The 115,343-nt window shown below is 45.0% G+C and carries 94 protein-coding genes, 1 tRNA gene and 1 pseudogene (1 of these 96 running past the window's edge); 49 read left to right on the top strand and 47 right to left on the bottom strand.

Features of this window, described 5'->3' with window-relative positions:
* Positions 1 to 845: the 3' portion of a 3-phosphoshikimate 1-carboxyvinyltransferase gene (aroA, locus tag QUA83_RS03215; RefSeq protein WP_333291454.1), read on the top strand. The gene continues 511 nt to the left of window position 1, outside the view; only the last 845 of its 1,356 coding nucleotides appear in the window; its start codon lies beyond the left edge, outside the window; its stop codon occupies positions 843 to 845.
* Positions 846 to 1,035: 190 nt separating this feature from the next.
* On the opposite strand, the gene QUA83_RS03210 is transcribed toward aroA, so the two are convergent.
* The gene (locus tag QUA83_RS03210; protein ID WP_333153284.1) at positions 1,036 to 1,473 is read right to left on the bottom strand and encodes a CAAD domain-containing protein; all 438 of its coding nucleotides are present in this window, start codon (positions 1,471 to 1,473) and stop codon (positions 1,036 to 1,038) included.
* Between the two features lie 196 nt (positions 1,474 to 1,669).
* Positions 1,670 to 2,677, bottom strand: coding sequence for a 2-hydroxyacid dehydrogenase (locus QUA83_RS03205; protein WP_333291452.1), 1,008 nt, complete (start codon positions 2,675 to 2,677; stop codon positions 1,670 to 1,672).
* A gap of 244 nt (positions 2,678 to 2,921) precedes the next feature.
* On the opposite strand from QUA83_RS03205, the gene QUA83_RS03200 reads away from it, so the two are divergent.
* On the top strand, positions 2,922 to 3,926 hold the full coding sequence (locus QUA83_RS03200; RefSeq protein WP_333291450.1) for an ion transporter: 1,005 nt from the start codon (positions 2,922 to 2,924) through the stop codon (positions 3,924 to 3,926).
* A 97-nt stretch (positions 3,927 to 4,023) separates the two neighbouring features.
* On the opposite strand, the gene QUA83_RS03195 is transcribed toward QUA83_RS03200, so the two are convergent.
* From QUA83_RS03195 to QUA83_RS03185, 3 genes are all read right to left on the bottom strand, one after another.
* On the bottom strand, positions 4,024 to 4,758 hold the full coding sequence (locus QUA83_RS03195) for an ABC transporter ATP-binding protein (protein WP_333291448.1): 735 nt from the start codon (positions 4,756 to 4,758) through the stop codon (positions 4,024 to 4,026).
* A 254-nt stretch (positions 4,759 to 5,012) separates the two neighbouring features.
* A complete protein-coding gene (locus tag QUA83_RS03190; protein ID WP_333291447.1) occupies positions 5,013 to 5,669 on the bottom strand; it encodes an energy-coupling factor transporter transmembrane component T in 657 nt (218 codons plus the stop codon).
* The gene (locus tag QUA83_RS03185) at positions 5,662 to 6,591 is read right to left on the bottom strand and encodes an energy-coupling factor ABC transporter permease (protein ID WP_333291444.1); all 930 of its coding nucleotides are present in this window, start codon (positions 6,589 to 6,591) and stop codon (positions 5,662 to 5,664) included. Before QUA83_RS03185 ends, QUA83_RS03190 begins: the two co-directional genes overlap by 8 nt.
* 2 nt (positions 6,592 to 6,593) lie before the next feature.
* On the opposite strand from QUA83_RS03185, the gene QUA83_RS03180 reads away from it, so the two are divergent.
* The 7 genes and pseudogenes from QUA83_RS03180 to QUA83_RS03150 all read left to right on the top strand — a co-directional run bounded on the left by QUA83_RS03180 (position 6,594) and on the right by QUA83_RS03150 (position 12,329).
* Positions 6,594 to 6,725 (top strand): hypothetical protein, encoded by a 132-nt coding sequence (locus QUA83_RS03180; RefSeq protein ID WP_333291442.1) that lies wholly within the window; start codon positions 6,594 to 6,596, stop codon positions 6,723 to 6,725.
* Between the two features lie 855 nt (positions 6,726 to 7,580).
* Positions 7,581 to 7,901, top strand: a complete 321-nt coding sequence (locus QUA83_RS03175; protein WP_333291441.1) for a hypothetical protein — start codon at positions 7,581 to 7,583, stop codon at positions 7,899 to 7,901.
* Positions 7,902 to 8,169: 268 nt separating this feature from the next.
* The gene (locus QUA83_RS03170) at positions 8,170 to 8,604 is read left to right on the top strand and encodes a ferritin-like domain-containing protein (RefSeq protein ID WP_333034807.1); all 435 of its coding nucleotides are present in this window, start codon (positions 8,170 to 8,172) and stop codon (positions 8,602 to 8,604) included.
* Between the two features lie 96 nt (positions 8,605 to 8,700).
* On the top strand, positions 8,701 to 9,663 hold the full coding sequence (locus QUA83_RS03165) for an FTR1 family protein (RefSeq protein WP_333291439.1): 963 nt from the start codon (positions 8,701 to 8,703) through the stop codon (positions 9,661 to 9,663).
* Between the two features lie 597 nt (positions 9,664 to 10,260).
* Entirely contained in the window at positions 10,261 to 10,998 is a 738-nt protein-coding gene (locus tag QUA83_RS03160; protein ID WP_333034951.1) for a response regulator transcription factor, read from the top strand.
* Positions 10,999 to 11,547: 549 nt separating this feature from the next.
* Positions 11,548 to 11,670: pseudogene (locus QUA83_RS03155) on the top strand (chlorophyll a/b binding light-harvesting protein); the annotation flags it as partial.
* 143 nt (positions 11,671 to 11,813) lie between these two features.
* On the top strand, positions 11,814 to 12,329 hold the full coding sequence (locus QUA83_RS03150) for a transcriptional repressor (protein WP_333291437.1): 516 nt from the start codon (positions 11,814 to 11,816) through the stop codon (positions 12,327 to 12,329).
* 142 nt (positions 12,330 to 12,471) lie between these two features.
* Here QUA83_RS03150 and QUA83_RS03145 read toward each other — a convergent pair whose 3' ends face one another.
* Together QUA83_RS03145 and QUA83_RS03140 are read right to left on the bottom strand one after the other, a co-directional pair.
* Positions 12,472 to 13,323: an Npun_R2479 family HD domain-containing metalloprotein gene (locus QUA83_RS03145; RefSeq protein WP_333291436.1), complete on the bottom strand. Its 852-nt coding sequence runs from the start codon at positions 13,321 to 13,323 to the stop codon at positions 12,472 to 12,474.
* Positions 13,324 to 13,541: 218 nt separating this feature from the next.
* Entirely contained in the window at positions 13,542 to 13,745 is a 204-nt protein-coding gene (locus tag QUA83_RS03140) for a hypothetical protein (RefSeq protein ID WP_333034800.1), read from the bottom strand.
* 454 nt (positions 13,746 to 14,199) lie between these two features.
* On the opposite strand from QUA83_RS03140, the gene rpsL reads away from it, so the two are divergent.
* The 9 genes from rpsL to QUA83_RS03095 all read left to right on the top strand — a co-directional run bounded on the left by rpsL (position 14,200) and on the right by QUA83_RS03095 (position 22,403).
* Positions 14,200 to 14,580 (top strand): 30S ribosomal protein S12, encoded by a 381-nt coding sequence (rpsL, locus tag QUA83_RS03135; protein ID WP_006632197.1) that lies wholly within the window; start codon positions 14,200 to 14,202, stop codon positions 14,578 to 14,580.
* A 145-nt stretch (positions 14,581 to 14,725) separates the two neighbouring features.
* The gene (gene rpsG / locus QUA83_RS03130; RefSeq protein WP_006632196.1) at positions 14,726 to 15,196 is read left to right on the top strand and encodes a 30S ribosomal protein S7; all 471 of its coding nucleotides are present in this window, start codon (positions 14,726 to 14,728) and stop codon (positions 15,194 to 15,196) included.
* 345 nt (positions 15,197 to 15,541) lie between these two features.
* Positions 15,542 to 17,614 carry an elongation factor G gene (gene fusA, locus QUA83_RS03125; protein WP_333291434.1) on the top strand — a complete coding sequence of 691 codons (2,073 nt, stop codon included), beginning with the start codon at positions 15,542 to 15,544 and terminating at the stop codon, positions 17,612 to 17,614.
* 101 nt (positions 17,615 to 17,715) lie between these two features.
* Positions 17,716 to 18,945: an elongation factor Tu gene (gene tuf / locus QUA83_RS03120; RefSeq protein ID WP_190660866.1), complete on the top strand. Its 1,230-nt coding sequence runs from the start codon at positions 17,716 to 17,718 to the stop codon at positions 18,943 to 18,945.
* A gap of 210 nt (positions 18,946 to 19,155) precedes the next feature.
* Positions 19,156 to 19,473, top strand: a complete 318-nt coding sequence (gene rpsJ / locus QUA83_RS03115) for a 30S ribosomal protein S10 (RefSeq protein ID WP_445301757.1) — start codon at positions 19,156 to 19,158, stop codon at positions 19,471 to 19,473.
* Between the two features lie 234 nt (positions 19,474 to 19,707).
* Entirely contained in the window at positions 19,708 to 20,028 is a 321-nt protein-coding gene (locus tag QUA83_RS03110; protein WP_333291432.1) for a DUF433 domain-containing protein, read from the top strand.
* The gene (locus QUA83_RS03105; RefSeq protein WP_333291431.1) at positions 19,955 to 20,416 is read left to right on the top strand and encodes a DUF5615 family PIN-like protein; all 462 of its coding nucleotides are present in this window, start codon (positions 19,955 to 19,957) and stop codon (positions 20,414 to 20,416) included. Before QUA83_RS03110 ends, QUA83_RS03105 begins: the two co-directional genes overlap by 74 nt.
* 199 nt (positions 20,417 to 20,615) lie before the next feature.
* A complete protein-coding gene (locus QUA83_RS03100) occupies positions 20,616 to 21,257 on the top strand; it encodes an LON peptidase substrate-binding domain-containing protein (RefSeq protein WP_015174045.1) in 642 nt (213 codons plus the stop codon).
* 207 nt (positions 21,258 to 21,464) lie between these two features.
* Positions 21,465 to 22,403 carry a PspA/IM30 family protein gene (locus QUA83_RS03095; protein ID WP_333291429.1) on the top strand — a complete coding sequence of 313 codons (939 nt, stop codon included), beginning with the start codon at positions 21,465 to 21,467 and terminating at the stop codon, positions 22,401 to 22,403.
* Between the two features lie 33 nt (positions 22,404 to 22,436).
* On the opposite strand, the gene QUA83_RS03090 is transcribed toward QUA83_RS03095, so the two are convergent.
* Both QUA83_RS03090 and pheA read right to left on the bottom strand, forming a co-directional pair.
* Entirely contained in the window at positions 22,437 to 23,078 is a 642-nt protein-coding gene (locus QUA83_RS03090; protein ID WP_333291428.1) for a pentapeptide repeat-containing protein, read from the bottom strand.
* A 50-nt stretch (positions 23,079 to 23,128) separates the two neighbouring features.
* Positions 23,129 to 24,055 (bottom strand): prephenate dehydratase, encoded by a 927-nt coding sequence (gene pheA, locus QUA83_RS03085; RefSeq protein ID WP_333291426.1) that lies wholly within the window; start codon positions 24,053 to 24,055, stop codon positions 23,129 to 23,131.
* A gap of 208 nt (positions 24,056 to 24,263) precedes the next feature.
* Here pheA and QUA83_RS03080 point away from each other — a divergent pair, with 208 nt between their 5' ends.
* Positions 24,264 to 24,842, top strand: a complete 579-nt coding sequence (locus tag QUA83_RS03080; protein ID WP_333291425.1) for a DUF1997 domain-containing protein — start codon at positions 24,264 to 24,266, stop codon at positions 24,840 to 24,842.
* Positions 24,843 to 24,993: 151 nt separating this feature from the next.
* Here the strand turns inward: QUA83_RS03080 and QUA83_RS03075 are convergent, their stop codons facing one another.
* The 6 genes from QUA83_RS03075 to pgl all read right to left on the bottom strand — a co-directional run bounded on the left by QUA83_RS03075 (position 24,994) and on the right by pgl (position 29,601).
* Complete coding sequence (locus QUA83_RS03075; RefSeq protein ID WP_333291423.1) at positions 24,994 to 25,446, bottom strand: FHA domain-containing protein; 453 nt, start codon at positions 25,444 to 25,446, stop codon at positions 24,994 to 24,996.
* Positions 25,443 to 25,829, bottom strand: coding sequence for a hypothetical protein (locus QUA83_RS03070; protein ID WP_333291421.1), 387 nt, complete (start codon positions 25,827 to 25,829; stop codon positions 25,443 to 25,445). Before QUA83_RS03070 ends, QUA83_RS03075 begins: the two co-directional genes overlap by 4 nt.
* A 341-nt stretch (positions 25,830 to 26,170) precedes the next feature.
* Positions 26,171 to 26,908, bottom strand: a complete 738-nt coding sequence (locus QUA83_RS03065; RefSeq protein WP_333291419.1) for a PRC-barrel domain-containing protein — start codon at positions 26,906 to 26,908, stop codon at positions 26,171 to 26,173.
* Between the two features lie 55 nt (positions 26,909 to 26,963).
* Positions 26,964 to 27,440 carry an FHA domain-containing protein gene (locus QUA83_RS03060; RefSeq protein WP_445301756.1) on the bottom strand — a complete coding sequence of 159 codons (477 nt, stop codon included), beginning with the start codon at positions 27,438 to 27,440 and terminating at the stop codon, positions 26,964 to 26,966.
* Between the two features lie 97 nt (positions 27,441 to 27,537).
* Positions 27,538 to 28,329, bottom strand: a complete 792-nt coding sequence (locus tag QUA83_RS03055; RefSeq protein WP_333291417.1) for an FHA domain-containing protein — start codon at positions 28,327 to 28,329, stop codon at positions 27,538 to 27,540.
* A 552-nt stretch (positions 28,330 to 28,881) separates the two neighbouring features.
* On the bottom strand, positions 28,882 to 29,601 hold the full coding sequence (gene pgl, locus QUA83_RS03050) for a 6-phosphogluconolactonase (protein ID WP_333291415.1): 720 nt from the start codon (positions 29,599 to 29,601) through the stop codon (positions 28,882 to 28,884).
* A 463-nt stretch (positions 29,602 to 30,064) separates the two neighbouring features.
* Between pgl and QUA83_RS03045 the strand changes: the two genes are divergently transcribed.
* The gene (locus tag QUA83_RS03045; RefSeq protein ID WP_333291413.1) at positions 30,065 to 31,432 is read left to right on the top strand and encodes a hypothetical protein; all 1,368 of its coding nucleotides are present in this window, start codon (positions 30,065 to 30,067) and stop codon (positions 31,430 to 31,432) included.
* 310 nt (positions 31,433 to 31,742) lie between these two features.
* Here the strand turns inward: QUA83_RS03045 and QUA83_RS03040 are convergent, their stop codons facing one another.
* The 5 genes from QUA83_RS03040 to QUA83_RS03020 all read right to left on the bottom strand — a co-directional run bounded on the left by QUA83_RS03040 (position 31,743) and on the right by QUA83_RS03020 (position 35,570).
* On the bottom strand, positions 31,743 to 32,909 hold the full coding sequence (locus tag QUA83_RS03040) for an LptF/LptG family permease (RefSeq protein WP_333269841.1): 1,167 nt from the start codon (positions 32,907 to 32,909) through the stop codon (positions 31,743 to 31,745).
* 81 nt (positions 32,910 to 32,990) lie between these two features.
* Positions 32,991 to 33,719 (bottom strand): LPS export ABC transporter ATP-binding protein, encoded by a 729-nt coding sequence (gene lptB, locus QUA83_RS03035; protein ID WP_015174033.1) that lies wholly within the window; start codon positions 33,717 to 33,719, stop codon positions 32,991 to 32,993.
* A 173-nt stretch (positions 33,720 to 33,892) separates the two neighbouring features.
* The gene (locus QUA83_RS03030; RefSeq protein WP_333034780.1) at positions 33,893 to 34,363 is read right to left on the bottom strand and encodes an LptA/OstA family protein; all 471 of its coding nucleotides are present in this window, start codon (positions 34,361 to 34,363) and stop codon (positions 33,893 to 33,895) included.
* 291 nt (positions 34,364 to 34,654) lie between these two features.
* Positions 34,655 to 35,062 (bottom strand): DUF309 domain-containing protein, encoded by a 408-nt coding sequence (locus QUA83_RS03025; protein WP_333291412.1) that lies wholly within the window; start codon positions 35,060 to 35,062, stop codon positions 34,655 to 34,657.
* Positions 35,063 to 35,207: 145 nt separating this feature from the next.
* A complete protein-coding gene (locus QUA83_RS03020) occupies positions 35,208 to 35,570 on the bottom strand; it encodes a ferredoxin thioredoxin reductase catalytic beta subunit (RefSeq protein ID WP_333068224.1) in 363 nt (120 codons plus the stop codon).
* 311 nt (positions 35,571 to 35,881) lie between these two features.
* Between QUA83_RS03020 and cas6 the strand changes: the two genes are divergently transcribed.
* On the top strand, positions 35,882 to 37,006 hold the full coding sequence (gene cas6 / locus QUA83_RS03015) for a CRISPR-associated endoribonuclease Cas6 (RefSeq protein WP_333291410.1): 1,125 nt from the start codon (positions 35,882 to 35,884) through the stop codon (positions 37,004 to 37,006).
* Positions 37,007 to 37,041: 35 nt separating this feature from the next.
* On the opposite strand, the gene QUA83_RS03010 is transcribed toward cas6, so the two are convergent.
* Positions 37,042 to 38,478, bottom strand: coding sequence for a DUF2079 domain-containing protein (locus tag QUA83_RS03010; protein WP_333291405.1), 1,437 nt, complete (start codon positions 38,476 to 38,478; stop codon positions 37,042 to 37,044).
* 12 nt (positions 38,479 to 38,490) lie between these two features.
* The gene (locus tag QUA83_RS03005) at positions 38,491 to 40,074 is read right to left on the bottom strand and encodes a DUF2079 domain-containing protein (protein WP_333291403.1); all 1,584 of its coding nucleotides are present in this window, start codon (positions 40,072 to 40,074) and stop codon (positions 38,491 to 38,493) included.
* Positions 40,075 to 40,341: 267 nt separating this feature from the next.
* Here QUA83_RS03005 and dxr point away from each other — a divergent pair, with 267 nt between their 5' ends.
* On the top strand, positions 40,342 to 41,532 hold the full coding sequence (gene dxr, locus QUA83_RS03000) for a 1-deoxy-D-xylulose-5-phosphate reductoisomerase (RefSeq protein ID WP_333291401.1): 1,191 nt from the start codon (positions 40,342 to 40,344) through the stop codon (positions 41,530 to 41,532).
* A 358-nt stretch (positions 41,533 to 41,890) separates the two neighbouring features.
* On the opposite strand, the gene QUA83_RS02995 is transcribed toward dxr, so the two are convergent.
* Complete coding sequence (locus QUA83_RS02995; protein WP_333291399.1) at positions 41,891 to 42,403, bottom strand: phosphoribosyltransferase family protein; 513 nt, start codon at positions 42,401 to 42,403, stop codon at positions 41,891 to 41,893.
* Positions 42,404 to 42,457: 54 nt separating this feature from the next.
* On the opposite strand from QUA83_RS02995, the gene QUA83_RS02990 reads away from it, so the two are divergent.
* Positions 42,458 to 43,207 carry a pentapeptide repeat-containing protein gene (locus QUA83_RS02990; RefSeq protein WP_333291397.1) on the top strand — a complete coding sequence of 250 codons (750 nt, stop codon included), beginning with the start codon at positions 42,458 to 42,460 and terminating at the stop codon, positions 43,205 to 43,207.
* 148 nt (positions 43,208 to 43,355) lie between these two features.
* On the opposite strand, the gene QUA83_RS02985 is transcribed toward QUA83_RS02990, so the two are convergent.
* Both QUA83_RS02985 and QUA83_RS02980 read right to left on the bottom strand, forming a co-directional pair.
* Positions 43,356 to 43,556: a hypothetical protein gene (locus QUA83_RS02985; RefSeq protein ID WP_333056545.1), complete on the bottom strand. Its 201-nt coding sequence runs from the start codon at positions 43,554 to 43,556 to the stop codon at positions 43,356 to 43,358.
* Positions 43,557 to 44,258: 702 nt separating this feature from the next.
* Positions 44,259 to 44,456 carry a hypothetical protein gene (locus QUA83_RS02980; RefSeq protein ID WP_242724634.1) on the bottom strand — a complete coding sequence of 66 codons (198 nt, stop codon included), beginning with the start codon at positions 44,454 to 44,456 and terminating at the stop codon, positions 44,259 to 44,261.
* A gap of 3,398 nt (positions 44,457 to 47,854) precedes the next feature.
* Here QUA83_RS02980 and QUA83_RS02975 point away from each other — a divergent pair.
* The 11 genes from QUA83_RS02975 to QUA83_RS02925 all read left to right on the top strand — a co-directional run bounded on the left by QUA83_RS02975 (position 47,855) and on the right by QUA83_RS02925 (position 64,107).
* Positions 47,855 to 48,712 (top strand): calcium-binding protein, encoded by an 858-nt coding sequence (locus QUA83_RS02975; RefSeq protein ID WP_333291396.1) that lies wholly within the window; start codon positions 47,855 to 47,857, stop codon positions 48,710 to 48,712.
* Positions 48,713 to 49,100: 388 nt separating this feature from the next.
* Positions 49,101 to 51,950, top strand: coding sequence for a tetratricopeptide repeat protein (locus QUA83_RS02970; RefSeq protein WP_333291389.1), 2,850 nt, complete (start codon positions 49,101 to 49,103; stop codon positions 51,948 to 51,950).
* A gap of 24 nt (positions 51,951 to 51,974) precedes the next feature.
* A complete protein-coding gene (locus QUA83_RS02965; protein WP_333291387.1) occupies positions 51,975 to 56,066 on the top strand; it encodes a tetratricopeptide repeat protein in 4,092 nt (1,363 codons plus the stop codon).
* On the top strand, positions 56,059 to 57,951 hold the full coding sequence (locus QUA83_RS02960; RefSeq protein WP_333291385.1) for a tetratricopeptide repeat protein: 1,893 nt from the start codon (positions 56,059 to 56,061) through the stop codon (positions 57,949 to 57,951). Before QUA83_RS02965 ends, QUA83_RS02960 begins: the two co-directional genes overlap by 8 nt.
* 42 nt (positions 57,952 to 57,993) lie before the next feature.
* Positions 57,994 to 58,635, top strand: a complete 642-nt coding sequence (locus tag QUA83_RS02955; RefSeq protein WP_333291384.1) for a Uma2 family endonuclease — start codon at positions 57,994 to 57,996, stop codon at positions 58,633 to 58,635.
* Positions 58,636 to 58,798: 163 nt separating this feature from the next.
* Positions 58,799 to 59,533 (top strand): glutathione peroxidase, encoded by a 735-nt coding sequence (locus QUA83_RS02950; protein ID WP_333291487.1) that lies wholly within the window; start codon positions 58,799 to 58,801, stop codon positions 59,531 to 59,533.
* 201 nt (positions 59,534 to 59,734) lie between these two features.
* Complete coding sequence (locus QUA83_RS02945) at positions 59,735 to 60,706, top strand: sodium-dependent bicarbonate transport family permease (protein ID WP_333291383.1); 972 nt, start codon at positions 59,735 to 59,737, stop codon at positions 60,704 to 60,706.
* A gap of 1 nt (position 60,707) precedes the next feature.
* The gene (locus tag QUA83_RS02940; RefSeq protein WP_223300725.1) at positions 60,708 to 61,019 is read left to right on the top strand and encodes a P-II family nitrogen regulator; all 312 of its coding nucleotides are present in this window, start codon (positions 60,708 to 60,710) and stop codon (positions 61,017 to 61,019) included.
* Positions 61,020 to 61,571: 552 nt separating this feature from the next.
* Complete coding sequence (gene gap / locus QUA83_RS02935; protein WP_333291486.1) at positions 61,572 to 62,603, top strand: type I glyceraldehyde-3-phosphate dehydrogenase; 1,032 nt, start codon at positions 61,572 to 61,574, stop codon at positions 62,601 to 62,603.
* A gap of 150 nt (positions 62,604 to 62,753) precedes the next feature.
* A complete protein-coding gene (locus QUA83_RS02930; RefSeq protein ID WP_333291382.1) occupies positions 62,754 to 63,119 on the top strand; it encodes a DUF1823 family protein in 366 nt (121 codons plus the stop codon).
* Between the two features lie 292 nt (positions 63,120 to 63,411).
* Positions 63,412 to 64,107: an LPS assembly lipoprotein LptE gene (locus tag QUA83_RS02925; protein ID WP_333291380.1), complete on the top strand. Its 696-nt coding sequence runs from the start codon at positions 63,412 to 63,414 to the stop codon at positions 64,105 to 64,107.
* Between the two features lie 182 nt (positions 64,108 to 64,289).
* Here the strand turns inward: QUA83_RS02925 and QUA83_RS02920 are convergent, their stop codons facing one another.
* On the bottom strand, positions 64,290 to 66,587 hold the full coding sequence (locus QUA83_RS02920; protein ID WP_333291379.1) for a protein phosphatase 2C domain-containing protein: 2,298 nt from the start codon (positions 66,585 to 66,587) through the stop codon (positions 64,290 to 64,292).
* A gap of 994 nt (positions 66,588 to 67,581) precedes the next feature.
* Here QUA83_RS02920 and QUA83_RS02915 point away from each other — a divergent pair.
* A complete protein-coding gene (locus QUA83_RS02915; RefSeq protein WP_333291374.1) occupies positions 67,582 to 67,938 on the top strand; it encodes a hypothetical protein in 357 nt (118 codons plus the stop codon).
* A 458-nt stretch (positions 67,939 to 68,396) separates the two neighbouring features.
* Here the strand turns inward: QUA83_RS02915 and QUA83_RS02910 are convergent, their stop codons facing one another.
* From QUA83_RS02910 to QUA83_RS02900, 3 genes are all read right to left on the bottom strand, one after another.
* Entirely contained in the window at positions 68,397 to 68,741 is a 345-nt protein-coding gene (locus tag QUA83_RS02910) for an NAD(P)H-quinone oxidoreductase subunit M (protein ID WP_333103676.1), read from the bottom strand.
* Positions 68,742 to 68,816: 75 nt separating this feature from the next.
* Positions 68,817 to 69,338, bottom strand: a complete 522-nt coding sequence (locus QUA83_RS02905; protein ID WP_333291372.1) for a hypothetical protein — start codon at positions 69,336 to 69,338, stop codon at positions 68,817 to 68,819.
* A 281-nt stretch (positions 69,339 to 69,619) separates the two neighbouring features.
* Complete coding sequence (locus tag QUA83_RS02900; RefSeq protein ID WP_333291371.1) at positions 69,620 to 71,584, bottom strand: pentapeptide repeat-containing protein; 1,965 nt, start codon at positions 71,582 to 71,584, stop codon at positions 69,620 to 69,622.
* A gap of 25 nt (positions 71,585 to 71,609) precedes the next feature.
* Here QUA83_RS02900 and QUA83_RS02895 point away from each other — a divergent pair, with 25 nt between their 5' ends.
* Positions 71,610 to 72,407 carry an ion transporter gene (locus tag QUA83_RS02895; RefSeq protein ID WP_333291370.1) on the top strand — a complete coding sequence of 266 codons (798 nt, stop codon included), beginning with the start codon at positions 71,610 to 71,612 and terminating at the stop codon, positions 72,405 to 72,407.
* Between the two features lie 294 nt (positions 72,408 to 72,701).
* Here QUA83_RS02895 and QUA83_RS02890 read toward each other — a convergent pair whose 3' ends face one another.
* The 9 genes from QUA83_RS02890 to QUA83_RS02850 form a co-directional block, all read right to left on the bottom strand.
* Positions 72,702 to 73,571: a hypothetical protein gene (locus tag QUA83_RS02890; RefSeq protein ID WP_333291368.1), complete on the bottom strand. Its 870-nt coding sequence runs from the start codon at positions 73,569 to 73,571 to the stop codon at positions 72,702 to 72,704.
* Positions 73,572 to 73,813: 242 nt separating this feature from the next.
* The gene (locus QUA83_RS02885; RefSeq protein ID WP_333291367.1) at positions 73,814 to 75,187 is read right to left on the bottom strand and encodes an ATP-binding protein; all 1,374 of its coding nucleotides are present in this window, start codon (positions 75,185 to 75,187) and stop codon (positions 73,814 to 73,816) included.
* Between the two features lie 109 nt (positions 75,188 to 75,296).
* Entirely contained in the window at positions 75,297 to 76,652 is a 1,356-nt protein-coding gene (locus tag QUA83_RS02880) for an ATP-binding protein (RefSeq protein ID WP_333291366.1), read from the bottom strand.
* Between the two features lie 698 nt (positions 76,653 to 77,350).
* Entirely contained in the window at positions 77,351 to 77,917 is a 567-nt protein-coding gene (locus QUA83_RS02875; RefSeq protein WP_333291363.1) for a hypothetical protein, read from the bottom strand.
* Between the two features lie 96 nt (positions 77,918 to 78,013).
* Positions 78,014 to 79,579, bottom strand: coding sequence for an Ig-like domain-containing protein (locus QUA83_RS02870; protein ID WP_333291362.1), 1,566 nt, complete (start codon positions 79,577 to 79,579; stop codon positions 78,014 to 78,016).
* 483 nt (positions 79,580 to 80,062) lie between these two features.
* A complete protein-coding gene (locus tag QUA83_RS02865) occupies positions 80,063 to 80,947 on the bottom strand; it encodes a hypothetical protein (protein ID WP_333291360.1) in 885 nt (294 codons plus the stop codon).
* Positions 80,948 to 81,079: 132 nt separating this feature from the next.
* Entirely contained in the window at positions 81,080 to 82,456 is a 1,377-nt protein-coding gene (locus QUA83_RS02860; protein WP_333291359.1) for an oligosaccharide flippase family protein, read from the bottom strand.
* A gap of 182 nt (positions 82,457 to 82,638) precedes the next feature.
* The gene (locus QUA83_RS02855; RefSeq protein WP_333291357.1) at positions 82,639 to 83,427 is read right to left on the bottom strand and encodes a TIGR03943 family putative permease subunit; all 789 of its coding nucleotides are present in this window, start codon (positions 83,425 to 83,427) and stop codon (positions 82,639 to 82,641) included.
* Positions 83,428 to 83,570: 143 nt separating this feature from the next.
* A complete protein-coding gene (locus tag QUA83_RS02850) occupies positions 83,571 to 84,650 on the bottom strand; it encodes a permease (RefSeq protein WP_333291356.1) in 1,080 nt (359 codons plus the stop codon).
* 983 nt (positions 84,651 to 85,633) lie between these two features.
* On the opposite strand from QUA83_RS02850, the gene QUA83_RS02845 reads away from it, so the two are divergent.
* The gene (locus QUA83_RS02845; RefSeq protein WP_333291354.1) at positions 85,634 to 87,094 is read left to right on the top strand and encodes an ATP-binding protein; all 1,461 of its coding nucleotides are present in this window, start codon (positions 85,634 to 85,636) and stop codon (positions 87,092 to 87,094) included.
* 275 nt (positions 87,095 to 87,369) lie between these two features.
* Here the strand turns inward: QUA83_RS02845 and dnaN are convergent, their stop codons facing one another.
* The 3 genes from dnaN to dnaA form a co-directional block, all read right to left on the bottom strand.
* Positions 87,370 to 88,509 carry a DNA polymerase III subunit beta gene (gene dnaN / locus QUA83_RS02840; RefSeq protein ID WP_333034715.1) on the bottom strand — a complete coding sequence of 380 codons (1,140 nt, stop codon included), beginning with the start codon at positions 88,507 to 88,509 and terminating at the stop codon, positions 87,370 to 87,372.
* A gap of 298 nt (positions 88,510 to 88,807) precedes the next feature.
* Entirely contained in the window at positions 88,808 to 88,975 is a 168-nt protein-coding gene (locus tag QUA83_RS02835; RefSeq protein WP_333291352.1) for a hypothetical protein, read from the bottom strand.
* Between the two features lie 106 nt (positions 88,976 to 89,081).
* A complete protein-coding gene (dnaA, locus tag QUA83_RS02830) occupies positions 89,082 to 90,455 on the bottom strand; it encodes a chromosomal replication initiator protein DnaA (protein WP_333291350.1) in 1,374 nt (457 codons plus the stop codon).
* Between the two features lie 211 nt (positions 90,456 to 90,666).
* Between dnaA and QUA83_RS02825 the strand changes: the two genes are divergently transcribed.
* The 5 genes from QUA83_RS02825 to QUA83_RS02805 all read left to right on the top strand — a co-directional run bounded on the left by QUA83_RS02825 (position 90,667) and on the right by QUA83_RS02805 (position 95,570).
* Positions 90,667 to 91,914 (top strand): HhoA/HhoB/HtrA family serine endopeptidase, encoded by a 1,248-nt coding sequence (locus tag QUA83_RS02825; protein ID WP_333291349.1) that lies wholly within the window; start codon positions 90,667 to 90,669, stop codon positions 91,912 to 91,914.
* Positions 91,915 to 92,057: 143 nt separating this feature from the next.
* A complete protein-coding gene (gene def / locus QUA83_RS02820; protein ID WP_333291347.1) occupies positions 92,058 to 92,591 on the top strand; it encodes a peptide deformylase in 534 nt (177 codons plus the stop codon).
* 186 nt (positions 92,592 to 92,777) lie between these two features.
* The gene (locus QUA83_RS02815; RefSeq protein ID WP_333291346.1) at positions 92,778 to 93,347 is read left to right on the top strand and encodes a TerD family protein; all 570 of its coding nucleotides are present in this window, start codon (positions 92,778 to 92,780) and stop codon (positions 93,345 to 93,347) included.
* A gap of 54 nt (positions 93,348 to 93,401) precedes the next feature.
* Positions 93,402 to 94,889 (top strand): TerD family protein, encoded by a 1,488-nt coding sequence (locus tag QUA83_RS02810; protein ID WP_333291344.1) that lies wholly within the window; start codon positions 93,402 to 93,404, stop codon positions 94,887 to 94,889.
* A gap of 81 nt (positions 94,890 to 94,970) precedes the next feature.
* A complete protein-coding gene (locus QUA83_RS02805; protein ID WP_333291342.1) occupies positions 94,971 to 95,570 on the top strand; it encodes a TerD family protein in 600 nt (199 codons plus the stop codon).
* Positions 95,571 to 95,714: 144 nt separating this feature from the next.
* Here QUA83_RS02805 and lysS read toward each other — a convergent pair whose 3' ends face one another.
* Positions 95,715 to 97,268, bottom strand: a complete 1,554-nt coding sequence (gene lysS, locus QUA83_RS02800; protein ID WP_333291341.1) for a lysine--tRNA ligase — start codon at positions 97,266 to 97,268, stop codon at positions 95,715 to 95,717.
* A 482-nt stretch (positions 97,269 to 97,750) separates the two neighbouring features.
* Between lysS and tkt the strand changes: the two genes are divergently transcribed.
* The 6 genes from tkt (at position 97,751) to QUA83_RS02770 (ending at position 106,893) form a co-directional block, all read left to right on the top strand.
* The gene (gene tkt / locus QUA83_RS02795) at positions 97,751 to 99,766 is read left to right on the top strand and encodes a transketolase (RefSeq protein WP_333291339.1); all 2,016 of its coding nucleotides are present in this window, start codon (positions 97,751 to 97,753) and stop codon (positions 99,764 to 99,766) included.
* A gap of 569 nt (positions 99,767 to 100,335) precedes the next feature.
* Positions 100,336 to 103,131 (top strand): PAS domain S-box protein, encoded by a 2,796-nt coding sequence (locus QUA83_RS02790; protein ID WP_333291337.1) that lies wholly within the window; start codon positions 100,336 to 100,338, stop codon positions 103,129 to 103,131.
* 47 nt (positions 103,132 to 103,178) lie between these two features.
* The gene (locus tag QUA83_RS02785) at positions 103,179 to 103,625 is read left to right on the top strand and encodes a response regulator (RefSeq protein ID WP_333291335.1); all 447 of its coding nucleotides are present in this window, start codon (positions 103,179 to 103,181) and stop codon (positions 103,623 to 103,625) included.
* 307 nt (positions 103,626 to 103,932) lie between these two features.
* Positions 103,933 to 104,085 carry a hypothetical protein gene (locus tag QUA83_RS02780; protein WP_333291333.1) on the top strand — a complete coding sequence of 51 codons (153 nt, stop codon included), beginning with the start codon at positions 103,933 to 103,935 and terminating at the stop codon, positions 104,083 to 104,085.
* Positions 104,086 to 104,176: 91 nt separating this feature from the next.
* Positions 104,177 to 105,679 carry an ATP-binding protein gene (locus QUA83_RS02775; RefSeq protein WP_333291331.1) on the top strand — a complete coding sequence of 501 codons (1,503 nt, stop codon included), beginning with the start codon at positions 104,177 to 104,179 and terminating at the stop codon, positions 105,677 to 105,679.
* A gap of 125 nt (positions 105,680 to 105,804) precedes the next feature.
* Entirely contained in the window at positions 105,805 to 106,893 is a 1,089-nt protein-coding gene (locus tag QUA83_RS02770) for a response regulator (RefSeq protein WP_333291329.1), read from the top strand.
* A gap of 202 nt (positions 106,894 to 107,095) precedes the next feature.
* Here QUA83_RS02770 and QUA83_RS02765 read toward each other — a convergent pair whose 3' ends face one another.
* From QUA83_RS02765 to QUA83_RS02750, 4 genes are all read right to left on the bottom strand, one after another.
* Positions 107,096 to 109,702: a PAS domain S-box protein gene (locus tag QUA83_RS02765; protein WP_333291327.1), complete on the bottom strand. Its 2,607-nt coding sequence runs from the start codon at positions 109,700 to 109,702 to the stop codon at positions 107,096 to 107,098.
* Positions 109,699 to 110,094, bottom strand: coding sequence for a response regulator (locus QUA83_RS02760; protein ID WP_333291325.1), 396 nt, complete (start codon positions 110,092 to 110,094; stop codon positions 109,699 to 109,701). The genes QUA83_RS02765 and QUA83_RS02760 overlap by 4 nt, the downstream gene beginning before the upstream one ends.
* 125 nt (positions 110,095 to 110,219) lie before the next feature.
* Complete coding sequence (locus QUA83_RS02755; protein ID WP_333291324.1) at positions 110,220 to 111,656, bottom strand: response regulator; 1,437 nt, start codon at positions 111,654 to 111,656, stop codon at positions 110,220 to 110,222.
* Positions 111,649 to 114,516 (bottom strand): ATP-binding protein, encoded by a 2,868-nt coding sequence (locus QUA83_RS02750; protein ID WP_333291322.1) that lies wholly within the window; start codon positions 114,514 to 114,516, stop codon positions 111,649 to 111,651. The genes QUA83_RS02755 and QUA83_RS02750 overlap by 8 nt, the downstream gene beginning before the upstream one ends.
* Before the next feature lie 370 nt (positions 114,517 to 114,886).
* Here QUA83_RS02750 and QUA83_RS02745 point away from each other — a divergent pair.
* Positions 114,887 to 114,959: transfer RNA gene (locus tag QUA83_RS02745), tRNA-Arg, on the top strand.
* 66 nt (positions 114,960 to 115,025) lie between these two features.
* Here QUA83_RS02745 and QUA83_RS02740 read toward each other — a convergent pair.
* On the bottom strand, positions 115,026 to 115,190 hold the full coding sequence (locus QUA83_RS02740) for a hypothetical protein (protein WP_333291320.1): 165 nt from the start codon (positions 115,188 to 115,190) through the stop codon (positions 115,026 to 115,028).
* Between the last annotated feature and the right edge of the window lie 153 nt (positions 115,191 to 115,343).

The following is a 115,343-nucleotide window of genomic DNA, read 5'->3' as shown; positions in this document are numbered from 1 at the left end:
GACAACAGTTAAAACCGATTCACTACCATTCTCCGATCGCCTCGGCTCAAGTTAAATCTTGCATTTTGCTCGCCGGTTTGATGGCGGAGGGAGAAACTACAGTCACAGAACCCGCTCTGTCGCGGGATCACAGCGAGCGGATGCTACGGGCGTTTGGAGCCCAATTGAGCGTCGATCCAGAAACTTGCAGCGTGACAGTCACTGGGCCGACACAACTGCAAGGGCAGAAGGTGATTGTACCGGGGGATATTAGTTCGGCGGCATTTTGGCTAGTTGCAGGGGCGATCGTCCCTGGTTCCGAGCTCGTAGTCGAAAATGTCGGCGTCAACCCAACTCGTACAGGCATTTTGGAAGCTTTGGAAATGATGGGGGCCGACATTGAACTGCAAAATCAGCGAGAGGCGGCTGGGGAACCGGTAGCGGATATTTTGGTTCGCTGTTCCGGCCAATTGCGGGGATGCACCATTGCGGGCGACTTAATTCCCCGACTGATTGACGAAATCCCGATTTTGGCAGTAGCGGCGATCTTTGCGTCCGGTACTACAATAATTCGAGATGCGGCCGAGTTGCGCGTCAAAGAGAGCGATCGGCTGGCCGTGACTGCTGCGGAACTCAACCGCATGGGAGCCCAAATTTCCGAGTTACCCGACGGTTTAGAAATTACCGGTGGAACTCCCTTGATCGGCGCGGATGTTGACAGCTACACCGACCACAGAATAGCGATGAGTTTGGCGATCGCAGCGCTCAACGCCACAGGTGTTACTAACATTCACCGGGCAGAAGCTGCTGCCATTTCCTACCCCGACTTTACCGCCACTTTGCAACAAGTTTGCCATCCAAATTGAGATTGGGCATTGGGCATTGGGCATTGGGCATTGGGCATTGGGCATTGGGCATTGGGCATTGGGCATGGGTTGCTGGTTACTTGTTATCGGTTATGGCTATAGCCTTACAAATAACAAATAACCACTAACTAATGACCAAGGACTAATGACTAATGACTAATGACCAATGACTAATGACTAATGACTTCCTCTAAGAATCTTTACCTACAACTTGTTCTTTTAAAGAATCAATTTCCGTTAACAACTCTTGGCGATTAGAAGCCTTGAGCAGATACCGGTAAACAAACCAACCCGTATATCCCATGCCAATCAACTCAAAAACTGGAGCTACCAAAGGGACATCATTAAGAGCACCTAAAACTCCCAGCATTACCTTAATACTAATACCGCCTGCCAGGATTAAACCAACTGTTATGAGGGGCTTTTGGTAGTCAGCAAAAAAATTGGATAGATAGGCTGGAAGTTCCGACAAAATTGTAATAACTTGGTCTTTAATATCTTGGAACTGGCTGGCCGTTGTTTCTGTGGTTGTCACTGTAGTCATGACCCCCGGTTTGTCCTCAACCAGATCTACTGTCACGACTTCAGTGATTGTTTGTGTTTCGTCCGAAAAGTTAGCTTGTGTCATTGAATACTTCCTCCGTTGTCAGGTAAAATTGCAGGCTGTGAATTGCTGCCAGTATAATTCTCCGGCAATTAGCACAGCATCCGCGCTGCAGGGACTAATTGATGAGACTAAGGCAGAGTTTCACAAATTGCAAGCAAAAATAACGATATGACTTGATTTTAAACAATTGCCTTCGCTGCCAAATCGGTCTTTTGACTCATTTTTTCACTTGATCGAGGTCGATTTGATTCGGGCAAGGGCGTCCTTGTTCAAAGTCGGTGATATTGCCGATCGTAGTTTCGGCGATATTTGTCAAAGCTTCCTCGGTGAAAAAAGCTTGGTGTCCGGTAATCAGGACGTTGGGAAAAGTCAGCAAACGCTGAAAAACGTCGTCTTGAATAACGTGATTTGACAAATCCTCAAAAAACAGATCCGTCTCTTGTTCGTACACATCTAATCCGAGGTAGCCAATTATACCTGACTTCAGTGCTTTGGTGACAGCTTTAGTGTCAATCAACTGACCGCGGCTGGTATTGATCAGCATCATTCCCGGTTTCATTTGCTCGATCGCCTCTGCACCTATCAAATGGTAAGTTTCCGGCATCAGCGGACAGTGAAGGCTGACAATATCAGAGGCGGCGAACAGTTCCGGGAGTGCGACGTATTCCATGCCTAGGGCAAGGCAATCTGGGTTTTGGTAAACATCGTATCCCAGCAGGCGACACCCGAATCCATGCAGAATTTGGGCAGTAATTGCGCCAATTCTGCCTGTTCCGACGATTCCCACCGTTTTACCGTGGAGGTCAAAACCCAACAAGCCATCTAGGGCGAAATTGCCTTCGCGGACGCGGTTGTAAGCCCGATGGATTCTGCGGTTGAGGGACAAAATCAGAGCGACTGCGTGTTCTGCCACTGCGTAGGGAGAATAAGCCGGAACTCGCAGCAAAGTTAGATCTAAATCCTTCGCTGCTGCTAAATCGACGTGATTAAATCCGGCAGATCTCAGGGCCAGCAAGCGGACGCCTTTTTCGGCAATGCTAAGCAGCGTTTTCGCGTCCAAGGAGTCGTTCACGAACGCGCAGACTGCCGGAAATCCAGCAGCCAAAACGCTGGTTTCCAAGTTCAGACGCGGTTCAAAAAAAACTAAATCGTGTTTGCCGCCGACATTCGCTGCTTCCAGAAATGTGCGATCGTAGGATTTAGTGCTGAATACGGCTACCTTCATGATTTTTGCCTGCAAACCCAGTAATAGTTGGAAATTTTTTCCAGATTAACTCTAAATTTTACTAGAGCGCCGTTGCCCCAAACAACCCACTTTCCCTGATAAATATTGAATTTCGTAACAAGAGCATCTGTGAAGATACCAATTTTTTAGCTTTAGCACAACTCCTGCTTAATTTTTTTAATTTAATTGTTTAGACTGTAGTAAAGCGTGAGCGTTAATTGCTAAAATCTTAGGACAAACTCAGATGCGTAAAAAAATCAAAACAATAATTTATGAAATTTTAGAAACCTCAGAAGCAAGCAATTTATACAGTTTAGCCGATGATGTTGTCATAACTTGTTTAATTCTGATCAACGTCGCAGCTTTTATTGCTTCTACTTCGCCCACATTGTCGCCAGAACACACATCGCTTTTGGTAAACATCGAAATTGTTTCTTCCTTAGTATTTACAATAGAATATATTTTAAGGCTCTGGGTGTCTACAGTCGATCGCAGATACAGCCACCCGCTTTGGGGAAGATTGAGATATGCTCTGACACCGCTAAGTTTGATAGATTTAATTTCCATCTTACCTTTTTACTTCTTGCTGTTATTTCCTAGTTTAAACTTTGTTAATTTAATTCGTGTTTTGCGCTTGTTGCGCTTGCTAAAAATGAGCCGTTATTCAGAGTCTGTTAGAACTCTGGGAGCAGTATTGTACGCTAAGAAAGAGGAGTTGATTGCCACTGCATTTGCAGTTTTTATTCTGTTAATATTTGCCTCTAGCATCATGTATTTTGTTGAATACGAGGCACATCCCAAAGCTTTTGGCAGCATCCCCGATGCAATGTGGTGGGGAGTTGTGACATTGACTACTGTGGGTTACGGCGATATTTATCCAATCACTCCTTTAGGAAAATTGTTAGGAGCCATGTTAGCATTTTTGGGAATCGGAATTTTTGCGTTACCTGCGGGGATAATTGCTGGGGGTTTTTCCGAGGAACTACAAAAGAGAAAGCAGGAAAAAAAAGCTGAAAATTTAGAGGAATTTGCGAATTGTCAATCGGTCAAAATGCTGGCGGAAATCGAGGCCAGTTTTGAACAAAAGCAAAGGGCGATCGCACTTCACATCGAAAGTTCGTCAGAATTGATGAAATTGTGTGTTCAAATGGCCAAACAGAAGTTAGGAAGTGAGTTTCAAAATGAACAAATTTTGCGCGATTTAGCTATTCATTTGTACAATGAGGCAGTCCGCAAATTTGAGCTTTAATTACAGATATACATTGCCTATGATTGCCACCCCATCGTTACCATCGCTTGTAATTAGTAATGATTGCTTTATGTAATGAGTAACGGTCAAGAGTTAATTACCAATCTGGTGGCAAATTGTAATATTCGAGAGTTGATTTATCTGCTAGCAAATCTTTGGTTTTTCTGTCAATTTTAATCTCACCATCCGCCAAAACTAAAGCCCTTTGAGTCGTTTTCCCGATCCAATTCAAATTGTGAGAAGCGATCAAAATTACCTCGATCGGCAATTGGGACAAAACCTTAGCCAAGTGACGCCGCCAAGAGGGATCGAGTCCATTAGTCGGCTCGTCTAAGATCAAAATTGCCGGCTCTAGTGCTAAAATTGCTGCCAAGGCGGCTAATCTTCTTTGGCCTCCCGAAAGTTCGTGGGCCGAACGGTTGGCAAATTCTACTAAACCAAATTCGTCTAATAGGGCTAAAGCTCGATCGCGCGCAACTCCCGGCGGCACTCCGTAATTGCGAGGCCCGAACATGACATCCTCTAAAATAGTGGGCATAAATAGCTGGTCGTTAGCATCTTGAAAGCAAAATCCAATCTGCCTGCGCGCCTGGGATAACGTCGCCTCTTCCAACTTTTTTCCCTGCACTCTAATCTCGCCCGCTTGAGGGATTTTTAATCCAATCAAGTTTTCGAGTAAAGTGCTTTTACCAGCACCTGTCAGGCCGAGTAGAGCAACTCTTTCTCCTGGTTGCAAACTAAAAGAAATTCCCCGCAATATTGGCTTTTGATCGGGATATCCGAATACTAACTTTTCTACTTCTATTGTTGGCACTGATTTTAGTCTACTCAAGTTTTATTTTCCTCTATTTTAGGATTAAGAGTGTTTAACCGCAGAGAGCGCAGAGGGCGCAGAGAGGGGAAGGGAGAAGGCAAAAGGTAGAGGAATGAATTAATCAATTACCAATTCTACTCGTTCACAGGCTCTGCCTGGGAACGCAGATCGGGAGGCTCTGCCTCCAATTTTCCTCCGCAAGAAGCGAGGCAGAGCCTCTGGATATGGATTCCCAGACAGAGCCGGGAACCAGTTAAATGCCCAATGCCCAATTACGAATAACCATAAGAAGCTATTGTTAATCCTGCTGCCATTAAAATTGCTAGTGTCAGCCAGAGTCGCTCTTTAGGTGTCGATTTGGAGTCGGAGGGCAAACTTCCTTTATAGCCGCGAATTAGCATGGCTGCGTGTACTCTTTCTGCCCGATCGAGACTTCGCAAATAAAGCGCTCCGATCATGGAAGCACTGGCGTAACGCAGCCATCCTCCGGTACCGGACAAGCCCCGGAGTTGGGCAGATATTTTCATGCGGTTGACTTCGGCCAGCAGGATTTCTAAGTATTGTCCTGTTAAAAGTACAATCTCTTGCAAACCGGCTGGTAGGGGTAATCCTTTGAGGGCGATTCCGAAACTGTGGGGTGGCAAAGTTAGCAGAAAACTGTTCATAATTAGCAGGCAAATTAGGGAACGCAGCAACAGAAAACTGGCTCGTTCCCAACCTTGGGGCAGCACTAATAAGGAGAGAAAAAGCAATTCTGCTCCCAACAGTTGCGCTAGGGTTCGTACCGGAGCCCTGAGCCGAAATGACCACAAAAGTGCGATCGCCCCATAAATTCCCAGCCACAGCCAAGCGCCTGTCTTCAGAAAACCCATGCCAATCACAATTGTGAGAGACACTCGCAATCGAAAAGGTATGGAGAGTTTAAACATCTTTAGGTTTTACCACCAACTGAGCAATCCCAAAAGCCGCGCCGAAGCTGAAGGCAGACCCTAAAAGTCCAGCAATGCTAGTACCAATCGGCTGTTCTTCTAATCCTTTAACTGTGTAATCTGCTAAAGGAGTGGGATTTTCGATCGCCACAGCTTCTTTATCTTTAAAGCCGTATTTTTCGGCTACCGCTTCTAACCCGTCAGGCCAACTTGAAGCAAACAGTGAAAGCACCCCGGAAATTAATAAAACTCCGATTACTGGCACTACCCATTTCTGCAATTGTGGCTGTTGTCCCGGCAATAAATCCGGCCGCACTTTGACGAGATAAGTTAAAACGCTGCCTGTAATTACCCCTTCGCCAATCCCAATTAAAATATGTACCCCTACCATTGCTGGCAATGCCATATTGAGTCCTACGGTTCCAGAAATTGCCAATTGGATCGCCACACAAATCGAAGCAGCCACGACGCTGAGGCCAGCGGCGATACCCGCAGCTAGCGGCAAACGATTTCTGGAACCTCCCAAAAGTTGCTGCAATGGCTGCAACAGCCACCAGCCAACCCAAATGCCAACTAGCCCCATGTTAAAAATATTGGCTCCCAAGGCGGTGATGCCCCCGTCGGCAAACAAGACGCTTTGAATTATAAAAACTGTGCTCATTGACAAAGTTGCCGCCCAAGGGCTTCCCAAAACGACGGATGCGAGCGCCCCTCCCAACAAGTGGCCGCTGGTGCCGCCGGCTACGGGAAAGTTGATCATCTGGGCTGCAAACACGAAAGCTGTGGTTAAGCCCATGATTGGGGCTTGTCGAAGTCCAAGACTGGCGCGGGTTCGATTTAAGGCAACTGCAATTACTGCTGCGCTTGCTATGCCGGTGGCAATGGCTACTGGCGGTGAAAGGAAACCATCAGGTATGTGCATTGATGTATCCAAACGAGAGAACTTGCAACTCTTTAGTCAACTATTTTTTACAAAAATTTAAAACCCCCTCTGGGGGCATTAATGCGATCGAGCGATCGGGGGAGTTGCGGCAGGCGATCGCTTATCTGATATAGATTCGGGCTTCAGAGCCAGAGTTTTGAGGATGAGAAATGTAACATTAAATAATCCTGAAGAATTATTCTGATATTTTACCGAACCCCCCACATTCAAGCTTTTGGATAAGAATTATCAATGTTGGTTTACATATTCAACTGCAAAATGTATTTACCATCAAGCTCAAGCAATAATTTAAAAAAAAATATAAAGAAAAAAGTTAAAATCCTTACTTGGTTTTATTTCCGACTCTTCACAATAATGTGCATTTAAATTGAATGTCAAAAAACAATTCCCCGTCTTGTGGGGTGGGCGTCCCGCCCGCCCTCAATATGCAATTTAAATGCGTGACATCTTAGCAGCAGCTAAATTACCCGATAGCTAATCCAAGCCAAAGTGGTGCGTATTTTTGATACTAAAAAATTCTAATTATTGCTAGTTAATATATAGCTTTTTTCAAAAAAATATGAGGTACAAATTTTGAAAAAAAGCTTTATAAAACAGGGTTTGTGTATACCTAATCTATCTGATATTCGCTATAGTTATTAGTTTCGATCACAACTATATACTGGAATCCTCTTTTTCCCTACTTACCGTTAAATCAAGTAATATAAGGTTTGATAATGGATACAAAAAACAAGCCACTCTCGGCCAGGGAGATGCACAAAATACTTGAGGTTAGCGTCGGAGTTTTGAGTTTTTTAGTTGTGACTTATCATCACAATACTTAGCGTTAGCTTAAATAAAAAATTCGCAGTTTTCCTGTCAATTTTTTGAAAATTTAGGGGCAAAATCTCGCTAAGGTAGCAGATGCAAATCCTGTTCATAATAAATCAGACAAATCAGCTATTGCTAGTAGCAGTGCGCTTCCGGCTATGTTTACTGATAGTCAAAAAAAGCTGCCTGAAAAGTCTTCTGATGTTGCACCTTCTACTAATAAGTCTTCTGAAACAGCTATTGCCAGTAGCCCCAAAGATCAGACTGTCCAAGCTCCAACTGTATCAGCAGGTAAGCCGGAAGTTCAGGCAGTGGATGGAACAATTCAGACAGCAGAAATTACCGATCGCGCTAAACTAGATGAATTAGCTCTGAAAGTCTACGATCGCATAAATGAGACTTGGCAAACTAGCCCTACGTTCAATCAAAATCTAGTATATCGAGTCAGCGTCAGTCAACAAGGGCGATCGGCAATTTAGAGCTACTCAATCAACCAGCCAAGGATTACACCCAAGAAACTCCTTTGCCAAATCTGCTGAAATCTTCCGAAACTAGCAGTAACAGTGCAGCACCAGTCGCTAAGTTTACTGTAGTGTTTGCTCCTACTGGAACCTTAGAAGTTAACCCCTAACTCACATACAACATCTCTCCGGTAAGGAGCGCCATCACCACCTTACTTTTCATTTTTAACTTAAATGTGATATTATAAACAGCGCCCTCTAAGGCATTCTACCTCTAAAACAACAAATGAAAGAACTTGACGAGAAAAAAACCCAGGAACTGCTATGCACCATCATGGAATGGGAACTTGCAGGTGTCGTGCGCTATACCCACTATTCACTAATGGTGACAGGGCCAAACCGGATTCCCATCGTGCAGTTTTTTAAAGCACAAGCAACGGAATCTCTACTCCACGCCCAACAAGCAGGAGAAATTCTCACAGGTTTAGAGGGGCATCCCAGTCAGAAAATTGCTCCCATCGAAGAAACCTACAAACACTCGGTGAAAGACTTGTTAGAAGAAAGTTTAAATCACGAGAAAAAAGCCCTCAAAAAGTATAAATCTTTACTTGAAGTCGTGACCAACTCCAGCGTTTATTTGGAAGAATATGCCCGAAATCTAATTGGACAAGAAGAATTGCACCAAGTAGAACTGAAAAAAATGCTGCGGGATTATAGTTGATTTAATCATTAGTTAATTGTTATTGGTTATTGGTTATTGGTTATTTCCAATCACCAATGACCAATGCCCCATGCCCATGCCCTATGATTATAAAAAATGAATTTTAGTGAAGCCATACCGACTTTTGTAATTACCCTGCGCGAAGGCGTAGAAGCCGCCTTAGTCATCGGAATTGTACTAGCTTGCCTCAAAAAAGCCGAGCAAAGTCACCTCAATTCTTGGGTTTATGCAGGTGTCGCAGCCGGCATTGGTGCTAGCGGTATTGTGGGTACTGTATTTAATGGATTGCTGGCAGCATTATCAACATCCGAACAGCCTTACGCACCAGTCATTAAACAGCTATTAGAGGGCGTGTTGGGGTTTGTGGCGATCGCAATGCTAAGCTGGATGCTAATTTGGATGACTCAGCAAGCTCGCTTTCTCAAAGCAGAAGTTGAAGGAGCAGTTACAGCAGCTTTGACAGAAAATAGCAATGCTGGCTGGGGCGTATTTGGCTTAATTTTTATTGCGGTACTGCGCGAAGGTTTTGAAACAGTTATATTTGTCAGCGCTCAATTTCAACAAGGTTTGAGTCCCGCTTTGGGAGCTTTGGGCGGTTTGACTGGGGCGGCAATCATTGGCGCGCTACTGTTCAAGTGGGGTGTCAAAATTGATATCCGCCTGTTTTTCAAGTTTATGGGGATTTTGTTGCTGTTAATCGTGGCAGGTTTGGCAGTATCTGCACTCAAGCATTTTGACCAAGCCGCTGGGATTTTGTCGCAGATGAATAGTAAGTATGCAGCGATTTGTTTTTATTACGATCGCCTCGCACCACTCCACTCTTGTATTTTAGGGCCTCTGGTGTGGAATGCAGCGGAAATTTTGCCCGATCGACAATTTCCAGGAGTGATTCTCAAAGCACTGTTTGGATACAGAGACCGACTTTATCTTGTCCAAGCGGCGGCTTACACAATATTCTTAGCCACCATCGGCGGTCTTTATTTCCAAAAACTAGGCTCTCAGGCGACTCTTCCCAACCAAAATACTCAGCCAGCTCGATCGGAAACTCGCCCTCAGTAGGTATGCAAGCGGTTTTTATCGGTTGTTTTACTAATTGTATGGCGAGCAAAAAATTAGCCCCACAGACATAAAAATGACCAAAAATTGTCAGGTTGCGGGATTGATTATTTGACTTTTATATGATATGATTTAAAGATGTTAATTTACTTTAGTTTATTATAAATACTTATATTTATATTATTTAATAATACCATCAATACCCGAAAAAAACAAGCCCTACCCCCCTGAAAAAACACAAAAATTTTATCAGCAAAATTAACTAACTTAAAAAAATTACAGTTAACGGTTAACAGGGTTATGCAAAACGCAGACTACCGTTAGGGCGATCCTGTGAAGCCCCAGGCGCACCCTGCAAAAGTTAAGGCTGTTCTTTCCGACCAAAAATCTGTCCCCAGCAAGATTTTGGGTAAACAGTTTTCTGATAAGCGCTCTTAGGGCTTATAATTAGTACAAGAATATTTACAGAGTCCCGAAAGTTCTTAATCAACCTTATAATCCTTAATGAAGCTTAAAATTAAAAAATTGTTCGTTAAAGTTACCTGGAACCCCCAGAAGGCTGTAGGATCTGCCATTCGGTTAGCGGTGAGATAAATAATGATGCCTCGGATACTTGTTATTGATGATGACGCGGCGATCGCCGAACTCGTAGCAGTCAACCTCGAAATGGCTGGCTACGAAGTCACCCAGGCAGAAGACGGCATCAAAGGTCAGGCACTAGCCATACAACTGCTCCCCGACCTGATCATGCTAGACCTCATGCTGCCTAGAGTAGACGGATTCACCGTATGTCAGCGTTTGCGGCGTGACGAGCGCACCTCAGACATTCCCGTCTTGATGTTGACAGCCTTAAGTCAAACTCAAGACAAAGTAGAAGGCTTCAACTCCGGCGCCGACGACTACCTGACCAAACCCTTTGAACTAGAAGAGATGCTAGCCCGAGTGCGAGCTCTACTAAGGCGCACAGACCGCATCCCCCAAGCTGCCAAACACTCCGAAATCCTGAATTACGGCCCGCTGACCCTTGTCCCCGAAAGGTTTGAAGCTGTTTGGTACGATATGACCGTCAAACTGACCCACCTAGAGTTTGAGTTGCTGCACTGCTTGCTTCAGCGCCACGGTCAGACAGTCTCTCCCAGCGAAATTCTCAAAGAAGTGTGGGGTTACGACCCCGACGACGACATCGAAACTATTCGTGTACACATCAGACATCTGAGAACCAAGATGGAACCTGATCCCCGCCATCCTCGGTACATCAAAACCGTATACGGGGCGGGTTATTGCCTGGAGTTGCCCAACAACGAGCAAGTAGCTGAAGAAACCAAATCCTCTGCTTGAGTTAGCGCGCCAAATACAACAAGCAGTTAAAAATCCCCCTAGAAAAGCCTGAGAGCAAATGCTCTCAGGCTTGGTTTTTTGGAGTTTGAGATGAATATGTCAACAAGTAGCCATTAACTCTCTTGATTCGGAAAAAAACAATCCCGCAGCCCCCTCTAACCGTACTTTTAGAGAAGCTTGTCCATAGGAAAGTACCGGAGTTCTTTTTCCACCTTGTCTTTTTCGAGAGGATTTGATAGCTACTTAAACAATACTCTAGCCATAATACTCTTTAATAATATTATTTATCAATAAATTGAGAGGTATTCCTTTAGCTGCTATTTTTGCTAACGAGAAGCCAAACTCCCCTAAAGCGCCAAAAACAGTCACAATCGTGATATAACGAGGTTTTTTCCTACTGATTTACATACCTGAACCCAAATCAGTGAAAATTTTTCTCAAATACCCCTTGACGAAACTACTAAAATTGTTGATTATCTATATCAATAACCTGCGATCGCTTAAAACTCCCCTGACATCTTTCTCAAGAGGTAAATCGCCGTGACCAGCATGGCAAAATCCTTCCCAGCCGACGGAAAATCATTTCCCTGGTGGGTCGGCAATGCCCGCTTAATCAACCTTTCGGGCCGTTTGCTCGGTACCCATGTCCCCCACGCCGGCCTCATCGTCTTCTGAGCGGGAGTCTATACCCTATTGGAGTCTAGATTTATATGGATTCTCACGGAAAATATACTTTAGGAGCATCTAAAAAATAGCACGAATAAATAACAGATAATCCCCTACAATCCTCGTTCAACTTTTTTATTTTTTCCGACATGAATTTATACAGTGCTAACTCACTCAAAGTCGAACTCAACCAAAGAGGCTGCCGCCTGACTCCCCAGCGAGAAACTATTTTGAGTGTTTTTCAAAATCTGCCACAAGGCAATCATTTAAGTGCGGAAGAATTATACAAGACTTTGCAGAATAAAGGAGAACGAATAGGCTTGTCTACTGTCTACCGAACGCTGCATTTATTAGCAAGGATAGGAATTTTGCGTGAACTGGAATTAGCAGAAGGACACAAACATTACGAACTGAATTTTCCCGAATTGCACCACCACCACCATCTGGTTTGCATTCAGTGTCACAAAACATTTGAATTTAGCGATGAATCTATTTTAAGAATTGGCAAAAAGCAAGTTGAAAAAGCTGGGGTAGAACTGCTTGACTGTCAGTTAACGGTGCGAGCAGTTTGTTTGGAAGCGCTACGGGAGGGATGGCCTTCTTTGGTACCCAGCAATTGGTTGTGTCCCAGATATCATTCAGAAATTGATGAGGAAATTAGTTGAGTTGAATGAAATAAACTTCGGTAATTGGTGGTAATTGGTAATTTGTGCTTTTTTATTCGTTATGAAATATTAGTTATTAGCACCTAAAAATAACCAATGACAACTGACTGCTGACTGCTGACTGCTGAATTCACTTTTGTAATCAAGCAACCTCAGAATCGCAACGTTGGTGTTCCATCCGAAATATGTTAGCGTACAAACTAGCAACAATCTGTTTGCCTTCCTGCGTCAACTGCAAGTAACCGAGAGATTCACTGATGTGAGGATAAATGCCGCTCCAGTAAAACTTAGAGTAGCTTTGCAGCAAGTCGCCCGGATGTCGATACCCCAAAACTTTAGTAGCACCGCTTTCTTCCAACTCGTAAAACAGCGCGCCAATTTTTTGCAAATATTGCGGGTTGCTGAGCTGACCTATCAAGTCAGCACCGCGCACTAAACTAGAATAATTACCTGCATCCTCGTCAGTGTTGCCGTCAAGCACCGAGAAACGAGTCTGTTCTATGTTCTGCTTAATTATCTCAGCATTAATTAGCTTGTGGTTGCCGAAGCGCTCGTCAATGAACAATTTAGCTCTGTCAACTCGGTAAGGAGCTAAGCTAGCCGCTGTTGCACCGGGAGCAAGTGCAATTCTCATGCCATCTTTTCCGGTAGCATACAATCCTTCTGATTCTTGGTCTTGCCGGCAAACTCCTTTGACATATCCGATGTCTTGGCACAGCAAAGAAATGATGAAGTGCAGCCAATCTTCGCAGGAAACTCCGCCCTTGCGAATGTGTTTTCCCCGCAAGATTTCTTGACCGACTAAGCTAATGCAAATGGCGTGTTCTACATTGTGATAAAGAGCGTCGCTGTTGGCTATGTTTTCTAACGCCATTGCTCCCACCCAGGCAATAATGTCAGCATAGTCTGATTTGTAGCCTCCGTAAGTGCGGCTGTACCCGTTCTGAAGTTGTTCGATGAAAGCCTCGATCAGCAGTTCTGTAGAATTAAACATACCCTGTCCTTTTACCTTAATATTTCCTTTTAAGAGCAGTGCATCTATTGGGGAGTGATCTAATTTTATGGATGAGATTTTATCTCACAACTCATGCACCCCGTGTGCGTTGTGTTCTGGGGGTGGCAAGTGGGTGGCAATCTCAAAACTCATTGACGCAGCTACGCCTGGGGAGTCACGAAGCAATCTCGCGCCTTGACTCAAAACTCCCAAGCAACTCAGTCCATCACTGACACCCATCCCCGCCGTACTGCATACAGCAGCCTGCTGACAATTTTTCGATCCTCTGAGCTTTTTAAACTGTGAGAATTAATTGCGTATTGAATTTGCTGGAACACAGTCCGATCGATCTTACCGGATTTCCAAATATTCAAGTAAAGTTCGGAAATTTTATATTCAGGAATATAAGCTTTGGTTGTCATCTGCAGTCAACTCAATGTATATTTCTTATTGTCCGGCAATTTTAGATCATTTTATGTGATGTAGATCGGCTATAGACGTGATGCGATCCCAGGCTGGACTTAATGCGCCTCTCCTAACAATGGTAATTTGATCGAAAAAGCGCGATATTGCGATCGTCATAAATTTTGCTGACGGCTGTGAAAATCATCATAGTTGCGCCTAAATTATAGGATGTCACATACCATTCTCCCGTTGCGCTCGCCTCTTCCCAACTTGCAGCAAGGAAGGAAGTTTGAGCGTGGGTCGCGAAAATTTCTTGCCAAAGAAACTCGCGTCGTGTACAATACAGAGTCTGGTATCCTCACTTACCCATAATTATTTTCATTCATCCCGTCCCCCCAGAGGGGAAGGGACTTTCAGTGCGGATACAGCCAAATCACTATATTCAGCAAAAAGCTAGAAATGCCGTAACTCATGCCCACTATTCAGCAACTCATCCGTTCAGCACGGGAACAAACGCAGAAAAAAACCAAATCGCCAGCTCTCAAGAGTTGCCCCCAGCGCCGCGGAGTTTGCACCAGAGTGTACACGACCACCCCGAAAAAACCCAACTCGGCGCTGCGGAAGGTGGCTCGGGTACGGCTGACCTCTGGTTTTGAAGTCACCGCCTACATCCCTGGGATCGGTCACAACTTGCAAGAACACTCGGTAGTAATGATCCGGGGCGGTCGGGTAAAAGATTTGCCCGGAGTTAGATACCACATCATTCGGGGTACCTTAGACACCGCTGGGGTGAAAGACCGCAAGCAGGGTCGTTCCAAATACGGGGCCAAGCGTCCTAAAGAGAAAAAATAACACGGAACTCGCCCGATCGTCGGGGTTGGGAAGCAAAAATAAATCCGATCGCACAGATCAATTGCACGCTCGATCGTCATAAATCGAGATGTGATCCCAAAACCCCAAACTCAATCATTCAAAATCAAAAATCCCAAATAGAACTATGTCTCGCCGCACAGTTATTCAAAAACGTCCAGTTCCACCAGATCCAACCTACAACAGCCGGTTGGTAAGCATGATGGTGAGACGGATCATGCAGCACGGCAAAAAATCCGTTGCCTCCAGCATCGTCTACGACGCCCTCAAAACCATCCAAGAACGCACAGGGGCTGAACCGTTAGACTTGTTTGAAAAAGCAGTCAAAAACGCGACACCCCTGGTCGAAGTCAAAGCCCGCCGGGTAGGTGGCGCCACCTACCAAGTGCCAATGGAAGTGCGTTCCGATCGCGGTACAACCCTCGCCCTCCGCTGGCTGATCAGATTTGCCCGCGCCCGCACCGGCCGCTCGATGGCAGCCAAGCTAGCCAACGAACTGATGGATGCAGCTAACGAAACAGGGAGTGCTATTCGCAAGCGCGAAGAAACTCACCGCATGGCTGAAGCTAACAAGGCTTTTGCTCACTACCGCTACTAACTGCAACATCGGGCATGGAGAAGGGCGCGATCGTTCGGTATAAAAGCATCGGGTGAGAAATTGGAAAGTGTAAGTTTTGAGTGTTGAGATTGCTTCTCTTGGCGCACTTGCGATTCGTGAAGCAAACTCAAAACTCTCAAAATCAAAATTCATGCACTCAAAATTTACGCACTCTCTGAATCCTCCATGTCGCATCCTTAATATTTTTGTAAACAAATCTTGCAAAAAATATTAAAATGTAACAATAAGCTCCAGAGACTTTTGTAAGTCACTGGGGAGTGCAAAATAGGGTTACTGTGTAGTATAATAGTATTATAACAGCAACACAAGATTAAGGAGGTAGCTGTGGCACGTACCGTCCCGCTAGAAAAAACTCGCAACATCGGCATCGCAGCCCACATAGACGCGGGCAAAACAACAACAACTGAAAGAATTCTGTTCTATTCAGGCATGGTTCACAAAATGGGTGAAGTGCACGAGGGAACAGCAGTCACTGACTGGATGGAGCAAGAGCGGGAGCGGGGAATTACGATTACTGCCGCTGCTATCACCACCAGTTGGAAAGATTACAAAATCAACATCATCGACACTCCCGGACACGTAGACTTCACGATCGAAGTCGAACGCTCGATGCGAGTGCTCGACGGAGTGATCGCAGTGTTCTGCTCGGTAGGGGGAGTGCAGCCGCAATCCGAAACAGTTTGGCGACAGGCCGATCGGTACAAAGTACCGAGGATCGTGTTCGTCAACAAAATGGATCGGATGGGCGCAAACTTCTACAAAGTCTACGGCCAAATTCGCGATCGCATGAGAGCGAACGCCGTACCCATCCAAATCCCGATCGGCAGTGAAGAAAACTTCCGGGGAATTGTAGACTTAGTGCACATGAAAGCCTATATCTACAACAACGACATGGGAACCGACATCGAGGAAGTAGAAATCCCCGATGAAGTAAAGGATCTAGCCGTAGAATACCGCACTAAGCTGATCGAGTCCGTAGCAGAAACCAGCGACGCCCTCACGGAGAAATACCTCGAAGGCGAAGAGTTAACGGAAGACGAAATCCGCTTGGCCCTGCGTCACGGCACTGTCGAAGGTACGATCGTCCCCATGTTGTGCGGTTCGGCATTCAAAAACAAAGGCGTCCAGTTGTTGTTGGATGCAGTCATCGACTATCTGCCATCGCCCTTGGAAGTGCCTCCAATTCAAGGACTCCTGCCCAACGGCGACACAGCAGAGCGGTTTGCCGACGACAACGCCCCGCTGTCAGCTCTGGCATTCAAAATCATGGCTGACCCCTACGGCCGCCTGACCTTTGTTCGCGTCTACTCCGGTATCCTCAAAAAAGGAACCTACGTCCAGAACTCCACCAAAGACAAAAAAGAGCGGGTTTCTCGCCTAATTGTACTCAAAGCGGACGATCGGATAGAAGTTGAGGAACTGCGGGCAGGAGACTTGGGAGCAGCCTTGGGTTTGAAAGACACCTTCACCGGCGACACCCTCTGCGAAGAAGGAGCGCCAGTGATTCTGGAATCTCTGTTTATACCAGAGCCAGTTATCTCGGTGGCTGTCGAACCCAAAACCAAACAAGACATGGAGAAGCTCTCCAAAGCCCTCCAGTCGCTCTCGGAAGAAGACCCCACCTTCCGAGTCAACGTTGACCCAGAAACCAACCAGACAGTCATCGCCGGCATGGGCGAACTGCACCTGGAAATCCTGGTAGACAGGATGCTGCGGGAATTCAAAGTAGAAGCGAACGTGGGTCAGCCACAAGTAGCCTACCGTGAAACCATTCGCAAATCCGTCCGCGCCGAAGGTAAATTTATTCGCCAAAGCGGCGGTAAAGGTCAGTACGGTCACGTTGTGATCGAACTAGAACCCACCGAAGTCGGAAGTGGCTTTGAATTTGTCTCCAAAATTGTTGGTGGCACTGTACCCAAAGAGTACATCGGCCCAGCAGAACAAGGGATGAAAGAAGCGTGCGAATCAGGTATTGTAGCAGGATATCCCGTGATTGACCTCAAAGCTACTATGGTAGACGGGTCTTTCCACGACGTAGACTCCTCAGAAATGGCATTTAAGATCGCCGGTTCAATGGCGATCAAAGAAGCCGTGATGAAGGCGTCGCCAGTGCTGCTAGAGCCTATGATGAAAGTAGAGGTTGAAGTTCCCGAAGATTACATCGGGAACGTCATCGGAGACCTCAACTCGCGTCGGGGTCAGATCGAAGGTCAAGAGACGGATCAGGGGATAGCTAAAGTTTCTGTAAAAGTTCCACTAGCAGAAATGTTTGGTTACGCCACCGACATCCGCTCGAAAACCCAAGGTCGAGGCATCTTCACAATGGAATTCAGCCATTACGAAGAAGTGCCGCGAAACGTGGCTGAAGCCATTATCGCTAAGAACAAAGGGAACTAATGATTTTAGATTTTAGATTTTGGATTTTGGATTGAATCCAAAGTCTAAAATCTAAAATCTCAAGTCTAAAATCGCTAAAAGAAACAAGGAACAGATCAAGAATGGCACGCGCAAAATTTGAACGGAATAAACCCCACGTAAACATCGGCACGATCGGTCACGTTGACCACGGCAAAACAACTTTGACCGCCGCGATTACGATGACTCTCTCTGCACTAGGTCAAGCAAAGGCTAAGAACTACGCCGACATCGACGCTGCACCTGAAGAAAAAGCACGGGGTATTACGATTAATACTGCTCACGTTGAGTACGAAACAACAGGTCGGCACTATGCCCACGTAGATTGTCCCGGACACGCTGACTATGTGAAAAACATGATCACCGGTGCAGCTCAAATGGACGGCGGCATCCTAGTAGTGTCAGCGGCAGACGGCCCCATGCCTCAAACTCGCGAACACATCCTGCTAGCTAAGCAAGTTGGCGTTCCCAGCCTGGTTGTCTTCTTGAACAAAGAAGACATGGTGGATGATGCTGAACTCTTGGAATTGGTAGAACTGGAAGTTCGGGAACTTTTGAGTTCTTACGATTTTCCGGGCGATGACATCCCCATCGTCACAGGTTCGGGATTGAAAGCTCTTGAAGCGATGCTTGCTAATCCCAAGACTGTCAAGGGCGAAAATGAGTGGGTTGACAAAATCTACAAGCTGATGGAAGAAGTAGATGCTTACATCCCCACCCCAGAACGCGAAGTTGACAAGCCTTTCTTGATGGCAGTTGAAGACGTGTTCTCGATTACTGGTCGGGGTACTGTCGCCACAGGCCGGATCGAACGTGGAACTATCAAAGTCGGCGAAACAGTCGAATTGGTAGGTCTTAAGGACACTCGCAGCACTACAGTGACTGGTGTGGAAATGTTCACCAAGTCTCTGGAAGAAGGTTTGGCCGGCGACAACGTGGGTCTACTGCTGCGGGGGATTTTAAAGGCGGATATTGAACGCGGAATGGTGATTGCCAAGCCGAAAAGCATCATGCCTCACACTCAGTTTGAATCTGAAGTGTACATCCTCAAGAAGGAAGAAGGCGGCCGGCACACGCCCTTTTTCTCTGGCTATCGCCCTCAATTCTACGTCCGTACCACTGACGTGACCGGCACGATCGCCCAATTCACCGCTGATGACGGTAGTGAAGCAGAAATGGTGATGCCCGGTGACCGGATCAAAATGACTGTTGAGTTGATTCACCCGATCGCGATCGAACAAGGAATGCGCTTCGCTATCCGCGAAGGCGGCCGCACCGTCGGCGCCGGCGTTGTTTCCAAAATCCTCAAGTAGGACTCCGATAACAGCCTAAATAGCAGAAAAGCCGCCAAATGTCAATAGGCTTTTCTGCTATTTAGTGAGTAGTGAGTAGTTATAGGTTAGTGGCCAGTTGTTAGTAGTTATGGGTTAAATGTTCAATAACAAATAACAAATAACAAATGACTGATGACTAATGACTAATGACTAAAAATAAACTGAACCTCGAAAATTCAAGAAACAAAAATGGCAACAATTCAACAGCAAAAAATTCGCATTCGCCTCAAAGCTTTCGATCGCCGGATTCTAGACGCATCCTGCGAAAAGATTGTAGATACAGCAAATCGGACAGCAGCCATAGCGATCGGCCCGATTCCCCTACCGACAAAACGACGGATTTACTGCTTGCTGCGATCGCCCCACGTAGACAAAGATTCTCGCGAACACTTTGAAACCCGCACGCACCGCCGCATCATCGACATTAAGCAGCCATCGGCCAAAACAATTGACGCTTTGATGAAACTGGATTTGCCAGCCGGCGTAGATATCGAAGTCAAGCTGTAGATTGAGTCTTGGGAAAATCACAAAAGAAGGAACAAGGGAAAAATACTTTGTTCCTTTTTTTCATTCCCGGATGCAAGGATAGTCAGAAACCAGTTTTAAAGTTGAGAATTACGATCAAGGTGTTGTAAGCTGCGTTGCTGGTAATGCTATGGTTGATAAGATTCTTTTCTTTTTCGATAAATTTGCTATGATAGTTTAAGCGATCGCTATTCGATATTTCTTCAATTACCAGCTATGAACATTCAGTTGGTTGACTCCTTAATTCAAGTCATTGAATCGCTAACACCTGAAGAGAGTTTGTTGTTCCAAGAAAAACTTTCAGCTAGGGCGATTCAGAGTACACCTGGAGTCTGTGGAGGAAATGCCCGGATTCGCAACACCCGCATTCCTGTTTGGACACTCGTTTCGCTTCACCAACAGGGGGCTGATGAGGCTGAGTTACTTCAGAATTATCCAGTCTTGGACGATCGCGATCTAGAGAATGCTTGGCGTTATTACGATCGCCACCGCGAAGAAATCGATCGTATTATTATTTCTCATCAAACCGATGATTGAAAGGGTAAGGTTTTATTCCAATGAAAATTTCCCGATCGCAATGGTCGAGTATTTGCGTAGTCTTGACAGTGATGTTTTAACTTCTTATGATGCGGGTCAAGCAAATCAAGGAATTCCTGATAACGAGGTTCTGCGCTTTGCGACTGCACAAAATCGGGCGGTAATTAGCTTCAATCGCGATGATTTTGTGGCACTGCACCGTGGTGGCGATCGCCACGCAGGAATTATTGTTTGTAAAGACGATCGAGATTACCTGGGACAAGTTACTATTCTTCATGCCTATCTTCAGCAGGTTGATTCGTTGGTCGATCGCCTAATTCGTATCAAAAAGCAGAATCAGCGTGGGTTGAGTCATCCGGTTTTTGTGGTTCAAGAGTACGCGCGATAATTCACCCACACCAAGTAAAAACTTGGGTAACAACCCAGGTTTTTGCGGAAAAACCCGGTTTCTGACCCTACGCATCAGCCCAAAGCCTCGATCGCCCGCGTCGCATTTCCCCCCGATCGCCCCTCACCCCCGCCCGGAATTGCCTTTAATCAGTTAAAGTAAGAAAAATAAGCGCAAGTACCGTCACTTTTGAGCGACAATGGCATCCTCTTCCTCTGTAGCAGTTCGCGAACTCCCCTTATTTCCGTTGCCGGAAGTGGTTCTATTTCCAGGTAGACCACTCCCGCTGCAAATCTTCGAGTTTCGCTATCGAATCATGATGAATACGATTCTGGAGGGCGATCGGCGTTTCGGTGTACTCATGTGGGACCCCAACCAAAACAAAGTCTCTGCCGTTGGCTGTTGCGCCGAAGTGATTCACTGTCAGCGCCTGCCCGACGATCGCATGAAAATTATGACTCTGGGCCAGCAGCGGTTCCGAGTGCTCGACGCCGTTCGGGAAAAACCCTATTTAGTCGGTCTAGTAGAATGGATCGAAGACGCACCGCCGCAACAAGACCTCAGACCTTTGGGAAAAGATGTCGAACAACTGCTGAGAGATGTAGTTCGCCTCTCCAGCAAATTGATGGATCAGCCGATCGACCTGCCCGAAGATATTCCCAGTTTGCCCACCGAATTGTCCTACTGGGTAGCCAGCTATCTTTACGGCGCAGCGACAGAACAGCAAACTCTTTTAGAATTGCAAGATACTGCTGCGAGATTGGAACGCGAAACCGAAATTTTGACTTCTACTCGCAATCACTTGGCAGCGAGGACTGTACTTAAAGATACCCTCAAGTAGCCTATTTGCCTAGGAAAAAGCACGATCGGTTTGACCTGCACTGAAGAAAGAATTACACACAAATCATTCGATTTTCGATTTTCGATTGGGAATGAGTTATTGAACTAAGGGTTTGGAGATGGCCTACAGTTCCATTCTTTTTGGGAACTGGATATGTGTTTAATTCTTAACTTCCAACAGGTTCGGATAGGTTCCTTATAGCAGTAAATGCTTGTGTTAGAAAATCACGACCAACCGAAACCATACGATGCAGTTAGAGGCGGTCAACTGCCACCTCCTGTGGGCGGTGTAGTGCTCGGCGGACTAGCAGGAGTTAAACATCGGCTGTCTAGTTCTGTCAACGAACATCGAATTGCCGCCCTGAGAGAGACATTGAATTACGGCGATGCAGGCTTAAAAATAGTCATCAAGATTTGTCAAAGCGAAACAGGGCCAGTGCAGCGGGCGGCCTGCGATTTGCTTCGACAAAGGCTGAATTCGATCGCCCGCGAAAAATTACAAGCCTTTGTAGCTTCAAGTTCAGATGCAGAAGCTGAGTTAGACAGCACGGAAAAAATATTAAAGCACTCATCCGGTGCAGTCTCAGAAAAAAATTACGATCGGCAAATGTCCGAAGCACAGTTAATATTTGAGACAATTTCCCAGCAGATGCAACCAAATTTGTTGCTATTAGAAGCACTGGTAGCCTCTGTAGAACGGGAAGAATTTACCAGCGAACTGATGAATCTTTGGGAAGTATTAATCTTAGAAATTCAGGAACCTCTCAAAGAATTGCGTCAGGCTGTTGGCATCGCGATTTCCGCCCAACTGCGGATTCAGTGGCTGTACAATCAAGCTGAATCTCAAGCCAATCAGTGGCAGCAGCGAGCTTTGCTAGCTCTTCAGAAACAGGATGAAAATTCAGTCCGCCTCGCCGTGGTTCGCAAGCAAGTTCAATTCGATCAGGCGGCAGAACTAAAAATTGACTTAGACTACCAAACTGTGCGAGTAGAAAATCTAAACCGCAACTTGCTGGCTTTGGAAAGTAAGATTGCTCAAGCTAATTCTAAGAAAGAGATCCTCAAAATGCAGCTTCATTTTGCTAAGGTACAACAGCAAATAGACTTCACTTTCAGCCAAGTCAATAATATATTTTTTAGTCCTTAGTTGTCGGATTCTGCTGTTATATATTGCGTGAGTTCAAACTTGTCTGACGCAAAAATGTATGGCCCCACTTAAAATTGCCTCATCTAGCTTAGCTCCTTCCAGATTAGCTCCGCATAAAAATGCCCCGCTCAAATTAGCACCGGTTAAATCTGCACCGGTTAAATCAGCGCCCTCAAGGTTACTTTCACACAAAAAAGCGTTTCTCAAGTTGGCTTTTCTCAGACTCGCGCCCCGCAGTTTAGCCTCGCTGAGATTGGCTTTTTCAAGGTTTGTATTGTCCAAGCAAGCATCTAGGAGGTTTGCTTCCATCAAGTTGGCGTTTTCCAAGTTTGCTCCGCTCAAATTAACACCAATCATTTTGGTGTCGCTCAAGTTGGCGTTTTCCAATTTTGCTTCAATCAGGTCAGCTCCTGTTAATCTTGCAAAACTTAGATCGGCTCGGCTCAGGTTAGCCCCATTTAGGCGGGTCATCACCAGGCAAGCATTCTTTAGCTTGGCAGCTATTAAGTTTGCCCCCCTTAAGTTTGCCAAGGCAAAATTTATTTCCTTGAGATTCGCGCAGGCTAGATTAATATGAATTAGGAAAGCTTCTCGCAAAGAAGCCTCTTTCAAGTTGGTTTCATGAAAATTTCTTTCTCCGGCTGCGTATCGCTTGAGAAGTTCATCAGCATTCATCTCGCGAGCCTCCTAAGTTTTACTTAAAAAGTATAGTACATAAAAAGAAATTATACTACGGACAGCAAGCTGTAGCAACCAAAGATTTTTAAAGTTTCGGTGTGATTTTTTAATTCATCGAGTGCCGAGCGAACAAATGCTTGGCAGGCGTTAGCCTCAACGTCCATAAAGAAAATATATTCTCCGAGCGATCTTTTAGTCGGCCTAGATTCAATCCGACTTAAATTAATACCGCGACTGGCAAATACTTGCAAAGGTTTTACCAGTGCTCCCGGCATATTGGCAGGTACGCTAAAAGCTAGTGAGGTATGGGTGCAATTAGACGGTGAAGCATCGAGGATCAACTTAGAAGCAGATTGTGTAATGGATTTAAGGGATGAGTGATCCCCTGGTTCTACGTTGGCGATTTCTCCAAAACTCCTGCTGAGTACCCAAAATCGAGTGTAATTATCGGGATAATCATTAATGGGTTGAGCTAACACTGGCAAATGGTAAAGTTCAGCAGCTCTTGGCGAAGATATCGCTGCTACATTTCTATCTTCCAGATATTGCAATGCTTCCGTGGTAGAGTTCGCCGGAATTAATTGAGCTGAGGGAATAAACTGCCCCAACCATACCTGACACTGAGCTAGCGCTTGCGGATGAGAGTAAACTTTTTGAATCTCATTAAAATTTTTGGCATTAGACACTAGCGCGTGGGAAATTGGCAAAACTAAGGCGTGTTGAATGCGGAGTTGATCGAGTCGCCACAGTGTATCTAAGGTGACAGTCACGCTGCCTTCGATCGAATTTTCGACGGGCACAACTGAATATTCAACCTGTCCTACGGCAGATGCCTCTAGCGCTTGGGAAATGGTGGAATAAGGACACAGGGTGCATTCCAAGTTAGTTTTCAGGCTCAACCAATTGACATAAGCTAGAGCCGCTGTTTCTGCATTTGTACCAACAGGGCCGAGATGTGCGATAGAAATTTTCATGTAGAGGCAATTTTAGGTTACAAATGTTTGCTTTACTCTCATCAGCTAGGAAGTATGATGAAAAATTAGCGATGTCCCGAAAGCTTTGATCAGTGATTTCTCGGATGACATTGCTGGGTTCGCGACTTAGTACGCGACTTATGTCACCTTAAAAAAGGTGATACTTTATTAAGATATGCTTAGGAATCCTATATTTTGATATTTTCTCATGTATACCCGCTTTAATTCTTCCCAATTCGTTGAGCTCGCCGTACCAGAGGAACGGGTTCCCATTCAACATTATCTGCGCCAGCCGAGGCGACTGGTGAATGCCCTCGTCGATCAAAGTCGCACACAACAGCTAAGCGATGACTGTTTCCGCCTTAAAATGCGACCGTTACAATTTATGATGCTGAGCATTCAACCCACAGTAGACATGAGGGTGTGGGCCCAGTCGGATGGCACAATCAATTTGGAGTCTGTCGCCTGCGAAATTCGTGGCGTGGGTTATATAAACGATCGCTTTGCTCTCAATCTCAAAGGAAAGCTTTGTGTACACCAAAGCAGCGGGGTAGCATACTTGAAGGGAAAAGCGGATTTGGAAGTGCAAGTAGAATTACCGCCGCCGTTTTGGCTGACGCCCAAACCCATTTTAGAAGCAACGGGGAATGCTTTGCTCAAGAGCGTACTGCTGAGCGTCAAACAGCGGTTGATGCACCAGTTGCTCTTAGATTACCGTCGCTGGGCAAACAGCGAAAGTGAGCTAATATCGATCGATGTCCCCCCAATCTTATCTTTAGAAGGGTGAAATCCTACTAGAGTTGGACTCAGAAGCTGTTAATTAATGTATAGGGATATTTAGGCACAAATCAAGCCACTTACTAAAATCTTAGTTAGACGCTCGAATTGGGCATAGGTCGCTTTGTTGGAACTAGCCAGCAGGGATAGATAGCTGCCGGTCAGTCAAGATCGATTTGAGTTAGCCCCCCATGTTCATCGTCTTCGATTATTCCCACGCCCCCAGGCCACGCAGTTGACCTGTCTGTTGAAACTTCGTCCTTTTGGCCGAGGTCTCGCTGCGGTGGCTTGATGATTTTGCTCGGTTGATTCGTTGCGCCCACCCGAATCCTGATTTTTGGGCCGGAATTGCCCAAGCGAATTGTCATCCCGTCCACAACTGACACCTGAGCGATCGGTCTATCATCTACATAAGTGCCGTTAGCACCAAAATTAATAATTTCCCAGCCATGAGCGTGATTCCACAGTTCTACGTGGTGGCGGGAAACTACAGCGCTGTAAATAATTACATCATTGTCGTTCGATCTACCGATCCGAACCACCGGTTCTGATTCAAAACACCAACTTTGAACTGGGACAGACTGGATAGGATGTAAAAGAGTTAAGGTAATCACTGATGTTTTGACACTCCACCGCCAGACAGAAACGGGGATACTTCCAGAGAGATTTTTTGGGAGAAAACTGCAAAAAATTTGCTTTTTAAAGGCGTCGTCAGTGGGCCACTATTCCCTCTATCTGCCGTAAAAGTCGAACTTTTGGCTGCTTGAGGCATTTGAACCAACTTTTGAGGGTTAGCTTTTGGCGCAGGCGTAAATTTTTGCTGTCCTCGGTAACAACCACACACGATGTTATTAATCGGGTGAACTTCCCAGTGATGGACAGCGGTTTTAACTGCTTGATTAATTTGGTCTGTGAGGGAGCGATTGTACCGATGGGTGAGCCGCTCAATTTGATCGGCTAAATCACCCTTTGCGCGCTGACGAACCAAAGAATTCAACTCAGACCCGCGCTGGTTGCACCGCTGATTCGAGTTTTCGATCGGGCCACAGTCACAGCTCAACGACTCGCTGTTTATAAAGAAAAAAGTTAACCAATTATTAATCCTGGGGTCTCTAGATAAAATACTTGTTGATTGTATCAAACAGCATAGGTCTTTTTGAATTGCTAACATTTTCCTTATTGATGCGATACCTTTAAAATACAATGCTTTGAGCAGCACTGGAATTTTGAGCGACAACGCATCAATCTCTCATAGCAAAAATACCGATCGACCTTCCTCGCGCGCGGCCTCCAAATGCGATCGGCAATTAGTCCCCCGGCGAGCGGGAAGGCCAAACTTCAGCTCAAATCTGACTTAGGCGGCTCCGGGTTCGGCTCTGGCGGGACAGATTCATGCCTTTGCCGCTTCAACTCTGCAACTTTTTCTTGAGCTACATCCCTGACTTCTAGAGCTTTATCTTGGAATTTTTCCGCCAGACTTTGAGCGCCCCGCTTCACACCTGCCACATTTTTGAGAGTTCTGTCGAAATCTTCATGTAAAAACTCTGCTACCAGACCGACTTTTTTGTGCAGTCCCTCCGCGTACTGCACTGGCTCCGATACAGCAGCTTCAGAGACGATCGCCCGCTTGCTGCCGATGGTCGAAATAGCTGCCACAGGTAACAAGTAAATGTCGTCTAAAACACCGCGCCAGCCGCTCGATTTAAATAGGTAGTTGGTGACTGAACCCGTGCGGACATCAAATAGGTAGTCAACCACTGCACCTGCCTTATTTCCAGCGTCCGTGAGCACCTCAAGACCGATCGGACAAACAGCTTGTTCCGGTTGATGCAATTCCGGCAGTTCCGGGTTAATGGTGACAAAAACATTTTCCCCCACCGTATCAACTTGCGCCCAAGCGAACCAAGTTTTTTTGCTGCCCAAAAGTCCCGACTTGCAAGTAAAGCCGATCGCCCGCTGGGAGTGAGCATCGAGCCAAACCCGATCTACCCTGCCGACCTCTTCCGCCGTTCTGCGGTCGATCGTGCGGCGGTTGAGCAGTTCGCTGCGCCTAACAATCTGTGGTGATGTACTCATAAATAAACTCCTGAGTGCCGCCTTTGAAAAATGTCGATTGTCCAAAGAAGCCGATTTAATATTCTTCTTCCGAATAATGGCGATTATTATCTGCCTCGGTTAACTCCTCCTCTTCCCTGGAAGTGCCAACTTCTTTTTGGTCGGGAACAGGAATCGTGCTAATGTGCACCCCGCCCGAGGGAGCGTGAATTTCCTTAGCCTCCCTGGGCTTGACGCTAATTTGTCCTAACTGGACTGAGGACTGATTCGGGCCTACGTTGATTTGAATTTTCGGCCCTGAGCGAGCCAAGTGAACGATCAGACCGTCCACAATGGGAACCTTAGCGATCGGCTTACCATCGAGGTAAGTACCGTTGGTACCTAAATTGATCAGTTCCCAAGTTATGCCGCTGCGTCGCAATTCGATGTGGCGACGAGAAACCACAGCGCTAAAAAGAACGACGTGGTTTTCGGTCGAGCGCCCGATCCGGACGACCTGCTCGTCTTCAAAGATCCAACTGCGGACGGGTATAGACTGGAGTGGATGTAGCAAGGTCAGCTTAATCACATTGGCAGCATTGAGTTTTGGTAGAGCGCCTCAAGATGCGATTTTAGATTTTAGACTTTCGATCGCCCAATCCAAACTCGCTCTAAGAGATTTGAAATAAAAACGTAACCAGGTCTCCTTTGCCCAGAGAAATGCGGTCTCCCGGTCGCAACCGGTGGCGGTTTCCCTTGGGTAGCGGAGTATTGTTGACGTAAGTGCCGTTGGAACTGCCTACATCTTCTAGGTAGCAAGCATCTCCCTCCACCCGGAGATTTGCGTGTACCCGAGAAACTATCTCAGAATTAGCAAATCCCGAAACATCAATATCCGGGGGTACTAAGTCATTTGGCTTGCCTATGTGAACCACAGCCAGACTGTGAGGCAATTCCATCGGGGTATTTGTCTGAACGTGTAGGAGTCGCGCCGACTGCTGTTGCAGTTGAGTTTTAGCTACACCTACTGGCTGTAGGCCCGGAACCGGAGGAGAGATATTTACTGGTGTTGCCACCGATTCAGTTGTAACAGGAACCGAGGGCGAAGGCGGGGGATCTGGAATCGTCGGAATGCTGGCGGGAGTTTTTTCCAAGTTGAGCCCCTTATTCAGGGTAACTAGAGGTTCCATTGCCATCAAGGGATCGGGTGGCACTAAATCGGGCGCCGGTGACGATACCACTGTGGGGCCTACAGGCGAGGGGGACGGTACTGTCACCTCAACTTCTGGAACTATGGAACCCGGACGCAAGTTAAAGCCACACTGACCGCAAAATGCTGCATCTGTCTGAACTGCTGCACCGCAGTTCGAGCAACTTGCGGTAACAGGTAAAGGCGTGTAGCAAGCCTCACACTGGCTGGCCCCGTCGGGGTTCTGGTGATTGCAATTGGGACAGACAATCATCGATTTCTCCTTGCTATCGGCCAGATTTTTAAATCAGCCTCATCAAAAGTCGTTGGCTCTGAAACCCCGTCCTTACAGGACGGCTTTACATTGAATTGAATCCCCTTGCGGGGTAGGGGGTATGGTTGCCCCCCCGTGAGGATATGGTTGTCCTCAATCTCCCATTTCTGGGGTAAAGTTAGCTTCGCCAATGTTTAGGGAGCTTGTTAGGCTAGCAGCACTGTTCCAGTGACCTTAGAACTTTTTAACCACTAGCGACAGAGCAAGGGACTAGCTTCGTATCCCAGGGTGTCGTGACTCACAAAACGTAGTCAGTTAAGACTTAGGCCCGTCAGAATGGCTTGTTAGATTTCTCTTTCAAGCCTCATGCCTTTAGGCTGAGGTTCCTGACAAAAATACTCGTGTATATGGTCAAATTTTAACTTTAACCGCCACAATTCTTATATTGCTTCTAATACTAGCAACTGAGCTGACGCCGTGACGTTAGCTGTGATGGGCAAGATTGAGTTAGTGATAATCCTGACTGTGTTGGCACGCTTGCGGCTCTGTCGGCTATTTTACTGTTTCGCCAGCCGCCGCATCGAGCAGCCACCAAAGTTCGCCTTCTGGTTGAACGAGTCTGGCTGGATAGGTCATTTCGTCGGCTGCGGGGGCAAAAATTTGAGCTAGGGCGGGTTGTTTGCTGGCTCCTGCGACCATGAATATGACGCACCGGGCCCGGTTGATTAAGGGGACTGTAAAGGTAATGCGGGGTTGACCGTCTTTGTTGCCGACAGTTACTAGGGCATCCCGGACTTCCAAGGCTGCGGTGCCGGGAAATAGAGAGGCTGTGTGGGCGTCGTCTCCTATGCCCAATAAAATGATGTCGAAGGCAGGAAACTCGCCATCTGATACTTTGAAGAACTGCTGCAATTCGGTTTGGTGCGCGGCAGCGTCGGCTGCGGGGTCGCCGGCGCCTGTGGGCATGGGGTGGATGTTGCTGGCGGGGATATTGACTCGATCGAGCCACGCGAGGCGCGCCATTTTTTGATTGCTGTCTGGGTGTTCTGCGGGAACGTAGCGTTCGTCCCCCCAGAAAACGTGAATTTTATCCCAAGGCAGGTCTTGGGCTGCTATCGCTCTGTAGAGCGGTTCTGGTGTGCTTCCGCCCGCTGCGGCGATCGTACAAAGTCCGCGTTCTGCTATGGCTTCTGAGATTTTCGACAGCACAATCTCCAGCGATCGATCTATTAGTTGTTCCCGATTTGCTAATACTTCAACTACTTTTTTCATTAATTTCCTCTCAACTTTACTTGGGTGTTGTTCTCACCAATTGCCAATTTTACCTTGACATTTTGGTTTGAGGTCGATCGGCTGACAGACCCGGCAGGCCGCGCACCGCATCCCATAAAATTTTATCATCTTATGCCCCTTGATTTAAGGAAAGCAAGACATATTTCTACCAGTGCTTTATGGATTTTCACCTGTTGCATTGAGCTTTCGCAACTTTCAATCAAAAGTTCGATCGTACTCGGAGCATCTCGGCAGAAAGTAAAAAGCGTTTTTTGGGAGTCCGCTCCGTCCCGCACAGCAAAATCTATAAATATAGCCAGCCGGACGATCGCACACCGACAGTAAAAGCCAAACCGAGATGAGTCCGATCGCACTTACCCCGGCATAGCAAAAATAATCAAGATTGATGTGGTAGACTAGGAAAAATAGTTTTAAATCCGCACGCTCGGAAGGAAGCAAAACTATGTCAATTTTTAAGCGATTTCCTACATCTGTCCGCTATCTAATAGCGCGGTTGCGCCACTGGACGCAACCCGCGGTTTGGGCTCCCTTAGCCGTGCTGTGTGCGGGGGGGTTATTTATCTGGGAGGTCTCTGTAAATCCAGAAAGGTTGAGCATAGATGGCGAAGAAGAACCAGCCTCAAACACTCCAGCTTCGCTATCGGGGCTATCTGCTGAAGATACCGCAATTGCGGCTGAAATCGACAGCTCACCAGTGCTAGTCAATCAGTTTAATGGCTCTACTGCTTCTGAACTGAACTTGTTAAATTCATCAGTAGTAAAAAGCAAAGGTTTATTTGAGGAACTTCGAGATCGGGACTTAGAAACTCCTGACTCATCTTCAGCCCCCAAGCGGGTAGGAAGCAGCGGATTGGTCTCCTTGCCAAATGTAGCAAATCCTGCTGTCGAGGCCGGAAACAATAACCCCCAAAATTCCAGCTTACCAAGTTCAAACGCAACATCAGCGTTGAGTTTATCTAGCAGCGGGAGACTAACTTCCGAGATAAAAACGAGCAAGCCTGAGTCTGGGGGTACAGCGACAGCAACTTTATCGCAGGCGTCGAGTGATGCTAATTCAGGTAAACAAAACGAAAATTCTCTGCCTTTGAGTCCGCTGCAAGCAGCTATGAAAAAATACGTCGTTGCTAACACTTCGGCAACGGCGGCTTCAGGTGAGAAAACAGCAGACTCGGCTAAATTGCTCGATCGACCGGCTTCCGATCCGGCGGCAGGAAATGCGACAAATTTGCTCCCAACGACCGCTACAGCTCAAAGTAAAGCAAATCCAGTGAATGTTCCCACAGCACTTCCCCCCGTTGTGGCTCCGACAAATACTGTGAGCAAGGAATCTCAAGAATTCTTAAAACCGACAGCTACAGTCCCTGAATCATTGGCTGGGTTAAATTCCCGAGTACCGAGCCTCCCCGAAATTAATGCAGGGGCTGCAACAGTGGCTTTGCCGAAAAATCCCTACCAAACTAATTTATCTGGTTCCGGCTTCGCACCTGAAGTTCAACCAGTGGCACTTCCAGTAGCCATACCTTCGCCAACACCTCTACTTCCAAATGTCAGTCCATCTCCCTTTCCAAGTGCGATCGGGGGAAGCAAGATAATTAGCCCTCAATTCTCTCCTAATTCAGCGAATTCTCAATTTCAAACACCTCCACCGAGTCAGCTTAACTTGCCGCAGCAGCCTAACTTTGGAGTTGTTCCCCAAAATACAAATCAGGGCGTGCAGCCCATTCAACCTCAAACTTTTGCTACACCGGGCTCCCTGGCTCCGGGACGCTACATTGGCGGTGGCGAAATCAATACTTTTTCTAATCCTTAAATGAAGGAAGTTCGGCCACGAAAAAGATATTATCAATTACCAATACTTAGGCTACGCGGGAGCATCTCACTTTTGCAGTTAAGCTAGAAATTGGAGTTTTAAGGCAGGAGGCAGGAGGCAGGAGGCAGGAGGAAAGAGGAAGAAGGAAAGAGCCAGAAGAAGTGTTTTTACAAATATGAGATGCTCCCGGCTACGCTGTTCCTGGCCTTCGACTTCGGTTTTCCTCAGCATAGTCGAAGGGAAGGGAGCCAAAGGCAGTCGAATTGCAGTACAAGTTCCGAATTACCCTTTCCAAGGTTATTGGTAAAACTTACCTAGCGGCGGCCCGCACCAACAACAATCCTCCGATTCCCAAACCAAACACGATCGGCAGCCAAGCCGAAAGAATCGGAGTCAAAACAGCTTTCACGCCCATAGAACTGGTGATGAAAGAAAATACGTAGTAAGTAAAAATCACAACTACGCTAATACCAAAGCTCGTTCCTCGGCCGGAGCGGCGCGGTTGAGTTCCCAAAGCTGCTCCCACTAAACCAAATACCATGCACACGAAAGGAAAAGCATATTTTTCTTGAATTCGCACCTTTAATTTGCGAATTTGCGGTTCGTCGCCACTGTTTTTAAGGATATCCAAACGCTCTAAAGCTTGGGCAATGTTCATTTCCTTAAAATCCCGCGCTCTCGCAGCTAAATCTAAGGGCGTGCGGGGAAGTTGCAACTGCTGGTGTTGAAACCTAACTATATTGCGGTAAGAGCCATCAGGAGCTACTATATAAGCGGTTCCGTTGAAAAAATCCCAGGTATTTTCTGAGGCATTCCAAGTAGCGGATTCTGAAGAAACGATTTGATTGAGGCCTGGGGTGGAGCGATCGATAATTGTTAAACCTTTCATTTGCTGGCCGTCAAATTGTTCTGCATAAAAAAAGCGGGCGAGGATTTCGTCGCCGCCTTTTTCTGGTTTGCGAAATTCTGTGTAGATAATATTTCTATCTTGAAATGTCGGTTTTTCTCGCTTCAGGGCTCTGTCTAAAGTCAGAGTTGCTCTGTAGCTGGCGGCGGGTACAACTAACTCTTGCAAACCAAAGGTTAATCCTGCAACAATTAAACTCATTATCACAGCAGGCAGTATCAATCGGTAAACGCTAACTCCGCAACTGCGGAGGGCGATGAGTTCGCTGTCGCTGGACATTCGGCTGTAGGCCATTAAGGTTGCTAGCAGCATTGACATGGGGAAAGCCAATACTACGAAGTAGGGAATTTGCAGGAGAAAAATTTCTATGGCTGCGCCGTAGGGGAGGCCGGATTCTGCTACTCTGCGGACTAATTCAAATAAAGCTCCAACTGTGACGGCGACGGATGTAAAGAGTCCGACGCCAAATAAAAATGGGCCGATTAGTTCTTTGGTAATGTACCAGTCCATTACGGAAATTCTCGGCAGCCAGTTGATGGGATTCAAAGAATTGGATATTGCTATTTTCATAGTTTGGGATTTTTGCAGTTTGCTCCTCAATCTAACATCTCAAATCTAAAATTATGCCGTTTGCCGAATGCCTTCAAAAGACTATCGCACGAAGTTGTCACCTAAGTAATACTGTCGCACTAAAGGGTTGCTGTAGAGTTCTTCTTCAGCCCCGGAGGCTAAAATTTGGCCGTCTCGCATGATGTAGGCTCGATCGGTAATTTCGAGGGTTTCTCGGACGTTGTGATCGGTGATGAGGATGCCGATTTTACGATCGCGCAGTTTAGCAATAATAGTTTGAATTTCGTCTACGGCGATTGGATCGACGCCTGCAAACGGTTCGTCTAAAAATAGGAACATGGGCCCGTCTCGCCCTGCGGCTAATGCTCTGGCTAGTTCAGTCCGCCGTCTTTCTCCCCCTGATATTTGAATTCCCAAACTAGATGCTATTTTTTCTAAGCGAAATTCTTGCAATAGGAAATCGACTCGCTCGCGCCATTCCCAGCGCGGCACTTGAGTTTGTTCTAGGACTAACAAAATGTTGTCCCGCACGCTCATGTTTCGGAAAATGCTTGCTTCTTGAGCGAGATAGCCAATTCCCAAATGCGCTCGCTGGTGCATCGCTAATTTAGTGATGTCCAAATCGTTTAGCCAAACGGTGCCTTGATTGGGTTTTTCTAATCCGGTTGCTATGTAAAATGTTGTGGTCTTGCCGGCACCGTTGGGGCCTAGCAATCCTACGATTTCTCCTTGGGATACTGACAGGTTGACGCGACTAACTACATTGCGTTTTCCGTAGGATTTGTGAATATTTTCAAGTACAATTTTCATTTTCGCTCCCGGCAACCTCTACAAGCTAAATTTCAGACTGCGGCTTTGTGCGATCGAGTCTCTAATTTAATTTTTACCTTTTCAAGTTTGTGAGTTTTATAAAGACGAAATTTCGCATCTATCCCAAGTAGTATGTTTTGGCTGAGGCGAAATTTCGCTGCTGCGAGCCACTGTTACCGGGGGGCTGTAGTTGGACGTGGGGAGCCAACTGCATTTTGGGCTGCCGCATCTTGTTCCGGGGCAACCAGATAAACAGATTCTACCTGTCCTGGGTTGTCTGGGAGGGCAATAAACCGCCCTTCGTCGATCAGGTATGTTATGGTTTCGCCGCGTAGGCTGTTGCCCTGCTGCAATACGTAAACATCTCCGCTGAGAATGATCCGGCGCTCGCGGCTAAAATATTGAGCTTGAGCCGCAGTTGCTTGTATTTGGCGGGCTGGATAGTTGATTTGGACGTTGCCGCGGGCTGTCACGATGCCGGTTTTGGAGTCGGCTTCTTGAATGTCCGATCGCACGCTGAGAGTGCGGGGTGGCCCGGCTTGCGGGTAGGTAGGAGAGGCGATCGCGCCTGCCAGAGTGAGGGGCAACAGCAGCGATAATCCTTTGAATAGTCTGGAATTGAGTAGTTTAGCGGAAGGCATCATAAGCTTGGAGCCTCAATATTTGTGAAATTGCTGAAGGGGATTATATCCAGTTAGATATTTTATCTTGACGGTCAGAAAGATTCCCGTGAGGTCGATCGATTGACCCGATAGTCTCAACCAATTATCGTAGCAAGACAACAGCGAATTTAATTGGCTATTTTGCTGAGTGGCTGCAACAGTCTTACCCAGAAACCGGCAAGATACTCGTTCCACAGTCAATTAATCTGCTTGGGCAGCGAGCCCCCCTCTGTGTAGAGGCCAAGTATACTGCACCCTAATACAAACATTGATTTAACTTTTTGGTACTTTGATAATTCGTGGCAATTGCAAGCCTCCAACTTCTGCACCTGTTAATAAAGGTACAAATTCAGCAACTTTTTCCGGGCCAGCTTGTTGCAAAGCGCTCAAAAGTTTAGCACTTTGTCCGAGCAAATCTTCAACAGCAATTCCAGCATAACTAGGCTGATAATAACTGAGCCGATTTATTCCTTCTCCCAGCAAGATTACTGCACCGCGCCAGTTGTGATTTCCTAAGTGATAAAGCGCGACGGCAATTTGTAATATTCCCTGATAAAATCTTTTTTCTGGGTCGCCAGCTTCCATCCACAAAGCCTCTAAAATATCGTGACAAGCGTAAAATTCTTGGCTGTTAAACTGTTCAATGCCTTGCCAAAACTCGATCGAAATTTCCTCTGTCATTCGATTGGGGATGGGGGATTTTAGATGGCAGATGTATATTTGAGTAGGCGGCGATCGATTTTTTTTATAGCTAAGTCTTAAAAATAGGAAAAATAAGGACCTGTTTTCAAAACTACTGCCATTTCACGACCGCCTACTTAACCGATTACATAGTATCTCTGACAGCTTGAATTTGATCCATTCCTATTTCCTGAGTAGTTCCCGCGAAATCGTTATCGGGCGTCAGAAATAACATACAGTGACACTCTTTGCGCTCGCGCATGGGAATGCAGGGACAGTTCCAGTAGGCGGCTTTTACTTCGGCTTCTTTATCTTCGTAATGGCGACAAGGGCATAAGGGAGCGCCTAGTTCATCCTTGTGTTTTGCTAGTCCTTCTATCACGACAGCAGTGACGGAAGGTTCAGAACAAAAGTAAGTTCCCGTGCGCTTGGCGTAGGTTTCGGAGAAATTCTTCATCGCCTCCAAAGTTTTTTCGTTGGAGAGTTTAGATTTTTCTGTTGTGTTCATAGTTTAGGATCGGAGTTGAGGATGCTACGAGCTTTTGACAATTGTAGCGCAGAAAGTGATTTTAAACACTGGTATATTTCTGTTTAGTTACAAGGAAGAAAACCTTGACAAAGATTGAGTTTTAGGTTGTTGGTTTTTTAGTGGTTTTTGTCTATCCCGGAGAGTGCGGGAAACTTGCTGCAGACCGGGTTTTTGGAGCTACCAAAAGATTTGGGCGATCGATCGCCCTCAACTATCATCCCCCAAAGGGGATAAAAATCGGATAAGATAGCACGGCGCTCTTTCTGTGACGGCTATAGGCACGGCATCTGATGGCAACTTCCCCGAACCGCACTCCCAGTAAAAAATCTCCTCCTTCTGGGCTGATTTGGCCGGCTGACACCGAGTTAGTCGGATTAGTGTTTGAATTGACTCCCCGCGCTGCTAGCTATCTGTACGCGCAGTATGCTATAGGTTTGCACGCTTGGTTTTTAGGTCAAGTACAGCAAACTGACCCGGATTTATCGCAACTTTTGCACGATGAACAGTCAGAAAAAGCCTTTACTATTTCGCGATTGGAAGGTGATTTGCTCCCTGGCGGCAAAGAATTTCAGCTTTTGGGCGATCGAATTTACCGCTGGTACGTAACAGGACTTTCCAAGCCAGTAGTGCAGTGGCTGAGTCAGTGGCTACAAAATTTGCCTCAAGAGATAGATTTGCGAAATGCTCCGCTGCTAATTCGCTCTTGGGATATTGCTTTTGCTCCCACCACTTACCAGCAATTATTAACAGCAGAACCTCCATTTTCGCCAACCATCAAACTTAGTTTCGTGACTCCTACAAGCTTTCGTAGCAAAGGCCATCACTTCCCTTTGCCAGTTCCCGAAAATGTTTTTCACAGCTATTTGCGTCGCTGGAATAACTTTTCTGGGGTAAATTTTGACCAAGCAGAATTTTTGAGTTGGATTGATGAAAATGCAATTATTAGCCGCCACAAATTGGAGTCGCAAAAGGTAGCGGCGGGCAAAAAAGGCATGGTAACGGGATTCACTGGGGCTGTGGAATTTGGGCTAGGGCGATCGGCTCACAATCGCCCTGATTTTGTACAATTATTTTATGCTTTGGGGCGGTTAGCGCCTTACTGTGGCACTGGCCACAAAACAACTTTTGGATTGGGACAAACGCGAGCACAATGGTTGACAGAAGCCCTACCTGAAGTGTCAATACAAAGCGTATTGGCGGCGCGAATAGATGAATTGACACAGAAGTTTATGGCGCACAGAAAGCGTAAAGGTGGAAGTCGCGCTGCTGAGATTGCGGAAACTTGGGCAACGATTTTGGCGCGCCGGGAATTGGGGGAATCTTTGTTTGATATTGCTGCTGATTTGGAAATGCCTTATGAAACTGTGAAAACTTACGTGAAGTTGGCAAGAAGGGGTTTGAAAGTGGAGGATTAGCGCGAATTTGTTGACTGTTGACTGTTGACTGCTGACTAATGACTTTTAGTGAATAGATATATGTCGTCTCGCTGATATTTTAGTTGAAATTGAGGGGTGTTTTTTAGTTGAGTTATTAGGTTTTTAACAAATTCTCGATCGCTCATCCAGCCAGGATATCTGAGGTTCAGCAATACATAATCAAATTCTGCGAGATTTGCAGGCGGCGCGTTAGCCTGAGTTAATTTTACTACAGGGCGGTGCGCTAAGTGCGGGGCAATCTGAGCATTTGTTAAAACACTGCCTTTAGTTTCAACAAGAGAAATTGCTTCTTTGGTAGCTGGCAAAGTGTCGAGCCCCTTTAAATAAATAGTCCAAAAATAGCCGTACTTCGCTAAAGCTAAGAAAGCAATCAACGACCAAATTACAAGGACTCTAGGCAATGGATAATTAGGAATTGGCAATCTATCAAATATTGTCTTTCCCTTTTGCTGATTGCTAGCTGCTAAACTGGAAATTACAGCAACCAACAAAAACGGCAGTATCGGCACAGAATATTGATGAATTAAATCCCGCTGAGCGGGGATATCGGAAAGAATATTCATCCCCAACATCGGCACAGCACTAATTAAAGATGACAGATGACGCGGGGACAGCCACAAAATTACAGGTAATAGCAATAACGCTAAATATTCAAAAGTATCTAAAGAAAACAAACGCCCTAAAACTAGATTTGGCTTTACTATTAAATTAATAGCAATTTCAAAAACCGAGTTTCCCAAATATTGATATCGCCCGATACCCGCGTGTTCTCTTCCTTGATTAAAATACGGTATAACTGCCTGAGTAACTACCAGGAACCAACCCGCGCCTAGAAAGAGAGCTATGAGTCCAAAATTGCGTTTTTTGTCAAAACATAACAGCCACAAACCCATCGCTGCCACAGTTAAAGATAGCACGGCTTTGCAGCTCAAAACTAATACAACAGCAGCACAAAACCACAAGGTTTTATTCAGCCTCGCGGCTAAGATTGCTGCTAGCAGGGCTGGTAAAGCAATTACTTCTGGGTGGAAGTCGAAGAGGTTGACATTAAATACTGCGGGATAAAGCAGATATACGGCTGAAATTGCAATTGCTTTTTGTTCGTTTAATCCCGCTTGACGTGCCAAACTCCAACTCGGCCAAGCGCCTAAAGCTAGGGAAACAGCTTGCACTAAAAAAAGCCAGTGAACATCTGGATATATTTTGTACAGTAAAGCTAGTGGATAGAAAATAAAAGCGGCATGATCGCCCCAAATATTTATTGCCATTAAAGAGGAAAATGGCGTTTGATTTTGGGAGATTAAATAAATTGCTTGGTCAAAAATTGCTAAGTCGAATGCAGTTGACTGAAACAAAGCGTGCCGCGCGCTGCTGGCGGCAAATAAGACTATCGTTGTCACGACAATCATTAAAACTACTGGATGAGATTTTAGGGATTTTAAAGTTAGCATTTTATTGGTGGTTTAATCAGCCCTTCGTTTAAATAGCAGGACTTCGTTTTTTTGATAAGTTAATTTAAAATCGGGAGAAGTTTTAAGTTTATTTGCTAAAGTAGCACCAAGTTTTTCAGTATCAGGCCAGGGATGGCGCAGGTTTAATAATATGTATTGAAATTCAGCTAAATTGGTTTGGGGCGAAATTTGTGACAGCAATTTTACTATTGGGCGGTGGGCAAAGTGAGGGGCAAGTCTATTATCTGTTAAAATACTGCTTTGCGGTTGAACTTGTGCGACTGCTTCGCGTGTAGCTTGCCAGGTATCTAGTCTATTTAGGTACAGATAAAAATCTTTATATTCGCCCACACATAGAAAAATTAGTAATGACCAAATTATCATGATTTTCGGCAATTGAATTCCCTGCCAAAGTTGAGAAATTCGGAATTTTGTAATTTGTGGCAGATTGACCAATGTTAAAAAATGTTGCTTATTTGCTTGATCCTCTTCCTTCTTGCCTTTTATTTCTTCCTTGTTCCTTGTTTCTTCCTTCGCGATTACTGCTAAAAATAAAAATGGAATTACAGGCACTGAATACTGATAGGCTAAGCTGCGTTGAAATGACAAGTCAGAGAGGATATTTATTAGCAGGGTAGGGATGGCAGGAATTAGTGCTGTTAAATATTGTAGGCGTAGTTTGCCAGAAAATGGCAATAGCAGCCAAATCACAGGTAAGGTGAGGAGAAATAAATATTTGAATGTATCAAAGGAAAGGATTTTTCCTAAAACTAACTGTGGTTTTAATATGAGATTAATGATGATTTCTAGTACGGATTTTCCTAAATAGCTGTAGCGCCCGACTCCAGCGACTTCGCTGCCGCTATAAAAGGGGATTATTTTCTGGGAAGCTATCAAAAACCAAGCTGCACCGAGCAAAAGTGCGATCGCCCCGTACCGTTGCTTTTTTTCGCAAAAAAACAGCCAGAAACCCATCGCAACAACGGTTAGGGACAAAACCGCCTTGCAACTGAGAACTAACAGAATAGCGGTACAAAACCACACAATTTTATTTAAACGCGCAGCCAAAATTGCTGCCAAAAGTGCGGGTAAAGCGATTACTTCCGGGTGAAAATCAAATAAATTGATGTTAAATACCACCGGATAGAGCAAATAAATCAATGCGATCGCACGAGATTGTTCTTGATTCAAACCTGCCAAACGCGCTAAACTCCAGGTAGGCCAAGCCCCTAGGGATAAAGCAACTGCTTGTACCAACAGCAGCCAATGCACATCCGGGTAAATTTTGTACAGCCAAGCTAGCGGATAATAGATTACCGCTGCGTGATCCCCCAAAATATGAATCCCCATTAAAGAAGAAAAAGGCGTTTGGTTTTGGCTGATCAAGTAAATTGCTTGGTCAAAAATTCCCAAATCGAAAGCAGTTGATTGGAATAAAGCGTGGCGTAAACTGCTACACAAAAAGAAAATTGCCGCCGCAGTTGCGATCGCCCAAACCAAACTCGACGGTAGCTGCGATCGACTTTCCTCTATATTTTCGGCGATCGAGACACTGATGTCCTCACGGTCATCAGCAACATTTTCCCTATTCTGCATGAAATCTGGCACTAGGTGGTCAATCGATTTTAGATTTTAGATTTTAGATTTTAGATTTTAGATTGACCCCACGGATAAATTCGGGGGCTTGTGTATCGGATACAGGTTTTTTATTTCTCCACGGATGAATCCGGGGGCTTGTATCCTGGATGGTTTCGGTCACTCAAAATATGATTCCATCGAATGTGCTTTCCACGCAATAGTTAACCACTAATTTTTATCCCCGCAATCGTAATATTAGAATAATCCACAAAACATTAAAAAATTGTGAAAGCAATAACTCTTCTCGGCTCCACAGGCTCCATCGGCACTCAAACTCTGGATATTGTAGCTCAATACCCGGATCAATTTCGGATTGTCGGGTTAACCGCCGGACGAAATGTAACGTTGCTGGCCCAGCAAATTCGCCAGTTTAGACCGGAAATTGTCGCGGTTTGCGACGAAGATAAATTACTGGAATTGAAGGAGGCGATCGCCGATCTCGACCCTCAACCTATTTTACTTGCTGGCGAGTCAGGCGTTGTCGAAGTGGCCCAATACGGCGACGCTCAAGCCGTCGTCACGGGCATAGTTGGCTGTGCCGGTTTGCTGCCAACAATTGCAGCTATCAAAGCAGGCAAAGATATTGCCTTAGCCAATAAAGAAACATTAATCGCAGGGGGCCCTGTTGTCAACCCCTTAATCGAAAAATACGGCGTTAAAATATTACCTGCTGACTCGGAACATTCAGCAATTTTTCAGTGCCTGCAAGGTGTTATGGTTGGCGGGTTGCGGCGAATTATTCTCACTGCTTCGGGGGGTTCTTTTCGAGATTTGCCGATCGACAAATTAGCAGGAGTAACAGTAGCCGATGCTTTGAAACATCCGAATTGGTCGATGGGGCAGAAAATCACGATTGATTCTGCTACTTTGATGAATAAAGGATTAGAAGTAATCGAGGCTCATTACTTATTCGGAATGGATTATGACGACATTGATATTGTCATCCATCCTCAGAGCATAATTCACTCGTTAATTGAGCTGCAAGATACCTCAGTTTTGGCGCAATTGGGCTGGCCGGATATGCGTTTGCCGCTGCTTTACGCTTTGTCTTGGCCGGAGCGAATTCATACAGATTGGGAACGGCTGGATTTGGTAAAAGCTGGGGATTTAACTTTCCGAGAACCAGACCACGAAAAGTATCCTTGTATGCAGTTGGCTTATGCGGCGGGACGTGCGGGCGGTTCGATGCCTGCGGTGCTGAATGCGGCAAACGAACAGGCGGTAGCACTATTTTTGCAGGAGAAAATTCAGTTTTTGGATATTCCCAAGTTGATTGAAAAGGCGTGCGACAAACATCAAGCCGATAACTGTGAAAGTCCTGGTTTAGACGATATTTTGGCGGCGGATAGGTGGGCGCGACAGGAAGTTTTGGCAGATAGTATGGAATTGGGCGATCGTATTCTTTCGGTTCGCTAATTGTATCAGCAGACTTGCACTTACCCACAAGCCCTAGGAGTGCATTAATTCCCCGTCTCATAGCTAAAGTCGGTTGAAACTTATATCTTGCACCATGCTCAGGAACAGGCAAGATGCCTGTTCCACAAAGAGTGAATTTTCTTGTGGAACAGGCATCTTGCCTGTTCATAAAAAGCTGATTGAGAATGGTGCAACATCTGAGTTCAAACCGACTGCCCAACCTTAATAAATATTCAGTTTTCTTTGAGAGGACTTTAGCTATGAGACACGGGTTTCCACCGCTGACGGATTATGCCAAAAAGTGCAAAATATCGGCAAAACCCTATAAAAAGTTGACCAGATGTTAGCCTTTTATAGACTAACTCGCAACTTTCGCCGCCAAATCAGCGGCACTCATCTTTTCGTACATTTCAAAAGGTTGGTGAATCCAAGGATTGTCAGCCAAATAATCTACATAATAATCCGGCTTTGCAACAGAACAAGCCTTGTACCAGAGTACAGCAGTCCGAATTTCCTGAATATCCTCGCCGTAGCGACTCTTCAGCCAAGCGATACCTTGCTCTAAACTAATTCCCGAATCCACCAAATCGTCAATCAGGAGAATGCGGCTGCCCAAATTATCGCCCACCATTGTCAAATCGCGGGCAAACTCGATCGCGCCCCGGACATTTCCCTCGGCCCCACCATAAGACGAGGCCGCTAAAATCGCCAAAGGTTTGTCGAAAATCCGCGACAGAGTATCCCCAACCCGCAGCCCTCCCCTCGCCAGACAGACAATTCGATCGAATTTCCACTGAGATTCATCAATCTTTACAGCCAAATCCTCAATTTTTCGATGGTATTCAGACCAAGAAACGTAAAGGTCACTCATTCCTAATATTATTTAAATATCAAAGGTATTATTAATTATTTTGGGGAAAATGACATGGATGCAGATGAACTTCTCAGACGGTATGCAGGCGGAGAACGGGTTTTTCACAAAGTAGACCTGAGTGGTGCCCATATGTCAAGGACAAATTTGCGCGATATTGACCTGAGTCACGCTAATTTAAAAGGTGCAAATTCGATCGGTCTCACCCTCTACAGAGCTAATCTGTATCAAGCAGATATCAGTCAAGCCAACCTCTCCCAAGCCAACCTCATGTCCGCTAATTTTGGCGAATGCGAGGCGGTGGGAGCGAACTTGAGCGGAGCCATCTTGCGGAGTGTCGTCTTCAGCGGGGCCGATTTAACGGGGGCGAGTCTCAGGGGTGCAGACATGAGAGATGCAAACCTTCAGGGGGCAATTTTGATTCAAGTTTATGCAGTTAACGCTAACTTGCAAGGTGCCAACTTGACAGAAGTAAAGCTTTGCGGAATCAACCTGAGCAAAGCAAATTTAACCGATGCGAACTTAACACAAGCTGACCTCAGCCGTGCTAACCTAACTCAAGCAAATCTGAGTTGGGCTAATTTGACGGAAGCAAATCTGGAAAAAGCTGATTTGAAGGGAGCCGATTTGAGCGGAGCTAACTTGAGCTGTGCAAATCTCCATCAAGCAGATTTGAGCGGAGTTTCCCTTAAGGGAGCAAATCTCCGGGGAGCAAACTTGCATCAAGCTTCTTTGCGCGGGACAAATTTGAATGAAGCGAATTTGAGAGAGGCTATGATGCCTGACGGCACAATCTCTGACTAAATAAGCTGAGAAAATAGAAGTTAAAACGGCAGGGTGCCTGTGGCGCACCCTACATTTAGGCTAATGCCTGATTTTTTTAAGGGGATTTAATTCTGCCTTCAAGTGACAGTGCATTTAAAGAGTAGTGGCAAAAAATTTAGAACCGACTTTAATCTACAACTTTCAGCCAGCCTCGGCGAACGGCGTGGAGCAAGCGGTTGATGGCTGTTTGATCTTCTTCGGTAAGACAGTCATTTAACAGGGCTGTCTTGAGCTGTTGTCGGTGAGTGGGAGTCAGCAGACCGGAGTGATATACCTGAAAGACTAGCTCTGCAATCGTAAATTGAGGTAAAAGCGTTTGGGTTGTCATCATGTGTTTTTTTTTGAACTCACTCTTGACAGTATTGACTGATTTTTCCAATTTTTATGTGATTCAACTACGGGAGTAAATGTGATCCATTGGCTCTTGATGAGTGATTTGTGTCAGCCTGACTAGGGAATCGGATATGTCCTCGATAGCCCTGCTACTTGAAACACAAACCCCGTCCCGATTCCTCGCTTCTGGCAACCCCCACATCTCTACTTTTGGTTAAGAAACGGTGACAAATAAATTAAGATTTATCTATTAAGAGATTACTAATGACTGCTAGCTAAATCGCATGGCTTAATTCAAGGTAAAACTTTTAGCCTGTTTAGAAACTCGCTTTTACCTACATTTACCTAGTTTCTTGGTGTGGTCTTTGTTCCGTGGATATACTTAATAACCCCCCCAAAAACCGATACAAGTTTCCGACAGGAGCGGCCATCGGCCCCAAATTTTAAGCTCTAGTTCAAGCTCCCAGATTCATCTGTGAAGTCAATCTAAAATCTCAAATCTCAAATCTCAAATCGACTGGCTGCTTCAAATCAAAAATCCCGGCTTCTTCAAGAAACCGGTTCGAGGTTTTCGATCGCAGTACAATTTTTTTTTGAGAGGGTTAATGGAGCGACCTACTCACGAAAATCTTATTGTTGGCAAAGCTTGACAGGAGAGAAAGTAGAAATACTCATCTCCACTTCTTGTGTGAGGAGACTAATCGGAAATCCTGACCCATCCGCGGCGGATGGCGTGCAGCAGGCGGTTGACTGCATCTCTGGCGTCTTCGCTGAGAGCGCTTTGGCAGAGTTCGCGCAATCCGTGGCTTTGAGTGCGAGTCAGATTGCCTGAATGAGTGACTTGATAGAACAGTTCAGCGATCGCTCGATCAGATTTTAAAGTCAGAGCTTGCATGAAATCTCGTTGAACTCGACTATTATAATATCGAGCATTTGACAAAAGAGTAGGGTGATTGCAGTCGGGTAAGCTGTGTGATCGTTCTTGGCTCGATTTGTGACCGAAGTCTGCCAGTATACGTGATTTAAATCACAGCAAACCCAAGACCTCGATCGCATAAGCTATGATAGGGGTGGTAGCCTCAAGGTTTGACAAAACCTCGAAAAGCTCAGAGCGCAAGGATTTGAGTTCCCAATGCCGTCGCGCAGCGGGAGTACGTCCGCTTAACATCGCAGGCTATGTACTTGGTTAGCTGTGAAACTTTGGGTTTTAGACACTTGCAGCTTGCAGCTCAGGGCATAAAGTTGCGATCGGCGAGCCACGGCCTGAGATACAATAATTATAAATACTTCTATCCCATCTATAGACAGGGAGGTAAAAAAATGATAATGATTAGCTACTTTTCGATTGCCTTAATCGTTTTTCTTGTTTGGTTCAAAAGTTTTTTGAATGATACTGCGACATCTAAAAAAGACGTGATATCTTGGATAGCCTTAATAATGGGGCCTCTGTTTTGGCCTGTTGTTCTGCCCCTATCCCTTTTGCAAATTACCAGCAAAAAGTCTGTGGTAAAAACAGCTCAATGCGATCAAGAATTATAAAAAATTGTGGAAGTAACTGGCTTCAACACAGTCGCTTATCTCGCCCTAAATTATTCGGCGTGCATCGCTCCTGGCAGCGAGTAATTTATCTTGTTTAATTGTAAAGAAATGCAGCGAGAAGGTAGAATCCAATAAAAATTCTGAATCCTAAAACAGTATTTTTTTACCGATATCCAATTCTGCCTTCTGCTTTTTGAACCCGCCCAAAAACGGCTACAAGTTTCCGACAGGAGTCGCTAGCAGCCCTTAATTTTAGGCTTTTCTTCAAGCTCTCCGATTTCTCTGTTGAATGAAAAAATCTCAAATCTCAAATCGTTCAACTAAGCGAGATTGACTCAGCGCTCGCCGAAGGTCTCACGCCGAAGTATCCAATCGACTGATGCCTAATTTTCTTCTGTCACATTGTGAATTAAGGGTGCGGCTCAGTCAATCGATTTTAGATTTTAGATTTTAGATTTTAGATTTTAGATTTTAGATTTTAGATTTTAGATTTTAGAATTGAAGCATTGACCCCACGGATAAATTCGGGGGCTCCTTTATCGGATACAGGTTTTTTATTTCTGGGTCCTGAGTCTGCTTTCGGAATGAATCCGGGGGCTTGTATCCTGGATGCTTGATTGTCAAAATTGTTTAGGCAAAACTGTCAGAGCGAAATTATCGGACAGCGACCGCAACATTTTTTTCCTCAAAAATTATCGGCCACCTCAACCAAGCTCAAAATTAATATGTAATTTAACATGGCCTGTTGCTTGCAAAAATATAACTTCAGACATATTTTCGCCTGCCGCTGACCAACTTAAGAAGTTTTATTGCTTCCGGCCGCTACGTACCATTAATCGAAGGTGGGAAAATCCTGGCGAGGCGTGGAAAAACCGCTAGACTCTTTGCCCTTTAAGCTTTTTCAGCTCCCTTTCTTCAAATCGTAGTAGCTCTACACAGGAAATTGTAGAGTTCGTTTGCGCCCAAAATCCCTAACTCTTACCGCAGTTAGATACACAATTCAAGGCAGAGACTGCAATATGAAATAGGCAACAAAAACTGTTTCAAATCTCAGGTACCACTTATTTTGGGCGATCGGGCATCAGGAGTGTATAACAGGAGCCAGCTACATTTTTAGAGGTGCGAGATGTTGGGGAACTTCTAAAAAAAAGTGCCGTCACAGTATCCAAATTCGTTATTTGCATAAAAAGTAGGAGTCAAAATGAACCAAGTATCTGAGAAACCAATTTATAGAGTTCTTCATCTATTGTCGCTGCTAGCGCTGGCATACTATGGAGCTACTTCCATCAATTATATTTTCGAGAGTGACGCTCACATCTACAAGTACGATAGTCAGAGCAATTCCAACGCGTCACCAGCGCAACTAGCAGCACACCGCTAGGAATAAATAGTAGAGATTTTCTCTGAATGAATGCGGAACCAAATTTCCGGGAAATTGCTAATCGTTAATGATCAGCTCGAAGTTAACAACAATTAGCAAACAACTATTGGCTAAAAACTTAATACTTTAATTCACAGGTATTAGCCATCGAATGTACCACAAAATTTAACTATTTAATTTGTTCTCAAAAGAGACCAGAGTGATGAAAGGATGGTCAAGCATTTTCATCAGTAAAAGCATTTATATCTTTAGTAATCGCTTCATCAAGAACATTTGAAGGTGGATCTCCCTCAGAACGGAAAATCGCTTTGATTTTTGCCCACTACAACTCGCTCGGAGATATATCCGGCGAGTATCGAGGTAAGAATTTTACATGGGGTCCGATAGATGCTATCAAAAAAATGACGGCTTCAGCATTCATGATAAACAGGTAAATTATTCATAACTACAATTGGGCTAACCCATAACTGGGGCAGGAGTCGCCAGCAGCCCCAAATTTTATATCCTAGTTCCAGTTCCCAGATTCATCTGTGGACTAAATCTAAAATCTAAAATCTAAAATCTAAAATCTAGTGACAGTACCGTCACAAATCTATCGGTCCACCATTCATCCCAACTTCACCAAAAGACGAGCGCTGCATTGTATGATTGTCCGGATGGATACCGATCATGGTTGAAATGACGGATTGTGGTTGAAAAACTGGGTTTTTTAGCCAAAATCCTGCGTTGAGCGTGAGTTATTTGGCTAGAAACATCAAGGTGATGAGGCTCAAAAGTCCGTCTGCGACTGGGTTGGGACGCACTTTTGATTAAATACGGTCTCCAGCGTGCGCCGGCTTGCTTTCAAAGCCAGTTAAAAAATATTGATTTCTGGGGAACTATTGGCGAAAATCAAAAGTCTGGTCAAGTACAGTGTACTTAAAAGAAATCGCAGCTCAGTTCCAGCCCCATTGCGGGCGATCGAACTCTCCGGCGATGACAGTGCCAAGGGCCCGGTGCAACTTCTCAATCTTGAGAGCATACTCCCATTAAAAATGGTCTCTGTGTATCTTCCGGCTATTGTTTTAATAATGACTAGCCACACCGACAGTCATTATGGTAAACTCGCAAACGTTTAAGTGGAATATTTTCGTGTTAGAGGAGGCAGTGGTGGAGTCGAGAGTCAAAAGCAGGAAACAACCGAGATTTGCTGCTCAACGAATACAGGATTCAACTCGCGCTCCGAGGCTCGCTGCTGACAATTTAAATTACATGACAGCTTATAGCAGCCGGGTCAATTAGGGTCTCAACCGATGTCCGGTTTCATTTATTGAATCCCTTTGGAGGGAAAAGTGTATTGTAGAAAAATGATTGATCTTTTAGGAGGAGTGTAAATGACACAGGTAACTAATCCAACACAGCCAGTAAGTTCAGTAACTCTACCAGGCGGTGGCTCAAACATTATCGGCACCCAAGCCGACAACAGGTTGAACGGCAGCGCAGGCAACGATATCATCCTGACTTTTGGGGCCAACGATGTGGTCGCTGGTGGCGGTGGCAACGACCTGATTATTACCGGCGGCGGCAATGACAGTGTCGGCGGCGGCGACGGCAACGATACCATCCTTTCAGGCAGCGGCGCCGATGTGGTCGCTGGCCGCGGCGGCGATGACTTCATCTTTGCTGGTAAAGGTGATGACCTCGTAGACGGCGGCGATGGCAATGACTTGATTTCTGGCGACAGAGGCAACGACACCGTACTCGGTGGCGGTGGCAACGATACAGTCTTTGGCGGCCAAGGCAACGATGTTGTCGGCGGCGACGACGGCAACGACAGCCTGTACGGCGGTAAAGATAACGATACTGTCAATGGCGGTGCTGGCAATGACTTTATCTCTGGCGACAGAGGCGCTGATGTGCTCACGGGCGGTGCTGGCAGCGATACGTTCTACTTCTTCTCCAGCGGTGGCGATTATGGCGTAGACACGATCACTGACTTTACCCCAGGCGAAGATAAGATCCGCTTGAAGCAGGGCGGTGTGTTCGCTGGTTTGGGTAGCAGCTTCGAGGCAAGCGAGTTTGTTGTCGTTTCTGGTTTCAACGCAGCCGCCCCAGGAGCAGCCACGACGAACAAGTTAGTCTACGACCCAACAAGCGGTGCGTTGTACTTCAACAGCAACAACGGAGTGCTAACTATTGCTCAGTTGCAGCCTGGCCTGACGATTACCTCGAACAACTTCGAGTTGTTCTAAAACAACTGGCTGTTGTGGGGCAGCACCGGATAAGATTCGGGACTGTTCTCACAAAGCCGATAGTTTTAAAGGATTTCAACCTCACTCTGCTACAAGCGGGGTGAGGTTGAAATATTCAATGCAAGAACTACAGCAGGGGCAGTTAAAAAAAATCGATCGACAGTTATTGATAAAATTAATCGATCGCCCGATCGGGCAAAATATAAATAAGCTGTCGCGCATTTAAATTGTATATTCAGGGCGGGCTCTTAGGCCCAACCCCTACTCCCCACAAAACTTTAATTTTTTTGGACATACAATTTAAATGCCGCAACAGCTTAAAAAGTTTTTAAATTAGAATTTCTAAGTTTTACTGAAGCGGTAAAGAAACCGCAACTGCTGGCTAGCAATGAGCACTGAACAATATATCCGGCAAGCCCAAATTTATTTGAACCGGGGGAAGTTAACTGAGGCGATCGAGTTTTGCAAAAAGGCGATCGAACTTCAACCATTTTCGCCCTCCGCTTACACGACTTTAGGCGAAATTCTCGAAGCTCAAGGCGATCCGACGGCGGCAAGAGACGCTTTTGTGCAAGCTTTGGAGATTTCGCCCCAGTTTTTTCTGGCTCATGCTTATTTGGGTCAACTTTACAGCGACTATGCGTGGCTGGATGAGGCGGTTTTTCACTACCGAAAAGCTCTGGATTTGAAACCAGATTGGGCGCAAGTTCATTATAACTTGGGAAATGTTTTTCACAAGCAGGGTAATTTGTTGGGGGCGATCGACTGTTACCGAAAGGCGATCGCCCAAAAACCGGATTATCTCGATGCTTTATACAATCTGGCTGTGGTTTTAGATGAAAATAGTCAGCTCACAGCGGCAATGGATACCTACCGACAGGTGATTGCCTTGGCGCCGGATTACGTTAAAGCTTACAGCAATCTGGGTGTGATTTTGCTCAAGGACGATCACGCTGCTGAGGCGATCGATGTTTACCAGCGGGCGATCGAGATTAAGCCGGATTGGGCGACGCTGCACAATAATTTGGGTCAAGCCTTGCTGGACAAAAGTCCCGATCGGGCGATCGCATCTTACCTCACAGCTATTGAGTTGGAGCCGGACATGGTTTTGGCTCACTACAATCTGGGGAAAGCGTGGCAATTACAGGGGGAACATTCGGCGGCGGTTGCTTGTTTCGATCGCGCGATCGATATAAATTCCGACTATATTTCAGGCTATACAGACGCCGGGTTTTCTTTGATGGTTTTGGGCAAAATTGCTGAAGCCATGCCTTATTTTGAGCGGGCGATAGCTCTGAAGCCTGATTTTGTTGAGGCTTACTGCCGCTTAGGAGACAGGCGCAGAGTTGCGGCGGTAGAAGATGATGAATTGTCAAGGGCGATCGCTGCGTGCGATCGATTTCTCACAGCACTAACTGGAAGGAAGAAGGAAGAAGGAAGTTCGGCAACGGATTTTGTAGCGGATGTAACGGATGTAACGGATGTCAGGAAGAAGGAAGAAAAAGAAACTATTTCCCATGCCCAATGCCCAATTCCCAATGCCCAATGCCCAATTCCCAATGCCCAATTACCAATTGCTGAAATTTGCGATAATTTAGCCGAAATTTACTTGCATTTGGGAAATGCTTTAACAGAGTACGGCGGACATGAATCGGCCACCGCTTATTATCAAAAAGCTTTGCAAATTCAGCCACAAAATGCAGAGATTTACTGGCGGGTGGGAAATTCCTTAGCCCAGCAACAGCGGTTCAGCGCAGCAATTGCAGTTTACCGCATAGCTTTGACGATTCAACCTGCTTTACCGCAGGTTTATTTTGAGTTGGCAAAACTGCTGGAAAAACAGGGGCGCTGGGAACGGGCGATCGATTATTATCAAAAAGTTTTAGAGTTGCAATTGCACGGGTATGGAGAGCAGAAAGAGTGGAAAAAACAGAGTTTTATCTGGTCAGATAGCACTTCTATAAAACCTCCTCACGGTATTTATTTATCGACTTGGGATTGGCTGGTTAATGCTAAGTTGGATGCTGACAATTATGTGGAAATATTTTGGAAACCTGCACCCCAAGCAAGTGCAGAAAATATTCCGAATTCCCAATTTGCCAGATCCAATTCCACATTAGCAAATTCCGATTGTGCCGGGTTAACTTGCGGGCTGTGTTTGCAGCGACTTTCTAAGTGGTTCGATCCGGTGCATTTGGGTTGGGGAGTTTGTCGTTTGTCCAACTCGCAACCGATACCTGTGGAGTCGCCCAAGACTTTTGTGGCAAAGATTTCTAACGGGCGAGTTTGGATTGTGCCGCAGGAAAATTATTGGCTGATTTGCAAGGCGATCGCTGTAATTACTCCTGACAATTATTTGTTGGCTGATGTGTCGAGAGATTATCCGGGGTTTTTACCTGGATGCGAAAAACATGATATTAGAAAACACAGCGTTTTTCAGTTAGAATCTTTTCCATCTCTCAAGGAAATTGACGGCAGCGTGGCGGTGCTTTCTGGTTTGTCGGGAAATGTCTATTTTCACTGGATGGTTGACGTTTTGCCTAGGATAGAATTGCTGCGGCTCAGCGGTAGGGATTTGGCGGAAATTGATTGGTTTTTGGTGAATAGTTGTCAGCACCAATTTCAGCGGGAAAGTCTAAGAATTCTGGGCATTCCCGAAGAAAAAGTCTTGGAGAGCGATCGCTTGCCTCACATTCAAGCAACCGAGTTAATTGTGCCGTCTTTTGCGGGATATTTGGGCTGGCCTTCTGGGTGGGCGATGGATTTTTTGAGGCGGGAGTTTCTCAAGGGAATTCTACCTAGTTCAAGCTATCCAAAACGCATTTACATCAGCCGCAGCAAAGCAAGATACCGACGAGTTTTGAACGAGGAAGATGTGGTTGAGGTTTTGGAGAACTTTGGCTTTGTTTCTATTTTACCTGAGTCCTTGTCTTTGGCAGAGCAAATTGCTCATTTTTACCATGCTGAGGTAATAGTTGCAGCCCACGGCAGCGGGTTGACAAATACAATTTTTTGTCGCCCGGGAACTAAAGTAATTGAGTTGGTGTCGCCTCACTATATCAGCCATTATTACTGGGGAATCAGTCAATATTTGCAGTTGGAACATTACTTTTTAACGGGGGAGGCTTTTGAATGCTATCCTATTAGACAGTTGATGTATCAGAATTCGCTGACTGAGGATATTTTAGTGAACTTGAGTTCGCTGAAAAGGATGGTTGAGGTGGTGGGTTTGAGTTAGTTGGTGTCTGGAGCAAGTTTAATTATGCCCTCGATTGAGAAGATGGAAAAGGCAGCGGTTGATTTGAGTCGGCAAGCAGAACTTTATTTAGCCGAAGGAAAGTTGAATGAGGCAGTTGCTGCTTGCGAGTCAGCGTTGAAAATTGAACCGAATTTGGCTGTCGCTTGCCAGACGCTGGGAAAGGTGATGCAGGTTCGAGGTGAAATCGAGCAAGCTAAGCAGTGGTATGAAAGGGCGATCGATCGCAATCCAAATTTGCCGGAAGTTTATGCTAATCTCGGCATTTTGTATTCTCAAGCAAAACAGTGGGAAAAGGCGATCGCCAATTGTGAAAAAGCGATTTCGCTAGCGCCGAATTTTGCTGCTGTTTATCGGCAGTTGGCGAGAATTTGGACGCAGTTAGAGAAGCCAGAAGAGGCGGCAGACTGTTGGTATCAAGCTTTTAATATTGAGCCGAAGTGGGCAACTGCTGATGAGCACGTGACTCTGGGAAATAGTTTGGTTGAATTGGGAAAGTTCGATCGTGCTATGGAGTGTTATGCGCGGGCAATTCGATTAAACCCGCAACTGGCAACAGCTTATCACAATTTGGGAGAAATGTTGGTTGGTCAGAAGCGGTGGGATGAGGCGATCGCCAATTACCGACAAGCCATTGCCATCAATCCAAATTCGTTTGAATCTTACCACAGTTTGGGTAAAACTTGGGCGGAGAGAGGAGAATTAGATCGGGCGATCGCCTGTTACCGCAAAAGCATTGAACTCAATCCCAAGTACGCTCGTGCTTACGTGGGTTTAGGTAATGTTTTGGTGCAGAAGCGCGAGTTGGATGAAGCTATTAAATGTTACCGTCAGGCTCTTGAAATTAATGATAATTCCTACTGGACATACAATTGTTTAGGGGAAGCTTTGGCTCAAAAACAACTGTGGCACGAAGCTATTATTTGCTACCGCAAAGCTATTGCAATAAATCCCAATGTTCCTTGGTTTTATGTCAATTTGGGAATTGCATTAAGCAGTGAACAATCATGGGATGAAGCTGTTAGCGCTTACCTGCACGCGGTTCAGATTGAGCAGAATTTGATGGGAATCAATCAGAAGTTGGGATATGTTTTGCGGAAGCGCAGCGCCTCGGGTTTAGACAGCACAATCGCAACTTATTGTCAAGGTATCGAGGTACTTGCAAGCGGGAAAATTTACCACAGCTTGCTGGGAATTGAGTTAGATGGAGCAGAGTTTTATATAAATTTAGGCAATATTTTAGCGAAACAAAAGCTGTTGGAAGGTGCGATCGTATTTTATAGCATGGCACTGCAAATTGAACCCAATGCTGCGGAAGTTGTCGCCCAACTGAATGATGTTCGGGCGAAACAACAGGAGTTATACGCACAAATTGCCACTTACCGCCACCAAATAGAAATAGATCCGAGCAATTCTAAGGCTTACAACGATTTAGGAAATATTTTACCGCAATTAGGGGAATTGGAAGAAGCAATCATTTGCCACCAAAAAGCGGCAGAATTGAGGAGTTGGCCTGAGTGTGTGGCGAAAAATTATCAATTTACTCAAGATTGGTTTACCCACAATATTCCTATTTGGAAACGGCATTTGCAGGAATTTACCGGGATTACGGATTTTAAAGTGGTGGAAATTGGCAGTTTTCAGGGAATGTCGGCTTGCTGGCTGCTGGATAATATTTTAACTCATCCGACAGCAAAGATTACTTGTATAGATTTGTATTATCAACAACAGTTTAAGGGCAATATTGTTAAAACGGGAGCAGCCGATCGGGTAATTGAATTAGAAGGTTACTCTCAAGATTTGTTAGTGAATTTGAATTCGGAACATTACGATGTTGCTTACATTGACGGCTGTCATAAACCCACCAGTGCTCTGCAAGATGCGATTTTATCTTGGAGGTTGGTGAAAGTTGGGGGCTTGATGATTTTTGACGATTACGAGTTTACGTTTCCCGACAGTCCGGAGCAAGATACTAAAATTGGGATAGATGTTTTTTTGGAGATGTTTGGAAGTCAGTTAGAAGTTGTACACAAAGGCTATCAACTGATTGTCAAAAAAATCTGTAATCAAAGTTTGGGCGAAGAGCAAACTCTGTTGTCTCTGGGTTGGGAAAAGTTGGGCGATATTGCGGCAAATGCGGGTTATTTGGATGAGGCGATCGCCCGCTATCAAACAGCTATTAAAATTAAGTCGGGCAACTACTTAACTTACCACAAGTTGGGTAAAACTCTGCAACAGAAAGAACTGTTTGACGAAGCTCGGTCCGCTTACCAACGGGCGATCGCACTCAACCCTAATTTTAGTTGGGTTCACCACTTTTTGGGGGAAACTTTGCAGGCGATTGAGGAACAGGGCGAAGCCGCTGCTGCTTATCGCAAAGCTATTGAGTTAAATCCCGATTTTTGTTGGAGTTACAACAATTTAGGCGATGTGCTGATGGAGCTTTCTGAGTGGGAGGAAGCTGCTATTGCTTACCGCAAGTTAGTGGAACTAAATCCCGATTTTTGTTGGTCTTACGATAGATTAGGTAAGGCTTTGGTTGCACTGGAAAATTGGGAAGAAGCCGCGGCGGCTTACCGCAAAGCTATTGAATTAAATCCCGATGATTGTTGGTTGTACAATTGTTTGGGGGAAGTTCTGGAATCACAAGAAAATTGGCACGAAGCAGCAGTAGCCTTTGCTCGTGCTATTGAGCTAGAATCCGATCATAGTTGGCTGTACAAAAAGTTGGGTGATGCACTGCGGAAGCAAGGGGAATTGGAAAGGGCGATCGCCATTTATGAAAAAGGCATCAATCTCGATCCAAAATCTTGTTGGTGTTACGAAGGATTGGGTTTGAGTTTAATGGCTAAACAGCAGTGGGAACCTGCAATCACTAATTTAGTTCAAGCCCTGCAAATTAAACCGGATTTGTTTGAAGCTTACGATAACATAGGTTATGCTCTGGAACAACAAGGAGAAGCCGATGAGAGCGATCGGGAAAAATGCAGCAATCAAATATTACCCTTAAGTGTTCTCAAAAAATACTGTGGGTTTACAGAAGATTTGATTGTTGCAGCAGAATCCAATCCCCACCTCACCTGCATTGACATCTATCCTGCGAGTCAAATTAATTTATCTGATTCCAAAACAATCGACAGCAGTCGCAGATTTTGGGAGCATCAAAGTCATTCCAGAAAAGCTTTTGTTGCCGTATTGCCAAACGGACGAGCTTGGGCAGATGTTGTGACTACCGCCGTGATTACTTCAGACAATAAACTTGTTGCTGATATTTCAATGGGTTGTGCTGAATTGGTAATCACTTCCGACAAATTGCCTCCCGCTCAACACATCGATGGAAATGTGGCTTTTTTATCGGCTCGCTGGGGTGGAGCTGCTTATTTTCATTGGATGTTTGATGTGATGACGCGATTTGACCTTTTGCAGCGGAGCGGATTGAGAGAAACTATAGATAAGTTTGTTGTCAATGCCTCGGATTCTTCCTATCAAGCAGAAACTTTGGAGACATTAGGAATTCCTCAAGATAAACTTTTAGAAAGTCGCTGCAATTTACACATTACTGCCGATAAATTAATAGTTCCGTCAATATCTTATGACGGATCGGGCGCGGTTTCTAAATGGAAGTGTGAATATCTCAAACAGACATTTTTAAATGAACAACAGCCACTAAACGCAGACTATTCAGAGCGAATTTATATCACCCGTAAACAAGCATCCTATCGGCGACTCGTCAACGATGAAGAGGTAATTCAATACTTAGAAAAATTCGGGTTTCGCCGTGTCAAGTTGGAAACGATGTCGGTAGCGGAACAAGCATCGTGTTTGGCTGCTGCTAAAGTAGTTGTTGCCCCTCACGGAGGGGGGTTGACTAATCTAGTTTTTTGCAGTCCTGGAACTAAGGTAATTGAGATTTTTTCTCCCCTTTACGTGCCGCATTGTTATTGGATGATTAGCAATTTGTGCGGTTTGGAACATTACTATTTACTGGGCGATTTGGTGGATGACAAAACTCAGAAATATCTGGGACATAAAGATATGCGGGTGGATTTGAAGTCGCTGGAGAAATTAATGAGTCTTGCAGGAGTGTTGCATGGATAATGATTACCACGATTTGGGGAATTCCCTGCAAGAAAGGGGTAGGTTTGAGGAGGCTGTTGCTGCTTACAAAAAAGCTATTGAATTAAATCCTAATTTTTCTTGGTCTTATCACAGTTTGGGCGATGTTTTGCTGAAACTTGAAAAATGGGAGGAAGCTGTCGCTGCGTACAAAAAAGCTGTTGAGTTAAATCCCGATTTTTCTTGGTCTTATCACAATCTGGGCGATGCTTTGCTGAAACTTCAGCGATGGGAAGAAGCTGCTGTTGCTTACCGCTGCGAGATTGCACTTAACTCTGATTTTGCTTGGTCTTTTTGCAATTTAGGCGACGCTTTAACTAAACTAAAACTGTGGGATGAAGCTATCGCTACGTATTTAAAAGCTATTGAAATTGACGGAAATTTGCCGGGAATTTACGAGAAATTGGGATACGCTCTCGGACAAACAGAGTCGGATTTAAACTTAGTGTTAGAACAATCTCAATTGCAAATTACACCAGACAATTGGGATTTTTATTTGCAGTTAGGAGAGAATTTAGCCAAGTACGATCGCCCAAAAAGCGCCCTTATTATTTACAATTTTATATTGACAAATATGCCGAGGTGTGCAGAACTGTCAGCGGAATTAGAGGAGTTGTTGCAGCAGCAAGAAAAGTGCGTAAGCGTTGCCCTAGAAGAGGATCGCGCATTAGCCTCATCTCGCGCAACTGTCGCCCAAAAACCAGATGATTGCTGGTCTTATTACAATTTAGGTGCTGTTTTTAGCCAGCAAAAATATTGGGAGGAAGCGGCGGCGGCATTTTTCCAAGCAATAGAAATAAATCCCGATCTTCCTTGGTGGTTTTATTACAATTTGTGGGAAGTTTTTGTTAGGCAAAACAAGCTGGATGAAGTTGAGAACTTGTGCCGCGAAGTTGTTGCAGCTAAACCGGAGGCTTTTTGGCCTTATCTGAATTTGGGGGAAGCTTTGACGAGGCAAGGTAAAATTGCCGAGGCGATTGATTTTTATCGAACTGTCAGTTACAAACAAGGTTTGGCATCTATTCTCAGTAAGAGAACAGGCAAGATGCCTGTTCCACAAGCAGATACAGGCAAGATGCCTGTTCCACAAGCAGATACAGGCAAGATGCCTGTTCCACAAAATTGGAACTTAAAACCCGTCAAAGTTCCTAACTTTATAATTATTGGTTGTCAGCGGTGTGGCACGACTTCTCTGTATACTTATTTAGCTCAACACCCGCAAATTTTGACTCCGATTAAAAAGGAAATGGATTTTTTTTCGTGGCACTTTGAGAGAGGGATTGATTGGTATTTGGCTCATTTTCCACCCATGCCTTCGGGAGAGGAATTTTTGACGGGCGAAGCAAGTCCGAGCTATTTTGACTATCGGGAAGCACCGGAACGGCTCTACACCGGGTTTCCAGAGGCTAAACTGATTGTACTTTTGCGAAATCCGGTCGATCGGGCGATTTCTCAATTTTACCGCTTGGCTGGCTTAAATTGGGAAGCGCGATCGCTCGATCGAGCAATTAGCGATGAAATTGAACGGTTGAATCAAAATCCCGAATACATCATCGGCGAAGAACCGGGGAATTATTTAGCTCGCGGTAGGTACATAGAATTTATCAAAAACTGGCGGACTTTCTTTCCCAGAGAACAGTTGCTAATTTTGAAAAGCGAAGATTTTTATGCAGATGCGGCGACAACTGTCAAACAAGTTTTAAGATTCTTAGATTTGCCGGAATATCAATTGTCTGAATACCAAAATGCTAATCCCGGTTCTTACCAGCCGATCAATGAATCTGTTCGCGATTGGTTGAGCGATTATTTCCGACCTTACAATCAGGAATTAGAGGAATATTTGGGGAGGCAGTTTGATTGGGAATAAAGTTGAGCTAAGATTAGAACAACTTGTAAGGAGGTAATACCAATGCTGACGTTCGAGCTAGATACGCTACTTAAGGAACAAGCACTCCAACGCCAAGATCCTGAAGATCGCTACATTACCGATAGCGCCAACTGGGAACAATACGAGACACTGCTGAATCGGATTGGAGATGCGGCAGGATATCGAGTTACTTATTTAGATGGAGTTTTGGAAATTATGTCACCTTCTCGTCGCCATGAAAGTAGAAAAACTCGCATTGGAGATCTGCTGCTTATTTACTTTGTAGAAGCTGAAATAGAATATTTTCCTTTTGGGTCTACAACTCTGCGACAAGAGGAAAAAAGTGGCGGTACGGAACCGGATGAAGCTTACTGTATTGGCACAGATAAAGAATTTCCAGATTTGGTAATTGAAGTGATTGTTACCAGTGGCAGCATCAATAAACTAGAACTGTATAGAAGGTTGAATGTGCGAGAGGTTTGGTTCTGGCGAAATGACCCATTTTCTATCTACCATTTGCGAGAAGAAATTCCGGTTGAATTCGTGTCCAACTGCGGTTATGAATTAATTACACAAAGCGAATTGCTACCGGGAATTGATATCGATATGTTGACAGAATGTGTAAAAAATCCTCACCCGTTAGCCGCAGCAAAGGAATGGAGACAGAATTGCCGACCTACTTAAACAGCAAGTTTTAAATCTGCTAGCTGTCGCAAAGACAATGAACTGAGCTCGCGCGCGCCCAAGTCCGAGAAAAAAACTCGCCTCCCCTTGACAACTCATACTCGTTATGAGTACGCTATAATAAGCAAAGGAATTGAACCCAAGTACCCAAAAATTTAAAATCATGCTGACGAACCACGAAGGTCAAAGAGTACCCAAAGTCACCTTTCGCACTCGCAAAGACAACGAGTGGGTCGATGTCACCACCGATGATATATTTGCAGGCAAAACCGTAGTAGTGTTCTCGCTGCCAGGAGCCTTTACTCCTACTTGTTCGTCAACGCACCTCCCCGGTTACAACGAATTGGCCAAAGTCTTCAAAGAAAATGGCGTAGATGAAATCGTTTGCATTTCCGTCAATGACACCTTTGTGATGAACGAATGGGCAAAAAACCAAGAATCAGACAATGTGACGTTAATTCCCGACGGTAACGGCGAATTTACCGAAGGCATGGGAATGCTGGTAGACAAAACAGATTTAGGCTTTGGCAAGCGGTCTTGGCGTTATTCGATGCTGGTAAAAGATGGCCTCGTTGAAAAAATGTTTATTGAGCCTGATGAACCGGGCGACCCTTTCAAAGTGTCCGATGCCGAGACGATGCTCAACTACATCAACTCCGCAGCAGCCAAGCCAAAGGTAGTTTCGCTGTTTACAAAAATGGGCTGTCCCTTCTGCGCTAAGGCTAAGGCACTGCTGAGTAAACATGGCTTGGATTATGAAGAAATCGTCTTGGGCCGGGAGATCACAAATCGATCGCTCCGGGCTATGACTGGGGCTACAACTGTCCCGCAAGTATTTATCGACGGCAAGTTGATCGGTGGTTCCGAGGCCCTAGAGTCTTATTTGGGTGTTGCTTAGTTAAACAACAATAACTTAGCCTGCAGGTGCACAGTGCACACCTTCGTTGTAGGGTGCGTACTGTGCGCCTTTGCCGTATTTGGGGGTATTTAGCCCGATCGAGCTTCGGTGTCAAAAGTTTGATCGGTCTATTTATCCATTCTCGTGCAACAATTACTGGGGAAGTCATATTAAAAACGCAAGAAATGGGAGTGACCGATCGTGGATTTGAGTTTAGTATCGTCAAATATCTTAAATCCCCCAATATTAGCTTTTTTCATGGGAATGCTGGCAATTTTTCTCAAATCTGATTTAGAAATTCCAGCCCCCATCCCCAAACTGTTTTCGCTGTACCTGCTGTTTGCGATCGGATTTAAAGGCGGCGTCGAACTGTCCAAAAGCGGAATTGACCAGCAAGTTGCCCTGACAATTTTGGCAGCGATGCTGATGTCAATGCTAGTACCAATTTATACTTTTTTCATACTGAGGATAAAACTCGACTCTTACAATGCCGCCGCGATCGCAGCCACCTACGGTTCCATCAGCGCCGTCACATTTATTACCGCAACCTCATTCCTCACAGCACAGGGGATCGACTTTGACGGTTACATGGTAGCCGCGCTAGCATTAATGGAATCCCCAGCAATTATAGTTGGTCTGATTCTAGTCAGTGTATTTGGCGGGGAAGAAGGAAAACGCGAAATAATTTGGCCAGAAGTGTTGCAAGAAGCATTCCTAAACAGTTCAGTTTTTCTGCTGATTGGCAGCCTAATTATGGGCGTACTGACAGGAGAACATGGTTGGGAAGTTATGAGTCCGTTTACTCAAGACTTGTTTTACGGAGTTCTGACTTTTTTCTTGCTAGACATGGGGCTGGTTGCCGCTAGCAGAATTAAAGATTTGCAAGAAGCCGGAGTTTTTCTGATCGGCTTTGCAATCCTAATTCCCATAGTCAACGCAGTAATTGCTTTGGTAATAGCCAAATTAATCGGAATGCCACAGGGAGATACTTTACTGTTTGCCGTATTGTGCGCGAGTGCTTCTTATATAGCAGTACCAGCAGCCATGCGCCTAACTGTTCCCGAAGCGAATCCAAGTCTTTACATTTCAACTGCCTTAGCAGTGACATTTCCATTTAATATCATTGTAGGCATTCCCCTGTATCTATACGGAATCAATATGTTTTGGAGGTGAGATGATGGAGTCAGTCAAAAGAGTAGAAATCATAGCCCACTCAGTAGAACTAGGCAAGATTTTAGACGGTTTAGACAAAGCTGGCGTACCCGGTTATTCAGTGATTCGTGATGTCGCTGGAAAAAGCACTAGGGATCACGTTTCCCGTGATTCATCAATGACGGCACTGGATAACATTTATGTGCTTGCTTTTTGTTCACCAGCTCAAGTTTCAGCAGTTGCAGAAAACATTAGACCCGTGCTCAATAAGTTTGGTGGGTCGTGTTTTATTTCAGATGCGGTGGAATTGCTAATTACTAGGTGCGTCGGGTAGTGATTAGTTATTGGTGATTATACCACTTAGGAAAAATTGAGCTACACATATAGCAATCCTAAATCATTTGTGAATTTCTTACTCCCTCCCCTTAGTAAGGGGAGGGTTGGGGTGGGGTAAAAAATTTACGACTCCTGCAAGGATTGCTATAGATTCTACGCCATATGTTTAGGGACACGGCAATGCCGTGTCCTTGCGCGTATCTGCGACTTTCATCCTAGGCTTTGGTTCCGACAATCGCCACTGGTGAGAATGCCAATCCGTTTCGGCTTTTGGATAAGTTTTTTATTATTACTTTAGCCTGATTTAAAAAAAGCGATTTTGAAAATAATTTCTGTCTATTATAGCACTTTTACAAGTTGACAAAAATCAGCCATTAGCCATTAGTCAGCGGTCATTTCAGCATTAATTGCCCTTCCCAGCAGGGGCAGAATTCAGAATTCTTAAGAGATAGAAAAGAATCAGTTGCCAAAATCCGTTAGCGTGGTAAATTCTAAGCCACCACAGACGATCGCCCGATCGACTAGCGAGATTTTCAAGAGGAGTTTAAACATGGCTGCATTAAAAGTTGGCATCAACGGATTTGGTCGCATCGGACGGCTAGTCATGCGTGCCGGCATCAAAAACCCCAACATCGAATTTGTCGGCATTAACGACTTAGTTTCGCCAGAAAACCTGGCTTATCTTTTCAAATACGACTCCACCCACGGCATTTACGACGGCGAAGTTGAAAGCAAACCAGACGGGATTGTCGTTGACGGACTATTTATCCCCTGTACAGCGATTAGAAATCCGGCCGAATTGCCCTGGGGTAAATCCGGCGCAGATTATGTTGTAGAATCTACCGGATTGTTTACAGATTTTGAAGGCGCATCAAAACACTTGACGGCAGGAGCAAAACGAGTAATACTTTCAGCACCGACAAAAGACCCGGAAAAAGTTCCCACTTTTCTAGTAGGCGTCAATCACCACAAATTTGACCCGGCAAAAGATACGGTTGTTTCTAATGCTAGCTGTACGACAAATTGTTTAGCACCAATTGCCAAAGTTATCAACGATAACTTCGGATTGGAAGAAGGTTTAATGACTACAGTTCACGCAATGACAGCTACTCAACCAACTGTAGACGGCCCCAGCCAAAAAGATTGGCGGGGAGGACGCGGTGCGGCTCAAAATATTATTCCATCTTCGACCGGTGCAGCGAAAGCTGTTACTTTGGTATTGCCAGAATTGAAAGGAAAATTGACTGGAATGGCTTTGCGCGTGCCAACTCCCGACGTGTCTGTAGTTGACCTTACTTTCAAAACGGCGAAGGAAACTAGCTATAAAGAAATTTGTGAAGCAATGAAAAAAGCTTCGGAGGGCGAACTCAAAGGCATTCTGGGATATACTGAGGATGCGGTGGTTTCGACAGATTTTCAGGGCGATGCGCGATCGAGCATTTTCGATGCAGGTGCGGGAATTGAACTGAATTCTAAGTTTTTCAAAGTTGTTTCCTGGTACGACAACGAGTGGGGTTATTCTAGCCGGGTGATTGACTTAATGCTGTCTATGGCCGAGAAAGACGGAATTTTGAATAATTAATTTTTTTGGGGGTGGCATTTTGGGCGGTATCGCGTGCCCACCCCACAAACAAATTCCTATGATTTTTTGGGGAACGGGCTCTCCGGCCCGTTCCTGATAATGTTATCTAATGTGAGTTAAACTTTTTTTATTTCCGATTCGATCGCGCTCATGTCTGAATTACCACCGCTGAATAACGAAACTATTTGGGCTATTCTCAACGAAGAAATCGACGATGCTGCCGTCAATCAGCTAGTTTGGCAATATCTGGGCTACCGCTGGGATGCCGAAACTGACAAGTGGAACAGTGCAGGTGTTGCAGCCGAGTGGCGGCAAGAGTACCCGGAACCGCCCGATTTTATTGATTCTAGGCCGGCGACAGTGAAATTGACTCGATCGACTCCTCCAGAAAACAAGCAGTTGCTGAAGGAAAAATTGGGCTTTAAAGGCTATAAAATTGGGGAATTCGGGCCCCGACAGACTCGCAGGGCGACGATGGCTAATTGGTTGATGGGTTTTATGGAATCTGGGGCGTAAGAGGAATTTTGGATGCCTGTGCGGTTGTTGCCACCGTTAGAGTACAGACATATGAGATTTTTTGGCAGGAAAACTCCTAAATCCCTATAAAGGATTGAAACCTTGATTAAACTCTTCCTTTCTTTCTCTGTGTCCTCTGCGTCCTCTGCGGTTAATTAACCAAAATTAAGTTTGTTGAAAGTCAAAAAAGACTAAAACCCGCCAATTCCAACCTCCTCATCCCCAACCCTGACATCGGGCTGTTCCGTAAAGTATCCTAGAGTCGGCACAAAACAACTGTGAGGTAAGCTTTATGAAAACAACCACCATATCTCGCTTAACCAGCATTTCCCTCGCTACTCTAATGCTAGCAGGCGTTTCAGTCAATGCGATCGCCACCCCAGCCACCACCCAACCAGCAACCCAACTCGCCCAAGCGACTGCCAAAAAGCGCCTCGTCGTCATGGATTTCGACTACGGCACCACCAACAGCTATTACACTTCCTACAGGGGAGTCGGCGCCGCCAAAGGCATCAGCGAACTGTTAATCAACGAACTCGTCAACAACGGCACTTATACAGTAGTCGATCGTAGCAAACTCGAACAAGTTCTCAAACAGCAAAATCGCAGCGGCGCGATGGATGCCGGCACCGCAGCCGAAATTGGCAAACAATTAGGAGTTGACGCCGTGCTCATCGGCACCATTACCAAGTTTAATATCGACAAACAATCCGGCGGCGGCAGTTTCATGGGAATCGGCGCCGGTTCACAAAAAACCAAAGCTACCGTTCAAATAGATGTGCGGTTAATCGGTACAGCTTCAGGAGATATTCTTGCCACCGCCAAAGCAGTAGGGGAAGCAGATCAAAGCGATTCTAATATTTCTGTCAGAGGTATCAGCAGCAATTCTGGCAGCAGCAATGAAGACTCACTTTTGAGCGCGGCAGTTGACAAAGCCGTATCCCAAATGGTGACTAAACTGGCAGAAGTATCTAACAAATTAGGTTAGAAATTTTGAAACATTTTTAGATTTTAGATTGGTAATTGTTAACTCCCCAATCTAAAATCTAAATTTTTTTCAGATCCTTGACCTGCAATTGTACCAGTTAATATTAGTTTTGTTTAGAAATCGGCATTTTCCTTTATACTAAACTCTATCAAGTTCGCTCAACATACTCAAGCATTAACAGTTTAATTAGCATTGGGATTTGAGTCAGCATCAACGCATTTCCCCTTTTGAGTAGGGTTTAAAGCTAGGTTAGAGACTACTTTAGAAACAGCAGCTTGTTCTTGAATCCATCCAATTTCCCCCGGTTGCAGCTTGGCGCTTTCTACTTCGACTGTTGGCTTAACTGCTGGGGAAGGCGAGGGATTTGCCACAGCGGGAGATGGATTCAGTGTCGGTTTTGAAACTGTAGAAAAATCTTTATTTGACTCGGGTTTGGGAGAGTTCGATCGCACTATTTCAGGAATCGAACAAACTTTCAATTCCAGCCAATTGCCTTGAGGCGTAAGCTGTTTGTTTGTCACCTGCAAAACGCTGCCGGCTGGGACTGTTCCTTTGACAGTCAACTCACCGATTCCGCCTCGCAAATCCAAGGGATCGCCCTCTTTTCCCACTTCTCCAGCCGCAGAACTTTTAATCTCTATAAACGAGCCGGTTTCTAAAGATTTGACCGGAGAAGGTACAGATTCAACTGTTTTATCAGGCGTCTTTTCAGCATTAATTAAACCGCGTTTCCCGAAAATATACTCCCCGGCAGTATCGATCGCGCGACCCACCGGAGGGATGAAAAAATAAGCAAATACACCCCCCAAGCCTAATAAAAATAAAATTTTCAGCAGCAGCGAAAATAAACTTTGGCTTTTTTTCGGCGGTAAGAACTGCGTCTTTGCTGGAGAATTCCCATCGCCAAGGCTTGTGCTTTCGGTCAAATCCGTTGGCAGATCCTCGCTATCGGCAATTAGTTCGATCGGCGTATCTAAAGGTGCGACAGACAGTTCTGTAAAAGTATTGCCGTCTTCCCTCAAATGCGCTTGACAGTGAATTAAAGCAACAGTGACGTTATCGTGACCGTTTCTAGTATTAGCAATCTCAATCAGTCGATCGCGCGCCTTACCCAAATTAATGCTACCGTCGAGAATTGGCAAAATCTCCGCTTCCCAACATTCCTCAACCCGGTCTTTATCACTCAAACCGTCGGAACACAGCAGCAAAACGCAGTCTTCATCCACCGGAAAACGCTGCACAGTCGGGTGCAGAGTGTTGGACGAAGTAATCCCCAAAGCTTGAATCAGAGCTCCGGCGGCGACTTGTTCCAAAGCATCCCGGTAGAGAGAGTAGCCCAAACGCACCTCGCGGCAAGCCACATTATCATCGAGAGTAAGTTGATAGCAACCGGTGCGGGTAATCCAGTAAGCCCGACTGTCTCCGACGTGGGCGACGTAGAGCTCGTGAATGTGGGCTAAACCCATAACTAGCGTCGTTCCCATCCGCTGGCGGCCTTGGCGGTGTTCACTGTCGTTGCGACTGGCTATCTTGTCGTTAGCAGCACAAGCCGCCCGTTCCAGCTTGGAAGTTAGGCTCAACGGGTCCCAATTAGCTTGATGTAGGGGCATTTGCTGCAACTTGTCGCGCAGCACACCAATTGCTTCTTCCGAAGCGACTTCGCCGCCGTCTTGTCCACCGATACCGTCGCAGACGATCGCGCAAGCTTCCGCACCCGGGCTTCCTGCCAACAGCGTACCGCTGGGCGGATAGCAAGCATCTTCGTTGTGAGCGCGGGATCTGCCTACATCCGTGCCCGTGGCAATTTCAACGTGACGATCGTAAAATCGGCCACACTTTGCCAAAGCTTTATCCAACTGGCCCATCAGTTGTTCGCCGTGGCGCACTTGACCGGCAACCATTTGCTGGCAAAGTTGCCTCAAAAAATTGGCAATAGTTGGGTGAGCATCTTCGAGCCACTGCTGCCACAATTTGCCCAACTGCGACAAATGAGGCGGTTTGCGATCGGGCTGCAATTCCAGAAACCGCACCAATTGCCCTTCCACCCGTAGCAGTTCGGGAGTCAGCAGGGTCGAAGCCACGCCCTGAGCGATACAAGGCTGCCACAACTGAGCCATTTGCCACAGCCAATTGAGCTGGCGCATCGCTGCTGCTCCTTTCCAGGAGTCCGCCAATTCCGGCATTAAAGATTCCGTCACCTTCAAAATAGGCACGTTTTCCAGTAGCCAGATATCTCCCGATAGCTTGCTCATCTTGGACGATACCAGGCCGTATACTTGAGGTACGTGCAACTGATAGGCAAACAGTCTCAGATAAGGAGTGACAACACTCGGAATCTCATCGGGCAGTTCCGGCAAGTGTTCGGGTTGAGTATCGACAAGAAGTCGATCGCGCTTGACCAAGTAGCGACCAGCGATCAGATCGCCTGGCTTACACCCTTTGATCCCTTCACCTAAAGCCCATAAGTAGTGTTTTGCCACAGAGTTTTGCATAAGGGTTCCTGACGCCTTTGGGCAAGCGTGCTGATCTGAACTATTTTAGCGATTGAACCTCGACGGGTTGATACGTGGCGATTATTTGACACCCCCGCTTTCTCAACAGACGCAGATTCTTAAGACTTCGCAGTCCTAATATCCTGATTTTTCAGGTTCCCGGGCTCACCACGTTTCCACTGTTGTGTGCGTAGTGATATCTGACTTTCCCCAGTCTAGGGGTAGGTTTTAATGTCTTGTACTGACACGAACAGTTTACCATTTTGTTGACGGCAGGATGAATCTTGCTATGAGCTTTCAGAGTTAGACGATCGCGCGACACCCCAGTCCTCGGCTGGAAATCACGCTGTTTTCAGCATATTCCTGATAGTCGCCATTTCCGAAGAAATCGCAGCACTCAAGGGAATTGAGATTTTAGACTAACTCTAATGGTATGATGGAGCTAGGTAGAAATCACCTGAGCCGACAGGTATAAATAAATATCAATTGTCGGTTTTCTCGCGAAGGGTCATCTGTGCCTCGCACCCTAGTTTCGCAACAGAAGTTAAATTTAACCCTACCCAAAGACGGATACAAGCCCGCAGATTCATCTGTCGAGTCAATCTAAAATCTAAAATCTAAAATCTAAAATCTCACTTCTACTGACCGACGCAAGCCCCCGACAGGAGTCGCGGAGAGCAAAAAAAAATTAGATATTAGTTCAACCCCGCAGATTCATCTGTGGAATCAATGTAAAATCTAAAATCGACTGGCCCAAAGACGGATACAAGCCCGCAGATTCATCTGTGGAGTCAATCTAAAATCTAAAATCTCAAATCTCAAATCGACTGACGGATGCCAGCCCGCGACAGGAGTCGGGGAGAGAAAAAAAATTAGATATTTAGTTCAAGCCCGCAGATTCATCTGTGGAATCAATCTAAAATCTAAAATCTAAAATCTAAAATCGACTGACCGGCCTCTGCAAGCTGTTGAGTATTTAACCATGCCCCCACATGAGCCCAGCGCCTTTCCCAAGAATTTGCCCGATCCGAAGCGGCTGCCTGCTGTTGAAATAGACGAAATACTCACTAGCATTCAACATTCTCACAGTTTTTATTACAAAGTGATGAATCTTGAGGTTTGGGCGCTGGTGGAAACCTTGGATGGGATGTTTCCCGGCGCTTGGGGTCAGTTTATGACCAACCGCCAACTTGCAGTTAAACAGTTTTTGGAACGCGATCGCGTTCCAAATTCTCCGGTTGATTCTGAGGAGGCGGGGGAGAAGTCCGATCGAAGTCGGAAGAAGGAAGAAGCCGGGAGTCAGGAGTCAGGAGTGAGAAACAAGCAGGAAGAAGAATAAAAGCAGATTTTCCCATCTCAACCTTTCTTCTGTATCCAAGTCTAAATCCCCCTCATATCAAATCCGTTAGCATCTGAATAGTAAATTCGAGTTCACTGTTGACGGTTGACTGTTGACGCCGTGAACAGTCAACCGTCAACAGTCAACATCATTCCGGTGTAACCGGAAATGATCTCAATCCCCAAAGCGAGAGACAAAACAGAACCCTCTTTTCCCCCCGTACTCCCCTGATTAAGAGAAGTAGGAGGGATCTCACATCTTGCACCATTCTCAAGAACGGGCTCTCCGGCCCGTTCCACAAGAGATGAATTTTATTGTGGAACAGGCCGGAAAGCCTGTTCATAAAAGATTTATCGAGAATGGTGCAAGATGTCAGAGGGATCGAAACTCAGCTACAAGCGACATTTATTATGGGTTTCAATCTTAAGTTGACATAAATGCCGATCGCCCGATCGCCCTTACAGGTGAACTTTGGCATCAACTTGAGGCAATCCCATGCTGTAGTTAACAGCGCGGCTGTTGAGGTTGTAGCTGATTTGACCTTTTTGGAGGAACGATCGTACCAAGTGCTCCAATTCCGAACCGATGCGGCGGAGGTTGTACTCGGTCAAATCTTCGCCCTCGTAAGCGTCTACGAGTTGGTCGAATTTGGCATATACCTGTTTGATTGACTCGTCATTCCAGTTAAGTTCGTTATCTGGGTCAATGTCGAGAGTCAAAAGGTCGTTGCTGGGTACGAGTTCGTTATCTTCGAGGATGGCGGTGTATATGCGAATATGGCGGGTTGTTGACTTAAGCTGCATGACTTCTTATGTGTAAAGATTTTTTGCTGAATTAATTGTAATGGCACAGAGATGCGCGGAGAGGGTGGGCGATCGTCAATTTCTCGGAATCCCGAAATATTTTAGTTGTTCGGCCGTCCAATTTTTGTAATATTCAGTTTTCTCTAAAGCATCGGAAGCTGGCTTCAGCTTAGAATTTACTTGAACAGTGAAGCCCGGATAGGGCATCCTCCTAGTATGAAGCCCGTCAATATTAAAATCTTCTTCGGGATGGACGTGAAAAGCCAGCAAGCCCAACTCTGAAATCTGATTATTCAGTTTGTCTATCAATTCTTTAGTTTCTGGCGCAGTAATTGCTGTTTTTTCGGGATTAATTACTACCATTATTTCAAATTCCGAATTGTAAAATTCATAAATGGATTTCATTATGGCAGAATCGCGATCGAACTCAGTCAGGGCTGAAAACCGCTCGATTTTGAATAAAATTTGATTAGCCAAGCGTGCCTTTTTAGCGAAGGGACAAATCGGTAAATCGCTAAAAACTGGATGCGATAACTCGACAAACTCGGTCATCCATCTGAGGGTAGATTCTATAATTGTCGTGTCAGATTCATTCATCGAAAATCTATGTATTTGATCTTTCACACTCATCATACTCTATTTGTATGGAGGGCGATGCACACCATTGGTGTCAATTTAACGCTATTTCCCTCAGTCCGGCAGGGAATAAATTCCCTGCCTCATAGCAAAAGTCCTATGAAGAGGACTGAAGAACTCAACTCATTAGTCCTCTGAAGAGGACTTAAGCTATTAGCCAGGGAATGAATTCCCTGGCGGACTTTCGGTTAAATTCACACCAAGAAATTGCCCATCTTGCTTTTTAATATGTGCGATCGAATTTATTCGTGAATTGTCCCATCTGGCATAATTGCACCTGCGAGTTTTGCCGTTTCCAGATTTACCACCCCACTTAGGTTCGCTCCCTTTAGGTTTGCTTTTTCTAGGTTTGTATTTTGCAAATTTGCCCCGCGCAAGTCTGCCGAAGTTAAGTCGGCTCCAGTAAAATTACCATAACGAAGGTTAGCCCCACAGAGATTTCCTTCAGTTAATATTGCTCCGCTGACATTACATTGAAGAGTTCCACCAACCAGATTAACTTTGCTCAGATTAGCACCACTAAAATTTGCCCCACTTGTTTCTGTATTTTTCAGATTCGCTCCACTCAAGTCTGCGGCAGTTAGGTTAGCAGATGCTAAACTTGCCTGCATCAGGTTGGCTCCTATCAGGTTTGCCGCCGTTAAGTTGGCACTACTCAAATTTGCTTCGCTTAAGTTGGTTTTATTCAAATTAGCTTGCAGGAGTTGTGCACTCTGCAAATTTGCCTTAATTAGATTTGCACCACTCAAGTTAGCTTCACTCAAGTTAACTCTGCTCAAGTTACGACGAGCTAGGTTTGCTTCTTTCAGTGAAACATTAGGAGCAATTAAGTAAGCACCTGCTTTAACAGGGTCAAAGCCTCTGGGGAAGACAGTCTGTGCGTTGTAAAGTGCTTGTTGAAGTTTTGAGCCTTCAAGGTTTGCCCCTTCAAGGTTTGCCATTAATAGGTTAGTATCACTTAGGTTTGCATTACTCAAATCAGCCTTCATCAATTTTGATTCCCTCAAGTTCAACCCTGTTAAGTTTGCTTTAGTGAGGTTTGCTCTGCTGAAGTTTGTCTGCGATAACAAATAAACACTACTGAGATTTACCCCACTCAAATTAGCTTCACTTAGGTTTGAGCCTTGCAGATTTACTTCACTTAAATTTGCATTTATGAAGTTTGCTTTCCCTAAGTTGGCTGAGCTGAGATTGGCTTGGTGAAGGTTTGCATGACATAAATTTGCCTCACTGAGGTTAGAACAGTATAAGTTTGTTTCAGAAAGTTCTGCACCGCTTAGATTAGCCCTACTAAAGTTGACCTGACTCAGGACTCTTCTGCTCAGATTTACTCCGGCGAGATTAACTCCCGTAAAATCTCGTTCTCCCTGATTATACCGTTGCAAAAAATCCTCAGCACTAATAGCGGGTTCCAGATTTTCTAGTGCAGAATCATCTATTTTTGCCTCTTCCTCAGATTGCACAGTATCCGCATTTACAGGAGTAGCAGCCGGCTGTTCTACTGCTTCGCTAGATACTGGAATCGGTGTTTCCCCGATCGCCTCTTCCCGCAATAACCGATCCACCCGATCGCTAAACCGCCTCACAACCTCAGCATCATCAACCTTCCCACCAGCATTCGAGCTTTTCTCAACCGCATTCTCAACGTAATACTTATCTACAAAACTTTGCAACCCAGCATTATATCCCTGTCCTACCGCCTGAAATCTCCATTCGCCATTCTTCTTGTACAAGCGTCCAAATTCTAAAGCCGTTTCTTGGGAAAAAATCTGATTTAAATTGTACCGAACCAATTCGCTAAGATTTTCTGAATTGTAAAGCCGGATAAAAGCATTTGTAACTTGACTAAAACTTTGATTCTTTTCCTGTCCCTCGTGAATAGTCACCACAAACACAATTTCCTGAATCGCCGAATTGATTTTACTCAAATCCACATAAACCGTCTCATCATCTCCATCAATTTGTCCATTCTTGCTGTCTCCTGAATGCCTCACCGCACCGTCGGGGGAGGTCAGATTGTTGTAAAATACAAAATACTTTTCATCAGGAATCCGACCGTCCGCCCCTAACATAAAAACAGATGCGTCAATGTCGCAGTTTTGTGCTGTCTGGCTGACTTGCCACCCCAGGGCGATCGCAATTTTACTGAAATTAGGAGTTTCTTTAGAAAGATTGAACCTTTCACCCTTAGTTAATTCGATACTCATATGCGATAATTCCCTTACCTCATAAATGGTATTAATTATCTCATCTATGTTAACCCGATCGCAAATTGGATTTTATCTCGAAGACATCGAAACCCCCATTGGCAGAACCGTCAATTTAACTCTTACCGGACTAATCCTCCTATCTTCGACCAGCTTCATCGCCGAAACTTACCCGATTTCGGAAACTGTTAGAATTAATTTGCAAACTCTCGATACAGCGCTTTTAGTTTTTTTTGTGTTTGAGTATTTATTGCGACTATGGTGTGCCGAAAATCGAGTTAAATTTATTTTTAGTTTTTTTTCTATTATTGATTTGCTGGCAATATTACCATTTTTGTTAGGATTTGTCAACGTCAGTTTTATCCGAATTTTTCGCTGGTTTAGAATTCTCCGACTCATCCGCTTTCTGGAATTAAAAATTTCTATTTTCCGCATCAGCAGCGAAGATGGGGCGATTTTTGCTCGGATTTTGTTTACTTTGCTGGCAATAATTTTTGTTTATTCGGGTTTGATTTATCAAGTCGAACATCCGGCAAATCCCGAAAGTTTTGGAACTTTTTTAGATGCTGTTTATTTCTCGGTTGTCACCATGACCACCGTGGGATTTGGCGATGTTACTCCGATTTCCGAATCCGGTCGTTTTCTGACTATTTTGATGATTTTGACAGGAATTGCTCTAATTCCTTGGCAATTGGGGGATTTGATTAAACACTTAGTTAAAAGTGCTAATCACGGAGAAGCTGTTTGTAAAGGTTGCGGTTGGTCTGTACACGATGCTAATGCTAGATTTTGTAAAATGTGCGGTACTCAGTTAGATATCTAAGTCGCATAATTAATGTTTTACCTCCGATTTTAGAAAGGTACAGGAATTACGCATTATCAGGATGTAGCAAGATTTTGAGATTGCCACACGACCAACGCTTGGCGATAAAAATACGTTACTTTTGCGTAATTACTGAAGGTACATAAAAAAAATATCAACTAGGAGAAGACTGTAGAAAAAATTGCTAACTCACTTTGCACTCGCCAAAAAACACCCCAGGTGGTATCAATATTCCAGTGATTTTGTGCCTGTGGAATTTGGCGATTGCTGCTAATTAAACGAATCGCCTTCCCTTTACTGGTTTCTGAAGATTATCCGGCGCACTCGTCCCACAAAGATTTTGAAACGCTCGATCAGTGGCGGTTTGGGATAGCCGTAATACAGATCCCAAGGGTGAAAGCCAATCTGTTGGGGTCTACCAGTATTTAGGAATGAACTAATGTCCTTTCTGGCGAGGTAGCGATCGCGAATCTGTCGCAGTTGCTCTCCCCATACATTAACATGAAAAACAGTCCATTCCGGCGTTTCCCAACGCACTAACATATATCGCTGATTTTTTTCCAAAAAACTCTCGATCGCGGCCTCATTAGCAAATCGAAGACTTTCTTTAGTGTACAGAGCATTTTTTGCTACAGCCCCGTCGAATTTTTTACCCACATAGCTATCAATTACCTCTATCCATTCAGTCCCTCGAAAAATTGAAAAATTGTTGCTGAATTTCTGAGTTTTTGAGTAACCAGGCTCTAGCGACTGCATATCTGGCGAAGGAAAAGAACCTGTAAACCCAAAGCAGTTATATTTTTGAACTCTTTGCATTACCTCATCCAGCCAATTCTCGTGACCCTTGCGATAGGGCAGAGTATCGAGTTTAGCGAGTAAAATCCAATCTGTTTTAGCCGCCTCGATCGCCACGCGTATACCCTCTGCATCTGTCTCGCCCACCGATCTCCCGCGCAAGTCTACATACACGATCTCGTCAATCAGCCCTTCAGCCAAAAGTTCCTGATAAATCGGGGCCGGTTTATCAGCAGGCGACACAGCGAAAATTACTTGTTTTGGCCGCCCCCCCAGAAAAGATAGCCAGTCTTCAAGCACTTCGCGCACCATAATCTGACTGGTACTGAAAGTGCAGAAGGTAAGATTGTTAAAAATAGATTGATTCATTACTTCACCTTAATCATTGGCTACAGCAACGCTATTCGATCGGCAAGTGCTGTTTTTCCTAGGTCATAGACCAGCAACAGTCACAGCTAGTCTTAGCTGATATTAGTATAGACTTACAAATAGTATTTAGCTATAGCAGCAAGCTATTGAAATAGACAGATCGTTGTCTGTGCTTTACGCTCAATATAAATATCTGCTCGATCGCACCTGAATCCCGGCATCTGGGCGCTCGCACTGCGGGATCATAAGGGCAACAAAATTTCAAATTCAGTGCCTCTGCCTAACTCCGATCGCATTCTGAATGCACCGCCGTGTTTGCCCGTCACGATTTGATAGCTAACTGCTAAACTGGTTTCTTTGAGGGCGCGTTTTTCCGTAGAGAATGATTCTATGATTTTTTTGTACTTGCTAGGTGACATTCCTGGCCCGTTATCTGCTATGCAAATCGACACCCAGCGAACATGAAGTTTGTCTAAATCCGGCGCAGGTTCGGGACAGCAGACTTGAGTTGTGATTTCAATTTTAGGCTGGCGATCGGGGTCTCTGAGTCCTCCACCTTTGAACTCTTTCGCCAATTCTTGACCGACTGCTTCATTAATTAATGTATGAATAGCATTCGTCAAGATATTCATAAATACTTGGTTTAGCTGTCCGGCATAGCACGGCACTGGTGGCAGGTAGCCGTAGTTTTTTACTACTTGGATTTCCCTAGTCAAACGACTTTTGAGCAGCAAAAGTATGCTGTCTATGTTGGCGTGCAAGTCGGTGGGTTTGGGATAAATATCGTCGATGTGGCAGAAGTTTTGCAAACTGGTTGCCAACTTGCTCAAACGTTCTGCACCTGATTTGATGCTGGCCACAGTTCGGAGGAAATCGTTTTGCAAAAAGTCATAGTCGATCTCTTCTTTGAGCCGTGCTATTTCCGGCGGGGGGTCTGTACAGTATGCGTCGTAAACTGAGAGCAATTCCATCAAGTTTTTGCTGTAGTCGCTGACGTAGGTTAAATTCCCCCAGATAAAGCCTACCGGATCTAAAATTTCGTGGGCGACTCCGTTGACTAAACGCCCTAAACTAGCCATTTTTTCGCTTTGAATCATTTGAGTTTGGGCTCTTTCGTAGCGGACTTGAGTTTCGATGCCACGAATTTGCCAGTAGGCGATGTTTAGTGCGTTAGGGTCTAAGAGGCGGTAAGATTGGGAGTCTATTTGGACGACGATGGGTTCTGCCTGCAATTCGGGCGATCGACGCAGAGCTTGTGGGGCTGCTGCCAAAATGGTTGTACTCTCTGCCACCAATAATATTTCGACGCGAGCGTAACTGTAGAGAACTTTTAGTGGCAGGTGCAAAAATAGCTCTGGGCCTTGGGGTTTGAGCAAATATTCCAGCAGTTGCCTGCGGGATATCATGCCAGCAAACTCTCCTGCTTCCATCAAGACGACCCCCGGCACTAGGGGATACTGTTCAAACATTTCGGCAACTGCCACGGCTAAGCAGCTCGATTTAACCTGAAAGTCATACAGGGGCAAATCCCAGAGGGTAGACTCTAGGGAAAGGTCTTGATGGCTGCCTTCGGAGAGTGAAGGGCTAAGGAGTTTGGAACTGAATTTATTTGCCACTGGAACTTTTAGTTGCCGAAACGCTGGGAAAGTGAAATGAGAACCTACTACTAAGCTACCCTATCATTTCACTTTTCTGAGCGAACAATCGAGAATATTCTGGAGTTAATCATGTTGTGCCAACTATAGGCAGGAGAATTTCAAATTCAGTATTCTTACCTGGTTGCGATCGCATTCTCAGTTGGCCACCGTGCTTTTCTGTGACGATTTGATTGCAGATAGCCAGCCCCATACCGGTGCCTTTGCCTGCTGGTTTAGTGGTAAAAAAGGTGTCAAATATCTGCTTTTGATTTTCTGGCGGAATGCCGGGCCCGTTATCGGCAATGCAAATTGTGGCCCGCTTGCCGTGTTCGGTTTCTATAACTTTAGTGGTAATTTCGATTTGGGGCTGCCAGTTGTCCCCGCACTGGGTGTGTATTTCTCGATCGGCTGCGTACTCTGTCAGGGCGTCTAGAGCATTAACTAACAAATTCAAAAACACCTGACTCAACTGACCGGAGTAGCCGCTAACTAGCGGCAGTTCGCCGTAATTTTTAACCACTTCTATGCTGTTTTTAAAGCGGTTTTTCAAAATTAACAGCGTCATCTCCACGCATTCGTGAATGTCTGTCTCGGCTGGTTTTGTCTCGTCCATGTGAGAGAAGTGGTGCAGCCCGTTAACTATTTTTAGCAATTGCGAGGCTCCCAACTCCATCCCTTCTAAGGTGATCGGCAAATCTTCTTGTAAAAAATCAAATTCAATTTCTTTTTTAAGGGCATCAATTCGGGGACAGGGTGCCGAATATTCTTCTTCATAAACCGACATTAGCTGAAGCAAGTGTTCAAAATAGGACAGCAGAAAAGTTAAATTTCCCCAAATACAGTTCAGCGGATTTCTGATTTCGTGGGCTACTTCTGCTACAATCCTCCCCAAACTTGCCATTTTTTCTGTTTGGATGAGTTTGGCTTGGGTTTGTGTGTGGAGTAACTTATTTGTTAATTCGTGAATTCTTGATTGAGCGACCATTAATTGGTGTACGTCTAACAGCTTGTAGGTCTGGGGGGCTATTTCCACTACTACGGGTTCGTAAATTAATTCTGCTGATCTGTAAAGACATTCCTGGGCGGCTTCTACTATTAATTTACTGGCGGGAAGTACGAGTTCCTCTGGCTTGGCAAACTTATACAGCACCTCTATTGGTCGCTTGAAAAACATTTCTACTCCGTAGCGGCGGTTAACTTTTTCAAAAAATAGACGCCTCGATATTATGCCGACAAAATTACCCCCATTTGTCAAAATGACGCCGGGAAGCATGGAATTTTCTTCAAAAGCCTTGGCTACTTCTTTTGCCTGTTGAGTTAATTCAATTTGGCAGTTGGAGAGTGGCAGGTCTAGGAGAGTTGATTCTAAGGAGATGTTCCAAGTACAAAATTCAGGTATATGCAACACTGATAACTCCGAGCTAGTCTCACGCACAGCAAACATAGATGAAACCCCTGTTAAATATTGTATTAATTGACAACTTAAGTTGCTATTAATTCGTAACTGGTAATTGGTAGCGGGTAGTTGCTACTTTGTCAAATTACAACAGCACCCGATGGGAAAACCCGATCGCCGTAGCATTGTCTGCTAAAGATTTTGTTTCTAAGTCAATATTAAACGATCGAAGCTTTTGTGGAACTTACTGATCACGCCCTGTAAACTTTTTACCATGATATACCTGCGATCGGGTGTTTTCCGAAAATTTTTAATATTTATAACGAATTATTGTGATAAATTATACCATTTTTCCCGTGAGAGAAGGGAATTGGAGAACTGCGAGCGGGTTATCAGTGAATATACAGGTATCCTTCGAGGGTTTGAGGGCCCGGATTAGCCATTGTCCAAGGGGCTTGCAGACTCCAATTGTCAAGACTAGGGGCCCAGGTCAAAAGAAGTTCGGTAACAGATTCGCTTTCTTCGGATGTAACCGAATGTAACGGATGGAAGGCTTTAGTTATCTAGGAGAGAAGGAAGAAGCAATGTTCCCCAAGGGTTTGTGGAATTAAGAACATCCTAAGCGTCGGCCGCGGTTGCTATACCACTCAAAAGAAATGCAACTTTAGGCAACTTCCGAACCTCGATAGTCATCAGTTTTTTGCAATCTGCAATCTGCAATCTACAATCTGCAATCTGCAATCGTCTTAGGGTTCCACCTCCGGCCAGAGGCGTTCTAGCTGATACCGCCAAGCCGCGAGAGTGTTTTCGCGAGACTCTCGGCCTAGTTCCATTTCACCCATCAATCCCTCTGCGTAGAAACGGTCTAAAGTCTGAAGGGTAGTTTCCACAGACTGTCCCTGCATCTTCGCAGCTTTGATGATGTGACGGATGCGGCTTTCTATCAAACCGTCGAAAAAGTCAGACAAACCTCTCTCTTGCAAAGCCAGCAGTCGGGCGACGGCGGCTGAGAAATCGGCAGCCGCGAGTGTGGCACAACTGTGCTGAAATACTCCCCACAAAACGTTTTGATGTAAGGCGTAGCGAGTTTCCAGGGTGGTGTCAAAGTTAGCTTGTAGCAGTTTATCAAGAAATGGTTGAGCTTCCTGGGCATCGGCGATCGGCAGCAAAATCCGCAGCCAACTCCCGTCTTCTGAAAGGAGGACTAACAGGCGAAAATGGGGGGTTTCTACTTGCCAAGAAGTGGCAGCAGGCATCTCAACACTGTCACCAAATAAGTCTTGAAGGTTTTTGCTAATTTCTTCGGGAGTCATAATGATTTTAGATTTTAGATTTTAGATTTTAGATTTTAGATTTTAGGTTAGTCACCAGTCATTAGTCAGCAGTGCGAGCTTAAATCTCAAATTGGTTTATGGTAGCCAGCGGGGGTGATAGCCGGCAAAGGGAAGTTCTTCGGGCTGTAGTTTTGCGGGAGAACTGTCTGCCGGTATTTCTACTAAGGGTAGCAGCCAGAGGCGGCTGGTGGCGATCGACTGTCCACTATTGTTGCGGGGACTGTCTGCTGCTGAGGGAGTTGCTGCTGTGACTGATTGGTCGAAAATTAATGCCAGCCCGTCGGGAGATAAACTGATTTGGGTATCTAATTGGTTGGGCAAAATCAGCAGCGGTTTGATGGTTCCTACCAAACGAGTACCCTCTTTTTTGAGGTCGATGGTGGCGATGAAAGGCTGTTCTTTGTAGCTTTCTGTTTTGAGGCGTTGGGCTAACAAACAGTAGAGACGCTGAACTTGGTTGTCTTGGTTTTTGCGGGGGTCGAAATAAACAGCCATAATGCTGCCGGGAATACGCAATATTTCTTGTTCTACACCTTGGTTATCTAAGATGAAAAGCGATCGAGTAAAATCGCTGTTGTATTTAACATAGGCGGCGGCCGAGTTGTCGCGGGCCATCCCCAATACTTGTTCGTATTTTGGCAAAAATTCGACTGGATCTGCTTCGGGTTTGAGGGGGACGATCGCTAATCCTTGTTTTTGAGATATTACCATCGATTTGCTATCGGGGCGAATCATAAAATCTCCGCCTTGTTCATTTTCCAAGGGTCTGGGCGGCACTTTTTCTTCCACAATCCAAGGACTGAAATCGCCGGGATTGCGGCGGTTGACGCGCTGGACAACTATGATTTTTCCGTCGGCTGAGAGGTCGAATTTGAGGTTTTGGTAATCTTTGGAATCTAAGATTTTGTCGATTCTACCGGCTGGGTATTTTTGTTGAGTTCCTGAGCCCGATTGGGGGTTGAGGCCGGTGGTGACTGTGAATAGTTCTTGATTTAGGGTGCCGCGAGTACGGGCGATCGATCGATCGGTGGCGGAGAATAAAATGCGATCGCTGTCGGGATAAGGTTTAAAATCGGTGACAACTAAATCTTTGGGAGTCAGCGGTATCGGTTTCGAGTCGCTGCTGCTGAGATTGACTAGCATTAATCGGCTTTCTGTTTCGCCTTGGACACCGATGTAAGCAAATGCTCGATCGCGGCTGCGAAAGGAACTGCTAAACGGTTGCATTGGCGTTCCTTTATTTTGGTTTTTTTCTCCGAAATACTTGTCGGTTGCTCCGGCGAGTTGGACTGTGTAGGTAACGCCGTAGGGTGCTGGATTTTTGAGGGTGTAAGCCATGCGCCTTCCAGCCCAACTAAATTTACCGGGGAGGGGGGGTTCTAACTTTAAGTTTTCCTCGACGGTGGGCTGGTTCATCGGCCGAAAGAAGGTGAGGATAAAGCCGGTATCTTCGGCGCCGATTTGTTTGTTTTCCCAGGTAAATTCTCGCACTCTGGGTGCTGTGCGATCGCCGCTCAGCAGCAGCAGCCCTATTAAGAAGCTCAGCAATAGCATGAGGACGATGGCCGTGCGGTCGATCGGCTGTTTGAATGGCAGAATAGCGAAGGGTGAAGGATTAATTTTTTTCTTAAAAATACTCACAAATCTTTCTCTCCTACTTTCTGCTGAAAATTAATTGCCAAATTTTCCCTCTTAAATTTTACTGTCTGGGGCGTACTCCCGCCCCTCTGAAAGAGATTTTTTTTACCAGTGAAAAGGACTGCAACGAAGTATGTTGGTAAAAAACTCGGTTTCTGAAAGTCTTGGTGTCTCCATGACTGAATTAAACTCACGAGCTTAAATCCGTGGAGTATGCGGCACTTCCAACAGTATCAACCGAGTGGAGATGTGAAATTATAGATTTTACTTTTTAGGATGCCTCCGAGCTAAAAATTGCTCGATCGAGAGAGGCTTTGAGAAAAGTAGAGCACCCTACCATTGTGCCAGTTGCGTTCAACACTGTTTGAAATTTTAGATTTTTAATTTAATCTCAAATTTCAAATCGCTAATTCTTTAATAGGTTGAGGGGTAACGCTGGCGATCTACCCATCCTACTAATAATCATGACCACTACTTAGATCCCTTTCACGAATCCTTGACGATTGGCGTGTGGGAACTATTATTAACCGCTGATAGGGTATACGGCGATTCCGGTTCGGGATATAGCTTAGAATATTTGCTATCGTAATGCCTGACCTCAAAATAGTTTAAGTTTGACGGGTGGGGCTTATATATCGAGAAACATTCCAAAATACAAAAAGTTGCTGCACTCTCTAAAGGCCCTACATTCACTACTTGATTTTTGAAGATGCGACCTGATTTTATCCAATGTTTCATCTGCTTTCTTGACAAACAGTAAAATGCTGAATGAGTATGGGTAGATTCAGCAAATTTTACATTTTCTATCTCTACACTAGATAGCTGATTCCACCATACTGGAGGCTCTAGGGTCAAATCAATGTATCTCTTGGTTCCTTGATACATTTCAAAACGGTTTGGGTAAAGAATAGCATTCTCATACCCGCTTTGTCGGTTAAAACTTTCTAATTTTTCTAGAATGAAAGCATCGTACAAAACAATGTCATCTTCTATGAATAAAAACCAGTCAAATTTTTCTACTTTTTCGACAAATTCTTCCTGAAGTCTAAACCCTACAAACATGGGGTCGCATTCAGGGCTTTCTTGGATCTGAATGCACTTAATTTGATATTCAGGTAAGTAGGCTGTAACGTGCCTGTTCGGTAGAGTTTGGATAGTAATTGTCAGATCGCAATGAGCAAAACTCGTTAACAGTCCATCTATTGTGTGCCTGAGTCTCTCTATTTTTGCTGCGGCTTTTTCGGGATTGTTAGATTCTTCAACTGATGTAATGTGTGCGACAGCGGCAAAGACTTTGGGACGTTCTTTTTCGGGATGTTCGGTTTCTTTGAACAAATTTATAATGCGATTTCTTTGATAAAAAAACATCATTTTAGTATACCTTGTGGCCACTCGCGATATTTCTTGTAACAGAGCCATTTGTAAAAAGATAAAGTGTATTACCTTTCTTCTTGTATTGTGTTCGGCTGACATATCGACAATCTCCTTTTTGTTTCTTTTTGTTTACTGAAATAGTTGATTGATGGGAACTAAATCCATCGGTGATATTTTATCGATTGGCAGACCAAAATCAAAAGCCACTCTGCACCAAAGTATAGTTGCCAGCACCCCTACAAACAGCCCTGTTAATTGAATATCCTGCCAAAAACAAGTTAGTCCTTCTTTCCACAAACCGTAGTTAATTACTGCATAGGTAGGAAGGTCGCCGAGAGCTACCGCAATCACGGCACCTAAATTACCTTTTAAGTGGTATCCCAGCGGTATAGTTATACATAGATTCACAAAAGTCAGCAGATGGCCCATAGCTGGGTACTGAGACTTTCCTACGGCTAACAGACAACCACCCATCATACTGGAGAGGGTGGTGTGCCACATACCTAAAGCCAAGATAGGCATCATCCAAGATGCCGCCTCATACTCTTTCCTGTACAGTATTAAAATTAACTGATCTCCGAAGCTCACAAAAATTGCTAAACCTACGGCTAACGGTATTAGAATTAGCTTGCGGTTGTTAAGTATCTTCGCGCGCAACTCCTCCCGCGGCAACTCTGCCAGCATAGAAATCGATGGAAAAATCACCCTGCCGCTAAGGGCGATGATGACTTGGCGTGGCATATCCCCCAGGGTAAAAGCGATGCCGTAAATGCCCAACATTGCTAAAGTAAATATTTTCCCGAGGATGAGTCTATCGGCTTGAGAACACAGAAAAAATAAAATCGTAGACAAAAATATCCATTTGCCATAAGAAAATATTTCTTTTACTGCTTCTTTATCCCAAGCAAAGCGGTTTGACTTGCCGGGAATCAAAAAATGGCTCCATACTAACTCCACTACAGCTCCAGTCCAGCCGCCTACAATGATCGCCCAAATGCTGCGATCGAAGAAAGCCCACACAATCATCACTGTAGTAGAAATTATCTGTGTACCCAACTCAAAAAGCACTACTTCCTTAACGCTCATTTTGCGTTCTAGGGTGGATACGGAAGTCGATTTCAACCCTCCTATTAGGGTATTTATACTTATGGCTGGAATCAACCACATCAGACGGGGTTCTTCATAGAATTGAGTAACTGGCCAGGTTATTAGAATTAAACACAACCAAACAAACAAGCTGCGAATAACTTGCATTGTCCAAGCAGTGTTGAGAAATTGAGGATCGTCCCCGCGCTTGTTTTGAATGATACTTGGGCCCAGACCTATGTCTGTGAATAAGTTAATGCCTATGATGAAAACGTAGGCTAGACCCATTAGACCAAATAATTCAGGCAAAAGCAGGCGCGTCAGGATTAAGTTGCTCCCAAATCGGATAATTTGACTGCTTCCATAACTGGCGATCGTCCAGGCAGCACCTTTGATAGCTAATTTTTTTTCTGATGACATATACTCAGAATTTATTTCCTAATTACGAGTGTAGTTGCTGAATTTGTTATTTGCAACTCCTAGAGGAGGATGCTGCCACTTTTATAGCTGACTTTACCGTATCTTCATCTGTATACGGAGATTGGGTCTGGAGTGTCCATCTCGCAATCAAGGTAAACTTTAATCTGATACTTACTCAACATCTAATAATCATAAGGGTTTTTTGGCTGAGGAATTGGTTTGAGGGAAGATGCTTGAATGATTAATTTGCGCTTGCCTTGCAGTTCTTCTACGATCGTTTCTCCTTCTATTTCTAGCCAACTGTCTGGGGCAAAGGTGGTGCGGCTTTGACCGATCAGTAATTTTACTGGCAACCCGATCGGATAGGCGTCTGCCGCGCAGCAAGTAATGATAAAACGCCCGATCCACATATATTGTTCTGCTAGGTTAGGGGGATGAATTACAAATCCTTGAACTTTGACTTTTTGACCTCTGTATGTATCCGGTTCGGGGTTGAAATTTAACAGCCGCACCCATTCGACGAGCGATCGCTGTTCGGGTTTTGTAGTATTGCGAAATTCTTGGGGTTGCAGTCTGGTGATGGGCAGGGATTCGGTGAGACCTCGTTCTAATGCTGTCTGGCTGGTAAAGGTGCGTGGCGTTGTTAGTAAACCTATTAATGCGACGCTCAACATTAAGGTGCTGCCGATACTGGGGGGAAACAAAGTAACGTGTTCAACTTCTGTGATTCTGAGAGAGTTATTTGCTGGTGATGTCCGCGATTGCTTTGTGGTGCGATCGAGTTTTAAAATTTCCCAAGTTTTTAAACCGCCAATAACCAATAAGCCGATTCCTCCTGCTAGAGTCAAGCCAAAGTAATTGGGGTGAATGAGAATGCTTAATTGGCCGGTGATCCAATATTTGAGGAGCAATATTCCCCAGCCTAAGATAGCTAGAGCGTCCAGCCAGGGGCTAATTTTTTTAAGATTCATTTTTTAAGAGTGATTGGAAAGGAAGAAGGAATAGGGAAGAGGGCAAAGAAAAAACACCTAGCCGTATATTCGTGACTTCCGTGTCTGGGAGCAAGGTAATTGAAAATAGAAAATGGTATTAGTTGTCTGTTTTAGCAAACTTCTTAACCTAAATGCAAGTTAACAGCGAGGGTCATTAAAAAGGTTAACTGAGCTGCCAAGACAATTAAGTAAACTACGGCTCGACCTTTAAAAATTGACAGCATTAAACCGATACCTTTGAGGTCAATCATCGGGCCGAAAACGAGAAAAGCTAACAGCGAACCGCTGGTAAATGTGGAAGCAAAAGACAGAGCAAAAAAGGCATCTACTGTAGAACAAATCGATACGACTGCTGCTAATAGCAGCATGGCTAGAATCGAGGAAACGGGGCCTTGGCCGAGGTTGAGAATTAGTTCGCGGGGGGCGCCAACTTGAATGATGGCTGCGATCGCACTTCCGATTACCAACACTCCTCCCAATTCGCGCAACTCCTGTACCATAGTATCTAAAAGCAGGCGCAAACGCTCTTTAGAAACGCGGTGAAACATTGAGGAACGTTTCGAGGTTTTTTCTGTTTTGCCTGTTTTTAATGGCTTCCAGTCGTCTTGTAGCAAAGATTCGATCGGCACCACCCCCCCTGGCTGACCGAGCATAAATGTTCCCGACTGCAACAGCAGCGGAGTATTAGCTTGGAGGAGTTCTTTTTCGGAAAACTCTGGTTTTGGCAGGGGAATCGCGCGGGCTACAGAGGGTTGCAGCAGAGGCCGCAAGTCTTTTTGGGCGCTGAACACCCAGCCGATAATTGTGGCTATAGACAGAGAAAATACCACCCGCAAAACTACAATTTCTGGCTGATCGCGAAATGCCGTCCAAGTAGCCCAAATTACCACGGGGTTGATGGTGGGGGCCGCGAGCAAAAAGCCGATCGCGGCTGGTGCGGGTACTCCCTGCATCAGTAACCTGCGGGCTACGGGCACGTTACCGCACTCGCACACGGGAAACAAAAAGCCTATCAAACTGCCCATCAAAGCCGCCAGCAGGGGGTTTCGCGGGATACGCGATACAAGTTTGCGTTCGTCTACAAACCCCAGCAGCAAACCTGAGAATAAGACTCCCAGCAGCAGAAAAGGTATTGCTTCTACTAACAAGCTGAGAAACAGGGTGAAAGCATTATTTAACTGATTTGTCAGGGCGGGTTGCATCGATCACCTATTGGTAGATTGCTCTTTAGCTATACGTCTTTGGTTGAACTCCTTGTAGATCATACCAAAGCATAGCACTAAGTTAAGAGCGAGTTAATTTTTTTTAGCATTTTTTCCCTGGATTTTGTAGACATTCTAATTTAATCAATGCTGATACATTGAAGGATTTGAACAGGTTAAAATTGTTGGAATTTGAATAAAATTTTATTCATATCCGCATCGTACAACCAATCAATAATTGACTCTGCCAACCGTCGCGGATATGATCGATTTTTCTGTTAAAAATAATTGATTGTAGAACAAAAGTCAAGGCCGATTTTGCCGATTGCGCGCGAGGCTAACTGTTTTATATAACGATAACTAAAAAATTGGTTTGTAGCGATGACTTTAGTTTTCACTACAAACCTATAGGGGACGCACTGGCAGGTGTGTCGCTGGCTGAGCGTTACGGGGGGTTGCGAGTACCGGATCGGGGAGATGGGAGGAAATCGCATCAAATGCCCTAGTTTGCAGGGCTCCCAGCCATCGCCCTTAGCGAGCTAAAACTCAGGGACGCGATCGCTCCAATTTGGGCTTTTAACTTGTCTGCTGACGGGTGCATCGCGTGGGCGATCGGGCAATTCCGATTTTCTTCTATTATCCATCAATTATATTTCTCAGCCTAATATTTCATTAACAAAAGGTTAAGACTATAACTTAAGGTTAATGAATAGTTAAATAGTTGAACCAAGCGTTAATACCGCTCAAGTCAGTATAAAATAAAGTCAGGTATAATTACCAGGGCGCATTTATCTCGGTGATACTCAATCTTGCCTAATACTTTAAGTGGTAAAATTTCATTTACTACAGTCAGTTTTTTGTGTAATTTAAAATGCAGTTTGCCAAGGGGATGCCGGTCAAAGCACTCAGCAACTCACCTGCTGACCTTTGGTAGCTGAATGTCTGCTGGCAAATAGAACCCAAAAAAGCGTGCTGATGAATTTATGTTGAATACCTCCTGCGTAGAAAGACCCGTCCAACCCATCTCCCAGGCTGACCTAGGAGAACTTTGTTTAGACTCTACTCTCCAACAATTGTCGCTTTACGATTTTCAGGTAGAAGCTACGGATTGGGGAATGCGAATTTCTCAGATGTTAGAAGCTAATCCGCTGTTACCGGGAGTCATTGTCACCCATCAAGGTGAATTTGCCGGTATGATTTCCCGACGGAGATTTTTAGAATTTATCAGCCGTCCTTTTGGGCGAGAATTATTTTTAAAGCGACCTGTGAGGGCTTTGTACCGCTTTGCCGAAACTGAGAGTTTAATTTTTCCCAGCAATACTTTAATCGTGGATGCAGCCAGGAAGTCACTGTTGCGATCGAAAGAACTGCTTTATGAACCGATTGTGGTTCAAGTGTCGCCTCAAACTTATAGTTTGCTAGACGTGCACGAACTGTTAGTAGCCCAATCCAACATTCACGAACTAGCAACAAAATTGCTGAGGCAGCAAACTCAATCTCAACTTATTCAAACCGAAAAACTAGCCAGTTTGGGACAGATGGTAGCTGGAGTCGCCCACGAAATTAGAAATCCCGTCACCTGCATTAGCGGAAATATCGGCTTTTTGTCTAACTACTCGAAAGACATCATGGAGTTGCTGTCTGCTTACGAACAGATTGTGGGTAATAGCGAAAAAATTGACCAACTTAAAAAACACATAGAATTTGATTTTTTGCAAGAAGATTGGGTGGAAATTCTCAAAAGTATGAAAGTTTCATCGCAGAGGCTGACCGAACTCGTCACCAGCCTGCACACCTTTTCTCACATGGACGAAGCCCACTTGAAGCAAGCTAATATCCACGAATGTATTGACAGTACGCTGCTAATTATGAAAAACCGTCTGAAGTACGGGTTTAAAGTAGTTAAAAACTATGGGGATTTGCCTTTGGTCAAGTGTTACTCTGGTCAGTTGAGCCAGGTATTTATGAATATCATCAGCAATGCCATCGACGCTTTGGAAGAGGTAAAAGCAGAAAAAGATTTTATGCCTGCGATTACTATTGAAACCGAGGTAATAGACAGTTCTGACGGCGACTGCGTGAATTCGGAATTAATTCAAAATTATGTTAGGGGCGATGGCGTCCCGCCCCGCAAGCTACGACAAAATGCCAAACAGCTATCATCCGCCAGTCAAAACGGCGAGTTCTGCCCAGAAGCAGCGGAAACAAATCAAAATAACGCTTGGATAGCCATCCGAATTGCCGATAACGGGCCGGGAATTCCGCCCGAAATTCAGCGGCGGATTTTTGAGACATTTTTCACCACTAAACCGGCGGGGAAAGGTACGGGTTTGGGGTTGGCGATTACCCATCAAATTGTTACGGAAAAGCATAAAGGCAAGTTAAATTTGCATTCTACGCCCGGTACAGGTACTGAATTTGAAATTTTGTTGCCCTTGATTTGAAGCAATAAGTCATATCAAATCTCTCTTCTCAACCTCTGCGTGAATCAGCGTCAATCCCTTGTCCGGGGCGGTTAATAAATTCTCTTTTTTTAACCGCAGATGAGGGCAGATAAACACCGATTAACGCAGATGAATTAGAGCACTTCCGGTTGCAGCATCGGTGATTGTTGACTAATGACTAATGACTAATGACTAATGACTAATGACTAATGACTAATGACTACTGACTACTGACTACTGACTACTGACTACTGACTAATGACCACTGACTCTTTTTAAGCTCTTAGCTGAACTGGCATTACCAAGAATGTAGCATTAACTCCGCCTAATGGCTGAAAAATTACGGGGGCTAAAGCACCGTTTAATTGCAGTTGAATTTCTGGGGATTGAGCAGTTTTCAAAATGTCAATTAAGTATTTCACGTTGAAAGCAATATCTATGCTATCTCCCGAAATCTGTGCGGGCATTGACTCTTTGCCACAGCCGACATCTTTAGCATCTACAGACAAAGTAATTTCCTGATTCTCCTCGTCGATGCTGCATTTGAGAATATTGTTTTTTTGGTCTGCAAAAACGGCAATTCTTTCTACTGCTGCTAAGAACGATCGCCTTTCTAAGGTAATTTGCCGCTCAAAAGACGGCGGAATCAACTGCCGATATGCGGGATATTGCCCTTCCAAGGTGCGGGTTGTCAGCCGCTGATCTGCCCATTCAAACACTACTTGACCGTGTTCAAAATGCAGGGTGACAGGTTCAGTCCACTGCCGCATCACCAGCATTCTTTCTACTTCCCGTAATGCTTTAGCGGGGACTGTCACCTCAAATTCTTCTTGGGTTTCTTCGCCTTCAGCTTTTTCATTCGCAGTTTGAACTACTGCCAATCTGTGGCCGTCTGTAGCTGCAAATTCCAGGCAATCTTGCAATACCTTTAAATGCACGCCTGCAAGTACCTGTTTTGCCTCGTCGGGGCTAGTAGCAAATAAAGTTCCTTTGAGTCCTTCTATCAAGGCTTCCGGCGGCAATTTAAGGATTGTTCCGCCTTCTATTGCAGGCAATTCGGGGAATTCTTCCGGGCCCATGCCTCTAACTTGGTAGCTGCCAGAACTGCAAGTGAGATATGCTACGGTGTCCCCCGCTTCGTCTTCTAAAGTAATCTCTCCATCTGGGAGTCTCGAAACAATATCGTTGAGTAATTTAGCGGGTATGGTAAAACTGCCGCCGCCTGTTACTTCTGCTGCGAAGCTGGTACGAATGCCTAAACTGAGATCGAAAGCTGTCAAGCTAACCCGCTGATTTTCCTCATCCGCTACTAAGAGCACGTTGGCGAGTACCGGATGTGTCGGGCGGGAGGGAACGGCCCGACTCACCAACGAGAGGTTGGCGTTGAGGTCACTTTGGGTGCAAACCAATTTCATGGTAGGAAGGTTAATTAACCGGATTTGAAACAGAAACAAATCGTATCACAGAAAGCCGGCGGGTCGGTTTTTCTCTGTCAGGGCTTACGCCTGGGGCTAGAAACCGGGTTTCTAGGCAAAATTTTGCCTGTAAAAACGAGAAAGCTTCGTAGAAACCGGGTTTCTGAAGTCAGCGCGCGTCGCGAACTATTTGTGTAGGGTGTGTAGGGATGACCAGTTTTTTTTAATTTATTGAATTATTTTTGTATCGATCGCCCTGTGGAAACTGTGGAAAAAAAAGCTAACTGCTTGCTGCGCGTCACTTATAGGTAATAAATACCTGTGGAAAACTTGTGGAAAAGCTGGTGCGGTCGATCGCCCATTTTTGTGCAAAAGCTGTTTCGGGCCAAGCAGTAATGTTTTCCACAAAATAAGGGCCAATTTTCCACAGGTTTTTCCACAGGCAAGATTGTCTATTATGGGGCATTGGGAATTGTTGACTGTTGACTGTTGACTGTTGACTGTTGACCGCGTTGAGTGATGACAACTGACAACCGATAACTGACAACCGACAACTGACAACTGACTTGTTCTCAAGTTTTGCGGCTAACAACATTAATTCGATCGCTCAACTGACGCAAAGTTTGAGCCAAATTCGGGTCAGTGTTCCGCAACTGAGCAATTTTTTCGCAACTGTAAAGCACAGTCGTGTGATCTTTGCCACCGAATACTTCGCCAACTTTCGGCAAACTCAAACCAGTATGCTGCCGAATTAAATACATCCCTATTTGACGGGCGAGACTAATTTCTCGCCTGCGGGAAATACCTTTCAAATCTTCAACAGAAACATCAAAAGCCTCGGCCACAACTGCAATTACTGCATCGGGAGTCGCCTCTACGCTTTCTGTTTGCGGGTTCAAAACCGGGGTGATATTCTCCACAGTCATCGGCAAACCGGTAATTGAAAGATATGCTACCGCCCGAATCAAAGCACCTTCTAATTCCCGAACGTTGGAAGTGTAACTAGAAGCAATGTATTCAATGACATCTCGCGGCAACCGCATTTTTTCATACTCAGCTTTTTTCTGCAAAATTGCCATCCGAGTTTCCAAGTCGGGCAATTGAATGTCGGCAATTAATCCCATCGAAAATCGGGAACACAAACGCTCTTGCAGGCGGGGGATTTGCTGTGGCGGGCGATCAGAAGCTAAAACTACTTGATTCCCGGCTTCGTGCAAAGTATTAAAAGTGTGGAAAAATTCTTCTTGAGTGTATTCTTTCCCTTCAATAAATTGGATATCATCTATTAATAAAACATCAGCGTCCCGATAATGATCGCGGAAAGCTTGCATACTGTCTTTGCGAATAGCGGCGATTAAATCGTTAGTAAATTTCTCAGTAGAAACGTAAAAAATCTTGGCGTTGGGGTCAATTTCCAAGCGATAATGACCGATCGCCTGCATTAAATGAGTTTTGCCCAAACCGACGCCACCGCACAAAAATAGGGGATTGAATTCTCGGCCCGGAGACTCGGCTACCGCGAGGGAGGCCGCGTGAGCCATGCGGTTGTTAGAACCGACGACAAAGCGGGAAAATACGTATTTCGGGTTTAAATTGGCGGGCTTGGGGGGGTGAAGCGAGTGGCTTTCCGGGACATCGGCGGCGATGGGGGAGGGCCAAATCATGGCGGAGTCACTGCTGCCGCCTGTTTCGTTTCCCCCGGCAATTGTCAAGTAAATGTCTACGGGATAGCCGAGAATTTCTGCGACTGCATCGGCAATGGTTTTGACGTAATATTTTTGCAACCAATTGCGAGCAAAGGGGTTGGGGGCGCTGACTATCAAACAGTTATTTTCGAGTTGTTCTGCCCTGGCAGTTTTGATCCACGTCTCAAAGCTAGGTCTGCTCAGTTGTACCTGGAGACGTTCAAGTATCTGATTCCACAGACTTTCGAGGGGAATGTCCACTGCTCACCTCTGCCGATCGGCATTCAAGATATTAATTCTACAGTCTAGAGAGTTTAGTCCTCAGATGCTAAAGTTTAAGGGAGTCTGCCGTAGCACGGGCGAGGGCGGGACGCCATCGCCCAAAAATTTGGCGGCTCTGCAGCCCAAACCAGGTATCGGGGAGCTGTTCAGCAAATATTTAGATTTGGCAGGAAAGCCTTAAAACATGGCCATGAAGAGTTCTACTGGCAAATTTTGGAAGCAACCGGCAATTTACATATTGCTGCTGGTAACGGGAGCAGGGGCCGCCATGTTGGGCGATCGTCTGACGGTTTCTCAATTTCGTGGAAATTCTGGCGATTCTGGACAAACGGCCCTGGAACCGAAATTGCAACTGCCTCCTAATACAAAGGAAAAGGCTCAAGTTAGCAAAGTCTTGCCGCCGGTTTCCTTGTCGGGCGACGGGACTAATGTGAATTTTATTGTGGCGGCGGTGGCAAAAGTTGGCCCGGCAGTGGTTCGGATCGATGCTTCGCGCCGGGTGAAACCGGGAAATAGAGGGCTGTCGCCGGAAGATTTTTTTGGCATAGAACCGAATTCGGGCGGCCGGGGCGGGATAGAACGGGGCACTGGTTCGGGTTTTGTCATCGGTGCCGACGGCCTGATTCTCACTAACGCTCACGTTGTAGAGGGAGCCGATACGGTAAATGTCACTCTCAAGGACGGCCGCAGCTTTCAGGGGCGGGTGTTGGGGGCGGATAAGGTGACGGATGTGGCTGTGGTGAAGATTGAGGCGAATAATGTGCCTGTAGTGGCGATCGGCAATTCGGATAAGCTGTTGCCTGGGGAATGGGCGATCGCGATCGGCAATCCTTTGGGTTTGGACAATTCCGTAACTGCGGGAATTATTAGCGCTACGGGGCGATCGAGCTCTGATGTGGGCGTACCTGACAAGCGGGTAGGTTTTATTCAAACAGACGCTGCAATTAATCCGGGGAATTCCGGCGGCCCACTGCTGAATGCTTCGGGCCAAGTTATTGGCATGAATACGGCGATTATTCAAGGTGCTCAAGGATTGGGGTTTGCGATTCCCATTCAGGCGGCCCAACAGGTGGCGAAGGAACTGATTACGACGGGGAAAGTCGAACACGCTTATTTGGGAATTGAAATGGCGACGCTGACTCCCGATGTTAAGCAGCAAATTAACAGCAACGCTAACAGCAGCCTGCGAGTTGCAGTCGATCGGGGTGTGGCTATTGTTAGCGTTGTTCCTAATTCTCCGGCAGCAGCATCCGGTTTGCGGGCGGGAGATGTGATTCAAAAAATTAATAATCAGCCGATTATTCAGTCGGAAGCTGTTCAGGAGTTCGTGCAAAATGCTAAGGTTGGCGGTCTGTTGCAAATGGAAATTAACCGCAACGGGCAAATAGTTAATTTGACTGTTAAACCGGGGAGTTTGCCGGTTCAAAAAGTTGGATAAGAAGGAAGAAGGAAGAAGGAAGAAGGAAGAAGGAAGAAGGAAGAAGGAAGAAGGAAGAAGGAAGAAGGAAGAAGGAAATAATAATTTGTTAGTAGTTAACGACTAACAAATAACCACTAACCAATAACGACTAACCAATAACTATGGCAGAAATCTTACAAATCTCGCAATTAGGAAATCCTGTACTGCGCCGCCGATCGCAAGTTGTCGAGAATATTAAGGACGATCGCATTCAACAGTTGATTGACAGCTTAATCTGTACAGTACAGCAGGTAAATGGAGTGGGGATTGCCGCCCCTCAAGCGGCTCAGTCCGATCGCCTGTTCATCGTCGCATCCCGCCCCAACTTGCGGTATCCTCAAGCACCCTACATGGAACCCACAGCGATGATTAATCCCCGGATTGTGGCTAGCTCAACAGAGACAGTCAAAGACTGGGAAGGCTGTTTGAGCATTCCGGGGATTCGGGGATTGGTGCCGAGAAGTAGGGCGATCGAGATAGAATACACCAGTAGAGACGGCAAACTCCACCGACAAGAATTGACAGACTTTGTGGCCCGAATTTTTCAACACGAACACGACCATTTAGATGGAATCGTGTTTTTAGACAGAGTGGAAAATACCCACGAACTGATGACTGAAGATGAGTACCAGCAGCAATTTGTCAAGCTACTTTAACCAAAAGCATCCAGCGTACACGCCCCCAATTCACCCGCAGGGTCAATTCTTCAATTATCCAATCTAAAATCCAAAATCTAAAATCTAAAATCGATAGATGAGTACCAAAAGCAAATTGTCAACTTACTATAACACTTGATATAATTGCTAGTAGTAACGCCAGTGATGTTGTGAATAGGAGGGCGAATGTCTATCAATTTGGAAAAAGGCGGGAGAATCAATCTCTCTAAAGAAGCACCGGGGCTAAAAAATGCCGGGATTGGTTTGGGATGGGATATCAATGCTACAGATACCGGAGCAGCATTTGACTTAGATGCTTCCGTGTTTATGTTGGGGACTACTGGCAAAATTCCCAGCGAAAAATACTTTGTTTTCTACAACAACAACCAATCGCCGGACACTTCTGTAATACATCTGGGAGATAGCAGAACCGGAGAAGGATTTGGCGATGATGAAACCGTTACAGTCGATTTAACCAAAGTCGATCCGGCGGTGCAAGAAATTGTGTTTGTGGTAACTATCCACGAAGCAGAATCGAGAAGGCAAAACTTCGGTCAAGTGCGGAATGCTTTTATCCGGATTTACGACACTACTACTAACACAGAGGTAACGAAGTACGATTTGGACGAAGATTTTTCTAGGGAGACAGCGGTAGAGTTTGGCAGACTTTACAAGAAAGACGGCGAGTGGAGGTTCCAAGCTGTAGGACAAGGCTACAATTCCGGCTTGCAAAGCTTTGTAGAAAAGTATGCCTGATAAAAGGTCGATCGCTCCTAGCTAAATAAATCGAGGGGAAATTCGGAAGCAGGAATGTTTCCCTCGATTTTAAGCAATCAGACTCATGAGGTGACAAACCAGATGGGAATTCAATTAAAGAAGGGCGAAAGATTTAATCTTTCTAAAACATCTCCAAGTTTAACCAAAGTTGCGATCGCCCTGGGTTGGGAAATAGCAACTGAACTAAGTTTATCGGACTCAAACCAGCAAAGCTGCGATATCGATGCCTCGGTTTTTGCGTTAGGTGCGGATGGCCAAATACCCGATGAAAGATACTTGGTATTTTACAATAACTCGCAGTCGCCGGACGGATCGATATGCCATTCGGGAGATAATCAAACCGGTCAAACTCAAGGGGATGACGAGACAATTTATGTAGACTTGGAAAAAGTAACGGCTGCTGTTGAGGAAATGGTTTTTGTGGTCACGATTCACGACGCACAAGCTAAACATCAAAATTTCAGCCAAATCAGAAATGCTTTTATCCGATTGTACGATCGCGAAACCGACAGCGAAATAGCCCGCTATGATTTAACAGAAGCTTTTTCTGAAGAAACAGCAGTCGAATTTGGACGGTTGTATAAAAAAGAGGCAGCTTGGAGATTTCAGGCCGTAGGACAAGGATATAAAGCAGGGTTGCAGAGTTTTGTTGACAAGTATCATTCAGAGATTCAACAGCCAGAAAAACCAGCAGAACCTAAATTACCAGTTATTGAAGATAGCCACAAAAGTCAGAAAGCTATAGCATTAGACAAAAAGCTTGAGGAGAAAGCGCCGCACATTTTCAATCTCGCTAAGAAAGCCGATATCTCGCTAAAAAAGGCAAATCTCACAAATCACAATGCTCAAGTAGCGCTTTGCCTCGATATTTCTGGTTCCATGTCTTCCCTATACAGTTCAGGAAAAATTCAGCGTTTGGCAGAGAAGATTTTGGCTTTGGGATGTCGGTTTGATGACAACGGATCGATCGACATATTTCTGTTTGGAGTCAACCCCCACAATCCCGGTGAAATGTCGATCGACAATTTCTCAAACTTCATCCACCATATACTGCAACAGTATCCTTTAGAAGGAGGTACTTACTACGGTAAAGTGATGAAAGAAATTAGAAACTTCTATTTTCCTGACGCTCGCGGTAGCAGGCGCTACGCAGCTATTAAAGCCGATAGACCTGTCTACGTGATGTTTGTAACTGATGGAGAAACTGCGGACGAATCTGAAAGCAAGCAGCAGCTACAATGGTCGTCTTATGAGCCGATATTTTGGCAGTTTATGGCGATCGGAAAGTCGCAGAAAGATGTCAAAAGTAAGGGTGTTCGAGGGTGGTTAGCAAGAGCCGTAGCGAGCGATTTTAGCTTTTTAGAGCAGCTTGACAAAATGGGCGATCGCTACCTAGACAACGCCGATTTCTTCAGTTTAGAAGACCCGGAGCATATTGCCGATGAGGAATTATACGATTTGTTGACTGCAGAATATCCGCATTGGGTAAAATCAGCACGAATCAAAAATCTTTTACCCTAGAAACAGCTTTTGCCTGCCAACAAAATGCTAGCTTAGGGCAATCATTCAACTTCACAATAAACCTTAGAAAATCGCAAAACTATGGCTATCAACTTGACAAAAGGACAATCGATCGTTCTCAGCAAAAGCGAATACGACTTGTCCAGACTGACAATGGGTTTGGGCTGGGATGTAGCGAAAGCTAAAAAAAGTATCTTTGGCAGAAGCAGCGGTGCAAATTTTGACTTAGATTCCTACGCTTTGCTGCTGGGCGAAAATGGCAAATTAAAGAACTACAAAGAGGATGTAATTTATTATTCTCATTTGGAGTCAAAAGACAAAACAGTTGTTCACTCAGGTGACAATCTCACGGGGGCTGGAGACGGAGACGACGAACAAATATTGGTGAAATTGAACTCTTTGCCAGCACAATATCACAAAATTATTTTGGGCGTAAATATTTACGATGGGAAAGAGAGAAAACAGCACTTTGGCCTGGTAGAAAATGCTTTCGTGAGGGCTGTAGATGCCGCCGGGAAAGAAATAGCTCGCTATCGCTTGTCAAATGACCCATCTTATGAAGGAAAATTAAATATGTTGATGGGAGAAGTTTATCGAGAAGGCGGCGAGTGGAAGTTTAAGGCTTTGGGAAATCCATTGGCTGAAGATATGAACGGTGTGGTCGGTTCGTTTATGCGGTGATCTTAAAAATGTTTTTTTAACCGCAAATAAAGGCAGATAAACGCAGATGAAATTCCATCTGCGTTTATCTGTGTTAATCCGCTGATATCTGCGGTTAAAAAATTCCCATGTACTTATTAGACATCTGCAAAAAAGCTACTCCTATCAATCTTTGACAGGCCGCATTGTCGGGAACATCACCGCATCTCGGATGCTTTGAGTATTAGTTAAAAGCATCACCAATCTGTCTACACCGATACCCATTCCCGCACAATTAGGCATTCCCAAAGATAGCGCTTGAATAAAGTCTTCATCCATTGGATGCGCTTCGTCATCGCCGGCATTTTTCTGCGCCAACTGTTCCTCAAACCGCTTTCTTTGCTCTTTCGGATCGTTTAATTCTGAGAAGCCGTTCGAGTATTCTGTACCGTTGATAAATAGCTCGAAACGTTCTACAAATCCCGGCTTGCTGCGATGTCCTTTTGCTAAGGGACTGACTTCGACAGGATAGTCGATGATGAATGTAGGTTGAATTAGTTTGGGAACAACTAATTTGTCAAAAACTGCATACAGCACGTAGCCTAAACTCTGTTGTTCTAACTTAGACAGGTGCAATTCTAGTTTGGTTGCAGAGGCGATCGCACTTTCCAAGTCCAAACTGTCAAAATCCAGCCCAAACTCGTCTCTGACAGCTTCTACCATCGTTTTCACTTGCCAGTGTTTGCCGCTGAAACCGGGATATTTTTCGCTGTAGTCGAACTTACGTTCTAAACTAATGGTTTCCCCCTGATTTTCAATTTCCTTGACATCCCCAAATACCGCCGCCGCCGCGAAACACATCACGTCTTCGACTACTCCTAAAATGTCGAAAACATCAGCATAAGCTTGGTAAACTTCCAAAGAGGTAAACTCTGGATTGTGGGTGCTGTCAATTCCCTCATTTCTAAATGCTTTCCCTAGTTCAAATACTCGCTCGAAACCGCCGCAAATTGCTCTTTTTAAGAATAATTCTGGAGCCACTCGCAAATACAAATCTACCTCTAAAGCATTGTGGTGAGTGATGAATGGCTTAGCAGCAGCACCGCCGTAAATAGCTTGCAGTGTCGGCGTTTCTATTTCGTAGAAATTGGCTTGCCAGAGATAGGAACGGATGCTTTGAACGATGCGGCTTCGCAGCATAAAACGGTTGAGCGCATCTTGGTTGCTTGCCAAATCCATTTCGCGGTGACGGCGGCAAACTTCGGGGTCGTTAATTCCGTAATAAGAATCGGGAAATTGAATGGTAGCTTTTGATAAAAGCTTTAATTCCCTCACTAAAATAGAAAGTTCTCCCCTGGGGGTGCGGCAGCCGATACCTTCGACGCCGACAAAATCGCCGACATCGAGCAATTTTTTAATTTGTTCAAAGCTCAAACCGACTTCGCCGGTGACGATTGCTTTCTCGATTTTGAGTTGAATTTTGTCTGTGGCGTCTTTTAAATCGATGAAACCAATTTTGCCGCTGTCTCGCTTGGAAGTGATGCGGCCGGCTAATCGCAGGGAAATTTCTTCGGGGTCACTTTGTCCGTTTTCGAGTGCTTTTCCCGGCTGACTAAATATTTCGCGAACTTGCTTGGCTGTGTGCGATCGCGCGTAGGATTCACTGGGATACGGTTCTATGCCTTGCGATCGCAGTTCGTCTACTTTTTGACTGCGGACTTCGGCTTCACTGAGAGTCATTAGTTATTGCCTGATTAAAATTACAAATATCTGACATCTTGCACTATTCTGGCGATCGTGCGATCGGGCGTTGCTCAAAGCAACCCCCTACAAGAAAATTCACTCTTTGTGGAACAGGCATCTTGCCTGTTCGTGACAAAGCTGCAAGATGTCAGAAACACCAAACTCTATCATAACTGGGCGGCTTTGAGAGGCAATTTGCCAAATAAATAAGTTACATCCTCTCGTAGCCCAATCGCACAGAGCCGCACTCGCCCCAGAAATATCTCCGATAAAAATTTACAATCAACTGCACAAAGCGACCGAAACATTAAAAAATTAAGTTGTCTGTCGATCGCAACAGGTGAGATGATATGTAGTGCAGCCTCACGGCAGTTCCACAGAAACTGAACAGCAGAAACGCGAGCGATCGAACTCGGCTCATCGCACCTCTGTCAGAATCGACCACACACACTCTCTCTTAACGTATAAAAACCAGAATTATGGCTGTTGCAACCCAATCACTCGAAGAACTCTGCATCAACTCTATCCGCTTTTTGGCCATCGATGCGGTAGAAAAAGCAAAATCAGGACACCCGGGACTGCCGATGGGCGCTGCCCCTATGGCCTTTGTGCTGTGGGATCGGTTCATGCGGTTCAACCCCAAAAACCCCAAGTGGTTTAATCGCGATCGCTTCGTCCTCTCCGCCGGCCACGGCTGTATGCTACAGTACGCCCTCATGTACTTGACCGGCTACGATAGCGTCACCCTCGACGACATCAAGCAATTTCGTCAGTGGGAATCCAAAACCCCTGGACACCCCGAAAACTTTGTCACCGAAGGCGTAGAAGTTACCACCGGCCCCCTCGGACAAGGAATTGCTAATGCCGTCGGTTTGGCAATGGCAGAAGCTCACCTCGCTGCTAAGTTTAACAAGCCCGACCATAAAATTGTTGACCACTACACCTATGTCATCATGGGTGACGGCTGCCACATGGAAGGCGTTTCTGGCGAAGCTTGTTCTTTGGCCGGACACCTCGGACTCGGCAAATTAATTGCCTTGTACGATGACAATCACATTTCTATTGAAGGCGACACAAGCTTGGCCTTTACTGAAGATGTCGGCAAGCGTTTTGAAGCTTACAATTGGCACGTTATTACAGTAGACAATACCGCTCTAGACGAAGATACTAACCTAGAAGCAGTTCACAAAGCTATTGAAGAAGCCAAAAAAGTCACGGACAAACCGTCCATGATTAAAGTCCGTACCATCATTGGTTACGGTTCTCCAAACAAGCGCAATTCTTACAGTGCTCACGGTGCTGCTTTGGGTAGCGATGAAGTGCAAGCAACTCGCGATTTCTTGAAGTGGGAACACGCACCGTTTGAGATTCCTGATGATGCTTTGTCACACTTCCGCAAAGCAGTCGAACGTGGCGCTCAATCTGAGCAAGAATGGCACAAAGCTTTTGATGCTTATAAAGCAGCATATCCTGCAGAAGCAGCAGAATATGAGCGCACAGTGGCCGGCAAACTTCCTGAAGGTTGGGATAAAGTTTTGCCGACATACAAGCCCGAAGATAAGGCCGATTCGACTCGGAATCATTCTGGAAAATGTTTGAATGCTTTGGCAAGTGTGTTACCTGAATTGATCGGCGGTTCCGCTGACTTGGCATCTTCTAACATGACTTTGCTCAAGGGTGAAAAAGACTTCCAAAAAGGTCAGTACGAAGGACGTAACCTGCGCTTTGGTGTGCGGGAACACGGCATGGGTGCGATCGCCAACGGTATGCTGTTGCACGGCGGTTTAATTCCTTACTGCGCCACTTTCTTGGTATTTGCTGACTATATGCGGGGAGCAATTCGCCTCTCTGCACTCTCGGAAGCTGGAGTTATTTATGTAATGACTCACGACTCCGTAGCCTTGGGCGAAGATGGCCCGACTCACCAACCGGTGGAAACCATCGCTTCTCTGCGCGTAATTCCCGATTTGTTGGTAATACGCCCTGCGGATGGTAACGAAACATCCGGCGCTTACAAAGTGGCAGTTGAAAGCCGCACTCGCCCAACTTTAATGGCTTTGTCGCGCCAAAACTTGCCTAACTTGGCTGGAAGTTCGATCGAAGGAACAGCCAAAGGCGCTTACATTTTGTCCGACGACGGCGGCACTCCCGACATCATTTTAATCGGCACCGGTGGCGAAACCTACCTCTGCGTTGATGCCGCTGAAAAATTGCGCGCCGCAGGTAATAAAGTGCGCGTAGTTTCGATGCCTTGCTGGGAATTGTTTGACTTACAAGATGCCGCTTACCGTGAATCTGTACTGCCGAAAGCTGTTACTAAGCGGTTGGCCGTTGAAGCAGGTTCTAGCTTCGGCTGGGGACGTTATTTGGGTTCTGAAGGCGATAGCCTCAGTATTGACAGATTCGGCGCTTCTGCACCGGGCCCCGTTGCTTTAGAAAAGTTTGGCTACACCGTTGATAATGTGGTAGCTAAGGCTCAGGCGCTGTTGGGTTAATAGCAGCAGCATAATTTTTGGTGGGGCGGGCTTCGGGCTCGCCCCATTTTTTATAGCAGAAGGAAGTTCGGCAACGGATTCGCTTTCTGCCGATGTAACAGATGTAACCGATGGATGGAAAAAGACTTTAGTTATTTAGAAGATAAGGAAGAAGGAAGGAAAACCTAAAATCCTAAAATCTCAAATCGGCATATAGGGTTTCACTTCGTCATAGCTCACATCTTGCACCATTGTCAGCAACAGGCTTTTCGGCCTGTTCCACAAGAGATGAATTTTCTTGTGGAACGGGCCGAAAAGCCTGTTCCTAAAAGGATTATTGAGAATGGTGCAACATATGAGTTATACCCAACCTAGAGCTCGCTACAGCTCGCGAATCATTGAGAATTGCTATATTAAGACTTACGGAAGAAAAACCAGTTTCTACCACAATATTCGGTTTGGCAACGAGATTTTTATGAAGAAACCGGGTTTTTAGCCCCCCGTGCCTCCAGAACTGTATATTTCAGAGAGTTAAGATAAGTTATAAGTTATTGCGTTAAATTACTCCTTCCCTATTTGCCATTCCGTTTATGATTTGGAATTTTTTAAATCAGTTGTTATTCACCGGCAATTATATTCCTCAAGGCTACTGTTACCTTTGGCAGCGAGAGCTAGTCGCGCTCCACATAGTTTCAGACTCTATCATTGCCCTGGCATACTATTCAATACCGCTATCCCTAATTTATTTTATAGGTCAGCGAAAAGACTTACCCTTCCGCAACATCTTTTGGCTGCTTGCAGCCTTTATTATCTCCTGCGGCACTACTCATATAATGGAAGTTTGGACGCTTTGGCATCCTGTTTATTGGGTTTCTGGCATTCTAAAAATTATTACCGCCGCGATTTCTGGTTACACCGCTTTTGCATTAATTCCTTTCGTTCCCCAAGCATTAACTCTGCTGAGTCCAACTCAATTAGGGATGATCGATCTAATACTGCAAAAAGAAATAATTGAACGCCGAGAAACGGAAGCTCGCTATCAAACTTTAACTGAAGCTTCGCCGGTAGGAATCTTTTATGCAGATGCTGGAGGAGACTGCTTGTATGTCAACGAGCGCTGGTGTCAAATTTCGGGAATAACTTGTGATGAAGCTTTGGGCAAAGGGTGGCTGCAAGGCATTCATCCAGACGATCGCGATCGGGTTTTTTCTGAATGGTATAGCGCCGCGCAGGAGAAATTGCCGTTTAAATCTGAGTACCGCTTTCAAGGCATTAATCACACTCAAATCAGTTGGGTATTCGGTCAATCTGTCGGTCAAATCGGAGAAAATGGGGCGGTTAAAAGTTATGTCTGTACTATTACTGATATTACAGAACGCAAGCAGATAGAAGAGGAAAATCGACTGCTCAATGAAACTCTGGAGCATCGAGTTGCTGAGCGCACTGCTCAAATTGAAATTTCTAACCACCAATTGCAAAAAGAAATAGCTTACCGCGAAAAAATTGCGCTCACTTTGTTGGAATTGACGCAACTGCAAAATGCTATTCTTAATAGCGCTAACTACACAATTATTTCTACCGATTCCGACGGTACAATTAAAACATTTAATCGGGCAGCAGAGCAACTTTTAGGTTATTCGCTAGAAGAAGTAGTGGGGAAAGTCACCATAGCAATAATTCACGAGCCTCTGGAGGTCGCTCAAAGAGCTGAAGTTCTTTCTCAAGAATTGGGAGTGAAAATAGAGCCGGGAATTCAAGTATTATTTACCTTGCCGTGCCGGGAAATCGCGGACGAAAATGAATGGACTTATATTCGCAAAGATGGTTCGCGGTTTCCGGTACTGCTGTCGGTGACTGCCTTATTTGATAGTAGCGGAAATATTAACGGTTTTTTGGGTATTGGTCAGGATATTAGCGATCGCAAACAAGCTGAAAAAGAGCTGCGTGACCTAACCAGTGCAATGCAAAATGCGGTGGAAGGCATTTCGCGGCTGGATATTGAGGGGCGGTACGTGAAGGTTAACCGAGCTTACGCTCATAAATGCGGTTACGAACCGGACCAAATGCTTGGCATGAAATGGCAGAGCACCGTACATCCGGGCGATGTTGAGATGATGCTCTCAGCTTATCAGGAAATGCTAATTTCTGGCAAAGTAGAAGTTGAAGCTAGAGGAGTCCGAAAAAATCGCTCATTTTTTTATAAGCAATTAACGATGGTAAAATCTTGCGACGCACAAGGGATATTTAACGGTCACCACTGTTTTATGAAAGATATCACTGAGCGGAAACTAACTGAAACTGCTTTGCTGGAAAGCGAATTCAAGTACAGGCAAATAGTTGAATTAGCAGAAGAAGGTATTTGGGTAATTGACAGAAATGGCCTCACGACTTACGTAAACCACGCAATGGCGCGAATGCTAGGTTATAGTGAATTAGAAATGTTCGGGCGGTCGCTTTTTGATTTTATGGACGAACGGGAAAAACCACAAGCTATTGAAAATGTCGAGCGGCGCAAGCAAGGTATTGGTGAACAACACGAATTTAAATTCAAAAGCAAGGACGGTAAAGATATTTGGACTGATATGTCTACCAGTCCAGTCATGGACTCCGAGGGTAATCTGCTGTCTTGTTGCGCCTTGGTTTACAACATTACAAGCCGCAAAGAAGCAGAGCAGCAAATGCTGCAACTGACAGAAGATTTGAAGCGTTCCAACGAGGAATTAGAACAATTTGCTTATGTGGCTTCCCACGATTTGCAAGAACCGCTCCGAGCCGTTACCAGTTACACTCAATTGCTTGCCCAACGCTATCAAGGAAATTTGGACGATCGCGCAGATAAGTATATTAATTATATTGTCGATGGCGCCACCAGAATGCAGCAGTTAATTAACGATTTGTTGGCGTATTCGCGCCTGGGAACGAGGGGTCAGGAGTTTGAGCAGGCGGACTGCAACGCTGTGGTTAAGCAAACTATGTGCAATTTGCAAATTGCGATCGCCGAAACAAAAGCTGTAATCACCTGCGACGCGATGCCAACTGTAATGGCGGATGAATTTCAACTGGTGCAATTATTCCAAAATTTACTCGCCAACAGCATCAAATTTTGTCGCCAAGATATCCCGTTGATTCATATCGCTGCCCGTAGGCAAGAGAGCGAATGGGTGTTCAGTGTCCGCGATAACGGCATTGGCATTGATCCCCAGTATGCCGAGCGCATTTTTATCATTTTTGCGCGCCTGCACTCCCGCCGCCAATATTCCGGTACTGGTATAGGTTTGGCGATGTGCAAGCGCATTGTTGAACGCCACGGCGGTCGCATCTGGGTGGAATCTCAAGAGGGAAAAGGAGCTACTTTTTACTTCACTATTCCTATAATTAGTACCTGAAGCCTCAAATTCAATTTTGTTTTTATACTTTAAAGGATACGCCAGTTATGAGCGATCGAAGCACTGTTAGACCTATAGAGATTCTGCTGATTGAGGATTCTCCCAGCGATGCGGATTTGGCAAGAGAAGTCCTCAGTCAGGGTAAAATATTGAATAACTTGCATTTTGTGGAGGATGGAGTCGAAGCAATCAAGTTTTTGCGCCGAAAAGAACCCTATCTCAGGGTACCTCGTCCTGATTTGATTTTGCTCGATTTGCATCTGCCGAAAAAAAGCGGAATTGAAGTGCTAGAAGAAATTAAAACAGACCCAAACTTAAAATTAATTCCTGTAGTAATTCTCAGCACTTCAGCAGCGCCGGAAGATATTTTTAAGTCATACTCTCTCCACGCCAACTGTTATATAACAAAACCGGTAGACTTCGTGGAATTTACTAAAGTAGTCAGGTTGATTGAGGAATTCTGGCTGGCAGTCGTCAAACTTCCTCTAAATTAAACGAACAGATGCTTTGCTTATGAGCGCTCTAAAAATTTTTAACCTATGGAAATTCGGCTATTCGATGATTTGCTCAGCGATGCTGAATGGGGTTTAGAAAAGCTGGCAACAGCAAAATTTTAACAATTTGCCTAAGAGTAGAAGATATGGTATTAACAATAAATTTATTGAACAAAGAAGGCTGATATGTTCGCATTTATGTTCCGATTTGATTTTGATGGACTTGATTGTGTCTAACAAACACGGTGGGTAAATATTGATATAAATTCCATCAGCACTCAAGTTAAAAATGATTCCGGTGGTAATTATGACAACCTCAGCAGCCGATGAAGAGATGCTCAAGTTTTATCCCCTGTCAGCCCGGTGCTACATCACTAAGCCTAACGATTTTAGTCAAGTCGCTAAGCTGGTGAGATGGATTGAGGATTGGTGGCTGGTGGTGGTGACAGTTCCCCAATAAGAATTTTAAAGTTGAAAATGGCAAGGGAAAGCAAAAAAGTTTAACCTAAGATTGGTAGAGTAAAAAGTTTACAGTCAAAAACGTCTAAGCTATGTGGATTAAGATTCTGTTAGTAGAAGACAATCCTGCTGATGCTGATTTGCTTGCAGAACTGTTAGAAGTATCTGTGGGCGTCGAGTGGGAACTGGTGTCTGTTGAGTTCCTGCATGAGGCGATCGCACAACTGTGTAAACAACCCTTTGATGTAGTTTTGCTCGACCTTTCTTTGCCCGACAGCCGTGGTTTGGAAACGCTAACTCGCCTGCGAGAAGTTGCTCCTGATGTGCCAATGGTGGTAATGACAGGCTTGGACGATGAGGCGATCGCCCTAGAATCAGTTCGCTTGGGAGCTCAAGACTATATTGTTAAAGGTCAAATTACTACTCAATTATTAGTGCGGACGATCCGCTACGCGATCGAACGATCTCAAACATTTAAAATGCTGCGGGAAAGCGAGCGCCGCTTTCGGGCGATTTTTGACTCGTCGTTTCAGCTAACCAAGCTGCTGACTCCCGAAGGAATTGTGCTGGAAGTCAACGAGACAGCCCTCGATTTTGCCGGATTGCGATCGGAGGGTATTGTGGGCCGCCCGATTTGGGAAATGGCGATTTGGGCCCAGTCGCCACAGGTTTCCGAACAATTGCAATGCGCGATCGGCAAAGCCAGTCGCGGCGAGTTTTTCCGCAGCGAAATCGACTTGTTAGGCAAAAGCGGCCAAATTATGACAGTTGATTTCTCACTGAAACCTGTTAAAAATGAAACAGGACAAGTTTTGCTGCTGATTGCGGAAGCCCGTGACATTAGCGATCGCAAACGAGCAGAAGCGGAAATTCTCAAAGCCCTCGCACGAGAAAAGGAACTTTCAGAACTGCGAGCTAAATTTGTCACAATGGTTTCCCACGAGTTCCGCACACCTTTGACAACTATCCAATTTTCCGCTGGATTGCTGCAAGATTACAGTTCTCAGTGGCCCCAAGATAAAAAATCTACTCATTTTGTGCGGATTCAATTAGCAATTAAACGCATGACAGAGTTATTAGAAGATATCCTCGTAATTGGCAAAATTGAAGCCAATACCTTGCAGTTTCAACCGGTTTCCTTAAACCTAGAAAAATTTTGCCGTCAACTGGTAGAAGAGCAGCAGCTCAACGACAGCAACCAACACCCGATCGCCTTTCAATATGAAGGCGGCAACTGCGAGGCTCAAATGGATGAAAAACTGCTGCAGCAAATCTTGGGAAATGTCCTCTCAAATGCCATCAAATATTCCCCCGTCGGCAGTACAGTTTCCTTGCACCTCAACTGTCAAAACAACGAAGCTGTGTTCCAAGTTCAAGACCAGGGCATCGGCATTCCCCAAGCCGATAGAGAGCGGATCTTAGAAACTTTTTACCGATCTCCAAATGTCGGCACTATTTCGGGAACAGGTCTCGGTTTAGCAATTGTGAAGAGGGCTGTGGAACTTCACGGTGGCGAACTTGCGATCGAAAGTCAAGAAGGAAAAGGCACAACTTTCACTATTACCTTGCCTTTAATATGCACTCCCCGTCAATAACCACTGAATTATTAACTATATATATCTGCGATTTAACGATTAATCAAGCCCCTAACCAACAAACTTATCAAGTATCTAAACCCAGAATTTGTCCAAAAAACTACTAACTAAAAGGAGCTATCACCGTGGCTAAGATTTTGGTAATAGAAGACGAAGAAGCGATTAGAGAGAATATTTTAGAGTTGCTGGAAGCCGAGAATTTTGAAGGAATAGGAGCGAGTAACGGCAAAGTCGGCATCAAATTGGCGATCGAAAAAATCCCGGATTTAATTTTGTGCGACATGATGATGCCGGAAGTAGACGGTCACGGCGTCATCAAAGCTTTGCGATCCGAACCCTTGACTGCCACAATTCCGTTTATTTTCCTCACAGCCAAAGCCGATAAAATTGACGTTCGCACGGGCATGGAACTGGGAGCTGACGATTATATTACTAAGCCCTGTACGCCGCAAGAACTGCTAAAAGCCATTGCTATTAGACTTGAAAAACAAAAAACAATTAGCCGACAATCTCAAAAGACGCTAGACGAATTACGCACCAATATTAGTATGTCGCTACCCCACGAATTGCGGACTCCTTTGAATGCAATTCTGGGTTTTTCTGAGCTAATTTTGTCAGAATATAAGGTCTTAGAGGAATCAGATATCTTAGAGATGATCGGTCAAATTCAAACTTCCGGTCATCGCTTGTATCGGCTGATTCAGAACTTTTTACTGTATGCAGAACTGGAGATAGCGGCCACAAATGCCGAACTGCTAAAGGAGATGCGAAACAGCGAATTTAGCTGTGTAAAATCTTTGCTGAGTCAAAAAGCGCGGCAGCAAGCAAAACACGCGAATAGAACCGACGATTTACAATTAAACTTGCAAGATGCCTCGGTAGCTATGGATTCTGTCCGACTCGCAAAAATTGTTGAAGAACTATTGGACAATGCCTTCAAATTTTCTTTAGAAGGAACGCCTGTTTTATTAAGCACTTCCGTCGAAAATCAGACTTTTATTCTGTCTGTAAAAGACCAAGGTCGTGGCATGACAGCCGATCAGATTGCACAGCTAGAAGCTTACAGGCAGTTCGATCGCAAACTTTACCAACAAGCCGGTTTGGGATTGGGCCTGGCTATTGTTCAACGCCTTGTAGAATTGCACGGAGGAGAATTTAAAATAGAAAGTTTCCCGCAGAAAGAAACCATAGTTTGCGTTTCCTTGCCTGTCTAAACAATGATTGTTCCCGTTTCCAAAAAGAATACAACTGTCGGCAAAATCTCAGCCCTTATGGCATAAGTCATTCCCAATTCTCAAATCTATAGCGGTTCTCAAGCGTGGTGAGGTATGCCCTATGCCCTATGCCCTATGCCCTATGCCCTATGCCCATGAGTACCTCATCTTTCTGAGAAAGGCTATAAACTCTCAAATCGTATTATGCAGGAGCGATCGCGCCTTTCAGACACCGCTGCATATAAATTTGAGCTACCTTATCATTAGGGTTGATTTCCAAGCAGGCCGAAAACAATCTTATAGCTTCGCCACACTTGTCACTATTGTAGAGTACCAAAGCTTGCTCAAAGATTGTCTTTGTCTCTAACTTTTTCTGTCGTAACTCTGGCGGATCGGCCGCAAATACTTCATAAAGTGTTACCATTCGCGATTTGCCTTTAACTGTTACGCGATCGATCAACCTCAAATCATAAAAATCGTTTAACTGTATAAAAGTATTGTGAGTAATTAACATCGAAACTTCATACTCTTTCGTCAAAGTTTCCACGCGGGAGGCTAAGTTGACCGCATCGCTAATCACCGTGCTGTCCATCCGACTTTGGCCGCCCACCGTGCCTAACATCAAAGAACCCGTATTGATGCCAATGCCAATTTGCAGCGGCGGGCAATCAACCTGATTACGACTAATATTATACTCGTTAAGCTCTTCTAGCATTGCAATTCCAGCTTTCACCGCATCGTCCGCACTGCCATCAAACAGCGCCATAATCGCATCGCCAATGTATTTATCAATAAAACCAAAATTGTCAGTAATTGCCGGTTCCATCCGCGACAAATAACCATTAATAAATTGAAAATTCTCTGCGGGATTCATCCTTTCCGAAAGAGAAGTGAAATCGCGGATATCTGAAAACAGCACCGACATTTCTTTCTGTACCTGATCGCCTAATTTGACTTCCAGAATACTTTCATATCCCAGAAAGTGGAGAAATTGGTGCGGCACAAACCGCCCGTAAGCATCTGTTAATTTTTCTTCCGCTGCTAAAGCTTTTTGTAACTCGTCTGTGAATTGGCGGCGCTCGGTTTCTACCTCTAGACGTTCCGTGATGTCTTGAAAAGCGGCGATCGCGTAAACTATGTTTTTCCGTTCGTCGTAGATTGGAGTCGCCCAAACCTCGATCGGCACAATCCGATCAGATCCATGAATTTCTAGATCGTCCATACGCACAAATTCTCCCCGCAACGCCCGAACAATCGGTTGGCTATCCCTCGGATACAATTGATTAGTTCCAGCGTCGTAAAAATGATAAGCTTCAGGAAATTGCTCAGTACCCCCATCAAAAATTAAACCTTGGGCGAGTATCCTTTCGCCCCAAGAATTCATGTAAAAAGGTTTACCCTTACCATCCACAACAAATATTCCCACTGGCATCGCTTCCAGGAATTGAGTCAATCGGCTTTCGTTCTCTGACAGTGCCTCATTTAACTTTTCTTCTGCTGCCAAAGCTTTTTCTAAATCATTAGTAAACCTGATTCGTTCCACTTCCACCTGTCTTTGCAAACTAATATCCTTAGCAAAACCCTGATAGTAAAGCACTTCACCGTTAGCATCATAAACTGTGCGCGCATACTCAGAAATCCAGATAATGCTGCCATCTCGACAGTAAACCTGAGACTCAAACTCACACAGAGTACCGTGCTGTTTCATCAGCGTCAGAAACTCTTGACGGCGGTTCGGTTCCACGTACAATTGCTGCTGAATATCATTAATACTTTCTATCAATTCTGACGCAGAATCGTAGCCGTAAATTTCCGCCAGAGCAGGATTTGCACTGATAAAATGTCCGTCCGGCGTCGTCTGAAAAATACCTTCTAGAGCATTTTCAAATATCCCGCGATACTTCTCTTCAGCTTGAATTAGCGCCGCTTCAGCTTCCTTGCGTTCAGTTATGTCACTAAAAGCAATAATCGCATAGGAAATGTCGCCTGTAGAATCATAAATTGGAGTTGCCCAACTCTCGACAGGAATAATCTTATTAGCTGTACGAATTTCTACACCCTCAGTCCGGACATTTTCGCCCCGCAGCGCCCGCATAATTGGCAATTCTTCCACGGGGCATCTCTGATTAGTGCCGATTTTATAGAATTGATAAATTGCTGCTTTTTGCTCTGAATTAATATGCGGCACAGTGCCGTTGCCAAATACATCCCGCGCTTTCTGGTTAGCGTAGAAAGATTGCCCGTTTGCATCAAGTACACAGACGCCCAATGGCATAGCTTCTAAATATTGCGTCAATCGACTTTCGTTTTCATGGAGTTTGGCAATCAGCATCGCCTGCTTGCGGTTTAACTTTACCAACTCCTGATTCATTTCGTGAAGTTCTCTTTGTTTCTCAGCTAATTGTTTATCTTGAAAATATCTATATATTGCCTCAGTGACAGTTAATTTTAAGTCATCACATTGCCAAGGTTTAGGTATATATCGGTACAATTTAGCATAGTTAATAGCATTGGCGACCGCATCCAAATCAGCCTGCCCCGTCAGCATAATCTTGAGACAGTTCGGCGAGATAGCATGAACGCTCCTTAATAGTTCGTCTCCTTTCATACTAGGCATGATATGATCCGAAATAACCACAGGAACTTCATACTGTTCTGCTAAAAGTTCTGACAGCAACTCTAAAGCTTCTTCGCCACTTTGGGCCGTTTCAATTAAATATTTATCTTCAAAGGCTTTTAGGAGGTCTATTTCCAGACTATCGAGTATAGTCTGCTCATCATCGACACAAATAATGACTGGTTTTTTCATAAATTTGCTAGACCAGACTTAATCGCTTCAATTAATTCTTGATTTCGCCAAGGCTTTTCTATGAAAGCATGAAGATTTGCTTGAGTTTTTGTGCGTTCGATTGCTTCTGTATCTGCTTGTCCTGTCAGCATCACTGTCACAATTTGCGGATATTTTTGATGAATTTTAATCAGCAACTCATCTCCTTTCATTCCGGGCATCAACCAATCAGAGACAATTACTAAAATGTTAACCTCAGCTTCACATAGCTCTTCAATAATTTCCAGGGCTTCGGCCGCACTTTCAGCAAATTCGCAAAGATATTTACCGTTAAAGGCCTGTTGCAGTTCTATTTCCAGACTTTCCAACACTCCTACTTCATCGTCCACACACAAAATTGCTGATTTAGACATCGCTAGTTTCCTTCTTTAGTGTGGCATGGTGAACCCTCATGGGCAGTACACCGTTTTCCAAATTCTACATTCTGCGCGAGTAGACTGCAAATTTTCGCCCCAGACTTCAGTCTCCGACGCTTTACCTACTCAGTTAAATTAATCGGCAAAGACACGGTAAATTCTGTTTTACCGGGCATCGACTCCACATCAATTTTACCCTGATGTTTTTCAATTATTTTTTTGACAATATCCAGCCCCAACCCGCTGCCTTCGCCCGCAGGTTTGGTAGTAAAAAAAGGCTCAAAAATTTTCTGAATAATCTCTGGTTGAATGCCCTTACCGCTGTCAATAATTTTTACCAAGACGCTGGTATCTTGTTGTACCGCGTCAATTGTTAAAGTTCCTTGATTATCCATCGCTTGTAAGGCATTGTGAATTAAATTTGTCCAAACTTGATTGAGTTCGTCGGGATAACACAGTACCACAGGCAATTGATCTTGATAGTTTCTGACAACTTCCACACCCTGCTTGATTTGGTTTTGATAAAGAGTTAATACAGTTTCAATTCCATCCGTAATATTCACTTGTATTTTTTCCCCATTTACATCGTAACGCGCATAATTTTTCAGAGCAAAGACGACTTTTGCAGCGCGATCAGTAGCGGTAGCAATGGTTCGGGCGCTTCTGTGAATGCTAGCAAAGTCGTAGGCGGTTTTTATAATATTTTCGCTGTCAGGATCTTTGAGCAACGACAAGAATTCTTGCAGATTTCCTTGCAATCCGATATTGACTAAAATACTAGCAAGGCTGTCAGAGTTGTCAATGCCTTCCGACTCTAGTTGCTGCTTCACGCCTTTTTTCAATACCCGTTTTTCGCGAGTAGATAAAGAGTAATTTTGTTGACTAGAACTGTACATCAAACGCAAGAAATCTTGCTGGCGTTCTGCTGACAGTTCTTTAAAAAAAACTGGCAAACTTTCGAGATTGTTATCCAAAAAGCTGGTAATATTTCCAATAGACGATCGAATCGCTCCCAACGGCGTATTGATTTCGTGAGCAATGCCCGCAATCAGTTGCCCTAATGCCGCCATTTTTTCCGATTGTACTAATTGATTCTGAGTAGCTTGCAATTGGTCTAAAGTAACTGTAAGTTCATTGTTTTTCTGTTGGAGTTTTTTTCGCAACTGGCATATTGCTAAATGGGTTTCTACTCTCACTAGAACCTCTTCCACCTGAAATGGCTTGGTAATATAATCTACCCCGCCCACAGCAAAGGCTTTGACCTTATCAAGTACGTCATTAATTGCGCTAATAAAAATTACCGGGATGTCGCAAGTTCGTTCATCAGCTTTGATCTTTTCACAAACTTCATATCCATTCATTTCGGGCATCATAATATCCAGCAAAATCAAATCGGGAGGCATACCTTTTGCCGCCGAAAGCGCTAACTCCCCGCTAGGTACCGGACGCACTTTATAGCCCTTGCTATTCAAAATTCCCGCTAGCAGCCGCAAATTAGCTGGGGTGTCGTCAACTACTAAAATATTACCGCGAGCGGTGCTAATAATGTCGTTATTCATGTGATATTGCTTGAGATATTAACTTTAAAACTTTGTCGTACTCAAAATTTTCTATACAAGTTGCGATCGCAGCTGCGGTTACTGCATCCTTTAATCGAATTTGCTCTATCAAAGTATCAATTAAATCCATATCTGCATTCTGTATTGCTAGCTTTAAATCAGCTACCAGTGAATCAGGCAATTTTACGAAATCAGCCGCACTCATAGCGCGATCGCCCTCTTTGATTGCCGATAAATTAGTTTGACTAGGCTCTTCATAAATATAGCGCACTCCGATATGTTTGTGCATAGTATCAAAAATATCGGCTTCCCGGAAAGGCTTCCTCATAAAAGCATCGCAGCCCGCCGATAAAATAACTGCCCGTTCTTCCTCCAAAACGCTCGCTGTCAGCGCAATAATCGCAGTAGCTTGACCTTTAATAGTACCTTTAATGTATTGCGTAGCTTCGTAGCCGTCCATCACAGGCATTCTCATGTCCATCCAAATTAGATGCGGTTCCCAACTATCCCAAATCTCAATAGCTTCTTGACCGTTAGTAGCTTCTTTAAGTTCAAAACCCAGAGGAGAGAGGATTTTAATTAACAGTTGGCGGTTGAGCTGTTTATCGTCTACTATCAAAATTCGATAGGTGTGTTGGTTTGGAACCAGGGCTATAACATTCCGGCTCGGTTTTTGGCTTTCAATATCAGCCGCATCGACCGCAATAACTTGAATATCAAACTTAAAATTAGTTCCCTTACCAACAGCAGAACAGACGCTCATTTCGCCGCCCATTAATTCCACAAATTTGCGACTGATTGGCAATCCCAAGCCGGTACCTTCTTGCGAATCTTTGCCTGTCTTGGTTTGCACGAAAGGTTCAAAAAGATCGTCTAATTCATTGGTAGCAATACCGGGACCTGTATCCTCGACTTCAAAATGAAGGAAGAATGAAGAGGTAGAAGCTGCATCGTCATTTTGGGTTGCAATGATCTGGTTGTTTGACTGACTGAATTGAGATATTTTAAGACCATTACTTTCTGGAGTTTCTGTATTTTGTGATACTTCCGACTGATCAAAATTTCCCCCTTGTGCCTGCTGATTTATACCTAATGATTGCTTGCTAACTCTGACCGCTACACCGCCGTCATCGGTAAATTTAAGAGAGTTATTGAGCAGATTAATTAAGATTTGCCGCAACTTTAACTCGTCAGTTTCTATGTATTGTGGCACATCGGGACTGCGGTCAAAAACCAACTGCAAGTGCTTGTCATCTGCTTTGAGTTGAAACATATCTTCCAACTCATTGAGCAGGCGATAGAGGTCTATTTTATGAGGATTGAGGGTGGTGCGCCCCGATTCAATTTTAGATAAATCCAGCACGTTATTAATCAGTGTAAGGAGGTGTTCTCCGCTGCTCCTAATTATGCTAATATTTTCTTGATTTTCTGGGGACAGAGTTTGACTGCGAGTCATCAGTTGGGAAAAGCCGAGAATTGCATTGAGAGGCGATCGCAATTCGTGACTCATATTAGCAAGAAAGGTACTTTTAGCTTGGTTCGCTACTTCCGCTTTGTCTTTAGCTACAGCCAATTCTGCCGTCCGCTCTTGCACTCGCTGTTCTAAAGTTTCAAAAGATTGTTGCAGTTGTTGAGCCATGCTGTTAAATGACTTGGCTAATTCCCCCAATTCGTCGGAGCGTTCGCTTTCTACTGTTTTATCCCATTCACCTTTCGCAATATTTTTGGCTGCTGTATTTAAGCTCAAAATAGGATTTGTTACCCACTGAGAAGTCAGAATGCCAATCGCCACAGCTACTCCTAAAGCTGCGAAACAAAGCAAAACCGCTGTGCGGGTATTGGCATCGATTTCCTTGGTGAAATCTGCTTCGGGAACAACTACGACAATCAGCCAATCTAAACCTTTGCCGTCTTGGAACGGCAAGACTTTTAAAAATTGTCGCTTGTCATCTATTTCAAAGCTCAATAACTCGGATTTTTTAATTTGGTCTAATTTTTTAAATTTTGCAGTCAAATATTTAGCTGTCGCTTGAGTAAAAGGGTTGCTGCTTTCTGTAACTTTAAACAATTGTTTTTTATTACCTTTGGTGCGAAAGGGTGTTTCGGCGGTGGAAGTTGCTAATAAAGTACCCTGGCGATCGATAATAAATGTTTGACCGGATTTGCCAACTTTAAGACTGTTGAGAAATCTCCCAAGATGGTCGAGACGCAAAGCAGCACATAATACTCCTTCTAGCTGATTTTTTTCGCTGTATACCGGTTGGAGAGCGCTGATAATTAATGTCGGTTCTAGTAAGGAAACAAAAACCGAACTCCAAGTTGGCTGACCTGCTTTGACTGCACTTTTGTACGCAGGATGCTGTCGGTTATCAAAGTTTTTGACAACGGTGTCAACAGTAGTGCGATCGCCTCGCTCGCTTGTATTGTAAGAATAAAAATTTAACCCAGTAGATGTTTCTATCACATTCATCATCCGGGAGCCGTTAGACATTTGTTCACCGGATCTATAATCTCCCTTTTCGTTGCCCACCGAGGTAAAATTGATATATGGATATAATTGTACTTGCCTCAAAAGATATTTCTCCCAAGCTGATAAATTTTCCATCTTTAACAAGCCGAGCTTGACAGCATCCAGCTTGGTTTGATTGATTTGATGGGGAGTTGTCAGGTAAACTTGCAGGTTTTGCTCGACACGCAAACTCACCTCGCCCATTAACTGACTGGCAAGGTTATTAACTGCTTTTTGTCCGTTTCTAAAAGACAGATATCCTACGAGTCCCACGGCTCCCACGATTTGCAATACAAATGGAACTATGAGAACAGTTCGCAGCGGTAATTTGTCTAAAATTTTAGAAACCATAAGATTGAGGGGTTTGGTGAACTTAGTCTACAACCGTCTTTGCACAACCGGTCTTAACAGCAGCACCATTTATTTACTGCCGATTAGCTAGGGGGAATTGATGCGGGCTATTTTAGCTGTGGTAGATGCTCGACCTCGATCGAATGTGAACCTAATGTTTGCTCGATTAAAGTCTATTATTTTACCCCTTGTCGTATTATTGTTACCATTTAAGTAAAAGTTGCAGTCTCTGGCTTCGAGAACAGCCTGATATTTGATCATCGCGCGGGCGAGTTTAACCCGCATGGGTCAAGCGGTTTGGAAGCCGGCAAGGAAATTTGCGTCAGGACTCGCCATTTTCCGCAAGACGTGTTATACTGTAAACAGTCGAGGGCACGTAGCTCAGTGGATAGAGCATCAGGTTCCGGTCCTGAGGGTCGGGGGTTCAAATCCCTCCGTGCTCATTTTATATGTCTTTTGTGGAACAAGGGTTTTAGGTTAATTGTATTACCGATCGTCCTATTTTCCGCTCAAATTTCGCTCCCATCTGTTCCAAGTATCTCCAAAACCACCTCCATATCTGCCAAATTTGCCCAGGACTTTTTACGTCTGGCTTTTAACGGGTTGAGAAAGTCGGCTGGCTCTGGAAATTCTGCGACGGTCTGAGCGGAGTTTTCAAATCGCTCCGTACTCATTTAAATTTATAGAATGAGTGACTTTGAGAGACCGGGGACAAATTTTTGCCCTCGGTCTCAATTATTGTGATTTAAGCTTGAAATACTCACCGGGCTAAAGCCGCGGTGATTCTTGACGCTTCATCGGGTTTTGCTAATCGTTGCTAGTCTTAC

The sequence above is a fragment of the Microcoleus sp. K1-B1 genome, from assembly GCF_036704705.1.
Classification (GTDB): domain Bacteria; phylum Cyanobacteriota; class Cyanobacteriia; order Cyanobacteriales; family Microcoleaceae; genus Microcoleus.
This window is presented reverse-complemented; position numbering and strand designations above follow the sequence as displayed.

Coding starts and splice junctions, on each gene's coding strand:
- QUA83_RS02815 (WP_333291346.1), top strand. CDS start 92,778: ATGTCTATCAATTTGGAAAAAGGCGGGAGAATCAATCTCTCTAAAGAA.
- rpsL (WP_006632197.1), top strand. CDS start 14,200: ATGCCCACTATTCAGCAACTCATCCGTTCAGCACGGGAACAAACGCAG.
- tkt (WP_333291339.1), top strand. CDS start 97,751: ATGGCTGTTGCAACCCAATCACTCGAAGAACTCTGCATCAACTCTATC.
- QUA83_RS03095 (WP_333291429.1), top strand. CDS start 21,465: ATGCTTGTGTTAGAAAATCACGACCAACCGAAACCATACGATGCAGTT.
- QUA83_RS02755 (WP_333291324.1), bottom strand. CDS start 111,656: ATGAATAACGACATTATTAGCACCGCTCGCGGTAATATTTTAGTAGTT.
- QUA83_RS02905 (WP_333291372.1), bottom strand. CDS start 69,338: ATGAATGAATCTGACACGACAATTATAGAATCTACCCTCAGATGGATG.
- QUA83_RS02970 (WP_333291389.1), top strand. CDS start 49,101: ATGAGCACTGAACAATATATCCGGCAAGCCCAAATTTATTTGAACCGG.
- QUA83_RS03175 (WP_333291441.1), top strand. CDS start 7,581: ATGTTTACTGATAGTCAAAAAAAGCTGCCTGAAAAGTCTTCTGATGTT.
- dnaN (WP_333034715.1), bottom strand. CDS start 88,509: ATGAAATTGGTTTGCACCCAAAGTGACCTCAACGCCAACCTCTCGTTG.
- QUA83_RS03180 (WP_333291442.1), top strand. CDS start 6,594: ATGTATCCAAACGAGAGAACTTGCAACTCTTTAGTCAACTATTTTTTA.
- QUA83_RS02860 (WP_333291359.1), bottom strand. CDS start 82,456: ATGTCATCAGAAAAAAAATTAGCTATCAAAGGTGCTGCCTGGACGATC.
- QUA83_RS03055 (WP_333291417.1), bottom strand. CDS start 28,329: ATGATTGTCTGTCCCAATTGCAATCACCAGAACCCCGACGGGGCCAGC.
- QUA83_RS02850 (WP_333291356.1), bottom strand. CDS start 84,650: ATGCAACCCGCCCTGACAAATCAGTTAAATAATGCTTTCACCCTGTTT.
- QUA83_RS02880 (WP_333291366.1), bottom strand. CDS start 76,652: ATGTTTGCTGTGCGTGAGACTAGCTCGGAGTTATCAGTGTTGCATATA.
- QUA83_RS03065 (WP_333291419.1), bottom strand. CDS start 26,908: ATGAGTACATCACCACAGATTGTTAGGCGCAGCGAACTGCTCAACCGC.
- QUA83_RS02750 (WP_333291322.1), bottom strand. CDS start 114,516: ATGGTTTCTAAAATTTTAGACAAATTACCGCTGCGAACTGTTCTCATA.
- cas6 (WP_333291410.1), top strand. CDS start 35,882: ATGGCAACTTCCCCGAACCGCACTCCCAGTAAAAAATCTCCTCCTTCT.
- QUA83_RS03170 (WP_333034807.1), top strand. CDS start 8,170: ATGAAAGAACTTGACGAGAAAAAAACCCAGGAACTGCTATGCACCATC.
- QUA83_RS03110 (WP_333291432.1), top strand. CDS start 19,708: ATGAACATTCAGTTGGTTGACTCCTTAATTCAAGTCATTGAATCGCTA.
- QUA83_RS03040 (WP_333269841.1), bottom strand. CDS start 32,909: ATGAAAATAGCAATATCCAATTCTTTGAATCCCATCAACTGGCTGCCG.
- QUA83_RS03080 (WP_333291425.1), top strand. CDS start 24,264: ATGTATACCCGCTTTAATTCTTCCCAATTCGTTGAGCTCGCCGTACCA.
- QUA83_RS03020 (WP_333068224.1), bottom strand. CDS start 35,570: ATGAACACAACAGAAAAATCTAAACTCTCCAACGAAAAAACTTTGGAG.
- QUA83_RS02915 (WP_333291374.1), top strand. CDS start 67,582: ATGCCCCCACATGAGCCCAGCGCCTTTCCCAAGAATTTGCCCGATCCG.
- QUA83_RS03005 (WP_333291403.1), bottom strand. CDS start 40,074: ATGCAGAATAGGGAAAATGTTGCTGATGACCGTGAGGACATCAGTGTC.
- QUA83_RS03185 (WP_333291444.1), bottom strand. CDS start 6,591: ATGCACATACCTGATGGTTTCCTTTCACCGCCAGTAGCCATTGCCACC.
- QUA83_RS03045 (WP_333291413.1), top strand. CDS start 30,065: ATGTCAATTTTTAAGCGATTTCCTACATCTGTCCGCTATCTAATAGCG.
- QUA83_RS03100 (WP_015174045.1), top strand. CDS start 20,616: ATGGCATCCTCTTCCTCTGTAGCAGTTCGCGAACTCCCCTTATTTCCG.
- QUA83_RS02955 (WP_333291384.1), top strand. CDS start 57,994: ATGCTGACGTTCGAGCTAGATACGCTACTTAAGGAACAAGCACTCCAA.
- QUA83_RS02925 (WP_333291380.1), top strand. CDS start 63,412: ATGAAAACAACCACCATATCTCGCTTAACCAGCATTTCCCTCGCTACT.
- QUA83_RS02845 (WP_333291354.1), top strand. CDS start 85,634: ATGTTGAATACCTCCTGCGTAGAAAGACCCGTCCAACCCATCTCCCAG.
- QUA83_RS02975 (WP_333291396.1), top strand. CDS start 47,855: ATGACACAGGTAACTAATCCAACACAGCCAGTAAGTTCAGTAACTCTA.
- QUA83_RS02940 (WP_223300725.1), top strand. CDS start 60,708: ATGATGGAGTCAGTCAAAAGAGTAGAAATCATAGCCCACTCAGTAGAA.
- QUA83_RS02980 (WP_242724634.1), bottom strand. CDS start 44,456: ATGCAAGCTCTGACTTTAAAATCTGATCGAGCGATCGCTGAACTGTTC.
- QUA83_RS02740 (WP_333291320.1), bottom strand. CDS start 115,190: ATGAGTACGGAGCGATTTGAAAACTCCGCTCAGACCGTCGCAGAATTT.
- pheA (WP_333291426.1), bottom strand. CDS start 24,055: ATGAAAATTTCTATCGCACATCTCGGCCCTGTTGGTACAAATGCAGAA.
- QUA83_RS02765 (WP_333291327.1), bottom strand. CDS start 109,702: ATGAAAAAACCAGTCATTATTTGTGTCGATGATGAGCAGACTATACTC.
- QUA83_RS03160 (WP_333034951.1), top strand. CDS start 10,261: ATGCCTCGGATACTTGTTATTGATGATGACGCGGCGATCGCCGAACTC.
- QUA83_RS02805 (WP_333291342.1), top strand. CDS start 94,971: ATGGCTATCAACTTGACAAAAGGACAATCGATCGTTCTCAGCAAAAGC.
- QUA83_RS03105 (WP_333291431.1), top strand. CDS start 19,955: ATGCTTGGCGTTATTACGATCGCCACCGCGAAGAAATCGATCGTATTA.
- QUA83_RS02930 (WP_333291382.1), top strand. CDS start 62,754: ATGTCTGAATTACCACCGCTGAATAACGAAACTATTTGGGCTATTCTC.
- QUA83_RS02910 (WP_333103676.1), bottom strand. CDS start 68,741: ATGCAGCTTAAGTCAACAACCCGCCATATTCGCATATACACCGCCATC.
- QUA83_RS02950 (WP_333291487.1), top strand. CDS start 58,799: ATGCTGACGAACCACGAAGGTCAAAGAGTACCCAAAGTCACCTTTCGC.
- rpsJ (WP_445301757.1), top strand. CDS start 19,156: ATGGCAACAATTCAACAGCAAAAAATTCGCATTCGCCTCAAAGCTTTC.
- QUA83_RS03205 (WP_333291452.1), bottom strand. CDS start 2,677: ATGAAGGTAGCCGTATTCAGCACTAAATCCTACGATCGCACATTTCTG.
- QUA83_RS03190 (WP_333291447.1), bottom strand. CDS start 5,669: ATGTTTAAACTCTCCATACCTTTTCGATTGCGAGTGTCTCTCACAATT.
- QUA83_RS02825 (WP_333291349.1), top strand. CDS start 90,667: ATGAAGAGTTCTACTGGCAAATTTTGGAAGCAACCGGCAATTTACATA.
- QUA83_RS03025 (WP_333291412.1), bottom strand. CDS start 35,062: ATGACAGAGGAAATTTCGATCGAGTTTTGGCAAGGCATTGAACAGTTT.
- QUA83_RS02875 (WP_333291363.1), bottom strand. CDS start 77,917: ATGACTCCCGAAGAAATTAGCAAAAACCTTCAAGACTTATTTGGTGAC.
- QUA83_RS02790 (WP_333291337.1), top strand. CDS start 100,336: ATGATTTGGAATTTTTTAAATCAGTTGTTATTCACCGGCAATTATATT.
- QUA83_RS03200 (WP_333291450.1), top strand. CDS start 2,922: ATGCGTAAAAAAATCAAAACAATAATTTATGAAATTTTAGAAACCTCA.
- pgl (WP_333291415.1), bottom strand. CDS start 29,601: ATGAAAAAAGTAGTTGAAGTATTAGCAAATCGGGAACAACTAATAGAT.
- tuf (WP_190660866.1), top strand. CDS start 17,716: ATGGCACGCGCAAAATTTGAACGGAATAAACCCCACGTAAACATCGGC.
- lptB (WP_015174033.1), bottom strand. CDS start 33,719: ATGAAAATTGTACTTGAAAATATTCACAAATCCTACGGAAAACGCAAT.
- QUA83_RS03090 (WP_333291428.1), bottom strand. CDS start 23,078: ATGAATGCTGATGAACTTCTCAAGCGATACGCAGCCGGAGAAAGAAAT.
- QUA83_RS02865 (WP_333291360.1), bottom strand. CDS start 80,947: ATGATGTTTTTTTATCAAAGAAATCGCATTATAAATTTGTTCAAAGAA.
- QUA83_RS02890 (WP_333291368.1), bottom strand. CDS start 73,571: ATGAATCAATCTATTTTTAACAATCTTACCTTCTGCACTTTCAGTACC.
- QUA83_RS03150 (WP_333291437.1), top strand. CDS start 11,814: ATGAATTTATACAGTGCTAACTCACTCAAAGTCGAACTCAACCAAAGA.
- rpsG (WP_006632196.1), top strand. CDS start 14,726: ATGTCTCGCCGCACAGTTATTCAAAAACGTCCAGTTCCACCAGATCCA.
- def (WP_333291347.1), top strand. CDS start 92,058: ATGGCAGAAATCTTACAAATCTCGCAATTAGGAAATCCTGTACTGCGC.
- QUA83_RS02965 (WP_333291387.1), top strand. CDS start 51,975: ATGCCCTCGATTGAGAAGATGGAAAAGGCAGCGGTTGATTTGAGTCGG.
- lysS (WP_333291341.1), bottom strand. CDS start 97,268: ATGACTCTCAGTGAAGCCGAAGTCCGCAGTCAAAAAGTAGACGAACTG.
- QUA83_RS03210 (WP_333153284.1), bottom strand. CDS start 1,473: ATGACACAAGCTAACTTTTCGGACGAAACACAAACAATCACTGAAGTC.
- QUA83_RS02985 (WP_333056545.1), bottom strand. CDS start 43,556: ATGACAACCCAAACGCTTTTACCTCAATTTACGATTGCAGAGCTAGTC.
- QUA83_RS02900 (WP_333291371.1), bottom strand. CDS start 71,584: ATGAGTATCGAATTAACTAAGGGTGAAAGGTTCAATCTTTCTAAAGAA.
- QUA83_RS03165 (WP_333291439.1), top strand. CDS start 8,701: ATGAATTTTAGTGAAGCCATACCGACTTTTGTAATTACCCTGCGCGAA.
- QUA83_RS02780 (WP_333291333.1), top strand. CDS start 103,933: ATGACAACCTCAGCAGCCGATGAAGAGATGCTCAAGTTTTATCCCCTG.
- QUA83_RS03145 (WP_333291436.1), bottom strand. CDS start 13,323: ATGTTTAATTCTACAGAACTGCTGATCGAGGCTTTCATCGAACAACTT.
- QUA83_RS02990 (WP_333291397.1), top strand. CDS start 42,458: ATGGATGCAGATGAACTTCTCAGACGGTATGCAGGCGGAGAACGGGTT.
- QUA83_RS03030 (WP_333034780.1), bottom strand. CDS start 34,363: ATGATGCCTTCCGCTAAACTACTCAATTCCAGACTATTCAAAGGATTA.
- QUA83_RS02995 (WP_333291399.1), bottom strand. CDS start 42,403: ATGAGTGACCTTTACGTTTCTTGGTCTGAATACCATCGAAAAATTGAG.
- gap (WP_333291486.1), top strand. CDS start 61,572: ATGGCTGCATTAAAAGTTGGCATCAACGGATTTGGTCGCATCGGACGG.
- QUA83_RS02960 (WP_333291385.1), top strand. CDS start 56,059: ATGGATAATGATTACCACGATTTGGGGAATTCCCTGCAAGAAAGGGGT.
- QUA83_RS02835 (WP_333291352.1), bottom strand. CDS start 88,975: ATGCCCCATAATAGACAATCTTGCCTGTGGAAAAACCTGTGGAAAATT.
- QUA83_RS02855 (WP_333291357.1), bottom strand. CDS start 83,427: ATGAATCTTAAAAAAATTAGCCCCTGGCTGGACGCTCTAGCTATCTTA.
- QUA83_RS02810 (WP_333291344.1), top strand. CDS start 93,402: ATGTTTCCCTCGATTTTAAGCAATCAGACTCATGAGGTGACAAACCAG.
- QUA83_RS03140 (WP_333034800.1), bottom strand. CDS start 13,745: ATGACAACCAAAGCTTATATTCCTGAATATAAAATTTCCGAACTTTAC.
- QUA83_RS02895 (WP_333291370.1), top strand. CDS start 71,610: ATGGTATTAATTATCTCATCTATGTTAACCCGATCGCAAATTGGATTT.
- QUA83_RS03010 (WP_333291405.1), bottom strand. CDS start 38,478: ATGCTAACTTTAAAATCCCTAAAATCTCATCCAGTAGTTTTAATGATT.
- QUA83_RS02775 (WP_333291331.1), top strand. CDS start 104,177: ATGTGGATTAAGATTCTGTTAGTAGAAGACAATCCTGCTGATGCTGAT.
- QUA83_RS02785 (WP_333291335.1), top strand. CDS start 103,179: ATGAGCGATCGAAGCACTGTTAGACCTATAGAGATTCTGCTGATTGAG.
- QUA83_RS02760 (WP_333291325.1), bottom strand. CDS start 110,094: ATGTCTAAATCAGCAATTTTGTGTGTGGACGATGAAGTAGGAGTGTTG.